We start from the raw sequence: 82749 nt of genomic DNA, 5'->3' as shown, positions 1-82749 counted from the left end.
CTCACCTATGCCTTTCCTCCCGCTGGAGTCTACGTGTATACGGGCTGCTGGTATGGAGTTTTTTCAAAAAAGAATTCTGCATCTAACATTTTTAAAATAAACGACATAAATTCATCCGTAATCATTAGCTATTTCAAGGATAATAATTGGCATTAATCTTCTAACCAGCTCCGGGAAATACACGGAGACTCCTTGAAAATGCATCCGCATTTTCTGCGTGCGATGTAATGCTGCCGAAGCATTCCTTGTTCTGCGGGAGCATAGGCATCGGTGAGACAACGCAGCCCTTTAGCGCAAGTTGGCTCACCAGCCGCCCGCGAAAAGCGCAGTGTATTTCCCAGAGCTGTTTTTAGCTTGATGGCAATAAACTTCATTCATAAGAGCGATTAATTCTAATTATACAACTTCACCAGTCCGGGTGAGTGGCGGGCGGTGACTCCTCGAAAATACAAACCAATTTTCTTCGTGCGATGCGAATGCTGACGAAGCGTTCCTTGTCCTGCGGGAAAAGCACGTGTCCGAAGACCAGAAGAGTGGTTTTCTCTTCGGGGCTGAGGCCGTGCCCGCGGAAAGCATCCGCCCAGAGCGATCCCGGACGGCGACAAGAGCACAGTTTCGGTAATAAATTTACAGTTACTTCGTATTTTATATCAAAGATAAAAACTGCTAAATAAACGAAAGATCCTTGTAGTCCAAACTTCATTGACCAAACAGTTAATACAGAGTCAACTTAAGCTGTGTATCTCGGAGAATTCCTCATTCTACCAAGTCTTAATTGTCAATCCCACTCTGCGACAGTTAACTAGTTTTATAACTAAATAACCCGGAAACAAATGTCGATTTCCGGGTTATTCTAAAAGTTCATTTTTTTGTAAAACCGAATAAAACGGTAGGGATTGCTGCCAATGCAGTGACGAGCATCCAGTCAGTAAGTGAAAGACTCACTGTATGAAAAATTGGCTGCAGTGGTGGCCAGTAAACAACTACGAGCAGAAGCAGTAATGAAGAAATCACTGCAAAGACAAGATAAATATTTTCAAATGGATTTCTGGCAAATATAGAATGCTCACTTCTGCAATCGAAAACATGAATTAATTGTGCCAACACTAAAATGGTAAATGCCGTTGTCTGGGCGAAGATTAAGTTATCCGGATTATTTTGATACGTAACCACAAATCCAATTAAGGTTACAGTACCAATGAGAATACCTCTGCTTATTATTTTATAGCCTAATCCTCTTGAAAAGATTCCTTCACGAGGGTTTCTTGGATCCCGTTTCATGACATCTTCTTCAGCCTTATCAAGTCCAAGTGCCATCGCCGGAAGACCGTCTGTAACAAGATTGACCCAAAGAATCTGAACTGGTATCAGCGGCAACGGCAGAGCAAGTAGCATGGCAAATAGCATGACGAGTATTTCCCCTACATTGGAGGCCAGTAAATATCTGATGAATTTACGGATGTTTTCATAGATATTCCTTCCTTCGTGAATTGCAGACTTGATTGTGGCAAAGTTATCATCCATCAAAATCAAGGAGGATGCCTCTTTTGTAACATCTGTACCGCTTATTCCCATACTGATACCGATATCACTTGCTTTGATTGCAGGAGCATCATTGACACCATCACCCGTCATTGCCACGATATGCCCTTTTTCCTGGAAAGCCTTAACGATCTTTAGCTTATGTTCCGGTGTCACCCTGGCAAAAACATATGTGTCTTCTATGACACTGCGAAGTTCTTCTGGCGACATTTTATTTAGTTGATAGCCTTCCAGAACAAGACCGTGATCAGGAAGCAAATTTAAATTTTTGGCGATTGCTCGTGCAGTGTTCACATGGTCGCCAGTAATCATGACAGTTTTTATGCCTGCTTCACGGCATTCACTTATAGCAGACTTTACTTCTTTCCTCGGAGGGTCCATTAATCCGTATAGGCCGATAAATGTCAGCTCGTCTTCCAGCAAAGCGGAATCCAGAGGAGTATTAGCCGATAAAGATTTCATACCGATCGCGATTGTTCTTAAAGCTTTATTAGCCATGCCGTTAATCGCGTTTTCAATTTGGACTTTATTTTGCTGCTTCATCAGTTTCCTTCCGTCCTTGTCCAGAAAGAACGATGATCGCGGCAGCAGAACGTCCGGAGCGCCTTTCGTAATCAGGAATCGCATTTTGTTTTTATCTTCAACGACGACACTCATTCTTTTTCGGTTTGAATCGAATGGAAATTCCTTTACGATGCGATAATCTTCACCTAGTGATGCTGTTAACCCCATTTTCCTTGCTGCAACGAGCAGTGCACCATCTGTGGGATCACCATCAATATAATTTTTTCCTTTTTTGACATATAGAGAGGCATTATTACACAGCATGCCATATAAAAGCATGTTTTCGAGATTGGGATAGGCTCGCTCCACTTTTTCCCGATCAAGAAAAAAATCACCGTGAATCTGGTAACCATCACCGGAAACATACAGATAGTCTCCATTTAAAAATATTTCCTTTACCGTCATCTGATTTTCTGTCATCGTCCCTGTTTTATCAGAACATATGACTGATGCACATCCCAATGTCTCCACCGCCGAAAGCTTTCTGACAATGGCCTTTTTTCGAATCATCCGCTGTACACCAAGTGAAAGAGCAACCGTTACAATTGCAGGCAGCCCTTCCGGAATGGCTGCGACGGCCAGAGAAACACCTGCAAGAAACATCTCATACATCGGATGACCCTGAATGACACCCAGACCGGCTACTAACACGGTAAGCAGCAATGCGACGACAATTAAAATCTTTCCAAGTTCTGCAAGTTTTAATTCCAAAGGCGTTATCATCTTTTTCGTATTTTCCATAAGCGAGGCAATTTGTCCCATAACGGTATTCATCCCGGTTCCAACTACGATGCCTATCCCGGAACCTCTAGTAACAAGCGTTCCCATAAACCCCATATTCGATTGGTCCTGTACATCAAGATGATCTTGTTTTATTGCTGTAGCATGTTTGCTTACCGGCAATGATTCACCAGTAAGTGCCGACTCTTCCGTCTCCATACTGTTTGATTTGAGAATGCGGATATCAGCAGGAATCCGGTCACCGCTATTAATTTTTACAATATCCCCTACTACAACCTCTCTCGATGATATCTTTGTCCATTTCTCATCCCGAAGGACATTCGCCATCGGTGCTGATAATTCTTTTAGCCTTTCCAAAGAATTTTCTGCCTTTTGTTCTTGAAAGAAACCAATAAATCCGTTAATCAATACAATTACCATGATAGCTACTGCGTCGACAAATTCTCCAAGCAATCCAGCTATCAACGTGGCAGCCAATAACACAATCACCATGAAATCCTGAAACTGCTTTAGGAAAATAAGCCATTTGGAAGTATTTTTCTTTGATTCCAGGATGTTTTCACCATATTGTTTCCGACGCACTTCCGCCTGTTTGGGGGACAGTCCCCTGTTAGCAGTGACATGCAATTTTTGTTCAACTTTTTCTGCATCCATTTGATACCATTTCATCTGCATTCCTCCGGGCATTTGATAGTACAAGCTATTACTACATTTCTATGCCTATCAACCTGAAAAAATGCTATAATTGCGCAAGAGGTGATTTTATGCCATTCGATGGTATCGTAACAAGAGCAGTTACAGAAGAATTAAAAGATAAATTGATTTCGGGAAAAATAACTAAAATATACCAACCAACTTCCACAGAACTTGTTTTTACAATCAGAAGTCAGGGGAAAAACCATTCTTTATTAATGTCCGTTCATCCAACCTATGCGAGATTTCATCTGACAGATGATATATATATGAATCCGAAAGAACCACCAATGTTTTGCATGGTACTAAGAAAACATCTTTCCGGTGCCATTCTGGAAGGTATTGAGCAATATGGAATGGAACGTATCGTCACCTTTTCCATCAAGACAAGAAATGAACTGGGAGATATCAGTCAAAAATTACTTGTTGCAGAACTGATGGGAAAGCATAGTAATGTAATGATCGTTGATAAGGATAAGGGACATATCATTGACAGCATTAAGCATATATCCATGTCGCAAAACCGGCACCGTTCGATCCTTCCGGGGCAGGAATATAAGCTGCCGCCATCCCAAAACAAATTGAATCCTTTGGAAATCGATGGAGAGCAATTAATCAGGAAACTCGATTTCAATGCTGGTAAAATCGATATGCAAATGGTGGGCATTCTTGATGGGTTCTCCCCGTTTATTACAAAAGAAATAACAAACAGAGCCAATTTTGGAACGAATGAAGCCTATATGGAAAAGTTTACGGAGATTCAGGAGCAACTACTCTTAAACAAATATTCACCGGGAATTTACCGTAATGGCAAGGAAGATTTTCATGTCCTCCCCATTACTTCCCATAAGGGAGAGCAAGAGCTGTTTGAGACAGTTAATTCCATGCTGGATAGCTTCTATTCCGGAAAAGCAGAACGAGATCGTGTCAAACAACAAGCAAAAGATCTGTACCGGTTTATAAAAAATGAAAAAAATAAAAATGAACGGAAGTTAAAAAAGCATATGCAAACAGTTAAAAAAGCGGAAAAAGCTGATCATTACCAGAAAATGGGAGAGCTGCTTACCGCCCATATGCATCTGGTCAGACATGGTGATACGGTAATCACTGTTACGGATTATTATGACCCCGATCAGTCCGAGATTGCCATTGATCTTAATCAGAACAAGTCACCGAGCGAGAATGCACAAAGCTATTTCAAAACATATCAAAAGCTGAAAACATCTAAGCAGGTAGTCCAAAATGAAATTAGCAGGACAAAGGAGGAAATAGATTACTTTAATCAATTGCTGCAGCAAATAGATGTTGCAGGGGTGGAAGATATTGAAGAAATTCGTGAAGAACTGCGGGAAGAAGGCTATTTGAAAAGACAAAAAACAAATCGCAAAAAAAACAAGCCTTCAAAACCTGTACCGGAAGAATATGTGGCAACGGACGGCACTTTGATTCTTGTCGGTAAAAACAATAAACAAAATGAATATGCAACTACGAAACTGGCACATCGCGATGATACATGGCTGCATACAAAGGATATACCGGGATCGCATGTCATCATCAGATCGAAGGAAGTAAGCGAACAGACGCTGCTGGAGGCTGCTGAGCTAGCTGCATATTTCAGTAAATCTCAAAACTCTTCTTCTGTTCCAGTTGATTATACAACGATAAGACATGTCAAAAAACCAAACGGTGCCAAACCAGGCTATGTCACATACGAAAATCAGAAAACACTTTATGTAACACCAACAAAAGAAACAGTTGATAAACTAAGGAAAAAAGGATGATTCCATAAGGGATCATCCTTTTTTTAGCCATTGCCTACTGAACGGCTTGCGGGTTCAGTTTAACTTCTATATTGCCTCTTGTCGCTTTGGAATATGGGCATGCCTGGTGAGCAGCTTCTGCCAATTCCTGTGCTTCTTCAGGGTTAACCCCTTCGATTTTTATATTTAACGTGACACCAATCTTATAACCACCATCGTCCTTATCCTTCATAAAACTGACATCTGCGGTTGTTTCGGATTCAATTTGCTTATTTTGCTGTGATGCTACCGAATTTAATGCGCCATCATAGCATGCAGAATATCCTGCAGCAAATAACTGTTCCGGATTTGAACCCTCTTTATCGGATTTGCCTTTTGCAGGATTCACTAAATCCAGATCGATTAAGCCGTCATCCGATTTCACATGGCCGTCCCTGCCGTTTTTTGCTGTTGCAGTCGAAGTAAAAATAATATCACTCAACACGTCCACTCCCTTTTTAATCGTTTGTTGTATTGTTCCTTTATTTCAGGATTGTTAAACATGTTCAATTAAGAGAAGTCACGTACAGAGGCCAATAATACTCAACTTTGGCTCCAATAAAATAAATTTAAATGTTTAGTTTAACTGAGTTAAACTTAAACCATTAATAATCTCCTTGCTAACTTGACGGAAAGTAATGCTTGTTTTCGTGATTCTTAATGCCATAAAGTCTCGCAGTTTCTGTAAACTATGAAGTATGCAAAGTCTGATAAGCGTCTTCGGCGACCGCTCGGGGAAATACACTGCGCGCATCCTAAGGCGGCTGGTGAGCCCCTTCATGCTACGCATTTCAGTGTCTCACCTATGCCTCTCTTCCCGTAGGACAAGGAATGCTTCGGCAGCGCTACATCGCACGCAGAAAATGCGGATGCATTTTCAAGGAGTCTCCGTGTATTTCCCCGAGCTAGTTAGAGGATTGCTTATTATTATTTCATATATAGCAGCTAAAATAACATCTTACAACTACACCAGTCCGGGATTACTCCGGGCGGTGACTCCTGCGGGAATAGCACGTGTCCGAAGACCCCGCAGAGTGGTTTTCTCGAGGAGGCTGAGGCCGTGCCCGCGGAAAGCATCCGCCCGGAGTAATCCCGTACGGCAGCAAGAGCACTTATCTCCAAGAATAAACTTAATTTACTTGGCATTTTATATTAAATACGATGAAAACCTAACAGTTAAGTCAAAGTCAACTTAGGCAGTGTTGCGTAATTATTATTGGGTAAGAAATTTCGTGTTGGTAAGTGCAGTAATAAAGTGATCGACTTGTGGTAACTTACGGATGCCCTCCTGGTAACAAACCCAGGTATCCCGAGTCACGGTTTTCCCATCGACTTCAAGCGGGATGTGCGGGTAACGATCCATCATGGAATCAGAGACACTTTCTGGAAGAACGGCCATGCCGATTCCTTGTTTCATAAATTGTTTACATGTCTCAATCTGATCCACGGTCATTGTTTTCAGTGGCTTAATCTTGTCCTGATGATGATAAAGCCAATGATCCACAAGCTCGTGCATACTGTCATCACTATTGAAAGAGATCAATGGACGTTCTTTCAGCTTATCTTTCGGAAATGGTTCTGTATCAAACATATATAATGGATCATCAAATAAACGGATCGACGTTGTTTCCTTTAGTTTTTCTCCCCGAATAATACAGACATGGTATTTTTTATGATTGCGCCGGATGTCTTCACTAATTCCTGTAACGAGATCAATCGCAACCTTAGGATAAGACGCAGTGAACTCGCCAAGTATTGCAGGAAGAAACCGTTGACTGATTAAAGAAGAGCAGGCGATCGATAATGTTCCTTGAATTTCTTTTCCAGATTCAGCAAGCCTGTTTTTTAATTCTCTTTCTTGATGGAGGACCCTCCTGGCATGTTCGATAATAATTTCTCCAGTTGGCGTAGGAATGAGGCGCTTGGAGGTGCGAAGAAAGATATCTGCACCAAATTGTTCTTCAATATATTTCAGTCTCTGGGTCACAGCGGGTTGGGAGATTAAAATTACTTTAGCCGTTCCGCGAATGGTCCCAATCTCATTCAGTTTTATAAGCAGTTCATAATCATCAATTTTCATGGGAAACTCCCTTCCGATAAATAATACTTATTAATTTTAATTATATATCAGCGTTTTACTTATTGCATTATAAATCATAGGATAAATTTAGGAAGCATTTTTCTCAGAAGGGATGAAAGATGAACGAAAAAGAGGTCGATAAAATGGTTTTTTCGAAAATCGAAAAGCTTATATAAAAAGCAGTACCCACTCTCAGGGTAAGTATGTTAGTTGAACAGAATCAGGAAATAATGGGCTACCCCTACCTTCTCGTCTTATTCTTCTCATGTTAGGGGCGGATATTACAGACAGTTAATGCAGTAAAAAATCCGAACTAATTCGAATTCCAGCTAAAGAATTCTGATTATAGTTCGGATTTTTCTATAACTAAACCACTTTTGTAACCAATTCTTCTATAAACGATCTCTCCAGGATATTAATTTAGCTTTAGCTTCCTCATTGAACATACCATCTTCAACCAAAGCATCTACTAATTCATCAAAATTAGTTATCGTGTCAACCGGAATGCCCTCAGCTTCAAAGTTTCCAGCTGCCTTTTGCAGTCCATACGTAAAGATTGCAATAACCCCCAATACATCTCCACCCGCGTCCATTAATGCCTTCACAGATTCTATGGAAGATCCTCCGGTTGAAATCAGGTCTTCAATGACCAGTACTTTTTGGCCTTTTTTGATTTCGCCCTCAATCTGGTTCCCTTTACCATGCCCTTTAGGCTTTGATCGGACATATACCATAGGAAGGTTCAACCTTTCTGCAAGCCAGGCGGCATGCGGGATGCCTGCAGTTGCACATCCTGCAATCACTTCAGGCTTTTCTTCCATTGCAGCTATTTTTTCAACAAATGCTTCACTTATTTTTTTTCGGATTTCCGGATAGGACATTGTTAATCGATTATCACAGTAGATTGGCGATTTAATGCCTGAAGTCCAAGTGAAATAATTTTCCGGGTTAATTTGTACTGCCTTAATTTTCAGTAAGTCTCTCGCTAGTTCATCCTTTAATGCCATTGTTCCACTCCTCTACCGCTTGTTGATAAGCTTCATATGGATTTTCCGCCTTCGTAACACTTCTGCCGATTACAATATAGTCCGAGCCATTATTTCTGGCAAACGCTGGGGTGGCAATTCTTTTTTGGTCATTGCTGTCTGAATCCTTCAAACGAATTCCTGGGGTCACCGTTAAATAAGATTCACCGCAAACCTGTTTGATCCTCGCTGCTTCATGAACAGAACAAACCACACCATCTGCACCGCTGTCTTTGGCAAATGCCGCGAGATTAACTGCATTGTCTTCCAGGTTCCCCGGGATACATAATTCCTTATTTAATACTGTCTGATCCATTGACGTCAAGATAGTCACTGCAATCAATTTTGTATCATGATTGGATTTTCCTTTAGTCAGTCCTTCTTTTGCAACCTTTATCATTTCACTGCCGCCAAGAACATGTACATTGGTAATGTCTACTTCAAGCTGTGAAATACTTTTCATTGCACGCATAACAGTTGTTGGTATATCATGCAATTTTAAGTCAAGAAAAATAGGGTGGTTATCTTGTTTCAGATTTTCGATTATCGAGGGTCCTTCTTTGTAGAAAAGCTCCATGCCGACTTTAACCGGAATGCCATGAAGCTTATGCTCTTCAAGAAAATGCTTCGTTTCTTCCCAATTCGGAAAATCAAGTGCCAAATAAATATTTTTATTCATGCTTACATAATCCCCTTCCCTATTGCATCTTTAACGGAATCAAATCCGTATCTATTTAATGTTTCAGGCAGGGAATCAATAATTTCCGGACACACAAATGGGTTATTGAAATTCGCGGTACCAACAGCCACAGCACTTGCACCAGCAAGCAAAAATTCCAGAACGTCCTCTGCATTGCTGACACCACCCATACCTATAATAGGAATCGATACATGTTGTTTCACTTCATAGATCATCCGAATCGCAACCGGTTTGATTGCCGGTCCGGACAGTCCACCCGTTTTATTGGCTATCAATGGCTTCCTTGAAGGTAAATGAATTTGCATTCCTGTTAGTGTATTGATCATGGAAAGCCCATCTGCCCCTGCTGATTCAACCGCTTTTGCCATGTCTGTGATATTGGTGACATTAGGCGACAGCTTTACATAGACCGGAAGTTTACTTGCTTTCTTTACTGTTTCAGTAACCTTTGCAGCCATGAAAGGATCCGTGCCGAATTGAATGCCTCCTTCCTTCACATTCGGACAGGAGATATTTAATTCCAGTGCCTGTACCTGATCTGTCTGATTAAATGCTGCAGCCACTTTTTCATACTCTTCAAGTGTGCTTCCTGCAACATTAGCTATAATCGAAGTGTCGTACTGTGCAAGAAACGGAACTTCCTTTTCAATAATTTTTTCCACTCCCGGGTTTTGCAATCCGATGGCATTCAGCATACCGGATGCCGTTTCGGCTACCCTTGGCGTCGGATTGCCAAATCTTTCAGTCCCTGTTGCTGCTTTCATGATGATGGCACCGAGCTTACTCAAATCATAAAATTCACTGTATTCTCTTCCAAATGCGAAACATCCGGAAGCAGGCATAATTGGATTTTTCAGTTCAAGTCCTGGCAGGCTGATTGCTAAATTGTTCATAGGGATACCTCCTGTGTATGGAAGACAGGTCCATCGCTGCATATTTTTTTATATCCACCCTCAGAATCAGTCGGAATAACACATGCCATACATGCACCAACTCCACAGCCCATCCGCTCTTCCAATGAAATCATTCCGGGTTTATCCGCCAGTTTGGCAGTGACAGCTTTCAGCATAGGCAGAGGTCCACAGGAATAGTAATAATCAAAGTATCCTGCCTTTTGAATCACGTCAGTAACAAATCCTTTTTCTCCATATGAACCATCATTTGTGACAATGAACGTCTTTCCGAGTCTACGGAACATTTCTTCGGAAAAAACATTAGCTCTTGTCTGGTAACCCAGTACCGAAATGATCTCTTTATTTTGTTTTGCAAGTTCTTTTCCCAGATAATAAAGTGGTGGAACACCAATTCCTCCACCGATTAATAGAATGGTTGAACTTTCATTCCCTTCCGTTTGAAAACCATTGCCACTCGGACCCAGTACATCGAAGGACATACCGGGATTTAATGCAGCAAGTTTTGCAGTTCCTGAGCCCACCATTTTAAATAAAATGGTTATTGTTTTATTCTCTCTATTTATATCCGCAATCGAGATTGGTCTTCTTAGGGTGTGTCCTTCAACAGAAACATGGAGAAACTGACCCGGGATTGCCTTCTGACTTATATACGGATTTTTAACGACCATTTCAACAGTGTCCAGTGCAATTTGTTCTACGGATTTGATCACCACGTTTTCTTTTTTCATCATTGTACAACAGCCTCTTTTTGACCCAATGGTTTTGCACTGAATGTTGTTGAATCAATGACATTCAAAATGGCATTTGCCGTATCCAAATTGGTTAAGCACGCAATTCCATGCTCTACTGCTTCCCTCCGGATAAGGAATCCATCCGATCTCGGTTTTTTGCCGGAGTTCAGTGTATTGACTACGAATTGAACCTGACCATCTTCAATGGTGGAAAGCACATTCGGCTCACTTGCTCCAATTTTTTCCACTTTGACAACTGGCAATCCAGCTTTTCTTACATATTGTGCAGTACCTTCTGTTGCATACAGGAGGAAACCGAGCTCATGGAACCTTTTAGCAATCTCCAGCATTTCAGCTTTATCCTTATCAGCTACTGTAAGAAGAACGCCGCCTTCCTGTGGTACAGATAGTCCCGCTGCTATCAGTCCTTTATACAATGCTTTTTCAAGTGTTTTGTCATAACCGATTGCTTCACCGGTAGATTTCATTTCTGGACCTAATATCGTATCGACACTACGAAGTTTTTCAAAAGAGAACACAGGAATTTTAACCGATACTTGTTTTTGTTCCGGTAAAATACCAGTCTCATAGCCCAAATCTTTCAATTTAGTTCCCAGAATACATCTCGTAGCAATATTTGCCATCGTCACACCCGTTATTTTGCTCAGGAAAGGTATTGTCCTGCTTGCACGTGGATTCACCTCAAGTACATAAACATCCTCTCCACGGATGATAAACTGGATATTGATCAGACCTTTCACATGAAGTGCATTGGCAATTTTAGTCGCTGCTTCCATACATTTTTCCTTTACTGCTGGGCTTAGTCGCTGTGGTGGATAAACAGCCATGGAATCTCCGGAGTGGACGCCCGCACGTTCAATATGCTCCATGATTCCAGGTACGATTGTAGTTTCGCCATCACTGATTGCATCAACCTCTGCTTCGATACCAGTCAGGTATTTGTCGATAAGAATCGGATGCTCTGGATCAATATTATCTGATTTTGCTAGATATGCATGCAGTTCACTGTCATCATATACGATTTCCATTCTGCTTCCACCTATTACATAGGAAGGTCTCACGAGCACTGGATAACCGATTGTATTGGCTGCTTCCATTGCGTGTTCCAATTTTTTTACCGCTTTTCCTTTAGGCCTTAACAGATTTAATTCATCCAGCAAAATTTCAAATTTATCTCGATCTTCAGCACGGTCAATTGCTTCGAGGTTTGTTCCAAGAATTTTGACACCGCGTCTTTCCAGTCCTGCGGCCAGGTTGATGGCCGTCTGACCACCGAACTGTACAATCACACCCTCCGGCTGTTCCAGTTCCACTACATGCATGACATCCTCCAATGTTAATGGTTCAAAATATAGCTTGTCGGAAATACTGAAGTCTGTTGACACTGTTTCCGGGTTATTATTCATTATAATTGCTTCATATCCCATTTCTTTAATGGCGAGAACGGAGTGGACGGTTGCATAATCAAACTCAATTCCTTGGCCGATGCGAATTGGCCCAGATCCAAGAACGAGTATTTTTTTACGATTTGAAGCAGTTGATTCATTTTCAAATTCATAGCTGCTGTAAAAATAAGGTGTTTCAGATTCGAATTCCGCTGCACATGTATCAACCATTTTGTAAACTGGTCTGATATTTTCGTTCATTCGCTGTGCATACACCTCATCAATGGTCGTATTCCATAATCTTGCAATTTGCGAATCGGCAATCCCTATTGTTTTCGCTTTTTCCAGTACTTCGTTTGAGAAAGGATTTTCAGCCAAGTCTTTTTCAAAGTGAACAAGTCTTTCCAGTTTAAAGAGGAAGAATCGGTCAATCTTAGTCAAATGGAAAAGCTGTTCCGTTGTAAACCCTCTTCGGAATGCTTCCGTTATGACAAATATTCGTTCATCGTCTGCTTTTTTCAGACGTTTCACAAGCGTCTCTTCTGATGCTTCTACCAATGATTTCAACCACAGTTCTTCGGTTCCGAGTTCAAGCGATCGAACACCTTTTAGAAATGATTCTTCAAAATTGCGTCCGATTGCCATGACTTCACCTGTTGCCTTCATTTGTGTCCCGAGTCTGCGATCCCCTGAGACGAACTTGTCAAAAGGGAACCTTGGAAATTTCGATACAACATAGTCCAATGCAGGTTCAAACATCGCATACGTTTTTCCGGTTATTGGATTTATGATTTCATCCAATGTATAGCCTACAGCAATTTTTGCTGCAACTTTGGCAATCGGATATCCAGTCGCTTTAGATGCAAGTGCGGAAGAACGGCTTACTCGCGGATTCACTTCAATAATATAGTAGTCGAAGCTGTTCGGATCCAGTGCCAGCTGTACATTACATCCGCCTTCTATTTTCAGGGCTCGGATGATTTTTAACGAAGCGTTTCGCAGCATATGATACTCCCTGTCACTCAATGTCTGTGATGGAGCAACTACAATGGAATCTCCTGTATGAATACCAACTGGGTCCACATTCTCCATATTACAAACTACGATAGCCTGGTCATTTTTATCGCGCATAACTTCATATTCGATTTCTTTGAAGCCTGCAATATTTCTTTCAATAAGACATTGATTAACAGGGGACAATGACAATCCATTTTTCGTGATTTCTTTTAATTCCTGCTCACTGTAGCACATTCCACCACCGGTTCCACCAAGTGTGTATGCGGGGCGAACGATTAATGGATATCCGATCTGTGAAGCAAAATCAAGAGCTTCTTCAACCGTATGGACGATACTGCTTTCAGGTACCGGTTCATTTAATTCATTCATCAGATTTCTGAATTGCTCACGGTCTTCGGCTTTTTGGATTGCTTTCAATCTTGACCCAAGCAATTGAACATTATACTTGGAGAGAATTCCTTTTTCATCCAAGGCCATTGCCAAATTCAAACCTGTTTGACCGCCGAGGGTCGGCAATATTGCATCGGGCTGTTCTTTGCGGATTATTTTAGTCAGGAATTCTACTGTTAAAGGTTCCATATAGACTTTGTCTGCAACCGTATGGTCGGTCATGATTGTGGCAGGATTGGAGTTGGCGAGGATGACCGTATATCCTTCTTCCATCAATGCCTGACATGCTTGCGTACCGGAATAATCGAACTCTGCCGCCTGACCGATAACAATTGGTCCGGAACCGATCACAAGTATCTTCTGGATATCTGTATTTTTAGGCATATGCTTCCTCCTCCTGTTTCACTTGATTTTTTTTGATCATATTCAGAAAATCATCGAATAAATAATTTGTATCTTCAGGCCCTGGCGAGGCTTCCGGATGGTATTGAACAGAAAAGGCCGGATAACTCTTGTGCTGGAGTCCCTCAACAGTATTGTCATTCAATGCAATTTGGGTAAGCTCCAGTCCTGTATTTTCAAGGGATCCTTCCCTTACAGCATAGCTATGATTTTGGGATGTTAAATACGTTTTACATTTTCTTAAATCCTTCACTGGATGGTTTGCACCACGATGGCCAAATTTCATTTTCTCCGTATCGGCTCCACAAGCCAAAGCAAGCAACTGGTGTCCCAGGCAGATGCCAAATACAGGTATTTTCCCAAGTATTTGTTGAATCATTGCGATTGCTTCCGGTACATCTTTTGGATCTCCTGGTCCATTTGTCAGCAGAATTCCGTCAGGCTTTAGGCGCAAGATGGATTCTGCACTGTAATCATGGGGTACTACAGTTATATTGCAGTTACGTTTCGTCAGCTCGCGCAAAATACCATGCTTCGCTCCGAAATCAACCATCACTATGCGCATTCCTCGACCTGGAACGACGTAAGGCTTCACCGTTGATGTCCTTTTAACTTGATCAGTCGGCAGAATGAGCTTGCTTACCTGTTCTGCAAGTTCCCCTGCAGGTGCTTCCAAATCAGATATAATTGCTTTCATTGTTCCATGTTTGCGAATGATTTTTGTCAGTTTTCTCGTATCGATACCAAATATGCCAGGTATGTCATGCGCTTTTAGATAGTGATCCAGATTTTCTTCATTCCGGAAGTTTGAGGGTGCATCACTTACTTCCTTTACAACAAACCCGTTAATAAATGGTGTAACAGTCTCGAAATCATCCCGATTAACTCCATAATTTCCAATAAGCGGATAAGTCATCGTAACAATCTGTCCACAGTAAGAAGGATCTGAGATAACTTCCTGATAACCTGTCATTCCAGTATTGAAAACAACTTCTCCTTTTGTTGCGCGTTCACTGCCAAATCCTTCACCGACAAATACAGTACCATCCTCTAAAACTAACTGTCTTTTAGCCATGATTATCCTCCTTGTAAACAACCTTTCCTGCTGCAATGGTCATTACTGGTATCCCTTTAACCTGCCAACCATGGAATGGTGTATTTTTTCCTTTTGAATAAAAGGTGTTTTTGTCAATTGTCGTTTCTTTCTCAAGATCCACAACAGTAATATCTGCAATACTGCCTGCTTCCAGCGTTCCATAAGGAAGTGCAAAAACTTCTGCAGGTTTATTTGTCATCCACCCAACCAATTGATGGAGTGTCATTTTTCCAGTTTGAACCAGATTGGTATAAAGAAGTGGGAAGGCTGTTTCAAGACCAACTATCCCAAATGGTGCTTTTAAAAACCCTTGTGCTTTTTCATCTGCAGCATGTGGTGCATGGTCGGTTGCAATGAAATCGATTGTTCCATCCATTAAGCCTTCCAATAATGCCTGCTGATCCTCTTTGGCACGCAATGGTGGATTCATTTTATAGTCCGCGTCATTGTCTCTGATGTCTTCCTCATTCATCAGCAAGTGATGCGGGGTTACTTCGGCAGTTACTTTAATCCCTGCTCTTTTTGCATCACGGATTACACGGACAGACTCTTTTGTGCTCACATGGCAGACATGATAATGACAATCCGACGCCTCAGCAAGCAGGACATCCCGTGCAATTTGAACGGACTCACTTAGCGAAGGAATACCAGGAAGATTCAGTCTCTCACTCACTTCCCCATCATGAACAACTCCACCATATACAATGGAATTGTCCTCACAATGTGCTACAATTGCAGATCCGCATGCTGCAGCCTCCTTCATCGCGTTCAGCATTTGATCTGCTGTCTGTATTCCGACCCCGTCATCTGTGAAAGCAAATGCTCCCAATTCACTTAATCCTTTAATGTTTGTACGTTCTTCCCCCTTCAGTCCCTTCGTAATTGCTGCGTAGGGAAGAACACGTACCCTAGCATCTTCTTTAATTTTTTCCAAAAGGGAGACCAAAGCAGCACTGCTGTCAGGTACAGGATTTGTATTTGGCATTGCACAGACGGTTGTATATCCTCCGCGTGCCGCTGCCTCTGTACCAGTTGCAATCGTTTCTTTATGCTCCCCGCCTGGTTCACGAAGATGGATGTGTACATCAATAAATCCAGGTAAAACCAATCTTCCTTTCAGATCGATGACATGATCTGCTTCATCTGTTATAACTTTATCCACTTTTTCGATTTGATTTCCATTTATTAATATTTCACATGATTCCATTTCATCTGTTGACAGCAAGCGCTTTGTATTCTTTAAAATTGTTTTCATCTATAATCCCCCATTCATTTAATACGTTCATCATGATAGCCATTCTCACATAAACACCATTTTCCATTTGTTTGAAAATCCGTGACCTGCAGCATTCAACCAAGTCTGTGTCGATTTCAACACCCCGGTTAATCGGAGCAGGATGCAGGATAATGGCATGATTCTTCATCTTTCTTTCTCTTTCTTTTGTTAAACCATAGAGCTCTAAATAATCGGTGGACTCTGCTTTATGGAGATGTCTTTCATGCTGTATCCGCAGCAGCATGACCACATCACAAATTTCAACCGCCTGATCGATTGAAATATATGGAAAATCGAGCTCTTCATCCTCAAATCCCGGAGCAGCACTTAGGTATACCTCTGCACCAAGCCTGTGAAGTGCTAATGCATTGGAACGCGCTACCCTGCTGTGTTTAATATCGCCGACAATCACAACCTTAAGACCATTTATACTGCCATATTCCTGATGAATGGTCATCAGGTCCAGCATGCATTGTGTCGGATGTTCTTCTTTCCCTGCCCCCGCATTGATGACAGGAATCGAGATCCTGCTGTCCAGTTCCTCAAACCAGCTGTCTGATTGATGCCGTATGATCAGAAGGTTCGAGCCAATTGATTCGAACGTTTTCGCCGTATCATATAGTGACTCCCCTTTTCGTACACTGGAAGATTCGGAATGAAAATCAAGAACTTCCATGCCTAATTTCTTTTGGGCAACAATAAAACTCATTTTTGTACGTGTGCTGGGTTCAAAGAAAATATTTGCAGCAAACAGCTGGTTATTCAATGTGACTTTCTGATTCCGGTACGCTTCTGCAGTTTCCAGGATGGAGTAAATCTCTTCCACGGTGAGCTGATTGACAGATATAAAATGTCTCATTGGTTCTCTCCTTATATGAATTTTGGAAAATAAAAAAACCTCTTTGCAAAAGGCAGCAAAGAGGTACACGTGTAGTGCATACACGTTTCTCAGACAACCTTTCAAATCTCTCTGGATTTGATTAAAAGTTGAGCGATTTAGTTTTCATAAATGGAAACCTGATCCAATTTATCAATTTCCTCAAGCTGGACGACAATGATTTCCTTATCAGATGTAGGAATGTTTTTTCCTACGTAATCAGCACGGATCGGGAGTTCCCGATGTCCCCTGTCAACAAGGACTCCAAGTTGTATACGGGAAGGTCTGCCAATATCCATAACTGCGTCCATTGCGGCTCTTACCGTTCTGCCTGTAAAGAGGACATCATCGATAAGTATTACATTTTTACCTGTCAGTTCTACATCGATTGCAACTGATTTTATTTCTGGTTCATTGCTGATATTAGCTTTATTCAAATCATCCCGGTACATCGTGATATCAAGTTCACCAAATGGAACACTGATTGATTCAATTTGTTTTATTTTATCCTGGATTCGTTTCGCAAGTGGAACTCCTCTTGTTTTTATACCAATTAATACCAGGTCTTTGCCGCCTTTGTTTTTTTCCAAAATTTCGTGGGACATTCGAGTTAATGCTCGGTTTATGGCAGCTTGATCTAATATCTCGGTTTTCTTTTTCACTAAAATGCACCCCATTCTCATTAGAAAACTTGGCATGCGCCAAGCCTTTTCGGCGTTTGCCTTAGTTGCCCTTATGCAAGTAAGAGAGTTTATACTTTCTTACTTGCTCAAAAAACCCTTTTCTCCTGGCAGGAAAAAAGGGTTGATAAATGCGTAATTATACTAACTTCCGCTCCCTTTTCAGCCTCACAGGACTAATATTTAAAGGTCATCTATTCATTGAGTTCATTATTACAAAGAATACCCCTGCTGTCAATACATTTTTTCAATCGTGTCAAGTACTTCGCGAAACACAGCTGGAGCTTCGGCTTCAAATTCCATCCATTCATCTGTCCTCGGATGAACAAAACCAATCGATTTTGCATGAAGAGCCTGTCCGTCTGCATCCAATGTTTTCCTTTGTCCATACTTAGGATCACCGACAAGCGGAAAACCAATATATCTCATATGCACACGAATTTGATGGGTCCGTCCCGTCTCTAACTGACATTCAACATGGGTAAAATCTGGAAAACGCTGGATAACTGTGAAATGGGTAACTGCTGGTTTTCCATTGTCAACAATTCCCATTTTCTGCCGATCTTTAGGATCCCTTCCAATCGGTGCATCAATCATACCAGTTTCATGGGAGATTTCTCCATGAACGATGGCTTCATACTTACGCTTAATTTCCTTATTCGATAATTGCTCTGACAAATGGACATGTGTATGATCATTTTTTGCTACTAGAAGCAGTCCACTCGTATCTTTATCGATTCGATGCACGATACCAGGTCTTTCAACCCCATTAATGCCGGAAAGATCGTGGCAATGATGCATCAGTGCATTTACAAGTGTACCGCTCTGATGCCCAGCTGACGGATGGACAACCATCCCTTTTGGCTTGTTAACGACCAATAGATCACTATCCTCGTATACGATCGACAACGGAATAGCTTCGGCCTTTATATCCAACGCCTCTATTTCTGGTATGGACCACTTTATTTCGTCACCAGCTTGACATTTGTGATTTGCTTTCACTGGCTCACCATTTACCATTACATGATCTTTAGTAATCCATGTCTGAATTTGTGAACGGGACCGATCTGGGTTCACTTCAGCCAGGAGTTTATCTAACCTCATTTTATTTTGTTCTTCAGTTACCTCATGATTAAAAAAAGTCATTTTTTGGGCTTTTCCTTTCTTTGTTTCATTTCATCGATTATTGTTGCGATTATCACCACAATAACGCCAATTGTGAGGGCAGAATCTGCCACATTAAAGATTGGAAAATTATAATTGAAAATAATAAAATCTGCAAAATCCACCACTTCCTGACGAAATACACGGTCAATGAAATTACCGATTGCACCACCAAGTATGAAACTCAATCCTACAGCAAGCAGTCTATCGTTTTTCGCATATTTTTGCATGTAATAAATAATCCCGATTACAACAATGACAGTAATAATATAGAAAAACATCATTTGACCCTCAAGGATTCCCCAGGCTGCACCTGTATTTCGGTGTGACGTGAGATAAAAAAAGTTTTCAATGATGGTTATTTGCTCACCAAGCTCCATTTCTTTGACAACAACCCACTTTGTGAGCTGATCGAAACCAATCACAATCAACGCAATTATATAATACCAGCGCATCTCCGTATCCCCCGATTCCATTTCTAAGTCCTTATTATCTTATACTTTAACAACCTTATTTTCAAGAACAAAATCGCAAGCGCCCGTTTAGGGACATACGGACTGCGCCCCGTACTGTGGGGTGGTTCGACTTTTCGAACATTCCTACGTAGGAGATAAAGGAAACACGGCGACCGAAGGAAGCCGATGTTGACTTATCGTACGGAGGTGAAGGAAGTCTCGCTAGTCCGTGGGCGCTGTAGCTGGACGTGGCTGTTTATGTGAAAAAGTTAATTGCTGGCCAAAATTATATACTTTTTTATCTTGGAACAAAAGCGTTGGGAACCTGCCTCAAGCTTATTTATAAGCAAGAGACCTGTAAGTGTTATCCGGTATATAAAGCAAACCAATCTTTTCTCTCATCAAAATATCCCTCTTAAAAAAAGAGGGATATTTGCTTAAGCTGTATAGTGCTCTTTAACGACTGATGCACATCGTGTACATAATTCCGGATGATCGTGATCTTCTCCTACTGTCTCTGAAGCGACCCAGCAACGCTCACACTTTTCTCCAGGATGTTTCTCTACAAGTACATCAACATATCGATATTCTTTTGCACCGTCATTGCTTTCACTGACTGCAGCATCAGAAACAATCAGGAATTGATGCAGATGCTCCATTGAAGCCAACACTTCTTTTGTTTCCGAATCCTTAGGAACGATTGTGATTTTAGCTTCCAATGATTTACCGATTACTTTTGTATTTCTTGCTTCTTCCAGAGCTTTTAGGACGTCATCGCGGACACCCATGAAGCGATCCCATTTAGCTTCCAGGTCTTTCATGCCACCAACTTCTCGTGGCTTTGGAATATCTGTCAATTGAACACTTTCCTCTTCTGCTCCAGGGATGTACTCCCATACCTCATCCATTGTATGCGGAATGATTGGAGTCAGCAATTTAACCAGTGTTGTCAGGATTTCATAATAACCAGTTTGAATGCTGCGGCGACGTTTATTGTCAGCAGCTTCAATATATAAAACATCTTTTGCGAAATCCAAGTAGAATGAACTTAGATCGACTGCACAGAAATTATGGATTTGATGGAATGTCGGTGAATACTCATATTTCTCATAGTTTTCCCGCACATCTGAAACCACTTGCTGCAGACGATGAAGCATGTAACGATCCACTTCTTCCAGCTCATGATCTGGAACGATATCTGTAGCTGGATTAAAGTCAGACAAGTTAGCCAATAGGAAGCGGAACGTGTTTCGGATCTTCCGGTATGCTTCAGAAGTCTGCTTCAGAATATCATCCGAAATTCGCACATCTGCCTGATAATCCACGCTTGCTACCCACAAACGCAGGATATCTGCTCCTAGTTGCTTTTGCACTTTGGAAGGGACAATAACATTACCAAGTGACTTACTCATCTTTCTGCCATTCCCATCGAGTACGAAGCCGTGACTGATAATTGTTTTGTAAGGTGCTTTGCCGGTTACCGCTACAGAAGTTGACAGGGAAGAGTTAAACCACCCTCTGTATTGGTCACTGCCTTCCAGATAAATATCCGCTGGTCTTCTATGGTCTTCGCGATTCATCAGAACCCCTTCATGGGAAGAACCGGAATCAAACCATACATCCATGATATCTGTCTCCTTGGTGAAAGTTCCATTTGGACTATGCTCAGAAGTAAATCCTTCAGGAAGCAGATCTTTCGCTTCTTTTTCAAACCAGATATTTGATCCATGCTCTCTAAACAAATCAGAAACATGGTTTACTGTTTCATCTGTAATGATTGGTGTACCATCTTCACCGTAGAATACCGGGATTGGAACCCCCCATGCCCGCTGACGGGAAATACACCAGTCTTCTCGGTCACGGACCATGTTGTAAAGTCTTGTTTCACCCCAGTTTGGATACCAGTTAACCTGTTTGATTTCATCAAGAATGTCCTGGCGGAAGTCCTTGATGGATGCAAACCATTGTGCAGTGGCACGGAAAATAGTCGGCTTTTTCGTACGCCAGTCATGTGGGTAAGAGTGAGTGATAAAGCTCATTTTCAATAATGCACCGGCTTCTTCCAATTTCTCCGTAACTAACTTGTTTGCAGTGTCATAGAAAACACCTTCAAATCCAGGAGCCTCATCAGTAAATACACCTTTATCATCTACTGGACAAAAAGCATCAATACCGTATCGTTTTGATACATAGAAGTCATCTTCCCCGTGTCCAGGTGCTGTATGCACGCAACCGGTACCTGCATCAGTTGTAACATGATCACCAAGCATAACGAGGGATTCACGATCATAGAATGGGTGTTTGGCGACTATACGATCCGCTTCCTGCCCTTTGAACGTTTTAACAACATTTACATTTTCCCAGCCAAGTTCTTCGGTAACAGCCTCAAGTAGTGCATGTGCGAGAACGTATTTTTCCCCATTTGTTTCCACAACTACATATTTGAGTTCCGGATGGAGGCTGATTCCAAGGTTAGCTGGAATTGTCCATGGAGTTGTTGTCCAGATGATGAATTTTTCTCCGCCATCAAGTAAGTCTTTGCCATCTGTAACTTCAAAAGCTACATAGATGGATGCAGAGCGTTTATCCTGATATTCAATCTCTGCTTCAGCAAGTGCTGATTCCGATGATGGAGACCAGTAAACAGGTTTTAAGCCTTTATAGATATAGCCTTTTTTCGCCATTTCTCCAAATACTCTTATTTGAGCTGCTTCATAGTCCTTTGTCAATGTGATGTACGGATTATCCCAGTCACCACGGACACCAAGCTGTCTGAACTGTGTACGCTGGCTGTCCACTTGTCCCAATGCATATTCTGCACAAAGCTGTCTGAATTCAGCTACACTCATCTCTTTACGTTTTACTTTTTTGTTTTTTGTCAGTGCCGTCTCAATTGGCAGACCATGTGTATCCCATCCAGGAACATATGGTGCATGATAGCCTGACATGGATTTATATCGGACAATGAAATCTTTCAGGATTTTATTAAGCGCATGCCCAATATGAAGGTCCCCATTTGCGTATGGAGGTCCATCGTGCAAAACGAATAATGGTCTTCCCTTTGTTCGTTCCAAGCTTTTTTCGTACATATTTAGCTCGTCCCAATGTTCCTGCCTTTTCGGTTCTTTATTTGGCAAATTTCCGCGCATTGGAAATTCAGTTTTTGGCATAAGCAATGTTTCTTTATAATCCATTTGCAGTTCCTCCTTAAAAATATGAGCTAAAAATTAGTTTGGCCTTCCGGGAGATTCTATTTTACAGACAGATCTCCTTTTTTTGAGTATAGAAAAAGTCTTCTTATCCCAAAAGGGACGAGAAGACTCGCGGTACCACCCTTATAAATTTAAAATGATCATTTTAAATTCACTCGAAATCCATAACGGGGATAACCGTCCATCATTACTGGCTTCATAATGGATACTCCAGAGTGATTTTCTAAAAGCCTGCTGTACCGGACTCCCACCATTTTCCAGCTCGCTGATCAGCAGTTTCTTTTATACTTTCTCTGTCAATGTATTTGTTAATTATTATAATGACCTTTATCTGTATGAATTATATGTAAAATTCCTGTAAACGTCAAGGTCTAAGATTCGTTTTCGACTAGCTCCAGCTCTTCGCCCATCTCTGTATCGAACAATTCTTCCCAATCGTCAGTTCCCAGCATTTCCATCTGAGCCTGCACAAGCATTCTTAATCTCGTACGGAAAACTTTAGCCTGTTTTTTCAGCTCTTCTACATCCATGGAGATTCTGCGGGATTTACTTAATGCTTCATTGATGATTCGATCCGCATTTTTTTCAGCTTCTTTAATAATCAATTTGGATTCCTTCGTCGCATTACCTTTTAATTCCTCAGCTGTTTCCTGAGCAACAAGAATAGACTTGTTCAGTGTTTCTTCAATATTTGTAAAGTGACCAAGTCGTTCATTCAACTGGGATACTTTTTCACTTAGTTCCTTCTTTTCTCTAATTACCAGTTCATAATCTTTGATAACCTGATCCAAAAAATCGTTTACCTCATCTTCGTCATATCCTCTGAAGCCTCTTGTAAATTCTTTGTTATGAATGTCCAGTGGTGTTAATGGCACAGCGGCCACCTCCTTAAGGGATTTATACATGATTTCACTATAATTTTAAAATTGTTATTTAAAACATATTCGACAAAAAAATGGTGATTCCTGCATATTACTTTTATTTTAACGTTGCAACACTTATTTTCACTTTATCTTTTTTCGACAGCCCTCTTATCTCAGTCAGCTTGCTTCTTCCTTTGCCACGTACGGAAATCAAATCACCCTCCCGCAGCTGGAATTTGCTGTCATCAACAACTTTATAGTTTACTTTCACCTGCTGTTTCTGAATGAAAGAAGAAGCATCTTTTCTGGAGATATTGTAGATTTCTTTTATTATTGCATCAAGTCTTAATGATGACACCGTTGCATCCATTTCCATCCATTTTTCTTTGTTTTGCTTGAGAGAGGAAAAAGGCTTCTCCTCGAACAGGACGTTCGCTTTCTTTATCGATGTCAAATTCGCTGTAATATAAGCAGCAATTTCATCAGCAAGGACAATTTGGATTAACCCATTACCGGTACTGATATCACCAAGCTTTTTGCGCTTAACCCCCAGTGACAAAAACGAGCCCATTACATCCCTGTGTTCAATCGTCATAAACTTATTCTGGTATGCTGCTTCCAGCAGTTTAAGCTGAAACATTTCATCGGTTACCTCTTCATAAAATGGGGCAATTATCATCCGCTTTCTTTCTGATTCTGTACTGCCGCCATGTTTATAAAGTTTTAATTCTTCATGACTGGTCCCAATCAGCATGTCAACGATTTGCTGTTCCCGCGGATCAAGAAAATCGGTTAATTTTGGCTGATATGTCAGCTCGACCTGATCCATCCAGGACAAAACCTGATCAATAAACGGCTGTTCTTCTTTTCTGAAGTGCTGATATATATCCATCAATCATTCTTCCTTTAAAATAAAAACATCCTGAAAAATTCGAGCAGACCGGCCCTTGCCAAATGCAAGACAAGAATGGCAACGATTGGTGATAAATCAATCATGCCCAGAGGCGGGATAAATTTACGAAACTGCTCCAAATAGGGCTCACAAATCTTTGTTAAAAACTGACCGAATGAGGACTCGCGAGCCCCCGGAAACCATGACATGAAAATGTATACGATAAGTGCATAGCCATAAAAGACCAATGCATAATGTATTACTGTATATAATTCAACCATTTACTGCTACCATCCTTTTTCAAATTCATCCTGTTCTGTAATCAGTTCCGAAATAGTCCCGGAAACTTCCACATTATCAGGTGTACATAAAAATGTTTCTGCACCAAGCTTTTGAATGTCTCCATTCACGGAATAAACTGTGCCGCTTAGGAAATCGACAATTCTCTTGGCCTGCTGATGTTCAACACGCTGGAGATTAATTACGACAGCACGTCTATTTACGATATTATCGGCTATTTCCTGAGCTTCATTATAGTTTCGTGGTTCACACAAAACCACCTTGGATGAAGACGATTGTACACTTGCCAAATTAACAACATTTTGCGATTTTCTTTTCACCGGTGCTTTATTTTCAGGTGCGGCCTCTTCTTCAACATATTCATACTCATATTCGTCATCCATGGTGAAGTAATTTTTAATTTTATTTTTTATGCTCATTTTATCACCTCTTCATTTAATTTCGTAATTAGCTGCCAACCAGCTTGGAACCAATCCGAATGTGTGTTGCTCCCTCCTCAATTGCAATATCATAATCATTGCTCATTCCCATTGACAAATACTCACACGGGGCGTGACTCCACCCTTTCTCTCTGACACTGTCTCTGAGAGCTGCCAACTTCCTGAATACTTTCCTGATTTGCTCTGGATCATCGATATGAGGGGCCATAGTCATTAATCCGATTACTCGGATATGATCGTACATTTCAATCTTTTCAATGAAAGGGATTACTTCCTCTGGTTCCATTCCATGCTTGGAATCTTCACCGCTCACATTTACCTGTACAAAACAATCAACAGGTCCTGTCGCACGCTTATTAATCTCTTTGGCAAGGGATATTCTGTCCAGTGAATGAAGTACATCAATTTTATCAATAACTTCTTTTACTTTTCTTGACTGCAATGTCCCTATGAAATGCCATTTTGCCTGTTCCCCAAAATGGTTGTACTTTTCAAGAAAGCCTTCACTACGATTTTCGCCAAGATTTTTAATTCCTGCGTCGATAGCTTCCTTTGTTCGTTCTATTGTAACATATTTTGTAACCCCGATTACCTTGATATCTTCCGGATTGCGACCGCTTCTAGCACAAGCCTGTCCAATTTTTTTCTGAATGATTTCCAGATTTACTGCGACTTCCATAATCTTTACTATTCCTCCATTATATTCTCATGCTTGAAATCCAATATAACCCAACATTCTCCCTGTTTTGCCATGATCTCTTCTGTGCGAGAAAAACAAGTTCTCATCACGATAGGTGCAAAAATTTGTTACCTCTATATTATGACGTAATACACCAGATTGTAAAAGGATTTCTACATTTAACTGCTTTAAATCTAATAAATAATGGTTTTCCTTTGATGGTGTGACCGTTTTTTCTCTTTCTGATCCTTGAATGGAGCGAATAACCCGATCATCTACCTCATAATTTTCCTTTGCAATGGAAGGGCCGATGGCAACGAGAAGATTCTCGGGTTCCACGCCCTTTTCTTTTAATGCATCCACCATCTTTTCAGCAATTCGACCAACTGTCCCTTGCCACCCAGCATGGGCAATCCCAATATATTCAGTGACCGGGTCAAAGAAATATAAAGGAACACAGTCTGCAAAAAAAGCAGTGCAAAGAATTCCTTTTCTGTCAGTAATTATTCCATCTGTCCCTTGTATTGAAGTTTGATAGGAATCAGATCCACTGCCTTTATCGATCTCTGTGATTTCCTTTATGCGTGTTTGATGGACCTGCTGGCCTGAGACCCAATTTTCCAAAGGAAAAGACAATTTCTTGGACAATAGCTCTCTATTTGTTAGTATATCCGACTGACTATCGGGAACATGAAGTCCTAAATTAAAGGTGTTATATGGCTCGCTGCTTACCCCTCCATTTCTTGTTGTAAAACCCGCAACAAGTTGTGGATGGTGCTTTTGCCATTTCTCAATATGTAAATAAGACTCCTCATTTCCTTTGAAAGCTTCATTCATTAGTACAATTCCTCCTGAAAATAGACTTGTCTTATTTTATCATATTTTGCTAATAAATTAAGCAGGAGATTGAATTATGCTTTTCCATATAAATCCGGAACCTGAACATCTTTTACAAGAATAACATCGGAACCTATTCTGACAATCTGATCCCAAGAGATCAGCAGTTCATCAGCTTTGGCAAACATACCGTTTTTCTTATCTTTTGACACGACCACAATAGCGAGAATTTTACCTGAGCTGCCGTCAATTTCCAAATCGGAAATATGCCCCAGCCTTCTCCCGTCATCAATTACAATAATCTCTTTAACCTGTAATTCAGATAACTTTATCATTTCCCTCACCTGCCTTCATTTTAAATATATGCGGACAAAGAAGATTATTTCGTTAAACCGTATAAAAAACCAGAAAAAAACAGTTTGGGAACTGTTCTTTCTGGTTTCAGTTAAAAGTCTTATCCAATTGTATCGGTTAATCACGTAACACCTATTCAAACATTTGCTTGTTCATTTGACTTATTGCTGCCTTTTCGAGACGGGATACTTGTGCTTGAGAGATCCCAATTTCATCAGCAACTTCCATCTGGGTTTTTCCTTGAAAGAAACGCTTGTTCAATATCATCTTTTCTCTTGCATTAAGTTGATGCATTCCCTCTTTAAGGGAAAGTTTATCTACCCAGGTAGAATCCTTATCCTTATCATCACTAATTTGATCCATTACAAAAATCGGGTCTCCCCCATCATTATAAATTGGCTCGAATAAAGATACAGGGTCCTGAATTGCATCAAGTGCGAACACGATATCGGAATGGGGGATGCCCATTTCCTCCGCAATTTCTGCTGGTGTAGGTTCTTTGGAAGTTTTACTGATTAATTTTTCTCTTACTTGTAATGCTTTATAGGCAATGTCACGTAAAGATCTTGAAACACGTATCGGATTGTTGTCACGAAGATATCTTCTGATTTCTCCTATAATCATTGGAACAGCATACGTGGAGAATCTAACATTATGGGATAAATCAAAGTTATCGATTGATTTCATTAATCCAATACAGCCAACCTGAAACAAATCATCCACATATTCTCCCCGGTTATTAAATCTTTGGATTACACTTAATACAAGTCTTAAATTACCATTTACAAGCTCTTCACGTGCAGATATATCGTTCTCCTGCTGCATTCTTATAAACAGTTTTTTCATTTCATCATTTTTAAGTACAGGCAGTTTTGATGTATCAACACCACATATCTCAACTTTATGTCTAGTCATTCTGTCAACCCTCCCAGTCGGTGATGCTGTTCAAGGACAGTATCTCCTCACGGAAAGGTTTTTATGCACTTGCAAAAATTGAAACACGGGTCGAAAACTGCATAAATCCTTATGAAATATAGCTATACCATTTTATTAAATTCTTTTTTAAGCCTTCGGATAATTTTCTTCTCCAGTCGTGAAATATATGACTGAGAAATTCCAAGCATATCTGCAACATCCTTTTGTGTTTTCTCTTCCTCACCGATAAGCCCAAAACGCAGCTCCATGATCTGTTTTTCCCTGGCATTCAACTTTTCCAATGCACTCTTCAGTAATGTCTTATCCACAGTAGACTCCAGGTTTTTTGTGATTATATCTTCTTCCGTCCCGAGCACATCGGATAAAAGTAATTCGTTTCCATCCCAATCAATATTCAGTGGCTCGTCGAAGGATATTTCTGATTTCAGTTTATTGTTTCTCCGCAAGTACATTAGAATTTCATTTTCAATACATCTGGAGGCATATGTAGCAAGTTTAATTTTCTTTTCTGGGTTGAACGTATTGACTGCCTTGATTAATCCTATTGTCCCTATACTGATCAAATCCTCGATATTAATTCCTGTATTTTCAAATTTACGGGCAATATATACAACGAGCCTAAGGTTTCGCTCGATCAGCATGGCCCTTGCTGCTTTGTCTCCCTTTGGCAATAATATGAGCAGTTCCATTTCTTCCTGCTTTGATAATGGTGGTGGAAGTGCCTCACTACCACCAATATAATATATTTCAGAAGATTTAATTCCTAATTTGATTAATAATTTATACCAATTCAGTTTCAGCTTCATTTTCCATAGATTCACACTAATCCACTCCTTATGCAGTTTGTATGGTTGCTAGTTTCATAATTTGCGGGTGCAGCAAACAATGATAGCTGCCATCCTTTATTAATGTCCCAAATTGAATGCCGACTAAAACATTTGTGGACATAAGATTGTTGTTATCATACTTTATCAATATCTGATCAGGCCTGATAGCAAGTAAGAACATGCTTCTTCCTTCCACCCCATGATAGGGAATGACCTGAATTTTACTATCCCATTCTTTAGGAATTCGATCGAGATCCAATCGATCATTTGCTTCTTTTAGCTGTTCCCATTCATCATCTGAAAACCAATTTTTTAAAAATGTTTCATCACAAATCACTACTGGTTTTTTGGTGAGTGGATCAATTAGTTGATTACCGCTATCAATATAGCCCATCGTTGAAAATGAGCTGCTTTTGATCTGTATATTAACTTCACATAACTGGTCGTATCTTATCTTTTCGCTTGCATGCTCGTCCATTCGGTGTTTGGTAAAGTACCATACAATTGGAAATCCAATAATTATGAACAGCCAGCTGATCGGATCGCCATAACCCCTGTTAAAAGTTAATATTCCGTTTTCAGTAACCGCTACTGGATTTGCAAGTAAAAAATATATTGCTGTTAATCCACCTCCAATTGCAAATGAAGTAAAATAAAATAATAATAATAATTTCATATACCGGTAAATCCCAGTAAAACCGAACGCACACAAAATAATCAATGCGGAATACAAAATTTTCCCTAGTAATCCATTAACAAAAGAACCAGGAAAAAATAATGTAAGCGGTACAATCAAAGAAGCGATAAATGCACCGAACAGCAATCGTATTTTCCCTGCATTATCCCTTGCCAAAGCCTTTGTCAGCATTAAGAGCATCAAATCGAGAAAAAAGTTCAATGCCAATACGGCATCAAGGTAAATAGTCAATGTTTCTCTTCCTTCCCTCTAATCAATACGGAGTTTAAGCTTTCAGAGATTTATGTTTTTTTATTATGGAATTACTGAAAAGTATAGATGACTATCCAAGCAAAGTCTGTCACTTCTTGTATGCATAATAAAGCTAATTTTAACTATTTCTCGAAAACATTGTCGGTAACTTTCAGAAATAATTCAGCTGGTTTATTACGCGGTTATAAGCACAATACCGAAATAACAAGTGCCTTTTCGGTTCCAGTCCGAAGTGCTATCAATCAGCAATGTTTCTGGTTTAAGAAGCCATTCCATCAAACTTTCCAGCGCTGAAAGCTCTGGAAAGTTTGATGGTAATACAATAAGAATAAGAGGTGGATTTTGTCGAAGTAACCCTGAAAAAAAGTGAGGCTGCACCCCGGTATTTCATTCAGGGCACAACATCACTTTTTTAAGGAATTAGAAAGTATGTTATTGTGAGAGCTATTAATTCTTACACATAAATAGCCATGTCTGCTCGGTTCCTAAACACGCATGAATAAGCAATGGACATTCCAATCGCGAAAATCATGCGCTTTTTGTTCAGCTAATATTTCTACCAATCTTCTTCCTTCTCTTCCAATTTATTGTATTCTGTCCCCTCCTTTTTGAGAGAGCGAAAGATGGCTGCCATCATTATAAGTATGATTATGCCAAATGGAAGTGCTGTAATTGTAGCAATTGCCTGAAGCCCTTCCAGCCCCCCGCTCAGTAACAGTACAGTTGCAATTGACGAAATAAGCAACCCCCAGATTACAAGAATTTTATTCCGAGGATTCAGATCGCCGGAGGAGGAAAAGACGCCAAGAACATAAGTAGCAGAATTAGCTGAAGTTATAAAAAAGATCCCAATCAGAATCAGGGATGTGATGTTTAACAGTATACCTAAGGGCAACTGATCCAGAACCTGGAACAGACCCACTTCAGGTGTCTCATTAATTTCGGAAGCAAAATCAGCCTGCCCTGTAAGCTCCATATGAATTCCGGTTCCACCAAACACGACGAACCAGAAGATCGTTACAAGGGTTGGAACGATAAGAACACCCATCATAAATTCTCCAAGTGTACGCCCCTTCGAAACTCTTGCAATAAACGTACCAACAAACGGACTCCACGAAATAATCCAGGCCCAATAAAAAAGGGTCCATGTACTCATCCACTCATTTTCAGCCATATAGGGAGTTGTGTTAAAGGATAACTCAAAAAAACCGGCTCCATATTGTCCAATTGTTTTAAAAATATGTTCAATCAAAAAAACGGTTGGACCAAGAATGAGGACGATTATCAGAAGAGCCCCAGCAATACCGAGATTTGATATACTAAGATATTTCATTCCTTTGTCCAGGCCGGAAATGACAGAAAGAAGAAAAATAACTGTAACTGTAATAAGGATTATCAGCTGTGTAGTCGTATTATTCGGTAAACCGAAAACTTCCGACAATCCGCTGCCAACCTGCATTGTACTTAGCCCAAAAGAAGTAGCGATTCCCACAGTTGTTGCCACAATAGCTGCAATATCAATTAGCTTACCAGGCCAATTATGAATACGGTCACCAATCAATGGATAAAACGTGGAACTGACTAAACCCGGGAGGTTTTTACGAAACTTTGCAAAAGCAATACCCAACGCTACTATTGCATAAATCGCCCATGGGTGTATACCCCAGTGAAAAACGCTGAGAACTAAACCTTTCTCAGCTGCTTCCTGACTTTCTGCTTTTATTCCGCCTGGCGGATCGGCGAAATGGGATAAAGGTTCTCCGATTCCCCAAAAGACAAGCCCAACACCCATTCCTGCAGCAAAAAGCATTCCAATCCAAGCGAAGTAGGAATACTCTGGTTTGGAATCTCTTTCCCCAAGCTTCATATGGCGGTATGGACCAATACCAAGATAAAGACAAAATACTATAAATAATACTGTTGCCAGCACATAAAACCATCCTACATTTTGAGTAATCAAATCCATAAATGCCGTCGTAGTCTTATTCATGAAATCTGGAGAAACAATTCCCCATATAACAATGCTGAAAATGATTATAGCTGAAACAATAAATACAATATGTGACCTGAAACTTTCCAAGAGAGATTTCATTTTGTCTGATTCACCACACCTTCAAATACATTTAAAACGATAGGAAGCTTCCACACAGTAATTTCCTACCACGTCTTAGCAAGCATTAAACATAGTGCAGCTTGCTGAATCAGAACGGTTTTTGGTATAGGTATAGGCTGTTTCCTAAAAGAATTAAAAATTCATATTCGTGGAACAAAAGCGCAAGCGCCTTGATCACCCACGACAAGCTGGAGCTGGCCGATCAAAAGCGGAGGTGACTATTCAGAAAACGCATGCATAAGCAAGGGACTGGAAAGCGCATGGTTTTGGCGCTTGGAATGTCCCTTGCTTATGACAGGAGTTTCTAGGAACCGGAGCTGGACGTGGCTGTTTATGTGTAAGAATTAATTGCTGCCAAAATTTATACTTTCTTTACTTGCCATCGAAAAAACTCTCATCAGTCTGATGAGAGTTTTTTTACTTCGCAGTAAAGATTCTATATAGAGAAGAATAAGTTCCTTGATATAAAAAGTTAATCAAAATATGAATGGCTTCTGACTAGAACTTTTACAATTAAATAAGTAAAAAGGTTGCCCCAAAAGAGAGTATCCCCCCTCATTTTGAGACAACCTTATCAATACGGTTTTCTTAAGCTAATTAGGATCTGTTTCGGTTACGGTTCCTCAAGAAAGTAGGAATATCCAACTCATCATCCTCTTGTCTGACCCGAGGCTGTGGTTGCTGTTGTTCACGTTGAGCAGGCTCCTCGGTTGCTTTTGCAGCAGCGTGCTGATTATGGCTAATCATCGGTCGATGCTGTTTTTGCTTGGGTTCTGCTTTTTGTACGGATTCATCAAATCCTGTTGCAATAACAGTGACAACAATCTCATCATTCAGATTCTCGTTAATAACCGATCCAAAAATGACATTTACTTCTTTATCGGCAGCTGAAGTTACAAGATCAGCCGCTTCCTGAACTTCATAAAGGCTCAGATTTGCACCACCAGTGATGTTCATTAAGATTCCATGCGCACCATCAATAGAGGTCTCAAGCAATGGGGAAGAAATTGCCTTTTTGGCAGCCTCTGTTGCGCGAGTTTCACCAGTCGCAATTCCAATACCCATTAATGCAGAGCCTTTATCATACATAATTGTTTTAACATCAGCGAAGTCCACATTAATCAGACCAGGTTTGGCAATCAAATCAGATATACCCTGTACACCTTGTCTAAGTACATTATCAGCTTCTCGGAATGCTTCAAGCATTGGAGTGTTTTTATCGACAATTTCCAGCAATCTGTCATTAGGGATAACAATCAGTGTATCAACACTGCCTTTTAGTGTATCGATACCAGTAATTGCCTGTGTGGATCGCCTTCTTCCTTCAAAAGAAAATGGACGTGTCACGACACCGACAGTTAAAGCTCCTAAATCCTTAGCAACCTGAGCAATAACAGGTGCTGCACCAGTCCCGGTACCTCCACCCATTCCTGCAGTTACAAAGACCATATCCGCACCTTTTAGAACTTCTTCCAATTGTTCTTTGCTTTCTTCCGCAGCTTTTTTCCCCACTTCAGGATTGGCACCTGCACCTAAACCACGTGTCAATTTTCCGCCAATCTGAATTTTTGCCTCCGCTTTAGATAAATTTAATGCTTGGGCATCTGTGTTTACTGCGATAAATTCAACGCCTTCCACCCCGTGCTCAATCATTCGGTTTACAGCATTGTTACCGCCGCCGCCGACACCGATAACTTTAATTGTAGCTAATTCCTCCATATTTGTATCAAAATCCAACATATATCTTTCCTCCTAATATGCAAATTACAAGAAATCCGGAAACTATTTATTTAAAGACAATTTTTCGTAACTCTTTTTAATCAAAGAAATACTTAAACAAATTAGCAAAACCAGAGTCTTTTTTCTTCGTTTCTTTCATCTCGCTCTTTTCTTTTGTTTGTTTCATTTGTCTTTTCGGTTTCATTTCGTTCGTATTCAACGCTACAGAAGGGAATAATTCTTTCCCTTGGATTTTCGCATTACGATAAGCAAACTGCAATATCCCAACTCCTGCTGTGAATTGGGGTACTCTTACACCTATGTAATCCGGGATGGCTACGCGCACGTTCGAGCGAAAGAGATCCTGTGCAAGTTCAAGGCTTCCTGGCATTGAGATTGTACCACCAGTCAGTACATACCCTCCAGGCAGTTCATGATAACCCATTTTTCTTATTTCTCTTTCGACATATGCGTAGACTTCTTCCAATCTTGCTTCAATCATATCAGAAATCTGCAACTGGTTATAGGGCTGTTTTTTATTGCTCCCTATAGTGGATACTTCGAAGGTTTCCTCTTCCCGGGCATCATCATAAAATGCATGGCCATAGTTTAGTTTTACATCTTCTGCTTCTTCAGTTGATGTCCTCAATCCAATCGACAAGTCCTTTGTAATATTATCTCCACCCAAGCTTATAACACTTGTCGTAACAAGATGGTCATTTTCAAAGATAGAAACAGTTGTACAGCCACCGCCGACATCGATAAGCGCAACACCCATATTTTTTTCATCAGTAGACAACGCGCTTGTGCCTGTTGCAAGGGGTTGAAGGCAAATGTCAGAAACCTGCAGATTTGCACGTTCCACACATTTTAGAATGTTATGTAATACGGTTTTCGAACATGTAATGATGGTTCCTTCCATTTCCAACCGGACCCCGATCATTCCTCGCGGATCGGTTATTTCATCCAACCCATCAACGATAAACTGTTTGGGGATGACGTCAATGATCTCACGTTCTGGAGGAATGGAAATCACCTGTGCACCTTCAATTACCCTAGTAACATCCTCATCTCCAATTTCCCTGTTTTCACTTTGAACTGCAACGACTCCATGACAGGGCTGTAATTGAATATGATTCCCGTTGATTCCAACGACAACCCTTTCAATTTGCATTCCTACCATGCGTTCTGCCTGTTCAACTGCACTCCTGATGGAATGCACAGTCTGGTCAATGTCAACAATTGCACCTTTTTTCATGCCGTTTGACTTGGCAGTTCCAACTCCAATAATATTCAATGAATCATTTAAAACTTCTCCAATGATAACTTTTATTGTCGTCGTACCTATATCAAGACTTACTAATATTTCGCTATTGTTCAATGAAAGGCACCTCCAAATTAAGAAACATTTCAATTTCTTAATTATGTTTCTATAATACTACTTTTTTGTTTATTGTATAATCTATTATTTTAAAGGAAATCAGTAAAAAAATAAAATATATATATGTTATTCAACATAGAATATCAATATACCTTTTCATTTTTATAAAAAAATGAATTCCTTATTATACTGTTCGCATAGAAGTTGATTTATATGACTGATTTCAATGCCCTGAATCTTCTAAATCCACTTCAACTTCGGGATCGATATCATCGTCGGTTTCTTCTTCATCGAAGGATTTAAAATAAGCTCCAACACCGATGTGGAGTATTCCTTTTTCCTCAGGGTCAAGCTGGGATACAATCGAAGGATATACTTCCATTTTTTCTGCGAAATCACGAATGGTTCCCTTAACAATATAACCATCATTCATATAAAGCAGGATATTATTTTTGTTCTCATCTGTCGGTTTCCAATGGATTTCGGAAATGATATCAAGAATGTTTTCTGGTAATTCTTCCAGCTCCATGGCCATTCTATCCAAATGATCTTTCTCATCGAAACCATAGATCAGCGGCGCATCACCACGAAAATGGTCTTGGCCCGCTTCAAGGATTTCCCCATTGGCCATAATCGGATAGTATGTCGTTTCTTCTCGTAAATACCCAATAATTTGATGTTCCGATACATTAATATTTACTGTCCATGGAAGGCTTCTTTCAACTGATACAGATTCTACCAGCGGATCTCCAACAATCAAGCTTTCAATCTCTTTTTTATTGATAGTCCAAATATTTGTTTCTGTTGTTAGCTTGCTTTGCTCAATAATGTCATCATTCGCTATATATGAATTCCCAATAACATTTATTGTTTTTATGTGGCTCAATGGTGATTGCAGATAGACAATGATTGCTATTAAAAAGAAAAAGATCGATAGATAAAATATAAGACGTCGGTTTGCTTTTTTCTTGCGGGCTTGTTTCAATTTAGGAATGCGATCCTCAATTGAAACAATATTTTTTTGGCTCATCCCCATTTCTTCCTTTTTACATTTATTAAAATAATAAACGGCAGTAGAGGAGCCGTTTCAATCTATTTACAAGAATTATATCACAAATCATATGGTAAGATGTAGTGTGCAGGTTATAGTTTATCAAGTTTTTTGCCGATAAATGAAGTGACGCTGTTTCCCGGCAATGCGAAACACGAAAATGTTCGATCAAATTTTGGAATAAGTGCTTATATTTAACAACACTCCTACCGAACATAGCGTTAATGTCAGAGAAGAACCTCCGTAGCTCAAAAAAGGTAAAGTAATACCGGTTACTGGAATAAGTCCGATGACGACACTTATGTTAATCATTGCCTGTACGGCAAGCATTGCGGAGATTCCTAAAGCTAAAAATCGTCCGAACAAATCTGGTGCTTCCAAAGAGATTTTTATCCCCCGCCATAATAGCAGGAAAAACAGGAAAATGACTGCAGTTCCGCCAAGAAACCCCAATTCCTCTCCCAGAATTGCAAAAATGAAATCTGTTTGTGGTTCAGGTAAGTAGAAATATTTTTGCAAACTATTTCCAAAGCCTAAACCCATCAAACCGCCTGGCCCAATTGCATACAACGATTGTATAATCTGGAAACCATCGCCTAACGGATCTTCCCATGGATTTAAAAAAGCCGTAATCCGATTAATTCGGTAAGGAGCAGAAGCAATTAAACCTGCAAAACCAAGGAGTCCTAATGCTGCAAGTCCGAAAAAATGTGTCAGCCTTGCGCCAGCAGAAAAAATCATAATCATACAGGTAACGACGAGGACCATTCCCGTACCAAGGTCCGGCTGCAGCATAATTAAACCAAATGCTGTAAAAATCAGCATGATACATGGAAAAAAACCCTTTTTAAATGAAGTTATATATTTCTGGTTTGCCGAAAGTATGGCTGCCAGGAAAATGATCAACCCCAGCTTCATGAACTCCGACGGTTGGATACTGAATGCCCCGACACCAATCCAACTCTGTGCCCCTCCCCTAATAAGACCAACTCCTGGGATAAGCACTAGCAATAAGAGTGCAAAACAGAAGATAAGAATCATATTGGCATACTTTTTCCAAGTATAATACGGTATTACCATAAAGAAGAACATTGCAATTACTCCTGCTCCTGCAAACAAAAGCTGTCTTTTTAAATAATAATAGGCATCGTCAAATTTGTATTCAGACCAAATATAAGAAGAACTGTATACCATGACAACTCCTGCTGCTAGCAGTGTGCATATAACAAAAAGCAAAGTCATATCCGGTTTTCTTTGCTCATTCAAAAGTTTATTAAACAAAAAAACACCCCTTTTTACCAATGTAGGATTAGGGGCGTTCGTTGTAGTGATTATGAAATTGTAATGCTGCAGATAACTTAGTTACCGTAACAGCCACATCCAGCTCCAGCGCTTAAGCGTATCGAACTCCCATCACCTCTTGAATCGATCGGTACCATCGGAGTAGTCGAGGTGCCTTTTCGCTCGGAAGCAAAAGATGTACTATGGCTGCGCTTATCCTATCTCCTGCGGCTCTGTTCTGTCGATACGTCAATCACCTGGCTTTAAGCTTTTGTACTTGCCCCTATTTTAGTTTATGCACGGCTTGTACAAAAATGTCTCCTCTTTCTTCAAACGACCGGTATTGATCCCAGCTTGCACAGGCTGGTGAGAGAAGGATTACATCATCCTCCTTAGAGACAGAATAGGCCTTTCCTACGGCCTCTTCCACATTCTCTGCCTCTACGGTTTGAATAGCAGCTTCCTCTGCCAGACGCCTCAGCTTTTCAGCAGTCTGCCCAAATACAATCATCGTTTTTACATCTTTCAAGTACGGCAATAAATCTGCAAATTCATTTCCACGGTCAAGACCTCCAGCCAATAAGATCACAGGTTGCATAAACGCGCTTAAGGCCTTTTGTGTTGCCAATATATTTGTTGCTTTGGAATCGTTATAAAATGATCGACCATTGATATTTCCAACAAACTGCAGACGATGTCTAACCCCGGCAAAAGTCGTTAATACTTTTTTGATACCTTCATTGGATGCACCATTTATTTTCCCTGCAGCCACTGCAGCAAGTATGTTTTCGAGATTATGTTCTCCTACAAGTACAATTTCTTTTCTGGAAATTACTTTTTCACCTTCAAAGTAAACATATTCTTCATCTGTCCAAGCACCTGTTTCCAGCTTCTTGCTCACTGAAAATGGGACTTGTTTCGCCTTTGCATGATGAACTGCTTGCGAAATCGAAGGGTCATCCGCATTATAGACAAGATAATCCTCTGCTGTTTGGTTCCTGAAGATATTAAACTTCGCTTGTTTGTAATTATCGATTGTTTTATGGTAATCCAAATGTGCTTCAAATATGTTCAGTAAAACGGATGTTGTTGGCTTAAATTTTTCAATTCCCTGTAACTGGAAGGAGGAGAGCTCAAGAACGAGATTTTCACCTCTTTTTAAGTCATGTACAGCTTCTGTAGCTACAACACCAATATTTCCAGCGACTTTAACAGGCTGGTCACTCTTTTTGAGCATTTCTGTTATCAGTGTTGTCGTTGTTGTTTTACCGTTAGACCCAGTAACACCAATAATCGGTCCATCTGCTAAATGAAAAGCTAGTTCAATTTCCGTAATAATGGGAATTCCCCGTGTTGATGCTTCTGCAACAATTGGATTGTCGTATGGTATCCCAGGATTTTTAACGACTATTTCTATGCCATCCAAAATAGAAATAGGATGGGAGCCAACAATGACATCGGCGCCCATCTTTTTTAAATTCATTACATTTTCATCATTCTCACTTGCCTTCATATCATTAACAATGACATTTTTCTCGTTGGCAAGCAATGTTTCTGCTGCTGCTGTTCCACTTTTCGCCAAACCGAGTACCAGTATGCTGGAATATGGGAAATCTGTAAATTTCTTCATTACAAGCCCACCTCAATATAGATGCCAAGTGCGGCGAACAAGACTCCTACAAGCCAGAATGTTGTGACTACACGCCATTCTGACCAACCAAGCAATTCATAATGGTGATGTAGAGGGCTCATTTTAAACACTCTTTTTCCTGTTGTTTTAAAAGAGATAACCTGAATGATCACTGAAAGTGTCTCAATTACGAAGACCCCACCAATAATCACGAGAAGTATCTCCATTTTCAATATAATTGAAATTGCTGCGATTGCCCCTCCAAGGGCTAATGAACCTGTGTCTCCCATGAATACCTTGGCGGGATGTGCATTGAATACAAGAAACCCTAGTAATGCACCCACTACAGCAAGCGCAAATATTGCCGCTTCGTTTTGTGGCGTACCGTACCATGCAAGAACCGCAAAAGCTCCAAATGCAATGGCTGCTGTCCCGGCCAATAACCCATCCAAGCCATCTGTCAGATTTACGGCATTTGATGCACCGACCATCATGAATATAATCAATATTGCATACGTCCAGCCAATATCCCATTGAATATCAGTACCGGGAATGCGAATTGCCGTTGAAAATTCTTGACTTCTCAGAATAAAATAAAAAACGAGTGCTATAATAATCTGACCCAGCAATTTTTGTTTCGATGTCAGTCCCAGATTCCGCTTCATGACAACTTTAATAAAGTCATCAAGGAATCCGAGCAGGCCATAGCCGAACAAAACAAATATCAAAAGCCATATTTCATAGCCTATACCTTCTCCACCAGCCCTGCTGGCCATAATCAGGGAGGTAATGATGATGCTAAAGATAATCATGATCCCGCCCATCGTAGGGGTACCAGTTTTTTTCATATGTGACTTAGGTCCTTCTTCTCTAATGCTTTGCCCAAACTTTAATCTTCTTAAAAATGGAATAAATATTGGAGATAGAAGAACGGTAATGAGAAATGCTATAGCTATTGTAATTAATAAAACAGTTATATTCACTTCGTTTCCTCCTCATACGTAACCGTCCAACTAAGATTTGGTTAATTTTCCTCTGTAAGGTTTTGTATATCTTCAATAATTGTTTCAAATTTCAATCCTCTGGAAGCCTTAAATAACAGTAATGTATCCTTTGTCAGATAAGAATGCAACGACTCAGCCAATTCTTCCTTGGATGTAAAATGAGAGCACTCAATACTGCTTTCCGTTTTATCGACTTCTTCACAAATGATTTCAGCTTTATCTCCAAACGTGAATAAAGCTGTAATCGGTGGCGTAATTGCTTCAGCAATTGACCGGTGTAACTGCTCAGCATGATCACCCAGCTCCAGTATATCACCAAGAACTAATACTTTCTGCTTGAATCCAGACAGCTGTTTAACAACTTCAATCGATGCAATCATTGAAGTTGGGGAAGCATTATATGCATCGTTGATAATGGAAGCATCATGCTTTCCTTTTATTAATTCAAACCGCATGCCTGTAAGCTCCAGGTTTTGTAAAGCATCATTGCTTGTTTCTGGAGGGATATTCAATTGTTCTCCAATTGTTAATGCAAAGGAAGCATTTTTAGCATGGTGTTTTCCCAACAGTGGAACTTTATACGTTAACTCATCTGACAGTTTGAACACTGTTTCCTTTGGAGTAATGGATACATTTGAAAGGACATTATCATTTGTTTTAAGAAAGCCATTTTTTATGATCTTTTGGGGAAACTGCAAGTTCTGAAGCAGGGCTTCGTCACCATCCACGATTAATACGCCATCTTCCTTCATACCATTCACTATTTCAAGTTTTGCCTTGGCTATTCCCTCTCTTGACCCTAAAAATTCAATATGTGATTCTCCAATATTGGTTATGATTGCATAATCCGGTCTGGCAATTTTCGATAGGAGATCGATCTCTCCGAAGTTACTCATGCCCATTTCCAGTATTAATACTTCGGTCTCTCTGTCCATTGACAAAATCGTAAGCGGCAAACCGATATGGTTATTAAAATTACCATTCGTATAATGGGTACGGTATGTTGTTTTCACTACCGTCGTAATCAAATCCTTCGTTGTCGTTTTGCCGTTTGAACCGGTGACTCCGACAACAATTGGATTTATCTCATTTCGGTAATTGGCTGCCAATTCCTGCAATGCATTTAGCGTATCAGCTACGAAGAAGATTGGAAAGTCTTCTGGGAGTGAGTCTGGGACTTTCTTGCTTTTATCCCAGATTAGTGCACCTGCACCATTCTCAACTGCCTGTTCGGAAAATTGATGACCGTCAAAATTTTCACCGACTAATGGTATAAACAAGGAATTATCCGCTTTGCTCCTACTGTCTGTGCTCACTTCATTGATCTCTTTGCTGTCCTGAACATTTCCTTGATTGTCTGTAAAGATTTCTGATAACCAATTCGTTGTAAATATCATAATTATTTCTCCTTAGCATGTATTGCTGTTCTTGCAACTTCACGATCATCGAAGTCATACTTAGTATGACCAATTACCTGATATGTTTCATGGCCTTTTCCGGCAATAAGGATAATATCTTCATCCTTGGCATAGTTTACTGCCTGTTTAATTGCATCTTTACGGTCCTCAATCACTTCAAAACTTCCGTCAGATTCATCTAAACCGCTTGTCATGTCATCCAAAATTTGTTGTGGGTTTTCAGTCCTTGGATTATCGGAAGTGAATATTGCATGGTCTGCATAGGTGAGGGCGATTTTTGCCATCAATGGACGCTTGCTTCTATCCCGATCGCCGCCACATCCTACTACGACATACACTTTTTTCTTGGCAAATTCACGGCTGGTCTGCAGTACATTTTCGAGAGAATCCGGGGTATGTGCATAATCCACGATAACCGCAAAATCCTGTCCCTCCACGACCGGTTCAAAACGTCCGTTCACACCGTTTATGCTTTCCATTGCAGTTTTTATGACAGACAGAGGTACTTTGGCTGCTATTGCAGCGGTACTTGCAGCAAGCATATTATATACATTGAACATTCCTATCAGCCTACTGTTGATAGGAATTTCCCCTGCTGGTGACTTCAGGTTAAATGATGTTCCAGTCGCTTGAAGATTAATATTCTCAGCCATAACGGATGCATTTCGTTTGCACCCGTACGTCAGAATATGCTGTGCTGTACTATTCTTCAGCAGATTGCTTGATGGATCGTCTTCATTTATAACTGCAAACTTCTGAGAGTTGCTATTGTAACTATTTCCGAGCTGGGAAAATAATAAGCTCTTAACTCGGAGATAATCCTGTAAATCGGTATGATAATCCAAGTGATCCTGTGACAGGTTGGTAAAGATTGCAATATCATATTCACAGCCATAGACTCGGCCGAGATCAAGCGCATGTGATGAAACTTCCATAATTGCCTGGTCTACATTTTCCGAACGCATTTTGTCAAAAATGCGTTGAAGATGCAAAGCATCAGGTGTTGTATTTGCCACTGGGTATGTATCATCGCCAATTTTTAGTTGTATGGTTCCGATAACCCCCGTCTTTTTTCGATGAAGATTAAATATTTTTTCCAGCAGATATGTAACAGTTGTTTTTCCGTTTGTACCCGTTACACCTATCAGTGGAAGTGTTGCTGTTGGATAATTGAAATATTTTGCTGCCAGCATCGGCAGGACTCGATTTGTATCGGTAACCTTTATAATTGGAACAGATACGTTTGCATTTATCGTTTTTTCAGCAATCACTGCAACTGCCCCATTTGCGACAGCCTGCTCGACATAATTATGGCCATCGACGGTAAAGCCAGTAATGCAAATGAATACATTACCAGGTTTTATCGTGCGTGAGTCCATTTTCAGATCGTTACATTCGATCTTATCAATTGGCGAATTCGTTTCATAAAATGGTATTACACCAAGCAATTCTTTTAATTTCATAACTAACATCCTTATCTTTTATATCCTACATATGTATTCTTCAAGCAATCGATTTTTAAGAGGGTGGCCAGTCACCCTCTTTCACACATTCGCTTATATATTATAGCAAACTTCCCCGTATTTAACGATGTTTTTCGTCTGACAGATAAATTCTTATTGTTGATCCTTGTTCCAATTTAGTTCCTGGATCTGGAGACTGATCGGCAATATAATCACCTTCCCCACTTGTTTCAATGGATAAGTCAAGTAAATATTCAGCTAGCTCCTGGTTGGAATGACCAATTAAATCAGGGACCTCCACTTTTGGCATTTCAGGCCACATATACTCTTTTTCCAGACCATCTGTACGTGGTTCAACATCCATCGCCCTCAAACTGTCCCCGATTATTGTCCCAACGATTGGCGCTGCAACTACCCCTCCAAATTGAACTGTATTCTTCGGATTGTCTACAGCTAGATAGACAATGATTTCTGGATCATCCGCTGGCGCAAATCCGATAAATGAAACAATATAGTTATTTTCCAAATAAGCTCCATTTGGTCCTACCTTTTGAGCAGTACCTGTCTTTCCGCCAACACGGTAACCATCCACATATGCCGGCCTTCCTGTTCCTTGAGCTACAACACTTTCAAGCGCATGGCGTAATTCCTCTGAGGTAGATTCAGATATAACGCTTCTTTTTAAAATTGGTTCGTTTTTTTCTACTGTCTCACCTGTAATAGGATCTATCCATTCATCGGCAATATAAGGCTCATACAGATAACCGCCGTTAACTGCCGCCGCAACAGCCATAACCTGCTGAATAGGTGTAACAGATACCCCTTGACCAAATGAAGTTGTAGCAAGTTCAACGGGACCTACATTTTTAGGGTCGAATAGTATACCATTCCCTTCTCCCTGCAAATCAATCCCCGTTTTTTCTCCAAATCCAAAATTGTCTATATACGAGAAAAGTTTTTCAGTTCCCAGCAGCTGACCAAGATTTACAAAGCCAGGGTTACAGGAATTCTGCACGACTTCCAGGTAACTTTGATGTCCGTGTCCACCGCTTTTCCAGCAATGTATTGTTGATCCACCTACAGATATATCCCCATCATCGTAATAATCGTCTTCTTCCAGATCAACCATCTGTTCTTCCAACGCTGCTGCAAGGGTAATTATTTTAAACGTGGAACCCGGCTCATAGGTGCTCCAGATCGGTAAATTTCTTCCAAAAATCGAAGCATCCACTTCCTGGTACTTTTCAGGATGGAAATTGGGGCGTGTGGTCATCCCAAGAACACCACCAGTTTTTGGGTTAATGGCTATTGCCAGCGCGCCGTCAGGATTATATTTTAAAACTGCCGCGTCCAGTTCCCTCTCCATTATGGTCTGTACTTTCGAATTGATTGTGGTTTTTAAATTAAGTCCATCAGTTGGTGGTGTATAGACATCTGCGAGACTATCAAGCCTTCTTCCCTTCGCATCCGAGTAAAAGGAAAGACTGCCCTGTGTTCCTTTAAGCTTTTCTTCATAGGAGAGCTCGAGGCCCATCAGCCCTTGATTATCTATGCCAGTAAATCCAAGCACGTGTGACAAATCATCGCCATAAGGGTAGTGTCTCTTTGAGTCTTTTGCCAGATAGATCCCATTCAGGTTCAGATTACGTATTGCCTTTTCCTGCTCTTCTGAAATTTTGATGCCTTCCGGTCGAAGACTCACGCTTGATTCGTTTTTTGTAATATTTTCCAGCACCTTTTCTTGACTGACATCAAGGATGTGTGCCAGTTTTTTGGCAGTATCTTCTGGATTCTCTATTTGTCTCGGAATTGCCACAACTGAGGGAGCTGTTACATTCTCAGCTAATACCTCTCCATCGGCATCCAAAATATACCCTCGCTCCGCCTCAAAAATTATGTCTCTTGTCCAGAGATCGTTTGCTTGTCCTGTCAGCCTTTCACCCATGACAAATTGGACATAGCCCAACCGTATGACGATAACGGCAAGTATAATGAGCCCAAAAAGAAAAACAGTAACTATTCGTTTTTTCACGGTAACAGCAGATACGCGTTTCATTCTCCATCCCCTTTTCACAGGTTGGTTTGTATCCACTATATGAGTTAAAAAAACTGAATAGAACACTGTTTGTCCATCGGCTGCTTTTTCGGAAGTTCTTTTTTATTCTTCCTCTGTGGAAGCCTCATCTGTTAATTCCTCTGCTTCTTCTCCGTTTCTATTGTCATCTACATTTTCTTCCGGCTCCTCATCTGGAGGCAAAAGTTCAACACCTAAATAATCGTTTTCCTTGATTGGTGTACCTTCCGGAATGTTTTGCGTTACAACATAGCCGTTTCCGAAAGTTTCGACCTTTAGCTGCATTAAATCTGTGAGCTTCATCACATCTCTAAGTGACCAGCCAATTATATCTGGCATTTGAGGTTCGTCTGTAATCAAGATAATTCGGTCGCTCGGAAGAACAGCTTCTCCTTCGGTTACACTCGCTGCCACAATCTCTTCTCCATCACCGACTAACGACACCTTCAGACCTTGTTTAACAAGCATGTCTTCCGATTCAGTAGCATTTTCGCCTATCAATTTAGGCACCGTAATTTGCTGAATTCTATCATTTCCCTCTATATCCGGGTCAATATTAAGATAATGAAGACTGTTTTCAACTACATTATTAAAAACAAATGACAGTGGTACAGAACCCGTTTCAGTCGGTTCCAATTCCGGCTGTTGAATAGATACATACATAATTAGCTCGGGATCTTCAATTGGGGCCATTCCAAGAAATGAAAAGACATAATTTTCCTTTCCAGTTAAATATCCTCCCCCGTCAGGGTTCGGTATTTCTGCAGTACCTGTTTTGCCGCCCACTGTATAATCATCCAACTGATATATCTTTCCTGTTCCATTTTCTCCATTAACGACTGATTCGAGTAATTTTAAAACCTGGTCTGCTGTCTCGGCTGAAATAGGCTCTCCAACTACATTCGGTGATTTTTGTTCAATAACTTTCCCATTTGTGGAGTCAACAATCTTGTCAATCACATATGGCTGAAGCATTTTCCCATCATTTGCAATTGCAGTAGCTGCCTTCATTTGCTGAATTGGCGTGGTCGTACTCCCCTGACCGAATGAAGTTGTTATTTTCTCTAAAGGCCAGTTATAAAGAATTTGCCCGGCAACCTCTCCCGGTAAATCTATTCCAGTTTTTTCATGAAACCCAAAGGCATGCAGATATTCTAAAAACGTATCTGTACCAATTTTTTCCCAGACAAGCTTCGCAGTAGCCACATTGGAAGAACGCTGAAAACCTTCGTCATAGGAGATCACTCCCCAGCCTTCACCACCATTATGGTCATGAATTTTCTTTACTTGTTCATTGGGCTGGTAACTCCCCGACTGGAAACCTTCCGAGCCGTTGTAGACACCTTCTTCGATTGCTGCAGCCCACGTAAACATTTTCACTGTAGAACCGGGTTCAAAAGGTGTGGAAATCACGTCATTATACCAGTTTTCCACATTTTCAGGGTTATTCGGGTCATAGCTGGGACGACTGCTCATCGCCAAAACTTGTCCCGTTTTGGCATCCATTACGATTGCATTCATCTTTTTTGGATTGTAATTTTCGTCTACTTGCGATAGAACGTCTTCCAAGAGAGTCTGGATTTTCTGATCAATCGTCAAGTAAACGTCATCACCGTCTTCAGGCAATTGAATAATTTCATTAGGATCCAATAATTTTTTATTGTATCTGTCCCTTTGGTAGGAAATAAAACCATCCGTCCCGCTTAAGAGATCGTTCATTTCATTCTCCATACCTGCAATACCGATAATTTCATTTTTATACCCGTCATCCGTCTCAATTTCTGTTTCCCTGGCGAACCCAATGATATGGGAAGCGAACATTCCATTCGGATAATAGCGTATAGACTCTTCCTCGAAATTGATGCCGGGAATATCCAGCTCAGAAATTTCATCTTTTTTCTGTTGGGAAAGTTCTTTTCCGATTTTACCGAATTCAACCTGAAATCTCCCGTTCTCAATTCCACGTTTTAATGGATCAAGTATTTCGCTGACTTCCACGTCTAAAAGAGGAGCCAGCGTTTCCGCTGTCTTTTGCGGATCTTCTACATGCAAGGGCTCCTCTGATTTATCCGAATACGCTTCATCTAAGATTGCATACATCCGATATGTAGGTCTGTCGTATGCAAGTGTCATTCCATTTTTATCGAAAATCTTTCCTCTTTCCGCACTTAGTGTGTAAGATGACGTTCGTTTTTGTTCAGCCCATTCATCCAAAGAAACTCCATCTATCTCTCCGGTCGCCTGGATATACATAAACCTTCCAGTTAGAACCAAGAAAACTGCGACAAAGATAATGATGTAAATACCAGCCATCAAATGCGTAGTCTTATTTTTTTTCATAGGTTAAGCCCCTTGCCTAGTTGTTAAATGACTGTGCTTGTTTTACTTCCGCATTTTGGATTTTCAAACCGTTCTCCTCTGCAATCTGAATGATTCTTTCCGGTCTGGACAATTCTTTCATTTCGAACAACAGTCCTTCATTTTTCACCTGCTGCGTATTTACGGTCTGTTCAAGCTCCTGTAATTCTCTATTAATTGTATCAGTTGTAGAAGAATAAGAAACCATAAAAATTCCGGAGGCAACAACAAAAGCGCCGATCAAGGAATAGATTACCTTTTCTCCCTTTGTTATCCAGCCATTCTTTTTTACCTTTACTGCTACTTTTGGTTCTCTCGCAGGACTATGTTGTGGATGTGATTGCTGCCAATTTTGGGCTTGATTAGCACTCATTATTTCTTCCACCCTTCCTCATAAGTAAATTCGTTTCTCCACTCGGTAACCTTTTTTACCACACGCAATTTCGCAGAACGTGACCTGCGATTTTCATCAAGTTCAAATTCCGCCGCTACGATCGGTTTTCTGGTGATTAATTCAAATGGAGCCTGATGCTCTTTCGGTACCACTGGCAGATGTCTCGGTGTTGCCTTTTCCGTACTCCATTTCTTAAAAGCTTGTTTGCACAAACGATCTTCAAGCGAATGAAATGTAATAACCGCAATTCTTCCTTCAATACCCACTACCCTGGCAGCCTGATGTAACGCATCATTGAAAGCGGCTAGCTCATCGTTAACCGCAATTCTTAAAGCCTGAAAAATACGTTTGGCAGGATGGCCGCCTTTCCTTCTGGCCGGTGCAGGTATGCCCTCTTTGATAATTTCCACAAGCTGATGGGTCGTTTTTATTTCTTTTGTTTCCCTATAAGCTTCTATTTTTCTTGCTATTTGTTTGGAGAATTTTTCTTCCCCATAATTAAAAAAGATTGACACAAGTTGGTGAAACGACCACGTATTCACAATTTCGTAAGCCGTTAATTCTTGCGTCTGGTTCATTCTCATGTCCAATACAGCGTCATGCTGGTAACTGAACCCTCTTTCTCCTCTGTCTAACTGCGGAGAAGAAACACCGAGGTCAAATAAAATACCATCCACATCGGAAATTGTATGTTTGGCAAGCTCTTCCTCCAGCCCTCTAAAGTTGGAATGAATGAAAAGTATTCTGTCCTCGTATGCTTTTAATCTTTCTTTTGCCGCTTTCAACGCATCTAAATCCTGATCAAAAGCGATAAGCAAACCATCTTCACTAAGCCTGGATGCTATCTCCCAAGAGTGACCACCACCACCAACCGTACAGTCAATATATGTGCCGCTCGGTTTGATGGCCAGTCCTTTTATCGTTTCATCCTTCAATACACTGTAATGTTCAAACATACATACACCCACTTAATTAATTTTCGAACGATTTGCATACCGATTGCTTTATCGGGTTACACAAATAATCAGATATCAAAATCCATAAGATTTTCTGCAAGCTCTGCAAATGATTCCTCAGAATCTGTGACATAATCTTCCCAACTGTCACTAGCCCAGAATTCAATCCGATTGGAAACACCAATTACATTGCACTCTTTATCAAGTCCTGCATATTTACGAAGTGACTGCGGAATATTTATTCTTCCCTGTTTGTCGACTTCACATTCTACAGCTCCGGAAAAGAAAAAACGTGTAAATGCTCTGGCATCCTTCTTAGTAAGCGGGAGTTTCTTTAGTTTTTCTTCTAAATTTTTCCATTCATCCATGGGGTATGCAAATAGACATTTATCCAGTCCACGGGTTACGACAAAGCTTGCTCCAAGTTCATCACGGAACTTGGACGGGACAATAACTCGTCCCTTTGTATCAATGCTATGAAGGAATTCGCCCATGAACATATAGTCCGCCCCACTTTCATATTTTTTATAATACCACATTCCCCCACTCTCCACCACTCAATTAATAAAAAAAATTATTTTGTTGATGAATCACTACACGGCAAACCATTTTCAAACACAAAAAAAGCTGCCATATCAAAGATAGACAGCTTTTTGTTTCAAAAATTCAATTTGGTGGTGGAGAGTGGAGGACATTCCCTAAAATCAGATATATACCAGATAATGCTCATTATCAAACGAGCAATCATTTGCAGTCAATACCGCTATAAAATCTGTACCATATTTGTTTATCCATTGTAAAGGATTCCAGACCCGCTCCTGCAAACCACCATTGGGATGCAGTGCAAGATCAATCAGGTCAAAATCTCGTAATTCCTTCTCATATTTTTCCTCAAGAGCTTTTATCAACCTGCTCTCAAGAAACTCAATATCCCTATATAAGTAAAACAAATTCTTATCACTTAATGCCCCTAAATCGTCACGGATATCTCTTGCCAAGTCTCTTAGAGGCTTATGTGCCTTGTCAATAGCAGCTTTAATCTCTTCGGCCAAATCCTCTATCGGTGGTTTGCTTTTTGATTGCAGCCATTGGTCTCTATCTTTCTTTACCCCCTTATGAATAGCTTCAGCTGGATCAATATTGTATTTTTCAAGTGCTTTAACAACCTGATTTTCCATTATGGTAAAGGATAATCTTGGAAGTACTGGGGGCATTTTCAAATTCAATATATGGAATGCCTTTTTAAGGCCAGCCCAGTAGCCAACTTCTCCAGGTCCGCCGATGAAAGCTAATGTAGGAAACAGCAGTTCCTGCATTAATGGGCGTGTGACAACATTATTGCTCAGCAATTCCGGATCTTTTTCAGCAGTCTCCATTAATTCATCTGTAGTTAAACGGATCTCATTTTGCTTACCTACCCAAAAACCGGCATCATCTCGGGTCAGGAGAATCCGTTCATCATTTTTATGATAGAAAAGATGACCATCATGTTGTGAAGCTTCGAGAGAAACCTTGTACCCCTTTTCCGCAAGTGCGTTCAGCGAGGAAAAAACCCCTTCACTAATACCAGGTTGATATTTGATCATTCGCTGAAAGTGCTCACTTTCCAATTGCCTGACCTCTTTATGTCCTGAATCAATTAGTACAAGACCTTCATCTTGAAATAAATGGAAAATTATCCTTGCAAAAAAATCGACATATGTGTGCGACTTTTCTTTTATTTTGTAAATTGCTTTATATAGGTCCCTTGTATGTACTGTTTCATCTAGTTGCTCAAATAAATTGTCTATCCATTGAGATAGTGATTCACGATTAGCTGGTATATTGGACACACTTGTTTTTTCCACCATGTGATGTGCCAGCTTATGTTTTTTCATTTGGGACACTTCAGATAGGTGGATATGGTTTATTTCATCAAAATCATGGTCTTCTCCAGCAATCCAAAAAACCGGGATTACTGGAACGCCAAGCTCATTTTCCTGCTGTCTGGCGAACTGTATGATTGAGATCACTTTATTAATCGTATACATTGGACCAGTCAGTAACCCCGCTTGCTGTCCGCCGATGACGACAACGCTATTTGAGTTTTTCAGTTTATTTATATTGTTAAAAGTCGGTGCCGGAGCATCCCACTCCTCATTGATCCTATGTAAAACATTTGTTAATTCCTCGCGATTAAAAGACAGCGAATCCAAATCTTTGATTCTCTGTTCATAATCACCGTATGGATTGTAATCAAAAAAGTCCATAACTTTCTTTTGGTTATTTCTATAATCAACAATGAGCTGACTCTGAGCTTTCAATTGTATAGGGTCGATATGCATGGATCCCTGCTCCTTCTATTCATAATGTACAATCTGTATTGTACATAAATTCCTGTTCCGTTTCATCTAATCTGTTTCCCTTATTGCTTAACTAGAGATTTTTTGTATAATTCCGCTCAATACGAGAAGTACATAGAGTAGCAGAAATAACAAAAATGAAAACCGCCAAATAATCTTCAAGGCTTTTCCCAATTCAATTTCAGTTCTTGTCTTCCACTGATAAATAATAATTACCGATAAAGACAAAATAAAATACACTATTAACCAACCGAAGAAACTACGATCAAAAATCAGATGAAGCAGTAGTGATACTGCTATTATATATAACACAGTTGTCCAGTTTACAGCAGTGTGAACAGCTTTTAATTTTTTATTATGGAATTTCACTGATATGAAGTAAATCGATACCGTTGCTATAATCGGCAGCGTAACAAAAAATGCCAGGATATGGATAATGTATTCAAACATATTTTTTTCCTTTTTCCTTTCTTCGATTTCCTTACCGCTAAGCAGTCACTATGATTGGTGCTTTGAAGGTTACTCAACTTTCGCATCAAAAATTTTGTTCAAACACTTAACTGAGCTGATCTAAGAAGGCCTTTAATATTCAACTTGCTACTTCTGATAAATAATGCCGTTTCCAAAGGCTATATTTGAAAATTTTCCTTGTCTTACATTCTTCATAGTTTCTGTAAACTGCGAAAGTAACTTAGGCTTATTACCGGAGATATATGCTTCTCTCGCCGTCCGGGATCGCTCTGGGCAGTCGCTTTCCGCGGGCACGGCCTCAGCCCCGAAGAGAAAACCACTCTTCAGGTCTTCGGACACGTGCTTTTCCCGCAGGAGTCGACTGCCCGCCGCTCACCCGAACTGGTAAAGCTGTATAATTAGATTTTGTTATTAAGGATGCAGTTTATTAACAGCAAACTTAACCAGCTCGGGGAAATACACGGAGACTCCAACGGGAGGAAAGGCAGAGGTGAGACACTGAAATGCGTAGCATGAAGGGGCTCACCAGCCGCCCGTGGAAAGCGCAGCGTATTTCCCCGAGCGGTCGCCGAAGTATCTCGCTTCCATTATCCGTGCCAACGTTCTAACACAAATAGTAGTTACTTCGCATTTTATATCAAATCCGATGATAAAAAAGCAAAATGAACGGAAGATCTTTGGAGTCCGGAATGCTTTGAACGAACAGCTAATCCAAAGTCAACATATGCAATATGTCCTCAGTCCTTCTGATTCTGCCAAGGCATCTTGCCAATTTCCTTCTACGCAAGTTGTGAAAGATATTATCTTTATGTATATGACATTCTCATTTTCCACTACTTATTGTATCAGAAAATATACCCTTGTGGCTTACAAATAAGCAACTTCGTATTTCTATCCATTCGATGATTTGTTAGGGATGTTTTTCGGGAAAAAATTCATCGTGTGCTCCATGCATAACCATCTAAATAATTTTAAAATTATCACTTTTGTATTATAATAAAGTTGTAATATTTTGCATGAAATTATTATGTGAGATAAACGCTTCCTGAAGGGGCAATTAAAAATAAAGGGAAGTGTAAAATTTTAGATTGGGGGAGTTTTTTTATGGAACATTCTAAAGTTGAAAATCTTTTAGTTAATTATAAGACGCTTGAGAAGTTTAAAAGGTTTAAAGAATACGGAAACCAGGAACTTACAATGATGGAGGATTTACAAAATAATATTATTGAAAACGACAGCAAATCACCATTTTACGGAATTTATCATGGGAATAATCTCATCGCAAGAATGAGCTTGTACGAAGTGAATCAGGAATATGATTATTATTTTGAACCGTCACAGGACTACTTAACACTTTGGAAGCTTGAAGTGTTGCCAGATTACCAGGGGAAAGGGTACGGAAAAGCTATGGTAGATTTCGCAAAAAGCTTCAACCTTCCTATCAAAACAAGTCCGCGTATCAATTCTCATGGCTTTTGGGAAAAGATGGGCTTCATAAAAGCACACTACGATATGGAAAGAGATTTGGGTGAAAATCCCCTTATATGGCTTCCTGAAGGAGTTCAGGAAAAAGAATTAAATTAGGAAGTCGCAATCCGCTGTTAACTTACCTGTTTTGAAAACTTGGCATGCGCCAAGCCTTTTCGGCGAAATGCCTTAGTTGCACTTATGCAAGTAAGAAAGTTTATACTTTCTTACTTGCCAAAAAAGACATGAATGGTATATTTCATTCATGTCCTTTTTGTAAATAGGAAGGTATAAAACTTTTGAGTCTGCATTCGTCCAACAATGCCATCCGCCAAGTTTTCTAATTAAAGCGTATTTTCTATCTGCAAGAACTTTATTAATCACTTTTATTAACCCACGACCATAGTTTATTTATTTCCTGCCATGCATGATCATATCGTTCTAACTGTTTTTTTAAATCTTCATTCTCTTTCTCTAAGTAAGCAATTTTTTCCTCCGTTATTTTATTTGCTGCACGTTCCCCATCCGGAAATTGTGATTTCATTTTTTCAAGCAGCTGGATAGCCGAATCTATCGTATACTTCTCTTTGGGTTCGTGATTAACGGAAACAACTGCATCCTTTTTTAATCCATTTTTCCTATCTTCTTTTGCCGATTGTATGGCATGCTGATATTGCTTTCTGATTGTCGCATTCCAACGGAAACCACATGCAGCCGATGTACGGGAAAGCTGATTTCCAACTTCCTTGAAGGCTTCTAGCTGTGTTCTGCCTTCCCGGATAAAGCGTAATACGGTTTCCGCAAGAATTATATCCTCATCCTGTGTCCAGGCATCCTGTCTTGTATCATTCATAACAACCCTCCTAATATGTTTGCTATCAATGTATGCAAAAAATAGGGGTGCTAGAATAGGTTTCTCATTTCCTTGACAAAAATTTTTCTACTGCAGCTTTATGTTCCGAAGAGTCCCATAGACTGGCAGCATTTTTAACCTCTTCATCCATTAAATCGGATATATTGCCTGCCGTAATCTTTTTCAAATACTGCTGTTTAAGGAGGAACATTTGATTATGTGATTTTGAAATATAGTCGGCCAACAGTCCGCGACTGTCATTCCATTCATCCGCTTTTACAATTCGATGTATCCAGCTCTTTTCTTTTAATTCCTCAGCATGATACAGCTTCGCTTCAATTAACCATTGCAATGCAAAGCTTGGATGGACCTTTTGGTACAGTACCGCACCACCTCCCCATCCAGGAAGAATACCAAGGTTACTCTGCACGAAACCGTACCGTGTGCCTTCTTTGGCAATTCTTATATCACAAGCCGATGCGATTTCACACCCACCACCAACAGCATCACCATTTAACAAGCAAATCGTCGGCACTGGAAAAGTTAAAATTTGATATACCAGTTGCTTCATTGGGTTCAAAATGTCATAGGCTTCCTCCGGGGAAAGATTGCCATGCAGCTCATTTAAATCTCCACCTGCACAAAACATCTTCTCGCCTGCACCAGTTATAACCAGAAATTTAATCGAATCTTGCTTTGCCCGTTGGAGACAGATTGATATACTTTCCCTCATTTCCTTTGAAATGGCATTGCGCTTTTGAGGTCTGTTCAGGAAAATTACCCCATAATCATATTCATTTCTTTCATATACAGCATATTCTTCCAATACAATCGCTCCCTCACGCTTCCATAGATATATATAAAGATTAGCAGTAAAAGAATAAAAAAAACAGACCACAATGTGATCTGTTTTTTTTAGGCAAATAGAGAATTAGTCGTTGACTACTTCTTTTCCATCATAATGTCCGCAAGATTTGCAAACATGGTGCGGTTTAGTTAATTCTCCACAATTTGAACACTCTACCATGCCAGGTACGTGTAATTTTTTATGAGTACGACGTTGATTTTTGACTTTTTTAGACGTTCTTTGTTTAGGTACTGCCATGACTTACACCTCCTTCAAACGAAAGTAAAACTTGAATAGTGATTCTTATTTTTCTTTCTTTTTCTTTTCAAGCAAAGACTCCAATTTTTTAAAACGGGGATCTATTTTCTTCTCTTCTTTTACTTCTGAAATAAATTCCCATCCATTACCTTGAGAAGGTGCTCCTTCTTTCGGATTAGTCTCTTTGGAAAATACACGAAAAGGAATTTCCAATATTATATTTTCCTTGATATATGGCGTTAAGTCAAGAACTTCTCCATTTATTGGATGAATTTCATTTTCCGCTTCATCGCTTCCATAATAGGAAGATGTGGAAAAGATTTCGCTCGCTTTGACTGTAAATGGATAAGGGACATCAACCAGTGTTCTGGCACAAGGTAAAATCATTTCTCCTTCAATCTGAAATGAGAAAAAGAACTGTTCCCCTTGAATGTCAGCTTTCCCATGAACCCGGACAGGTTTTATTTCGCGTATATCATTATTCATTGTTTCCAGCTCGGAAACATCCACCATCTCATCAAATTCAAAGGGTTTATTAGCCGCGGTTTTTCTGATTTGGCTTAGTGTTAATTTCATTATTATCACCTCTAGGCAACAAGAGTTATTTTAAAAGAAAAAAGAACTTTTGTCAACATATTTTCTTTACACTTACTACTATATTTCCCGCTCCTGTTTTTACTAATCATATAATACTCTAGGATGCAGTGCAATTAATAATTTGTTACAATAATTAACAGCCGATACTAGGAGTTGAATTTATGAATGCTTGTGGTCTGATCGTCGAATATAATCCGTTCCATAATGGACATGTCTACCATATAGAAGAAGCACGTAAACAATCCGGTGCAGACTGTATGATAGCTGTAATGAGCGGTAATTTTCTTCAGCGCGGAGAGCCCGCTGTCATAGATAAATTCCACCGTGCATCTGCTGCTTTACAGACAGGTATTGATATTATTCTAGAACTACCATACATATATGCGGTACAGCATAGTGATTTATTCGCAGATGGTGCCGTTAAAACGTTAAGCGAGGCCGGAGTGTCCAGCATTTGTTTTGGAAGTGAGTCTGGTTCCATTTCGAATTTCAAAACAAGTTATTATTACTTCAAAGAAAAAGAGTCCGAGTTTAAAATAACATTAAAACAATTCTTAGACCAGGGTCTCTCCTACCCGGAAGCGAGCAAGCGTGCCTATCAGCATATAGGTTTAACAGACAAAAATATGGATCTGTCAAAACCGAACAATATTCTTGGTTACAGCTATGTAAAAGCAATCATGGAAAACAACTTGGATATTGCTCCTTTAACCATCCAACGTACGAACAATGATTTTCATGATCAAACAATCGCCAGCGAGATTGCCAGTGCCACAAGTATCAGAAAAGAAATGCTGAAGAACGATTCGTTAACGTCAGAAATCAAATCGACTATGCCCGAAGAAACCGCGAAACAATTAATGCTATACAAAGATAAAGCATCTGTATGGCATGCGTGGGAAAATTACTTTCCAATTCTTTCCTATCGTGTTATGACAATGTCTGCCAATGAAATCGCAGCGATTCAGGACGTTGAGGAAGGTTTGGAAAACAGAATCCTAAAAACAGTTCACCATGCGACGTCTTTTTATGACTGGGTTGAGGCAATCAAAACCAAACGCTATACCTGGACAAGAATTCAGCGCATATTTGTACATATTTTAACAAATACAAAAAAAGCTGATCTGTCAGAGATTCCTATTCAAACGGTTCCATACGTTCGTGTTCTCGGAATGACTCAAAGAGGCAGAGAATATTTAAACAGACAAAAGAAGCTGATGAATGTACCGCTTGTTTCTAAACTAACTCGCCGGCAGCCATCCGTCTTGTCAATAGAGGAAAAGGCTGCACATGCTTATTATAGTATTCTGCCTTCACGGAAAAGAAACCTGCTCTTTAAGCAGGAATTACAGACACCAATTATCCAAAAATAGACCTGATGACAGGTCTATTTTTGAATATATCCTTATGCTATTGTGTTTGTTGCAAATAGTTCAAAGCATCTTCGAAAGTATCTACTGGTACAATTTCCATATCTGTTCCAATTTCTTCTGCAGTCTTCACAGCAAGCTGATAATTGGAATTCTCTGCACCATTCTCGTAAGGAGCAAAAAATATATCGATTCCTTCCCTTTCAGCAGCCACTATCTTCTTATCGATGCCACCGATGCGACGTACATTTCCTTCATAATCCACTTCTCCTGTACCAGCAATTTCCTTGCCTTTTGTAAGATCTTCTTCAGTCAATTGATCATAAATTTCCAAGGAAAACATTAGCCCGGCACTCGGTCCCCCAATATTCCCACTGGAAAATTGAATTTCCGGGTCGACTGTAACATTTCGGTCTGTTACGAGACTGATGCCGATTCCGACTTTATTGTCAATATCACTAAACTCTTCCAGCATTATTGCTTCACGCATCGTCTGATCATTACGTACAAATTCAATCGTAATTGTGTCCTCTGCCTGTTTTGTGTCCACATAATCAGTTAAATCTGCAGCGTCTTTAATTTCATTGCCATCAATGCCGATGATACGATCACCAGTTTCAAGTATCCCTTCAGCAGGCATACCTTCAACCACGGACACAACGTATACCCCATCATAGTCAATGGTTATGTTCTCTCCTGCTGCTTCATATGCCACCACAGTCGCTGCTTCCTGCGAACTTTCCATCACCTGAAGCTGTGCATGCATATAATCATCCTGTGAGATTCCCTCTGGAAATACCTCTGACATTGGAAGGATATCCTGATATGAAAACATTTTTGCAAAGAGGTACTGTATTGGTGTCGCCTGAAGTCCACTAACCGTCACAAGATGCATGTCTCCCTCACTATCATACCCATCAACTACTTCGACAATTGGATTCAATGGATTAGCACCGCCTGGCTTTTGAATATAATAAGGTAATTGATATGCACCTAAAAAATACACTAAGGCAACCGTAATGATAAAAAATATAATATTTCTTTTGGTCACTTTCATCGTGTCTTATTGCTCCTTCCTAACTCCGAAAACAATTCTTTAACATGTCTATGGAATATTTAACCTATGTATGAGCGTATATTGTACAGACTTGTACTAAAAACGATTCTTCGGTTAAAACAAGCTAGAATAATTCTACTACTAACGAAATAAGTTGTACAGAGCTAGGCTCATTATTTAGGGGGCTTTCTATTGAAGCAAATCATAAAAACTTTTATTTATTCAAGTTTTGCATTCATTTTGACTATTTCTCTTATCAGCTTTCCGGACCAGGCTCTGGAGGCCGCCATCCGAGGACTGAACATGTGGGGGGAAGTAGTATTTCCATCACTTCTTCCATTTTTCATTACTGCAGAATTATTACTTGCGTTCGGAGTTGTCAAATTTATCGGGACTTTGTTTGAACCAATTATGCGGCCGTTATTTAATGTTCCTGGTGCAGGCAGTTTCGGATGGATGATGGGCATGGCCAGTGGATATCCTACAGGAGCAAAAATTACTGCACGCTTGCGGGAAGAAAAGCAACTAACCAAGATTGAAGCCGAAAGACTTGTATCATTTACAAATAATTCCAGTCCATTATTTATTTTTGGAGCAATCTCTGCAGGTTTTTTTCATGATTTAAAACTGGGTACTTTATTGGCGTTTTGCCATTATTTAAGCAATGCTCTTGTCGGGGTATGCATGCGATTCCATGGAAGGAACGAAAGCAAGCTGCAACGAATGGGCGAGCGACGAAAACCTAAAATTTCCATCATAAGAGCTTTTATGGAAATGCATGAAACACGCATGAAGGAAAACAAACCATTAGGTGAAATTCTTGGGGATGCTGTCTTGCATTCAATTAAAACATTAGTGATGATTGGAGGATTTATTATCCTTTTTTCGGTGCTGATAAAATTGTTATTCCTTCTCGGCATTTCACCGGCAATCGCCCTGATTGGCGAACAGATTTTAAAAGGATTGGGGCTGCCTGCGGATTTAGCGCTTCCGTTCATCTCTGGGGTGTTTGAGATTACAATCGGAGCAAATATGATTTCACAAACAACAACAGATTCCCTTCTTCCTAAAGCAATTCTTGTAAGTTTTATACTAGGTTTCAATGGCTTATCTATTCATGCACAAGTAGCGAGTATCCTTGCAAAGACGGATATCCGATTCACTCCCTATTTCTTTGCGCGCCTCCTTCATGGAACGTTTGCGGTTATTTTAACAGTTATTCTGTTTAAACCTCTTTACCTGGACAGGCACACATTGGAACTGAATGAAATACCTGTTTCACAAGATGGAGTTACAGATAACATGTGGCATACAATTTTAAACTGCTTGAAGGATTTTGGGCCATTGATCACGATTAGCTTTCTGGCAATCTCTGCTATTATTTTATATAAAAGATTAAAAAACTCCACTATAGCGGAGTAAGGTTTTGGAGCATAGAAGGCTGGAGATACTGCTTATGGTGACTTAGGATTAACTGTCGTGGCATTCTGGATACATCTAGTATCCTGTTCATTTTATTTCACATTTGATATAAAATGCGAACTAGGCTAAGACAAGTGGCTTCGGCGACCGCTCAGGGAAAATACACTGCGCGCATCCTAAGGCGGCTGGTGAGCCCCTTCATGCTAGCGCATTTCAGTGTCTCACCTATGCCTTTCCTCCCGTTGGTGTCTCCGTGTATTTCCCCGAGCTGGTTAAGTTTGCTGTTAATAAACTGCATCCTTAATAACAAAATCTAATTATACAGCTTTACCAGTTCGGGGGAGCGGCAGGCAGTCGACTCCTGCGGGAAAAGCACGTGTCCGAAGACCAGAAGAGTGGTTTTCTCTTCGGAGCTGAGGCCGTGACCTAAGGATGCGCATCCGCCCAGAGCGATCCCGGACGGCAGCAAATGCGCATATCACCGGAAATAAATTCAAATTACTTCGCATTTTACAGAAACTGCGGCGCTTATGAAGCAACAAAACTTTAAAAATAGAACTTGCAAACAGCCTTCTTTTTATCAAGTTAGCAAGGCATTGTTAAGAAGTTCTATGATTACTATAGTTAAATGAGTGAACCTAGTTTTATTGATACTAAAGTTGGGTTAAATAAAAAGATGGCATCTGCCATCTTTTTAAAGATAATCAAATTTCCTTTTCAGAGCCGCTTCCACATGCTCTGGAACCAAACCACTTATATTTCCATTGTATTTGGCTATTTCCTTCACCATGCTTGAACTGAGAAAGGAATATTGATTATTCGTCATCATAAAGAACGTTTCAATATCTTCATTCAGTTTCCTGTTCATGGAAGTAATCTGCATTTCATATTCAAAGTCACTGACAGCCCGAAGGCCACGGATAACTGCATGCGCCTTCTTTTCTGCGGCATAATCCATCAATAGATGGTCTGAGGAATCTACTGTAACGTTAGGAATATCTTTTGTCGATTCCCTTAATAACTCAATTCTCTCTTCGACGGTGAATAATGGAGATTTGGACTGATTATTAAACACAGTCACAATAACATTTTCAAACACTTTTGCACCTCTAGTTATAATGTCGAGATGCCCATTGGTAATTGGATCAAAGCTTCCAGGACAAATTGCCAGTTTTCCCATTGTAATTGCTCCTTACTGTGCTTTATATATAGTAATACCTATCGTGCCACCGAAGCGGTCCTCTTTGAATGCTTCAAGTTCCTGGAGTTTGCCAGGTAATTTCTCAGATAAATCGTGTTCACAATATATTGTTCCCCCGGCACGAATTAAATTCAATTCTAAAATTGCTTTTAGAATGTCCTCATAATTGACCTGGCCATATGGCGGATCGAGTATAATCAAATCGAACGTAAGCTCGCGTTTAGCAGCTGCTTTCAAAGCTCTATGTGCTTCTGCCCGATAAACCTCCGAATTTTGATCAAGTTTCAATAATTTAAGGTTTTCATTTATGATATGTATTGCCTTTGGGTGTTTATCTACAAATACACCATAATCCATGCCACGGCTCATCGCCTCTATACCTAAGGAGCCACTCCCTGCAAACAAGTCCAGAACCTTCCCTCCATCAAAAAATGGGCCCATTACTTGAAAGACAGATTCCTTCACCTTATCCGTAGTTGGTCTTGTCGATTTTCCCGGAACTGCTTTTAACTGTCTTCCTTTTAAATTACCAGCTATAACTCGCATGTATCCACCTCTATTTGACGCTATTCGTCACTAATCCTATCATAAAATGATTATTTAGAAAACCGAGAAAAGAATGGTTTATTGATTAGCGATGTATATATTTTCTTACAATGTCCATAATATCATAATGATTCAACTAATCGTTAGTTTGGTTGTTTCAAAAGCGGAGAAGACTTACACTTCCCCATAAGTTCTTCCTCCGGTTTCTCCTCTCCCTTTGCCTTTTTGTTTCAAACGGAAACAAAGGGACCTGCAGAAAAATATTCTGCAGGTTTTTCTTTTTGTGTAACAACAAAAGCGGAGGCGATTGGTCAGAAACGGACGCATAAGCAAGGGACCGTAGTACAGGTGTACTTCCCTGTACGAAGTGTCCATTGCTTATGACGGGAGTTTCTATGAGCCGGAGCTGGACGTAACAAAAGCGGAGGCGACTGGTCAGGAGCGTATGGACTGGACTGAGCCGGCGGAGATACAGGAAACACAAAGAGCGGAGCGATTTTTGGTCAATAGATTGTGCTATTGCTTCCACTCGTTATCTACTTCAGAAGCATATTAAAAACCTTCGTGAATACTTTTGATTCACAAAGGTTTAAATGCCCATTTTATAATCATATTGTTTTGCTTTGTCTGGTTTAGCATTTTCATAATCAGTACGTACAAACGGTTTATAGGATCTCTCAATTTTGGAAACAAAAGAATGCTTCATTATTTTCATTTCAACTTCTTCGATTTCTTCACGATTCACATATATTACAGCATATCTAAGTCTTCGGGAAGAATAAATCAAATTTCCATATCTTTTAAGCTGTTTAAGGTTCTTCATATGTTGGAACCAGACAACGATACCTTGCCGATCAGTTTTCATTGAAAACCCTCTCTTCCTTTTAAAGTGAAACTTCCTTTCATGGTTCTTACTGCCCGTTGCAGGTGGAATGAAATCACTTCAAATATGTATTAATATCAGGAGCCTTCAGAATTTATCTGAAGGCATGTACTGATTCATTATGAAGCACAACCGCATGCTCCACCACTACCACATCCACAGCCACTATCACTAAGAGCAGCACCATCTTTCGGTGCTTTGATCTGTTCACTAACGCTGTTAGCGACATATTGGCTGATCTCGTCAAGTAATTTCTGAAGATTTCGCTCCGCAACTTTAAATGCTGCAACCTTCTCGTTCATATCCATTTCCCTTTTCGTGGAACGGACATTTTTCATAATTTCATAATAATCCGGGTGGTATCTCCCAAAACGCTGTACATCATTATAATTGTCTTTCATATCTGAAAAAGCTTTTATAAGCTTTTGTGCTTCTTTATCTTCTTCAAGAGCTGCACGAGTTTTCTGATATGCTTCCATAACTTCGGAATCCATCACCATCTTCCCAAGCTTCTCTGATCTATCCAGAATATTTACATATTCCAATGTAGCTATCATCTAATACACCTCCACTATTATATATACTATCATTTAATGACCAGAATGAAAATACATTGATTTAATCCTTCATCGCCTTTGCAACCTGCGTGAGCATGTTAATCATCTGTATACGGTTATTTAAATTTTCAAGTTGTTGTGGAAATGTTTTTCCATAAAAAATTTTAGCTTCCTTTTCCATCTCCCTTATTCTGCCCGGATTTCTCGATAAATAACGGTACCAGATCGGATTATATCTTACAAATGCAGCCGATGCTGGATTTTGCTTCAAATACTGCTCAACAATAGAATCCATGCTAATCACCTCAATCCCTTACCCAGCTGAAAGGATCCTTGGGTGGCTGTTCTTTTTTCTGTGACCCTTTGAACTGTTCCATCATGTCCTGAATAGCTGCTATTGCCTTACTCAATTGATTTACCTGTCCCTGCATTTTATTAATATCAAGGTTTGATGTATATTTTAACAGCTGGCTCATCAGCTCAGAATCTTTTCCAACTGTTTTATCTGTATTTTGAGAGTGATCTGTTGATGGTTCCCCTTTATAATTATCCCAGTGCGGATCGTCCTCCCCCAACAATATCCATTGCTCATAATACTCCTGCCATGACCTTCCACTTTTTCTGATTTCCCTTAATAGAAGTGGATGTTTATTGATGAACTCTTTAAAAGCAATCAGTGTCGGATGTAATTCCTCCAATTTTTTCACCCCTTATTAATAGTCATCTGTACTATTTAATTTATGCGGGTACCCAACTATTGTGCAGAAAAAAACCCACGAGGTTATATAACCTCGTGAGCCAGGTCTTTACAATGGTTTGCCAAGGAAATTTTGTGTGTAATAGAACTGGTATACACCTACTCCAATATGTGTATAATCATCATTAAGAAGAGCTTCGCGATGTCCCCTGCTATTTAGCCAGCCTTCCATTGCGGCTGGTGCATCCGGATATTGTGCCGCTATATTTTCTCCAGCAGAAGTATAAAATACACTTTCAACTTCCAACCGCTCTTTTAATCCATCACCATTTAGACTGTAGTGGGAAAAATAATTGTTCGTTGCCATATCTTTGCTGTGATGATAGGCTACATCGCTGACACTTTCCTCCCATTCCAACGCGCTTTTACCATGCTGCTCACGTATCACATTCGTTAAATCAAATACTTGCTGCTCCATTCCTTTTTCGACTGCCGCCCATTCTTCTTCCGTCAGGCTTGGCTCCTGTGGTAGCTTTCCGCGATATTCTATTTCATAAGGGCGATGCTTTAATAATATTTCTGCCGATAGAATCCGTATGGAAGATAGTTTAGTAGTGAATGTATCAAAATAAAATTGAACGAAGGTACCATCAGCGATTTTTACCAGAGGTCTCGTTGACAAATCCTCTTTAGACATCTTGAACGCATAAGAAGATGATCCTTCACTATAGGTTACTTCATCTGTAAATGTAAAATGCTGGCTAATTTCATCAAAGTCTTGGCCAATATATACAGCTTCTGTTTCTAAATCTTCTCCTGCTGCGAAAATTGTTTTGATTTCATTCGCTTCTATGCCAAATTGAATATATTGATTTAGAGACGCGTTATAAACCCACCATTTATAATTATAGGCACTTGGGTCAATTCTGCTTGGTTCGCCCAGGCTGTCCAGTAATTCCTGTTCCGTTTTACCTATCCAGCTGAACATATTGCCTTCTAATGGGTTGGCAGGATCTAACTTCTCCGGTGCAATTTTTGACTCTAACGCATTTCTCTTTTCATGTGCTGCATGATTAGCACCGCTCACTATTTCTACTGGAGCAGTATCTGCTCTTTCCATAAAATAAAAAACGACTAAAGCTATTATTGTCAATGACAGGACACTTTGAATCATACGCATTGGATACTTCCCCTTACCAATTTATATTATATTTTATACTATGTGATAAAAAAACATATATTCTCTTTTCCCTACTATTTATTATATTACGCGTAAAGTGATAGAATTGAAATGTCAGCAGGCCAAAATTTGCTATAATATTTCGTTTTTGATTGCATATTAAGCGGTTTCGTACTATCATTAAACAGTGAGAACTAATAATGAGGTGAATAAAATGAGATTGGAAAATACGGGTATTGAAGACTCCCTTGTTGATTTAAAGCCTTTAGATCATTTAACTGGTAAACATGCCTTCATACGTGCAGGTCAATGGGATTACGAAAGAGTATCTTACGATTACAAGATAGGTTCAAAAGAAAAGAATATTACATATTACATTCGAATTCAAGGCTATGCTGTTGAGGGAGATGTAGATACCGGAAATGCTGTTATCAAACTGCTGACTCCGCTATTAGGTAAACATTATTACCCTCATGGTGTTGAGTATGGTGAAGGTGAAAACTTCCCCGAAAGTTTAATCGAACGTGCACAAACGCTAGTTTCTAAAGTTGCTGAAGAAATTAACCATTATAAAAGATAAGCAACATTATAAGTTAAAAACCAACTGTCTGGTAACCATCTTGAACAGTTGGTTTTTTTGAACGATATGTATTAGCTGTAGAAGAAATATCGGCTTTTTAAAATAATCAATCACTATTATTGAAAGGAGACAAGCTGCCCCTTGTTTCTACATATGACCAAACGTCACTGGACACTTATTTTTCTGTTAATAATATTATTAATTACCATCTTATTTATTTTGCCCATTTCCATTCCATTGGTCCTTGCATTGCTTACTGCCCTAATGCTGAATCCGTTAGTTCGCTTGATTCAGCAGAAGTTAAAAATAAATCGAAAAACCTCAGTATCCATCGTTTTTCTTTTATTTATCATTCTGGTAGGTGTTGTAGGTACCTTTATTGTCACTAAATCTGTAACACAGTTAGTTATTTTTGCAGAGTCCGTACCGAGTTATGTTAATCAGTTGAATAGTTTGTACAGTCAATGGGAACGAGACCTTCATCGTTATACGAGTGACCTTCCCATAGAATTCGTAAAAGAAATAACGACCAGCATTGAAGGAAGTATTGCTTCCATCAGTACGACAATTAGAGATTTTCTTACATTGGATAATATAGCAAAGATTTTTGCTAAAATCCCGGACTTTCTCATCAATTTTATTGTCTACCTCATCGCATTATTCCTGTTTATGTTGGAATTGCCAATTTTAAAATCAAACATGTATGGACTGCTGCGAAAAGAAACAGCTGAGAAGGTTTCCTTCATGAATGCCAGGTTAACCAGTGTACTCTTCGGATTCTTTAAGGCTCAATTTTTAGTCAGCATCATAATTTTGGCAGTTTCGCTGGTTGGTCTGTATCTGATTGTACCTGAAGTGGCGTTAATTATGTCACTGATCATCTGGTTGATCGATCTGGTCCCAATCATCGGTTCGATTATCGTATTGGGACCTTGGGCATTATTCCTGCTGCTCACTGGTGATACAGCTACAGGTATTCAGCTGGCAATTCTGGCAGTTATTTTGCTGGCGATCCGTCGTACGGTAGAACCAAAAGTAATGGGTCAGCATATTGGACTTTCTCCCCTGGCAACATTGATTTCAATGTTTATAGGGCTTCAGCTATTTGGTATTCTTGGTTTCGTCATTGGACCAGTAATTGTAATTGCATTTACATCTGCTAAGGAAGCAGGAATAATAAAGTGGAATACGAAAATATAAAAAAGGTGGAAGCAATAATAATGCTTCCACCTTTTTTGTTTTGCTAAAATATGCGTTCACAAAAAAAGAGTAAAATGAGACTTCACTCAGTGAGAGTTTTTTTAATCCCAGAATGAGTGTTAGTTGAGTAGAATCATGTATTTCGGACAATTGACTTTTCCAAGTACAAAAAGAAATATTTGTCCGAAATTCACAAGTCATGTTTACCGGCATTTTGAATTCCCTTTAAAAGCCAAATATTGCTTTCAGCATGCTTGTTGTTTCTCCGCCATCATAGATGACATATAGAAGAAGATATACCATAACACCGGTTATTGCTGTAAAGAACCATATGATACTCGTTACAGGTCCTAGCTTTCTATGTTTTGAAATATTTCTTTTGAATGCCAAGGTAATTGTAACAATTCCGAATACAGCACCAGTTGTAGCCAAAATAATATGGAATATCAAAAATAGTGTATAGTAGATCTTAATCTCATCCGGTCCGCCAAAACTAGTATTTCCGGCAAAAATAGTTCTGGACACATAAATGATAAAAAACAATAAAGCACTTACTGCAGCTGATAGCATGACCGTCTTATGTGCTTTCTTATTTCCTTTTGAAATTAATACCCAACCTATTGCAACGAGTATGGCACTCAAGACAATAAAAATAGTACTAATGGTAGGCAAAACAGGCATAATCTAAAATTCCTTTCCATGGAAGCAAAAACTTCTCTATTAAAATACTTTAATCTTTCCTTATTATTCGATTGTTGCTGGAACTGGATCTACCTTTTGACTTTCTTTGGAAAACCATTTATAGAAAATCGAGCCCAGAACAATTCCATATGTTATTTCTTGCATAATCTTCATAATTATCCCACCGAGCTGCTGATCCTCTACTACATCCATGCTCGTAAACATTTCAGGGCCAGAAAGAGTTGTCGTTAACCCACTAAGCACATCACCAGGCACACATAAGCTTAAGGCCTGAATCCAGGAACCATCTTGTGTATATGCCGCATAAAGAGGGTCAGATGAAAAAATGATGAGCACACATGCAGGTGTAATCAATACACTATTTGCAAAAATATAGCCTATTTTCAATAACGGCTGCATCTCGTCCAATTCCTTAATCGGAGAAATTAATGGAAACCACACAATGAATGCCGTTAGGAATAATATTAATGAGATGGATGTGTGTGCAACCATAGAAGATTTAGCAAAATCGAATACGGATGGCATGTGATAAAGCGAGAAAACCGCATTAAACAGAATCAGAGCGATAAGCGGCTTTGTAAGTAAATGAAATACCGGCTTAATCACTGGTGCATTAACAACTTTCCTCCATATCCATGATGGGATACCTTTCAGCATAAAAATTGGAATTACAAGTAAATAAATTGCCATCTGCACCATATGGGCAGTTAATGTGATATGTGTGAGCAAGTCAATTGGCGACCCTTTCACAATATACAATAATAACAAGGATACGTAAAATAAAAATTGCTGCTTCCCTGCAGGCTTTTCTTCCCCGCCAAATCGATGACGGTATGGACCAGTAATCAAATAATATAATACTGCCAAACCTACTAAAAACACAAAATAATATGGACTCCAAAGCGCACGGAAACCAAAGATCTGTAATTCTAACCACATCATATTATCACTCCATATAGCTGACTGTCTTTCAATTATACCTTATAATCTTTTCATATTCTGCGATTAATGTGACGATTTAGCAAAAAAAGACCGGGAATAATTATCCCGATCTTTTTTGTTTATTGATATTACCACCAAGTGATTGCCACAAATGTCAAGATTACCAATGCAGTCACAAAGATACCACCATAAATTAAGGCAGCAGGGACTTCATGACCTTTATCCTTCATATGCATGAAGTAATAAAATTGGAAACCTACCTGTACAACAGCCAATATAAGAATCAACGGGATTACAAAAGTAGAGCTGGTTCCCATCATAACTGCAAAGAATGCAATCATTGTAAAGAAAATCATCAATGCGAAAGTAATGATCTGCTTTCTCATTTCATCTCTATTTTTTTCCTTTTGGAACGAATTAATTTTGCTGGTATTTGGATTTTCCGTCATAAATTAACTCACCATCCCCATCAAATATACAACTGTAAAGATAAATACCCAAACTACGTCGATGAAATGCCAATACAATCCAAATGTATTATATTTCGGTGCATTGTAAAGACTTAAACCTCTCTTCGCATTTCGTACCATAAGTGTAATCAGCCATCCAAGTCCAAAGGCAACGTGCCCACCATGGAAACCGACTAATGCGTAGAATGCAGAACCAAATGCTGAAGAACGGAATGTGAATCCATAGTCATGAATATAATGAGCGAACTCATATATTTCAAAAGCAAGGAAGGCGATACCGAGCAAAGCAGTGATTCCAAACCATAACTGCATTTTTTTAAAGTCATTATTTTTCATGTGGTAAATTGCATAAACACTCGTTAAAGAACTGGTCAATAATAGAATTGTCATTAAAAATACAAGTTCCAGTCCAAACAGATCTTGTGAAGATGGGCCACCTGCAGTCGAATTTCTCAAAGCAAGGTAAGTACCGAATAAACATGCGAACAAAACTGTCTCCCCGCCAAGGAAAATCCATAAGCCTAAATGTTTATGCTTTCCTTCCATTGTTGCTTTAGAAGGATCCTGAGGCATTGTCTCCGGGTTCAAGGAATGATCTTGACTCATATCAGTCAGCCTCCCTTTCTAGTTCCTCTTTTGTAATATGATGACCGTGATCGTCTTTCAATGATCTGATTAGCATACTTCCAATAGCTATAGCCATACCACCATATACTGCTATTAACCAAGCTTTATGATCAACCTGATAAATGAAACCATAAGATGCAATAAAGAAACCAATTGTCATTATCAATGGAAGTATAGATGAATTTGGCATATGGATTTCATCCAATGGCTCAGCAGGAGTGATCTTTCCGTTACCCTCCGATTTTTCAATCCATAAAGGATCAAGGCCACGAACAAGTGGCATTTGTTTAAAATTGTAATGTGCAGGTGGTGATGCAATCGACCATTCCAATGTACGTGCATCCCATGGATCTGCAGGTGCCTTTTCGCCCTTCATAGCAGTGTAAACGATATTAATCAAGAATACAATGATACCGAAAGTCATGAAGAATGCACCGATTGTACTAATCAAGTTACCTGTATCCAGTCCTTGATTTTCCAGGAATACCCAATAACGACGTGGCATACCCATTAAACCAAGAAAATGCTGAATAAAGAATGTTAAATGGAAACCAATGAAGAATGTCCAGAATGCAAGTTTCCCCAAACCTTCATGAAGAATTCTTCCAAACATTTTTGGCCACCAGTAATGCATTGCTGCCAATATTGCAAAGACTACTCCACCAACGATAACATAATGGAAGTGAGCAACAACAAAGTACGTATCATGATACTGATAATCAGCTACTGCAGAACCAAGCATAACACCAGTCATCCCGCCAATGGTAAATGAAGGGATAAATGCTAATGTCCAGAGCATCGCTGAATTAATTGTAATGCTTCCTCCCCACAATGTTAACAACCAGTTGAAGATCTTAATACCCGTTGGAACAGCGATTGCCATTGTCGCAATTGCAAATATTGAGTTTGCCACTGGTCCTAATCCAACAGTAAACATGTGGTGAGCCCAAACCATGAACCCTAGAAATGCAATCATGAAGGTTGCAAAGACCATCGCGGTATAACCAAATAACCTCTTTTTTGCAAATGTAGGGATAATTTCACTGAAAATACCAAATGCCGGTAAAATCAGTATGTATACTTCCGGATGCCCAAATATCCAGAATAAATGCTGCCATATAACGGAATTACCACCCAAAGCAACATCAAAAAATGCAGTACCAAACATACGGTCAAACATCATTAAGAATAGACCAACTGTCAATGCCGGGAAAGCAAACAGTGTGAGAATACTTGTTACGAATGTCGTCCATGTAAATAATGGCATACGCATATAAGTCATACCAGGTGCACGCATCGTAACGATCGTTACCAGGAAGTTAATCCCACTCATCAATGTTCCCGCACCGGACAACTGAAGACCCATAACATAGAAATCCACCCCATGCCCAGGTGACTGCAGTGAAAGTGGTGCATAGTTCGTCCAACCGGCATCTGGTGCTCCTGTAAACCAGCTAAGGTTTAAAAGAATACCACCGGAGAAAAACAGCCAGAAGCCAAGTGAGTTTAAAAACGGAAATGCAACGTCACGGGCCCCTATCTGCAATGGCATCACATAGTTCATTAAACCAAATAACAAAGGTGTTGCTGCCAAAAATATCATTGTAGTTCCATGCATTGTAATCATTTCATTGTACAAACCTGCACTGATAAAATCATTTTCAGGTGTTATTAACTGAATTCGTATAATAAGAGCTTCCAATCCGCCGAGCAGGAAAAAGAATCCGCCACCAATTAAGTATAAAATACCGACCTTCTTATGGTCTACGGTAGTTAGATAATCCCATAAAACTGCTCCGAATCCTCTCTTTTGAGTAGTTGCAGTACTCAAAGCATAAACCTCCCTTTTGTCTCTTTCATCCCATATATATTTTAGTTTCCTGCACTCTCTGGTGTAATTTCAGAGGGCTTCAATTGCATTAAGTATTCAGCAATACGATCAGCTTCCTCTTCAGAAATGCTTGGATATGCGCCTGTCATTTTGTTTCCAGGTTTAATAGATTCAGGGTCCATTATCCAATCAACAAGATTTTCTTTTGTTGGTTCAAGAATACCCGCTATCGTTGACCGATCACCAAAGTTTGTAAGGTTGGGTCCGGTTGCTGCAGGTGAAGATCCAATCGCATGACATGCCACACAGCTGTTTGCTTCAAATAGTTCCTGACCTTCCTGTGCTACCGCATCTTCCGGTACAGCTTCCGGATCGACACTTTGCATATCGGAAACCCATTGATCATATTCTTCCGGGCTTACGGCAATAACTTTAAAATCCATTAATGAATGTGAAGGACCACAAAGTTCAGCACATTTTCCCCAATAAACGCCTTCCTCATGTGCTTCGAGATACATGGTGTTCACATTTTCCGGGTTTACATCCATCTTGCCTGATATAGATGGAACCCAAAATGAATGAATCACATCCGAAGAAAGCATGTTCAGATATACTCTTTCGCCAGTTGGTATATATAAATCCTGACTCGTTACGACTTCTTCCCCATCATAACTGAAATGCCACCAGTATTGGTTACCTGTAACTTCGACACTAATACTTTCACTTGCCTGAGTATCATCTGCCAAATCGAACGTAGCTATCACTGTTGGTACTGAGATAATCAGAACAAGGATAATTGGAATAACAGTCCATATAGTTTCCAATTTATGGTTTCCTTCTACTTGCTTAGGAATAAAATCTTCTTTTCCCTTTTTCTTACGGAAACGAATTAAAGCAATCACATAGATCAGCATTACAACTAAAAATACTCCAACCATAATTATCGTTGTCAGCAAAATAAGTTCCATGGATTTGTCTGCACCATATCCTTTTGGTTCAAGTGCTGTTAAATTTTCTTTTCCACAACCAGCCAAAAACAGCGCCAGCATTGTAAAAAGAAATAATGCTTTAGATTTTCCCATCCAACCTTTCATGTATTAATACCTCTCTTTCTTCTTGTTGTTTCCTTATATATATATTTTTTTTAAGGACAAAACGGTTAATTAAATATAGGCAAAGTAACAATGATCATCAGCGGAAATAATATGATCAAATAATTTAAAGAGTAAATGAATATCATATTTGCCCATTTCAAATCATCTTTCACAAAGAAACCTCTGAAACCAAGCACAAGCCAGCCCAAATTAAGTAACGTTGCAATGACTGCAAACGTGATTCCTAAAGATGGAGCGAGGAGAATCGGTAAAGGAAGCAGACAGGCGATATATACAACAATTTGACGTTTCGTAAATTCAAACCCGTATACTACCGGCAGCATTGGGACCCCGGCTTCACGATAATCTTCCGTTTTTTTCATGGCCAAAGCCAGAAAATGTGGTGTTTGCCATACAAACATAATCAGAAACATCACAACCGGAACAATATGCGGGGATGGACTAATTGCTGCCCAACCGATCAGTGGCGGCATCGCCCCCGAGAAACTGCCAATTGCTGTATTTAACGTATAACGGCGCTTTGACCACATTGTATAAAGTACAACATAGATAAACCAGCCAAGAAAAGCAAAAATAGTAGCCTGTACGGTTGTAAATAATAGAAATACCAGACCAGCAGCTGTTGTTCCCAGTCCTAAAGCAAGTACTGTTTTAAGAGAGAAAAATCCAGTTACTGTTGGACGATTTTTCGTTCTTGACATTTTGGGGTCTATATCTGCATCATACCAGTTATTTATGATACAACCTCCAGCGATAACAAGGCCACTTCCTATCATTGTTAGTAGGAAAGTCCCCAGATGTTCCATAAAGGAAGTACCGGTAAAATGAGCCGCCAACAGTAATCCTGCAAGCGTTGTGATTAAATTTGAGTTCACTATACCAATTTTAATGAGTGCTTTTATTTCGGAAATGAAAATGGAAAATTTTCGTTTATTGCTTATTGCAGTATTTCCAATCATTTCGGAATATGGAGTTTCTACTTTATTCATTTAATCCCCCCTTTTAAACCCAGGCCAAAAGACACGATAATAAACCAGAATACCTTTCATATCTAGGATTCTGATATCCTCTCTCATTGTATCACGGATTTAGTTTACAATCTAATTAACCTTCTTGTAATATTTTACAACATATTTATCACTTATATGTGTCAATTATGTGAAACAATAACAAGGTTCTAAAAAGAAAGTAAATTATGTATGATATTCACCAAGATCAAAATATGAATGACATGACATGGTCATCCCTTATACTATTTCTAGCAAACAAAGTAGATTAATGCAAGCGTTTTTTTAAATTCAATAGTGAAAACAAGTTTAAAACATGATACTATTACAATTGTGTGTCCAACCCCAGTTTTTGAGCTTATTTAATTGCGTTGGGCACTAAACTAATATTATTATAAATCTATTGAATAAGTCCTACAGATTTCTAATCATTAAAAGTGAGGAGTGAGGCTATATGAGAATGATAAACTATTTAAAAATCCTGTCTGTAGTTGCTACAGTTGGGATGCTGCTGATTTTGCTCGGTGGGGCGTTAGTCACAAAAACCGGATCTGCAGATGGCTGTGGGGACAGCTGGCCATTATGTGAAGGTGAAATCATTCCATCTGAATTCACTTTTGAAATGGTAGTTGAATTAAGTCACCGTGCCGTTACTGGAGTGGTTGGAATTGTAGTTGTTGCACTCGCAATTCTCGCATGGACAAAAATTGGTCATATACGTGAAGTGAAGTTTCTTTCGTTTTCATCCGTCTTTTTTATTGTTCTTCAGGCGTTGATCGGTGCAGCGGCTGTTATGTGGGGGCAATCCGATTTTATTTTGGCCGCCCATTTCGGTATCTCATTAATTTCATTTGCAGCCGTATTTTTACTTATGCTGATTATATTTGAAGTGGACAAAAAATTGGATACAACTACCCTCCATATTAAAAAACCACACCGTATTGAGATTTATGCCATTTCCATTTACACGATGCTTGTAGTTTATACAGGTGCTTTGGTCCGCCATACTGAATCCAACCTTGTCTGCGGAGGCTGGCCGTTTTGTACAAATACTTCCCCTTTCGCCCTTGCGGATTACAGCTTTAACCAATGGGTACAAATGGGACATCGGTTGGCCGCAGGAATTCTATTTTTCTGGACACTTATAATGACAATCAGGATGATTAAAAATTACCGCCGAAATAAGGTCATGTATTTTGGATGGATGATCGCCTTTTCGCTTATTTTATTGCAAGTATTTTTTGGAGCAATGATTATTTTTACATTATTGAATCTCGGTGTAGCGTTAATGCATGCTCTCGTAATTTCCTTGTATGTTGGGATGCTCAGCTATTTCATCCTCCTGTCAACAAGAAGTGCAAAACGTGAAAAAACAGGAAGCGGTTAATGACTGCTTCCTGTTTTTCTGATCCGAAAAGAAATGAAATGTGACCCTCGTTTCCTTCCTCTTTTATTACTTTATTATTCAAATTCAATCAGTAAATCATTTACTTCAATCGTGTCTCCACTGACAACATGAATTTGTTTGATGACACCGGAATATGGAGCCTGAATGGTTGTCTCCATTTTCATTGCTTCGTTTGTCAACAGATGGTCTCCTTTATTCACTGAGTCGCCTTTGGAACAATTAACCGACAGAACTGTACCTGGCATCGTCGCACCAATATGCTTGATATTTGATTTATCCGCTTTAGGTCTAGTTATAAGGGATGATTCAATACTTTCGTCCCTGACACGGATTTCACGTGACTGTCCATTTAAATCAAAATAGAAAACACGTGTCCCATCTTCTTTAGGTTCAGAGATGGATACCAGCTTGACAATTAACGTCTTACCCTTCTCTATTTCAACTTCTATTTCTTCCCCAAGTTTCATTCCATAGAAGAAAGTGGGAGTATCCAATACAGACATGTCACCGTATGTTTCACAGAATTTTGTATAATCCATAAACACTTTTGGATATAGTGCGTGTGAGATCAGATCAAAACTAGTGACTTGACGGTCCAGCTTCTCAAACAATGAATCTCGTAATTCTTCAAAATCAATTGGTTCCAATAGTTCTCCCGGTCTGACTTTAATTGCTTCTCTATCCTTAAGAATAATCTTTTGCAGCTTCTCCGGGAATCCTTGGTATGGTTGTCCGATATAACCTTGAGCAAATTCGATGACTGAGTCAGGAAAATCGATTGATTCACCTTTCTCATAAATATCTTCCTCCGTTAAATCATTTTGTACCATAAATAAGGTCATGTCACCAATAACTTTGGAAGATGGGGTAACTTTTACAATATCTCCAAACATATCATTAACTTTACGGAACATCGTTTTTACTTCATTCCACCTGTTTTCCAAGCCGACTGCTTTTGCCTGCTGTTTAAGGTTACTGTATTGACCGCCAGGCATCTCATGAAAATAAATCTCTGTATGTGGAGCTTTCATGCCACTTTCAAAATCTTTATAGTAATCTCTGATCCCTTCCCAATAATGAGAAATCTCTTCATAGGCTCCAATATCGACTTTAGGCTGGCGACTCTTTCCTTCAAGCGCATGATATAGTGTCTGGGCACTTGGCTGTGATGTCATTCCTGCCATAGGGCCTGCAGCAACATCGACAACATCCACGCCTGCGTCTATGGCTCTCGCGTACGTATATATTCCATTTCCGCTTGTATCATGTGTATGCAGATGGATGGGAAGGTTTACAGTTTCTTTAAGACTGGCTATTAACTGATAAGCAGCTTCAGGTTTCAATAATCCAGCCATATCTTTAATACCTAAAACATGTGCGCCGGATTGTTCCAGTTCCTTTGCCATATTCTTGTAATATTCCAGATCATATTTTCTGCGCCCGCTATCGAGAATATCTCCTGTATAGCAAATCGTTGCTTCTGCGATCTTGTTATTCTCGCGAACAGACTCGATAGCAAGCTTCATACCCTCTATCCAATTTAAGCTATCAAATATCCGGAAAACATCTATTCCAGCATTGGAACTTTTTTCAACGAATTCCTGGATAAGATTATCGGGATAATTTTTGTAACCAACTGCATTGCTTGAGCGAAGCAACATTTGGAACAGGACGTTTGGCATTTTTTCTCTCAGTTTCAGAAGCCTTATCCATGGATCTTCTTTTAAGAATCGGTATGCTACATCAAAGGTTGCCCCGCCCCACATTTCAACAGAAAAAAGATTTGGGAGCAATCTTGATGTAGGCTCAGAGATATGCAGCAGGTCATTCGTTCTTACACGTGTCGCAAGCAAAGATTGGTGAGCGTCACGGAAAGTTGTATCTGTCAGCATAACTTCCTTCTGCTCTTTGAGCCACTCTGCCAGTCCATCTGGACCACGTTCATCCAGGATTTGTTTCGTACCGGGCTGGATTTCATTATGATGGTCCACTTCCGGAATCAATAATGGTGAGAAGGATGGCTTTTCTTTTTTGGGCATACCTTCGATACCATTTAGTGTGGTTTGAGCGATATAAGTAAGCATCTTTGTACCGCGGTCTTTTCTTTTAGGAAAAACAAACAATTCAGGTGTTTTGTCTATAAATGTCGTATCATATTGACCAGACATAAATTTCTCATGTAAAATTACGTTTTCCAGAAAATGAATATTTGTTTTAATACCGCGAATTCTGAATTCCTTCAGATTTCGAACCATTTTGATTGCAGCCTGTTCAAAAGTAAGTGCCCATGTAGAAACTTTTACGAGCAGAGAATCATAGTGCGGTGAAATCACTGCACCTTGATAACCATTTCCAGCATCAAGCCGAACACCAAACCCGCCACCAGTACGGTAAGCATTTATCTTCCCTGTATCAGGCATAAAGTTATTCAGTGGATCTTCAGTAGTAACCCTTGACTGGATTGCATACCCACTGGTTTTAATCTCTTCCTGCTGTGGCACTCCCACTGAGTCACTGTGCAAGCTAAATCCATCAGCGACTTTCAACTGCGACTGGACAATATCGATACCGGTAATCATTTCAGTGATTGTATGTTCCACCTGTACCCGTGGATTGACCTCAATAAAATAAAATTCATCTTTTGTGACAAGAAATTCTACTGTTCCAGCATTGATATAACCTACATTTTCCATCAGATTGACTGCGGCAGTACAAATTTCCTCACGAAGCTTGTCTGATAATGATAGGCTCGGTGCAACCTCAATTACTTTTTGATGTCTGCGTTGTACCGAACAGTCTCTTTCATGTAAATGAACAATATTCCCATGTTTGTCACCCAGGATTTGCACTTCAATATGTTTCGGATTTTCAATAAATTTTTCTAAGTAGATCTCATCATTGCCAAAAGCAGCTTTGGCTTCTGATTTTGCACGGTCATATGCTTCTTTGACCTCTGTTTCATCACGGACAATACGCATTCCACGTCCACCGCCACCTAAAGAGGCTTTGATGATGATTGGATATCCATATTGCTGACCAAATGTTTCAACTTCTTCAACAGTAGTTACGGCTCCTCCGCTTCCTGGAATAATAGGCAAATCCGCATTGACAGCCTGCTCTCTTGCTTTCACTTTATCCCCAAACATGTTTAAGTGCTCGCTTGTTGGGCCGATAAAAATAATACCTTCTTCTTCACATCGTTTTGCGAAATTTATATTTTCCGAGAGAAAGCCATAGCCCGGATGGATTGCATCAACGTTTACTTCTTTAGCAAGATCAATAATCGCTTCAATATCCAAATACGCATCAATCGGCTTTTTCCCTTTTCCGATTAAGTATGCTTCATCTGCTTTAAAACGATGAAACGATGCGGAATCTTCACTGGAATATACCGCTACTGTCCGGATATTCAGTTCAGTACATGCACGAAACACCCGAATTGCGATTTCCCCACGATTTGCAACTAGAACTTTTTTGATATTTTTTAATTCTGCCATCTTTTTCCACCCCTATTATAATTAATCGTGTTACTGCTTTCATTATGCTTTGACTCTACTTGGTCGCTTTCCTGTTTTTTTACATTCATAGCTATATTATTTAAAATCCCCATAGAGATAAGCATTATAAGAAGCGAGGAACCTCCATAGCTGACAAACGGCAGTGGGACCCCGGTTATTGGCAAAAGCCCACTAATTGCACCGAGATTAATAAAAGCCTGAATACCAACCATGGAAGAAATACCTATCGCAAGCAAAGAACCAAAACTATCATTACATTTCCTTGCTATAAAAATACCACGCAATACTATAATTGCAAGCATTCCTATCACACTAAGCACTCCTAAAAAGCCTAATTCCTCAGCAACGATCGCCATGATAAAATCGGTATGTGCCTCCATCAGGTAACCCAGTTTCTGGACACTTTGCCCGAGCCCCTCACCTGTCAGTCCCCCTACACCAATTGCCAAATATGACTGTATCAGTTGATACCCATCCGAATCAGGGGTTTCAAACGGCTGATAAGCACCCGTAAAACGTGAAAGTCTTTCATCGGTAACCATATACGGGACTACAAGCAATACCAGTGCAATTCCAATACCGATCAATATGGACAAATGTTTCATACGAATACCGGCACTAAAAATTACCGAACAAGCAATCAGAAAAATGATGGACGCCGTTCCGATGTCTGGCTGAAGTACGATTAATCCCAGGATAATCGCTGTCAACACTAACGGAGGCAGTACCCCTTTACTGAATTCATTGATATATGCCTGCTTTTTTGAATAGACAGATGCAAGATACATAATTAATCCAAGCTTGGCAAATTCGGCTGGCTGCATACTTAGTGGCCCGATCTGAAACCACGATTTGGCATTATTTACGGCATTGCCAAAAAATAAAACAGCAACCAAAAGAATGACTATTCCCAATATAATAAATTTCATCAGCTTTTGGTAATATTTATATGGAAATAGACTGGTGAAAATAAAACCTATCATCCCCAGACCAAACCAGACGGACTGTCTAACTAAATAATGCGTGCTCTCATGACCTTCCACAACAGATGTTACCATGCTGGCACTGTAGATCATCACTATCCCAAAACCAGCTAAGAGTAATGGTGTGATAATTAAGGTGAAGTCATAATCTTTAAATTTCTGTATCATCCCGCTTCTCCCTGCCATAATATAAATTGCAGATGAATAGATAGAAAGTTTAGTATAATTCAGTGTACCATAATTGTACTTTTTATTCATCCGGGTAATAATTCCAATTATTTGAATGTTTTAAACAAAAAAACCTTGCCAATAAGTTTGCTGGCAAAGTTTTTGATCTGGAACACCATAACGCCAAAACATGAATCAATAATCACAAAGATTGCTGTGAAGCTTCATGCAATATATTAAGCTTCTTCTCCAAATTCTCAAGAAGCGCTTTACCTTCATTTTCGCTGATTAAGTTCAGACGCACAGCAAAATCAATTTCCCTTGACAGACCGAACATTTGCGTGTCCAGCACATCCTCGTAAACCGGACATTGCGGCATCGTCAAATTCTCTATTTGAACTTCAATAAGTCGTAAAATGTTGTCAGCGTCAGCCTTAAGAAGGGCGTGGGCTTTTTCACGATGATCTACAGTCACCTCTGGCATCAATTGAATCCCCTCCACTAAAAAGACTTTCTTTTATATTATATTATCGTTAGCAATAGGAAAATGCAAATAAAACAGAAAAAATATATAAAATTAATTCGTTACTGGTGAAATAATAATTGATGTCTGATATTCTAAGTAAGATACATAACTTAGGGGTGAGAAAATGATTGTACCGATTACAGGGAAGGTTTCCTATTCGATAACACTGGATCCGACAGTATGGATTTTTGATGACAGAAAAATATTACTGGAGGATGCATTTTCTGTTCAGGCCAGTGAAACAGAAGAAAATGATGATCTAGAAAGACGATCAGAACGATTTAATAGAGAAGTATTGGAAACGAAAATGAACCGGCCACCTGTCAATAAAAGTATTTCCAAACTCGAGGGAGAAAAAATTTTAAAAAATTCCTATGTCATACCGCTCAAGGATTTTATAGACAATGCCGAAGCCGAACCAGAAGCTGAAAACGCAACATTGGTTACGGATGGGCATGAAGACGTAACCATTACACTTGAAGAGCTTGCAAATGGATATTTTCTATTTGCACTTAATGGTAAGCCTTTAAAAACGGACGGGCCTGTACATTACTTCTATAAAGATGGTTCAAACAGAAATAGCCCAATAACAAACATTAAAAAAATAGTGATTCATTAATCACTTGTTTTCAGGAAAACTTGAAAACCTATATATACTTTATTACCTTCCGAAAAGTCTGCTTGCTTGCAGGCTTTTCTTTTTTGCAGTTCCCTCTTATATTTACAAGTATATTTTCCCGCAAACTATCCAAAATAAGTTCATCAGCTAATATAATTAGGAGGAATGCTGAATGAACGTGCGATTAAATATTTTATTTATGACTGTACTCTTGATCTTAACAGCATGTGCCCAAGATGAAGAATCTCCTTTAGCTAGAGAACAAGAAAATACTGATCGTATTGTGTACGTAGAAAATGCAGATCCGAACGAACGGCAAAATCTCAACAATAACGAAATAGCTGACCATCTGGCTAGTCTTGCAGCAGATATTCCAAATGTCAATAACGCTTCAGCAATTGTCGCTGGTCCGTACACGGTTGTTGCAATCGATGTGGATAAGGACCTTGACCGTTCACGTGTCGGCACAATAAAATATTCCGTAACAGAAGCACTTTACCATGACCCTTATGGGAAGACTGCTGTTGTCGTGGCGGATGCTGACCTAGTGGAGAGAATACGGGGGATGGGAAACAAGATAAGTCAGGGTCATCCTGTACAAGGTGTGGTAGATGAGCTTGCGGCTATTGTCGGGAGATATATGCCTGAACTTCCTATGGATGAGGACCCGGCAGAGGAGCCAGATCAAAATAAGGAAATAATCGATGAAGAGGACAAACAGGAATTGGAAGATATTGAAAGCGATCAATCAAACGAGCATAAGGACCGTTTAAGATAGAAAAATTTAGGACACTAGAAAAGGTTTCTGACATTGGTCAGAAACCTTTTTTCGCAGACAGAGAGTGCAAATAAACTCCTGCACAAGTCCAACAAACGCACTGCATCTCAACATCCCAAGGTATTCACATATACCATGTTTTCTAAAATTTACTGCTGCTGTCTATCTGTAGTATTTTCTTCTTTTTTTTCGTTGTAGTATTGCACACCGAACTGGGAACCTTCGGAAACCATCTTTGAATTCTCCCGTTGAGAAGTATCTTGATCGGATTCTGCTGATTGGTCAGGTACACCAGCATTCTCAAAAGTATTATCTGTCTTTTTCTTCATCTTGTTTGTAATTTCCGTTGTCGTATCTTTAATCTTATTCCTGTTTTTCTCATCTTTTAAATAGTAGCTTGCTAAACCGGCTCCTACTGCACCAACTGCAGACAATAGATACCTTTTTTTCATTATAACAGCCGTCCTTTCTATTCGTAGATTTGCTTTAGCTTTATTATTCCCCCGGCTCGTGCTTATAAAACATCTCAGCTTCAAATCGAAGTCCCATCTATGTTATACTGTTAACTAATAAATGATTTTTCCCAGGTAGAGGTGATATGATGCAAGTTAAATGTTCTCTATGCGATAAAATAGAAGATATAGAAGATTATTCTTTGAAGGCGAAACGATTAAGAAACAGAAGAATTTATATGTATTTATGTAACCCTTGTTATGATCGGGTTGAGATTAAAACCAATAAACGCCTGGCAACAGGAAATTTCAGATTATATCGGGAAAACAAGAAAGTTGATCAATATTTATAGTGCAAAAATAAAAACGCCATTAGGCGTTTTTTATTTCTCAATGGTATTCGCTTTTCGCTGCATATGGAGCCTGATTCTATAAATTGCAAGCACAACTATGATTACCAGAAGACTTTCTATGGTAGGCATCCTCATTACAGTTGTGAATATTGTTAAAATAAATGTCCCGACCATCAGCATCACGTATACGAAAATGGTTTTACCGAGCGGCAGTTTTCTTGCAAAACCCAGTTCGTACGCAATTGCAGCCAAAATCAAGTTCATCACATAAAAGATCCAGAATATATTATCTGTCCCGTTAACATCAATTACTAAATCAAATACAAATCTGAAGTCATTCATATATATCCCCCATTATTCGAATAAACCTAACTACTATCATACTAAATCTTAACAATTCGTGCCAGTTACAGCATAAAATCGTAATCGCCTTGGTCATCCCGACAAGCTTAAGTAGAAATTACCAGTCTTGTTCATTGCCACAGGTAGTTTCTACTTAAGACCTCGAGGGGCGAGTCCGCTTTCGCTAGACGTTCAAAAGCGGAGGTGACTGTTTAGAAACGAATGCATAAGCAAGGGACTGGAAAGCGCATGATTTTCGCGCTTGGAATGTCCATTGCTTATGACAGGAGTTTCTAGGAACCGGAGATAGACGTTCAAAAGCGGAGGTGACTGTTTAGAAACCGAAGCTGGACATGACTGTAAATGTGTAGGAATTAATTGCTGTCAAAATCTTTTCCTTTTTCCCGAAAGTTCTCCCGCGAATTAATTTTGAACATTTTTATATTTTGATATATACTGTTTTATGATGGAAATAGAGGTGCTTTTATGAAAAATATAAATTACCCAATGCTTCTTTTAGCCATGAGTGTAATTTTAATGTTCATTCTTGTTGGTCTAGCAATCGCAATGCGTAATATATGGCTTATCTTATTATTTCTCATTATAGGATTTGGAATTTTTGCGTATGGATTAACTTTGAAATCGAGTAGGAGGGGGTGACTAACCCCCGACCTCTCACACCACCGTACGTACGGAT

General features: G+C 39.6%; 76 protein-coding genes and 1 other annotated feature. Of the genes, 11 read left to right on the top strand and 65 right to left on the bottom strand.

Going from position 1 to position 82749, the window contains the following annotated elements; genetic code table 11:
- Positions 1-861 precede the first annotated feature (861 nt).
- Positions 862-3516, bottom strand: coding sequence for a calcium-translocating P-type ATPase, SERCA-type (locus A4245_RS12435; protein WP_067728365.1), 2655 nt, complete (start codon positions 3514-3516; stop codon positions 862-864).
- A gap of 95 nt (positions 3517-3611) precedes the next feature.
- Here A4245_RS12435 and A4245_RS12430 point away from each other — a divergent pair, with 95 nt between their 5' ends.
- Positions 3612-5321 carry an Rqc2 family fibronectin-binding protein gene (locus tag A4245_RS12430; RefSeq protein WP_067728363.1) on the top strand — a complete coding sequence of 570 codons (1710 nt, stop codon included), beginning with the start codon at positions 3612-3614 and terminating at the stop codon, positions 5319-5321.
- Positions 5322-5355: 34 nt separating this feature from the next.
- On the opposite strand, the gene A4245_RS12425 is transcribed toward A4245_RS12430, so the two are convergent.
- From A4245_RS12425 to A4245_RS12230, 40 genes are all read right to left on the bottom strand, one after another.
- The gene (locus tag A4245_RS12425; RefSeq protein WP_067728361.1) at positions 5356-5781 is read right to left on the bottom strand and encodes an organic hydroperoxide resistance protein; all 426 of its coding nucleotides are present in this window, start codon (positions 5779-5781) and stop codon (positions 5356-5358) included.
- 771 nt (positions 5782-6552) lie between these two features.
- Complete coding sequence (locus tag A4245_RS12420) at positions 6553-7419, bottom strand: LysR family transcriptional regulator (protein WP_067728359.1); 867 nt, start codon at positions 7417-7419, stop codon at positions 6553-6555.
- 392 nt (positions 7420-7811) lie between these two features.
- A complete protein-coding gene (gene pyrE, locus A4245_RS12415) occupies positions 7812-8426 on the bottom strand; it encodes an orotate phosphoribosyltransferase (RefSeq protein ID WP_067728357.1) in 615 nt (204 codons plus the stop codon).
- A complete protein-coding gene (gene pyrF, locus A4245_RS12410) occupies positions 8410-9123 on the bottom strand; it encodes an orotidine-5'-phosphate decarboxylase (RefSeq protein ID WP_067728355.1) in 714 nt (237 codons plus the stop codon). Before pyrF ends, pyrE begins: the two co-directional genes overlap by 17 nt.
- Before the next feature lie 2 nt (positions 9124-9125).
- Complete coding sequence (locus A4245_RS12405; protein ID WP_067728353.1) at positions 9126-10037, bottom strand: dihydroorotate dehydrogenase; 912 nt, start codon at positions 10035-10037, stop codon at positions 9126-9128.
- Complete coding sequence (locus A4245_RS12400) at positions 10034-10789, bottom strand: dihydroorotate dehydrogenase electron transfer subunit (protein WP_067728352.1); 756 nt, start codon at positions 10787-10789, stop codon at positions 10034-10036. The genes A4245_RS12405 and A4245_RS12400 overlap by 4 nt, the downstream gene beginning before the upstream one ends.
- Positions 10786-13986 carry a carbamoyl-phosphate synthase large subunit gene (gene carB, locus A4245_RS12395; RefSeq protein WP_067728350.1) on the bottom strand — a complete coding sequence of 1067 codons (3201 nt, stop codon included), beginning with the start codon at positions 13984-13986 and terminating at the stop codon, positions 10786-10788. The genes A4245_RS12400 and carB overlap by 4 nt, the downstream gene beginning before the upstream one ends.
- Positions 13979-15079, bottom strand: a complete 1101-nt coding sequence (locus A4245_RS12390; protein ID WP_067728348.1) for a carbamoyl phosphate synthase small subunit — start codon at positions 15077-15079, stop codon at positions 13979-13981. The genes carB and A4245_RS12390 overlap by 8 nt, the downstream gene beginning before the upstream one ends.
- A complete protein-coding gene (locus tag A4245_RS12385; RefSeq protein WP_067728346.1) occupies positions 15072-16355 on the bottom strand; it encodes a dihydroorotase in 1284 nt (427 codons plus the stop codon). The genes A4245_RS12390 and A4245_RS12385 overlap by 8 nt, the downstream gene beginning before the upstream one ends.
- A complete protein-coding gene (locus A4245_RS12380; RefSeq protein WP_067728344.1) occupies positions 16309-17235 on the bottom strand; it encodes an aspartate carbamoyltransferase catalytic subunit in 927 nt (308 codons plus the stop codon). Before A4245_RS12380 ends, A4245_RS12385 begins: the two co-directional genes overlap by 47 nt.
- 137 nt (positions 17236-17372) lie before the next feature.
- Complete coding sequence (gene pyrR / locus A4245_RS12375; RefSeq protein WP_067728342.1) at positions 17373-17915, bottom strand: bifunctional pyr operon transcriptional regulator/uracil phosphoribosyltransferase PyrR; 543 nt, start codon at positions 17913-17915, stop codon at positions 17373-17375.
- A 252-nt stretch (positions 17916-18167) separates the two neighbouring features.
- On the bottom strand, positions 18168-19079 hold the full coding sequence (locus A4245_RS12370) for an RluA family pseudouridine synthase (RefSeq protein WP_067728340.1): 912 nt from the start codon (positions 19077-19079) through the stop codon (positions 18168-18170).
- Positions 19076-19552: a signal peptidase II gene (gene lspA, locus A4245_RS12365; protein WP_067728338.1), complete on the bottom strand. Its 477-nt coding sequence runs from the start codon at positions 19550-19552 to the stop codon at positions 19076-19078. Before lspA ends, A4245_RS12370 begins: the two co-directional genes overlap by 4 nt.
- 437 nt (positions 19553-19989) lie before the next feature.
- On the bottom strand, positions 19990-22746 hold the full coding sequence (ileS, locus tag A4245_RS12360; protein WP_067728336.1) for an isoleucine--tRNA ligase: 2757 nt from the start codon (positions 22744-22746) through the stop codon (positions 19990-19992).
- Between the two features lie 110 nt (positions 22747-22856).
- Positions 22857-23073: a binding site (T-box leader), on the bottom strand.
- Between the two features lie 62 nt (positions 23074-23135).
- Entirely contained in the window at positions 23136-23639 is a 504-nt protein-coding gene (locus tag A4245_RS12355) for a DivIVA domain-containing protein (RefSeq protein ID WP_067728334.1), read from the bottom strand.
- 103 nt (positions 23640-23742) lie between these two features.
- Positions 23743-24519, bottom strand: a complete 777-nt coding sequence (locus A4245_RS12350) for a YlmH family RNA-binding protein (RefSeq protein ID WP_067728332.1) — start codon at positions 24517-24519, stop codon at positions 23743-23745.
- Between the two features lie 14 nt (positions 24520-24533).
- Entirely contained in the window at positions 24534-24800 is a 267-nt protein-coding gene (locus tag A4245_RS12345; protein WP_067728330.1) for a YggT family protein, read from the bottom strand.
- A 6-nt stretch (positions 24801-24806) separates the two neighbouring features.
- Positions 24807-25238, bottom strand: a complete 432-nt coding sequence (locus tag A4245_RS12340; protein WP_067728328.1) for a cell division protein SepF — start codon at positions 25236-25238, stop codon at positions 24807-24809.
- Positions 25239-25266: 28 nt separating this feature from the next.
- Complete coding sequence (locus A4245_RS12335; RefSeq protein WP_067728326.1) at positions 25267-25938, bottom strand: YggS family pyridoxal phosphate-dependent enzyme; 672 nt, start codon at positions 25936-25938, stop codon at positions 25267-25269.
- Positions 25939-25965: 27 nt separating this feature from the next.
- Positions 25966-26775, bottom strand: coding sequence for a peptidoglycan editing factor PgeF (gene pgeF / locus A4245_RS12330; RefSeq protein WP_067728324.1), 810 nt, complete (start codon positions 26773-26775; stop codon positions 25966-25968).
- A gap of 74 nt (positions 26776-26849) precedes the next feature.
- The gene (locus A4245_RS12325) at positions 26850-27110 is read right to left on the bottom strand and encodes a YlmC/YmxH family sporulation protein (protein ID WP_067728322.1); all 261 of its coding nucleotides are present in this window, start codon (positions 27108-27110) and stop codon (positions 26850-26852) included.
- A gap of 151 nt (positions 27111-27261) precedes the next feature.
- The gene (gene sigG / locus A4245_RS12320; RefSeq protein WP_067728320.1) at positions 27262-28044 is read right to left on the bottom strand and encodes an RNA polymerase sporulation sigma factor SigG; all 783 of its coding nucleotides are present in this window, start codon (positions 28042-28044) and stop codon (positions 27262-27264) included.
- Between the two features lie 122 nt (positions 28045-28166).
- Complete coding sequence (gene sigE, locus A4245_RS12315) at positions 28167-28871, bottom strand: RNA polymerase sporulation sigma factor SigE (RefSeq protein WP_067728374.1); 705 nt, start codon at positions 28869-28871, stop codon at positions 28167-28169.
- A 28-nt stretch (positions 28872-28899) separates the two neighbouring features.
- On the bottom strand, positions 28900-29820 hold the full coding sequence (gene spoIIGA / locus A4245_RS12310; RefSeq protein WP_067728318.1) for a sigma-E processing peptidase SpoIIGA: 921 nt from the start codon (positions 29818-29820) through the stop codon (positions 28900-28902).
- 577 nt (positions 29821-30397) lie between these two features.
- Positions 30398-31933, bottom strand: a complete 1536-nt coding sequence (locus A4245_RS12305) for a BCCT family transporter (RefSeq protein WP_067728316.1) — start codon at positions 31931-31933, stop codon at positions 30398-30400.
- 618 nt (positions 31934-32551) lie between these two features.
- Positions 32552-33694 (bottom strand): cell division protein FtsZ, encoded by a 1143-nt coding sequence (ftsZ, locus tag A4245_RS12300; RefSeq protein WP_067728314.1) that lies wholly within the window; start codon positions 33692-33694, stop codon positions 32552-32554.
- Between the two features lie 76 nt (positions 33695-33770).
- Positions 33771-35054: a cell division protein FtsA gene (ftsA, locus tag A4245_RS12295; RefSeq protein WP_067728312.1), complete on the bottom strand. Its 1284-nt coding sequence runs from the start codon at positions 35052-35054 to the stop codon at positions 33771-33773.
- A 223-nt stretch (positions 35055-35277) separates the two neighbouring features.
- A complete protein-coding gene (locus A4245_RS12290) occupies positions 35278-36084 on the bottom strand; it encodes a cell division protein FtsQ/DivIB (protein WP_067728311.1) in 807 nt (268 codons plus the stop codon).
- Between the two features lie 189 nt (positions 36085-36273).
- Entirely contained in the window at positions 36274-37347 is a 1074-nt protein-coding gene (gene spoVE / locus A4245_RS12285) for a stage V sporulation protein E (RefSeq protein WP_067728372.1), read from the bottom strand.
- A 322-nt stretch (positions 37348-37669) separates the two neighbouring features.
- On the bottom strand, positions 37670-39016 hold the full coding sequence (murD, locus tag A4245_RS12280) for a UDP-N-acetylmuramoyl-L-alanine--D-glutamate ligase (RefSeq protein WP_067728309.1): 1347 nt from the start codon (positions 39014-39016) through the stop codon (positions 37670-37672).
- Positions 39016-39999: a phospho-N-acetylmuramoyl-pentapeptide-transferase gene (gene mraY, locus A4245_RS12275; RefSeq protein WP_067728307.1), complete on the bottom strand. Its 984-nt coding sequence runs from the start codon at positions 39997-39999 to the stop codon at positions 39016-39018. Before mraY ends, murD begins: the two co-directional genes overlap by 1 nt.
- Before the next feature lie 41 nt (positions 40000-40040).
- On the bottom strand, positions 40041-41417 hold the full coding sequence (locus A4245_RS12270; RefSeq protein ID WP_067728305.1) for a UDP-N-acetylmuramoyl-tripeptide--D-alanyl-D-alanine ligase: 1377 nt from the start codon (positions 41415-41417) through the stop codon (positions 40041-40043).
- Between the two features lie 2 nt (positions 41418-41419).
- Positions 41420-42901 carry a UDP-N-acetylmuramoyl-L-alanyl-D-glutamate--2,6-diaminopimelate ligase gene (locus A4245_RS12265; protein WP_067728303.1) on the bottom strand — a complete coding sequence of 494 codons (1482 nt, stop codon included), beginning with the start codon at positions 42899-42901 and terminating at the stop codon, positions 41420-41422.
- A gap of 121 nt (positions 42902-43022) precedes the next feature.
- On the bottom strand, positions 43023-44957 hold the full coding sequence (locus A4245_RS12260; RefSeq protein ID WP_067728301.1) for a stage V sporulation protein D: 1935 nt from the start codon (positions 44955-44957) through the stop codon (positions 43023-43025).
- A 102-nt stretch (positions 44958-45059) separates the two neighbouring features.
- Entirely contained in the window at positions 45060-47315 is a 2256-nt protein-coding gene (locus A4245_RS12255) for a penicillin-binding protein (protein ID WP_067728299.1), read from the bottom strand.
- A gap of 16 nt (positions 47316-47331) precedes the next feature.
- Positions 47332-47706 (bottom strand): cell division protein FtsL, encoded by a 375-nt coding sequence (ftsL, locus tag A4245_RS12250; RefSeq protein ID WP_067728297.1) that lies wholly within the window; start codon positions 47704-47706, stop codon positions 47332-47334.
- Complete coding sequence (rsmH, locus tag A4245_RS12245) at positions 47706-48683, bottom strand: 16S rRNA (cytosine(1402)-N(4))-methyltransferase RsmH (RefSeq protein WP_199860681.1); 978 nt, start codon at positions 48681-48683, stop codon at positions 47706-47708. Before rsmH ends, ftsL begins: the two co-directional genes overlap by 1 nt.
- A gap of 68 nt (positions 48684-48751) precedes the next feature.
- Complete coding sequence (mraZ, locus tag A4245_RS12240; RefSeq protein ID WP_067728371.1) at positions 48752-49183, bottom strand: division/cell wall cluster transcriptional repressor MraZ; 432 nt, start codon at positions 49181-49183, stop codon at positions 48752-48754.
- Positions 49184-49387: 204 nt separating this feature from the next.
- Positions 49388-51007 carry a bacillithiol biosynthesis cysteine-adding enzyme BshC gene (gene bshC / locus A4245_RS12235; protein WP_067728293.1) on the bottom strand — a complete coding sequence of 540 codons (1620 nt, stop codon included), beginning with the start codon at positions 51005-51007 and terminating at the stop codon, positions 49388-49390.
- An 87-nt stretch (positions 51008-51094) separates the two neighbouring features.
- Positions 51095-51475: a DUF3397 domain-containing protein gene (locus tag A4245_RS12230; protein ID WP_067728290.1), complete on the bottom strand. Its 381-nt coding sequence runs from the start codon at positions 51473-51475 to the stop codon at positions 51095-51097.
- Between the two features lie 1125 nt (positions 51476-52600).
- On the opposite strand from A4245_RS12230, the gene A4245_RS12215 reads away from it, so the two are divergent.
- Positions 52601-53080, top strand: coding sequence for an N-acetyltransferase (locus tag A4245_RS12215; RefSeq protein WP_067728284.1), 480 nt, complete (start codon positions 52601-52603; stop codon positions 53078-53080).
- Between the two features lie 259 nt (positions 53081-53339).
- Here the strand turns inward: A4245_RS12215 and A4245_RS12210 are convergent, their stop codons facing one another.
- The 4 genes from A4245_RS12210 to A4245_RS12195 form a co-directional block, all read right to left on the bottom strand.
- Positions 53340-53816: an RsfA family transcriptional regulator gene (locus A4245_RS12210; RefSeq protein WP_067728282.1), complete on the bottom strand. Its 477-nt coding sequence runs from the start codon at positions 53814-53816 to the stop codon at positions 53340-53342.
- A 64-nt stretch (positions 53817-53880) separates the two neighbouring features.
- Complete coding sequence (locus A4245_RS12205; protein WP_067728280.1) at positions 53881-54642, bottom strand: enoyl-CoA hydratase/isomerase family protein; 762 nt, start codon at positions 54640-54642, stop codon at positions 53881-53883.
- 105 nt (positions 54643-54747) lie between these two features.
- On the bottom strand, positions 54748-54921 hold the full coding sequence (rpmF, locus tag A4245_RS12200) for a 50S ribosomal protein L32 (protein WP_010649496.1): 174 nt from the start codon (positions 54919-54921) through the stop codon (positions 54748-54750).
- A gap of 45 nt (positions 54922-54966) precedes the next feature.
- Positions 54967-55497 carry a YceD family protein gene (locus A4245_RS12195; protein WP_067728278.1) on the bottom strand — a complete coding sequence of 177 codons (531 nt, stop codon included), beginning with the start codon at positions 55495-55497 and terminating at the stop codon, positions 54967-54969.
- A 182-nt stretch (positions 55498-55679) separates the two neighbouring features.
- Here A4245_RS12195 and A4245_RS12190 point away from each other — a divergent pair, with 182 nt between their 5' ends.
- Complete coding sequence (locus A4245_RS12190; protein WP_067728276.1) at positions 55680-56891, top strand: nucleotidyltransferase; 1212 nt, start codon at positions 55680-55682, stop codon at positions 56889-56891.
- A gap of 37 nt (positions 56892-56928) precedes the next feature.
- On the opposite strand, the gene A4245_RS12185 is transcribed toward A4245_RS12190, so the two are convergent.
- Entirely contained in the window at positions 56929-57945 is a 1017-nt protein-coding gene (locus tag A4245_RS12185; RefSeq protein WP_067728274.1) for a SepM family pheromone-processing serine protease, read from the bottom strand.
- A 192-nt stretch (positions 57946-58137) separates the two neighbouring features.
- Between A4245_RS12185 and ylbJ the strand changes: the two genes are divergently transcribed.
- Positions 58138-59367, top strand: a complete 1230-nt coding sequence (gene ylbJ, locus A4245_RS12180) for a sporulation integral membrane protein YlbJ (protein ID WP_067728272.1) — start codon at positions 58138-58140, stop codon at positions 59365-59367.
- Between the two features lie 694 nt (positions 59368-60061).
- Here ylbJ and coaD read toward each other — a convergent pair.
- From coaD to A4245_RS12145, 7 genes are all read right to left on the bottom strand, one after another.
- A complete protein-coding gene (gene coaD / locus A4245_RS12175) occupies positions 60062-60547 on the bottom strand; it encodes a pantetheine-phosphate adenylyltransferase (protein WP_067728270.1) in 486 nt (161 codons plus the stop codon).
- 12 nt (positions 60548-60559) lie between these two features.
- A complete protein-coding gene (gene rsmD / locus A4245_RS12170; protein ID WP_067728268.1) occupies positions 60560-61114 on the bottom strand; it encodes a 16S rRNA (guanine(966)-N(2))-methyltransferase RsmD in 555 nt (184 codons plus the stop codon).
- Between the two features lie 589 nt (positions 61115-61703).
- On the bottom strand, positions 61704-61979 hold the full coding sequence (locus A4245_RS12165) for a YlbG family protein (RefSeq protein WP_067728266.1): 276 nt from the start codon (positions 61977-61979) through the stop codon (positions 61704-61706).
- Between the two features lie 137 nt (positions 61980-62116).
- Positions 62117-62554, bottom strand: a complete 438-nt coding sequence (locus A4245_RS12160) for a YlbF/YmcA family competence regulator (RefSeq protein ID WP_067728264.1) — start codon at positions 62552-62554, stop codon at positions 62117-62119.
- Between the two features lie 61 nt (positions 62555-62615).
- Positions 62616-62849, bottom strand: a complete 234-nt coding sequence (locus A4245_RS12155) for a YlbE-like family protein (protein WP_067728262.1) — start codon at positions 62847-62849, stop codon at positions 62616-62618.
- Positions 62850-62859: 10 nt separating this feature from the next.
- Positions 62860-63261: a YlbD family protein gene (ylbD, locus tag A4245_RS12150; protein ID WP_234402409.1), complete on the bottom strand. Its 402-nt coding sequence runs from the start codon at positions 63259-63261 to the stop codon at positions 62860-62862.
- A 99-nt stretch (positions 63262-63360) separates the two neighbouring features.
- Positions 63361-64431 carry a CAP domain-containing protein gene (locus A4245_RS12145; protein WP_067728258.1) on the bottom strand — a complete coding sequence of 357 codons (1071 nt, stop codon included), beginning with the start codon at positions 64429-64431 and terminating at the stop codon, positions 63361-63363.
- 214 nt (positions 64432-64645) lie between these two features.
- Here A4245_RS12145 and A4245_RS12140 point away from each other — a divergent pair, with 214 nt between their 5' ends.
- Positions 64646-65011: a YugN family protein gene (locus A4245_RS12140; protein WP_067728256.1), complete on the top strand. Its 366-nt coding sequence runs from the start codon at positions 64646-64648 to the stop codon at positions 65009-65011.
- A gap of 141 nt (positions 65012-65152) precedes the next feature.
- Positions 65153-66211, top strand: coding sequence for a sporulation integral membrane protein YtvI (ytvI, locus tag A4245_RS12135; protein ID WP_084268785.1), 1059 nt, complete (start codon positions 65153-65155; stop codon positions 66209-66211).
- Between the two features lie 225 nt (positions 66212-66436).
- On the opposite strand, the gene A4245_RS12130 is transcribed toward ytvI, so the two are convergent.
- The 7 genes from A4245_RS12130 to cyoE all read right to left on the bottom strand — a co-directional run bounded on the left by A4245_RS12130 (position 66437) and on the right by cyoE (position 72887).
- Positions 66437-66892, bottom strand: a complete 456-nt coding sequence (locus A4245_RS12130) for a DUF420 domain-containing protein (RefSeq protein ID WP_067728252.1) — start codon at positions 66890-66892, stop codon at positions 66437-66439.
- A 63-nt stretch (positions 66893-66955) separates the two neighbouring features.
- Positions 66956-67852 (bottom strand): cytochrome c oxidase assembly factor CtaG, encoded by an 897-nt coding sequence (ctaG, locus tag A4245_RS12125; RefSeq protein ID WP_067728250.1) that lies wholly within the window; start codon positions 67850-67852, stop codon positions 66956-66958.
- 131 nt (positions 67853-67983) lie between these two features.
- Positions 67984-68304, bottom strand: coding sequence for a cytochrome c oxidase subunit IVB (gene ctaF, locus A4245_RS12120; protein ID WP_067728248.1), 321 nt, complete (start codon positions 68302-68304; stop codon positions 67984-67986).
- Between the two features lie 3 nt (positions 68305-68307).
- A complete protein-coding gene (locus A4245_RS12115) occupies positions 68308-68931 on the bottom strand; it encodes a cytochrome (ubi)quinol oxidase subunit III (RefSeq protein ID WP_067728246.1) in 624 nt (207 codons plus the stop codon).
- Between the two features lies 1 nt (position 68932).
- The gene (gene ctaD, locus A4245_RS12110) at positions 68933-70783 is read right to left on the bottom strand and encodes a cytochrome c oxidase subunit I (protein ID WP_067728244.1); all 1851 of its coding nucleotides are present in this window, start codon (positions 70781-70783) and stop codon (positions 68933-68935) included.
- A 41-nt stretch (positions 70784-70824) separates the two neighbouring features.
- Positions 70825-71877 carry a cytochrome c oxidase subunit II gene (gene coxB / locus A4245_RS12105; protein ID WP_067728242.1) on the bottom strand — a complete coding sequence of 351 codons (1053 nt, stop codon included), beginning with the start codon at positions 71875-71877 and terminating at the stop codon, positions 70825-70827.
- Positions 71878-71942: 65 nt separating this feature from the next.
- Complete coding sequence (gene cyoE / locus A4245_RS12100) at positions 71943-72887, bottom strand: heme o synthase (RefSeq protein ID WP_067728240.1); 945 nt, start codon at positions 72885-72887, stop codon at positions 71943-71945.
- Between the two features lie 478 nt (positions 72888-73365).
- On the opposite strand from cyoE, the gene A4245_RS12095 reads away from it, so the two are divergent.
- Positions 73366-74292, top strand: coding sequence for a COX15/CtaA family protein (locus tag A4245_RS12095; RefSeq protein ID WP_067728369.1), 927 nt, complete (start codon positions 73366-73368; stop codon positions 74290-74292).
- 74 nt (positions 74293-74366) lie between these two features.
- Here A4245_RS12095 and pyc read toward each other — a convergent pair whose 3' ends face one another.
- The 3 genes from pyc to A4245_RS12080 form a co-directional block, all read right to left on the bottom strand.
- Entirely contained in the window at positions 74367-77810 is a 3444-nt protein-coding gene (pyc, locus tag A4245_RS12090) for a pyruvate carboxylase (protein WP_067728239.1), read from the bottom strand.
- On the bottom strand, positions 77798-78982 hold the full coding sequence (ftsW, locus tag A4245_RS12085) for a putative lipid II flippase FtsW (protein WP_067728367.1): 1185 nt from the start codon (positions 78980-78982) through the stop codon (positions 77798-77800). Before ftsW ends, pyc begins: the two co-directional genes overlap by 13 nt.
- 202 nt (positions 78983-79184) lie before the next feature.
- Positions 79185-79466 carry an Fpa/YlaN family protein gene (locus tag A4245_RS12080; RefSeq protein WP_067728237.1) on the bottom strand — a complete coding sequence of 94 codons (282 nt, stop codon included), beginning with the start codon at positions 79464-79466 and terminating at the stop codon, positions 79185-79187.
- A 166-nt stretch (positions 79467-79632) separates the two neighbouring features.
- On the opposite strand from A4245_RS12080, the gene A4245_RS12075 reads away from it, so the two are divergent.
- Positions 79633-80127 carry a hypothetical protein gene (locus A4245_RS12075; protein WP_067728235.1) on the top strand — a complete coding sequence of 165 codons (495 nt, stop codon included), beginning with the start codon at positions 79633-79635 and terminating at the stop codon, positions 80125-80127.
- 172 nt (positions 80128-80299) lie between these two features.
- Positions 80300-80905: a YhcN/YlaJ family sporulation lipoprotein gene (locus A4245_RS12070; RefSeq protein WP_067728233.1), complete on the top strand. Its 606-nt coding sequence runs from the start codon at positions 80300-80302 to the stop codon at positions 80903-80905.
- A gap of 149 nt (positions 80906-81054) precedes the next feature.
- On the opposite strand, the gene A4245_RS12065 is transcribed toward A4245_RS12070, so the two are convergent.
- The gene (locus A4245_RS12065; RefSeq protein ID WP_067728232.1) at positions 81055-81357 is read right to left on the bottom strand and encodes a hypothetical protein; all 303 of its coding nucleotides are present in this window, start codon (positions 81355-81357) and stop codon (positions 81055-81057) included.
- A gap of 146 nt (positions 81358-81503) precedes the next feature.
- On the opposite strand from A4245_RS12065, the gene A4245_RS19715 reads away from it, so the two are divergent.
- Positions 81504-81710: a YlaI family protein gene (locus A4245_RS19715; RefSeq protein ID WP_407668385.1), complete on the top strand. Its 207-nt coding sequence runs from the start codon at positions 81504-81506 to the stop codon at positions 81708-81710.
- A gap of 30 nt (positions 81711-81740) precedes the next feature.
- Here A4245_RS19715 and A4245_RS12060 read toward each other — a convergent pair whose 3' ends face one another.
- Positions 81741-82052: a YlaH-like family protein gene (locus tag A4245_RS12060; protein WP_067728230.1), complete on the bottom strand. Its 312-nt coding sequence runs from the start codon at positions 82050-82052 to the stop codon at positions 81741-81743.
- A gap of 486 nt (positions 82053-82538) precedes the next feature.
- On the opposite strand from A4245_RS12060, the gene A4245_RS20380 reads away from it, so the two are divergent.
- Positions 82539-82712, top strand: a complete 174-nt coding sequence (locus A4245_RS20380) for a DUF5325 family protein (RefSeq protein ID WP_199860680.1) — start codon at positions 82539-82541, stop codon at positions 82710-82712.
- Positions 82713-82749 lie beyond the last annotated feature (37 nt).

Origin of the sequence: Oceanobacillus damuensis (assembly GCF_001618145.1) — a bacterium.
Lineage (GTDB): Bacteria > Bacillota > Bacilli > Bacillales > Amphibacillaceae > Oceanobacillus > Oceanobacillus damuensis.
Note: the sequence above shows the minus strand (reverse complement) of the source record. Positions and strands in the feature narration are given on the sequence as shown.

Bases quoted from the DNA above. Each gene is read 5' to 3' on its own strand.
- sigG (WP_067728320.1), bottom strand. From the start codon at position 28,044: ATGACTAGACATAAAGTTGAGATATGTGGTGTTGATACATCAAAACTG.
- A4245_RS12345 (WP_067728330.1), bottom strand. From the start codon at position 24,800: ATGGTTGAATTATATACAGTAATACATTATGCATTGGTCTTTTATGGC.
- ctaF (WP_067728248.1), bottom strand. From the start codon at position 68,304: ATGACGGAAAATCCAAATACCAGCAAAATTAATTCGTTCCAAAAGGAA.
- carB (WP_067728350.1), bottom strand. From the start codon at position 13,986: ATGCCTAAAAATACAGATATCCAGAAGATACTTGTGATCGGTTCCGGA.
- ctaG (WP_067728250.1), bottom strand. From the start codon at position 67,852: ATGTGGTTAGAATTACAGATCTTTGGTTTCCGTGCGCTTTGGAGTCCA.
- ileS (WP_067728336.1), bottom strand. From the start codon at position 22,746: ATGGATTATAAAGAAACATTGCTTATGCCAAAAACTGAATTTCCAATG.
- A4245_RS12215 (WP_067728284.1), top strand. From the start codon at position 52,601: ATGGAACATTCTAAAGTTGAAAATCTTTTAGTTAATTATAAGACGCTT.
- A4245_RS12260 (WP_067728301.1), bottom strand. From the start codon at position 44,957: ATGAAACGCGTATCTGCTGTTACCGTGAAAAAACGAATAGTTACTGTT.
- pyc (WP_067728239.1), bottom strand. From the start codon at position 77,810: ATGGCAGAATTAAAAAATATCAAAAAAGTTCTAGTTGCAAATCGTGGG.
- A4245_RS12400 (WP_067728352.1), bottom strand. From the start codon at position 10,789: ATGATGAAAAAAGAAAACGTGGTGATCAAATCCGTAGAACAAATTGCA.
- bshC (WP_067728293.1), bottom strand. From the start codon at position 51,007: ATGCATATCGACCCTATACAATTGAAAGCTCAGAGTCAGCTCATTGTT.
- ftsL (WP_067728297.1), bottom strand. From the start codon at position 47,706: ATGAGTGCTAATCAAGCCCAAAATTGGCAGCAATCACATCCACAACAT.
- A4245_RS12325 (WP_067728322.1), bottom strand. From the start codon at position 27,110: ATGATAAAGTTATCTGAATTACAGGTTAAAGAGATTATTGTAATTGAT.
- A4245_RS12115 (WP_067728246.1), bottom strand. From the start codon at position 68,931: ATGAGTCAAGATCATTCCTTGAACCCGGAGACAATGCCTCAGGATCCT.
- A4245_RS12095 (WP_067728369.1), top strand. From the start codon at position 73,366: ATGATAAACTATTTAAAAATCCTGTCTGTAGTTGCTACAGTTGGGATG.
- A4245_RS12130 (WP_067728252.1), bottom strand. From the start codon at position 66,892: ATGCCTGTTTTGCCTACCATTAGTACTATTTTTATTGTCTTGAGTGCC.
- A4245_RS12140 (WP_067728256.1), top strand. From the start codon at position 64,646: ATGAGATTGGAAAATACGGGTATTGAAGACTCCCTTGTTGATTTAAAG.
- cyoE (WP_067728240.1), bottom strand. From the start codon at position 72,887: ATGAATAAAGTAGAAACTCCATATTCCGAAATGATTGGAAATACTGCA.
- rpmF (WP_010649496.1), bottom strand. From the start codon at position 54,921: ATGGCAGTACCTAAACAAAGAACGTCTAAAAAAGTCAAAAATCAACGT.
- A4245_RS12255 (WP_067728299.1), bottom strand. From the start codon at position 47,315: ATGAAAAAAAATAAGACTACGCATTTGATGGCTGGTATTTACATCATT.
- A4245_RS12185 (WP_067728274.1), bottom strand. From the start codon at position 57,945: ATGAAAGTGACCAAAAGAAATATTATATTTTTTATCATTACGGTTGCC.
- rsmD (WP_067728268.1), bottom strand. From the start codon at position 61,114: ATGCGAGTTATAGCTGGTAATTTAAAAGGAAGACAGTTAAAAGCAGTT.
- coxB (WP_067728242.1), bottom strand. From the start codon at position 71,877: ATGAAAGGTTGGATGGGAAAATCTAAAGCATTATTTCTTTTTACAATG.
- A4245_RS12210 (WP_067728282.1), bottom strand. From the start codon at position 53,816: ATGAATGATACAAGACAGGATGCCTGGACACAGGATGAGGATATAATT.
- A4245_RS12165 (WP_067728266.1), bottom strand. From the start codon at position 61,979: ATGAAAACTGATCGGCAAGGTATCGTTGTCTGGTTCCAACATATGAAG.
- A4245_RS12230 (WP_067728290.1), bottom strand. From the start codon at position 51,475: ATGTTTGAATACATTATCCATATCCTGGCATTTTTTGTTACGCTGCCG.
- A4245_RS12405 (WP_067728353.1), bottom strand. From the start codon at position 10,037: ATGAACAATTTAGCAATCAGCCTGCCAGGACTTGAACTGAAAAATCCA.
- lspA (WP_067728338.1), bottom strand. From the start codon at position 19,552: ATGCGCTGGTATTATATAATTGCGTTGATTGTGATTGGTTTCGATCAG.
- pyrE (WP_067728357.1), bottom strand. From the start codon at position 8,426: ATGGCATTAAAGGATGAACTAGCGAGAGACTTACTGAAAATTAAGGCA.
- A4245_RS12155 (WP_067728262.1), bottom strand. From the start codon at position 62,849: ATGGATTCTATTGTTGAGCAGTATTTGAAGCAAAATCCAGCATCGGCT.
- A4245_RS12435 (WP_067728365.1), bottom strand. From the start codon at position 3,516: ATGAAATGGTATCAAATGGATGCAGAAAAAGTTGAACAAAAATTGCAT.
- A4245_RS12265 (WP_067728303.1), bottom strand. From the start codon at position 42,901: ATGAAATTAAAAGAATTGCTTGGTGTAATACCATTTTATGAAACGAAT.
- A4245_RS12380 (WP_067728344.1), bottom strand. From the start codon at position 17,235: ATGAGACATTTTATATCTGTCAATCAGCTCACCGTGGAAGAGATTTAC.
- A4245_RS19715 (WP_407668385.1), top strand. From the start codon at position 81,504: ATGATGCAAGTTAAATGTTCTCTATGCGATAAAATAGAAGATATAGAA.
- A4245_RS12350 (WP_067728332.1), bottom strand. From the start codon at position 24,519: ATGGATATATATCAGCACTTCAGAAAAGAAGAACAGCCGTTTATTGAT.
- ftsW (WP_067728367.1), bottom strand. From the start codon at position 78,982: ATGATACAGAAATTTAAAGATTATGACTTCACCTTAATTATCACACCA.
- A4245_RS12370 (WP_067728340.1), bottom strand. From the start codon at position 19,079: ATGACTTTTTTTAATCATGAGGTAACTGAAGAACAAAATAAAATGAGG.
- A4245_RS12065 (WP_067728232.1), bottom strand. From the start codon at position 81,357: ATGAAAAAAAGGTATCTATTGTCTGCAGTTGGTGCAGTAGGAGCCGGT.
- A4245_RS12385 (WP_067728346.1), bottom strand. From the start codon at position 16,355: ATGAAAACAATTTTAAAGAATACAAAGCGCTTGCTGTCAACAGATGAA.
- ftsZ (WP_067728314.1), bottom strand. From the start codon at position 33,694: ATGTTGGATTTTGATACAAATATGGAGGAATTAGCTACAATTAAAGTT.
- murD (WP_067728309.1), bottom strand. From the start codon at position 39,016: ATGAAGAAATTTACAGATTTCCCATATTCCAGCATACTGGTACTCGGT.
- A4245_RS12270 (WP_067728305.1), bottom strand. From the start codon at position 41,417: ATGATATTTACAACGAATTGGTTATCAGAAATCTTTACAGACAATCAA.
- A4245_RS12335 (WP_067728326.1), bottom strand. From the start codon at position 25,938: ATGGAAGTCGCAGTAAATCTGGAAATCATTCAGAAAAAAATTGGACAG.
- rsmH (WP_199860681.1), bottom strand. From the start codon at position 48,683: ATGTTTGAACATTACAGTGTATTGAAGGATGAAACGATAAAAGGACTG.
- A4245_RS12430 (WP_067728363.1), top strand. From the start codon at position 3,612: ATGCCATTCGATGGTATCGTAACAAGAGCAGTTACAGAAGAATTAAAA.
- pyrF (WP_067728355.1), bottom strand. From the start codon at position 9,123: ATGAATAAAAATATTTATTTGGCACTTGATTTTCCGAATTGGGAAGAA.
- A4245_RS12160 (WP_067728264.1), bottom strand. From the start codon at position 62,554: ATGATAGCTACATTGGAATATGTAAATATTCTGGATAGATCAGAGAAG.
- mraZ (WP_067728371.1), bottom strand. From the start codon at position 49,183: ATGTTCATGGGCGAATTCCTTCATAGCATTGATACAAAGGGACGAGTT.
- A4245_RS12190 (WP_067728276.1), top strand. From the start codon at position 55,680: ATGAATGCTTGTGGTCTGATCGTCGAATATAATCCGTTCCATAATGGA.
- A4245_RS12070 (WP_067728233.1), top strand. From the start codon at position 80,300: ATGAACGTGCGATTAAATATTTTATTTATGACTGTACTCTTGATCTTA.
- A4245_RS12060 (WP_067728230.1), bottom strand. From the start codon at position 82,052: ATGAATGACTTCAGATTTGTATTTGATTTAGTAATTGATGTTAACGGG.
- A4245_RS12145 (WP_067728258.1), bottom strand. From the start codon at position 64,431: ATGCGTATGATTCAAAGTGTCCTGTCATTGACAATAATAGCTTTAGTC.
- A4245_RS12340 (WP_067728328.1), bottom strand. From the start codon at position 25,238: ATGAGCATAAAAAATAAAATTAAAAATTACTTCACCATGGATGACGAA.
- A4245_RS12080 (WP_067728237.1), bottom strand. From the start codon at position 79,466: ATGCCAGAGGTGACTGTAGATCATCGTGAAAAAGCCCACGCCCTTCTT.
- A4245_RS12420 (WP_067728359.1), bottom strand. From the start codon at position 7,419: ATGAAAATTGATGATTATGAACTGCTTATAAAACTGAATGAGATTGGG.
- A4245_RS12075 (WP_067728235.1), top strand. From the start codon at position 79,633: ATGATTGTACCGATTACAGGGAAGGTTTCCTATTCGATAACACTGGAT.
- spoVE (WP_067728372.1), bottom strand. From the start codon at position 37,347: ATGACTTTGCTTTTTGTTATATGCACACTGCTAGCAGCAGGAGTTGTC.
- A4245_RS12390 (WP_067728348.1), bottom strand. From the start codon at position 15,079: ATGGCTAAAAGACAGTTAGTTTTAGAGGATGGTACTGTATTTGTCGGT.
- A4245_RS20380 (WP_199860680.1), top strand. From the start codon at position 82,539: ATGAAAAATATAAATTACCCAATGCTTCTTTTAGCCATGAGTGTAATT.
- A4245_RS12290 (WP_067728311.1), bottom strand. From the start codon at position 36,084: ATGAGCCAAAAAAATATTGTTTCAATTGAGGATCGCATTCCTAAATTG.
- coaD (WP_067728270.1), bottom strand. From the start codon at position 60,547: ATGGGAAAACTGGCAATTTGTCCTGGAAGCTTTGATCCAATTACCAAT.
- pgeF (WP_067728324.1), bottom strand. From the start codon at position 26,775: ATGAATGAAGCTTTCAAAGGAAATGAGGAGTCTTATTTACATATTGAG.
- A4245_RS12305 (WP_067728316.1), bottom strand. From the start codon at position 31,933: ATGAAATCTCTCTTGGAAAGTTTCAGGTCACATATTGTATTTATTGTT.
- A4245_RS12195 (WP_067728278.1), bottom strand. From the start codon at position 55,497: ATGAAATTAACACTAAGCCAAATCAGAAAAACCGCGGCTAATAAACCC.
- sigE (WP_067728374.1), bottom strand. From the start codon at position 28,871: ATGAAGCTGAAACTGAATTGGTATAAATTATTAATCAAATTAGGAATT.